The sequence below is a fragment of the Nostoc sp. CALU 546 genome (assembly GCF_048836525.1).
This window is the reverse complement of record NZ_JAWJTF010000012.1, coordinates 11680-122258: the sequence shown is the minus strand read 5'-3', so window position 1 is coordinate 122258 and position 110579 is coordinate 11680. Positions and strand designations below refer to the sequence as shown.

General features: G+C 41.9%; 112 protein-coding genes and 1 pseudogene. 46 read left to right on the top strand and 67 right to left on the bottom strand.

Features of this window, described 5'->3' with window-relative positions; all coding sequences use genetic code 11:
* Positions 1–330: 330 nt before the first annotated feature.
* A complete protein-coding gene (locus RRG12_RS09030; RefSeq protein WP_069071370.1) occupies positions 331–1335 on the bottom strand; it encodes a glycosyltransferase family 2 protein in 1005 nt (334 codons plus the stop codon).
* A 94-nt stretch (positions 1336–1429) separates the two neighbouring features.
* Positions 1430–2140, bottom strand: a complete 711-nt coding sequence (locus RRG12_RS09025) for a TVP38/TMEM64 family protein (RefSeq protein ID WP_069071369.1) — start codon at positions 2138–2140, stop codon at positions 1430–1432.
* A 679-nt stretch (positions 2141–2819) separates the two neighbouring features.
* Here RRG12_RS09025 and RRG12_RS09020 point away from each other — a divergent pair.
* Positions 2820–3542 (top strand): hypothetical protein, encoded by a 723-nt coding sequence (locus RRG12_RS09020; RefSeq protein WP_420759018.1) that lies wholly within the window; start codon positions 2820–2822, stop codon positions 3540–3542.
* Positions 3543–3747: 205 nt separating this feature from the next.
* Positions 3748–3879: a hypothetical protein gene (locus RRG12_RS09015; protein WP_256091036.1), complete on the top strand. Its 132-nt coding sequence runs from the start codon at positions 3748–3750 to the stop codon at positions 3877–3879.
* An 83-nt stretch (positions 3880–3962) separates the two neighbouring features.
* On the opposite strand, the gene RRG12_RS09010 is transcribed toward RRG12_RS09015, so the two are convergent.
* Positions 3963–4667 carry a hypothetical protein gene (locus tag RRG12_RS09010; protein WP_069071367.1) on the bottom strand — a complete coding sequence of 235 codons (705 nt, stop codon included), beginning with the start codon at positions 4665–4667 and terminating at the stop codon, positions 3963–3965.
* A gap of 455 nt (positions 4668–5122) precedes the next feature.
* Complete coding sequence (locus RRG12_RS09005) at positions 5123–5794, bottom strand: LuxR C-terminal-related transcriptional regulator (protein WP_069071366.1); 672 nt, start codon at positions 5792–5794, stop codon at positions 5123–5125.
* A 101-nt stretch (positions 5795–5895) separates the two neighbouring features.
* Between RRG12_RS09005 and RRG12_RS09000 the strand changes: the two genes are divergently transcribed.
* From RRG12_RS09000 to RRG12_RS08990, 3 genes are all read left to right on the top strand, one after another.
* The gene (locus RRG12_RS09000; RefSeq protein ID WP_069071365.1) at positions 5896–6552 is read left to right on the top strand and encodes a DUF3386 domain-containing protein; all 657 of its coding nucleotides are present in this window, start codon (positions 5896–5898) and stop codon (positions 6550–6552) included.
* A gap of 156 nt (positions 6553–6708) precedes the next feature.
* A complete protein-coding gene (locus tag RRG12_RS08995; RefSeq protein ID WP_069071364.1) occupies positions 6709–7218 on the top strand; it encodes a HugZ family protein in 510 nt (169 codons plus the stop codon).
* Positions 7219–7538: 320 nt separating this feature from the next.
* A complete protein-coding gene (locus tag RRG12_RS08990) occupies positions 7539–8426 on the top strand; it encodes an alpha/beta fold hydrolase (RefSeq protein WP_069071363.1) in 888 nt (295 codons plus the stop codon).
* A 93-nt stretch (positions 8427–8519) separates the two neighbouring features.
* Here RRG12_RS08990 and RRG12_RS08985 read toward each other — a convergent pair whose 3' ends face one another.
* A complete protein-coding gene (locus RRG12_RS08985) occupies positions 8520–11273 on the bottom strand; it encodes a zinc-dependent metalloprotease (protein WP_420759017.1) in 2754 nt (917 codons plus the stop codon).
* A 671-nt stretch (positions 11274–11944) separates the two neighbouring features.
* A complete protein-coding gene (locus RRG12_RS08980) occupies positions 11945–12544 on the bottom strand; it encodes a Coq4 family protein (RefSeq protein WP_069071361.1) in 600 nt (199 codons plus the stop codon).
* 163 nt (positions 12545–12707) lie between these two features.
* Between RRG12_RS08980 and RRG12_RS08975 the strand changes: the two genes are divergently transcribed.
* Both RRG12_RS08975 and RRG12_RS08970 read left to right on the top strand, forming a co-directional pair.
* Complete coding sequence (locus RRG12_RS08975) at positions 12708–13103, top strand: hypothetical protein (RefSeq protein ID WP_420759016.1); 396 nt, start codon at positions 12708–12710, stop codon at positions 13101–13103.
* Between the two features lie 895 nt (positions 13104–13998).
* On the top strand, positions 13999–15447 hold the full coding sequence (locus RRG12_RS08970; RefSeq protein ID WP_420759015.1) for an AAA-like domain-containing protein: 1449 nt from the start codon (positions 13999–14001) through the stop codon (positions 15445–15447).
* Positions 15448–15753: 306 nt separating this feature from the next.
* On the opposite strand, the gene RRG12_RS08965 is transcribed toward RRG12_RS08970, so the two are convergent.
* The 4 genes from RRG12_RS08965 to aat (RRG12_RS08950) all read right to left on the bottom strand — a co-directional run bounded on the left by RRG12_RS08965 (position 15754) and on the right by aat (RRG12_RS08950) (position 18692).
* Positions 15754–16131, bottom strand: a complete 378-nt coding sequence (locus tag RRG12_RS08965; RefSeq protein ID WP_420759014.1) for a hypothetical protein — start codon at positions 16129–16131, stop codon at positions 15754–15756.
* 632 nt (positions 16132–16763) lie between these two features.
* Positions 16764–17342, bottom strand: a complete 579-nt coding sequence (gene aat, locus RRG12_RS08960; protein ID WP_420759013.1) for a leucyl/phenylalanyl-tRNA--protein transferase — start codon at positions 17340–17342, stop codon at positions 16764–16766.
* Positions 17343–17454: 112 nt separating this feature from the next.
* Positions 17455–18075 carry a hypothetical protein gene (locus tag RRG12_RS08955; protein WP_420759012.1) on the bottom strand — a complete coding sequence of 207 codons (621 nt, stop codon included), beginning with the start codon at positions 18073–18075 and terminating at the stop codon, positions 17455–17457.
* A gap of 41 nt (positions 18076–18116) precedes the next feature.
* Positions 18117–18692: a leucyl/phenylalanyl-tRNA--protein transferase gene (aat, locus tag RRG12_RS08950; protein WP_420759011.1), complete on the bottom strand. Its 576-nt coding sequence runs from the start codon at positions 18690–18692 to the stop codon at positions 18117–18119.
* Positions 18693–18791: 99 nt separating this feature from the next.
* Between aat (RRG12_RS08950) and RRG12_RS08945 the strand changes: the two genes are divergently transcribed.
* Positions 18792–19121 carry a hypothetical protein gene (locus RRG12_RS08945; protein ID WP_012410384.1) on the top strand — a complete coding sequence of 110 codons (330 nt, stop codon included), beginning with the start codon at positions 18792–18794 and terminating at the stop codon, positions 19119–19121.
* Positions 19122–19191: 70 nt separating this feature from the next.
* Here RRG12_RS08945 and rpsN read toward each other — a convergent pair whose 3' ends face one another.
* The 6 genes from rpsN to RRG12_RS08915 all read right to left on the bottom strand — a co-directional run bounded on the left by rpsN (position 19192) and on the right by RRG12_RS08915 (position 24182).
* Positions 19192–19494, bottom strand: a complete 303-nt coding sequence (gene rpsN, locus RRG12_RS08940; protein WP_012410383.1) for a 30S ribosomal protein S14 — start codon at positions 19492–19494, stop codon at positions 19192–19194.
* Positions 19495–19570: 76 nt separating this feature from the next.
* Entirely contained in the window at positions 19571–20260 is a 690-nt protein-coding gene (nth, locus tag RRG12_RS08935; protein WP_069071356.1) for an endonuclease III, read from the bottom strand.
* A complete protein-coding gene (rseP, locus tag RRG12_RS08930) occupies positions 20236–21336 on the bottom strand; it encodes an RIP metalloprotease RseP (protein WP_069071355.1) in 1101 nt (366 codons plus the stop codon). Before rseP ends, nth begins: the two co-directional genes overlap by 25 nt.
* Positions 21337–21467: 131 nt before the next feature.
* On the bottom strand, positions 21468–22748 hold the full coding sequence (serS, locus tag RRG12_RS08925) for a serine--tRNA ligase (RefSeq protein ID WP_420759010.1): 1281 nt from the start codon (positions 22746–22748) through the stop codon (positions 21468–21470).
* 165 nt (positions 22749–22913) lie between these two features.
* Positions 22914–23114 (bottom strand): hypothetical protein, encoded by a 201-nt coding sequence (locus RRG12_RS08920; protein ID WP_069071353.1) that lies wholly within the window; start codon positions 23112–23114, stop codon positions 22914–22916.
* 489 nt (positions 23115–23603) lie between these two features.
* A complete protein-coding gene (locus RRG12_RS08915) occupies positions 23604–24182 on the bottom strand; it encodes a DUF3611 family protein (protein ID WP_069071352.1) in 579 nt (192 codons plus the stop codon).
* Positions 24183–24993: 811 nt separating this feature from the next.
* Between RRG12_RS08915 and RRG12_RS08910 the strand changes: the two genes are divergently transcribed.
* Positions 24994–25341, top strand: a complete 348-nt coding sequence (locus RRG12_RS08910) for a PadR family transcriptional regulator (RefSeq protein WP_069071351.1) — start codon at positions 24994–24996, stop codon at positions 25339–25341.
* A gap of 148 nt (positions 25342–25489) precedes the next feature.
* Positions 25490–26020 (top strand): cofactor assembly of complex C subunit B, encoded by a 531-nt coding sequence (locus RRG12_RS08905; protein ID WP_069071350.1) that lies wholly within the window; start codon positions 25490–25492, stop codon positions 26018–26020.
* 449 nt (positions 26021–26469) lie between these two features.
* Here the strand turns inward: RRG12_RS08905 and RRG12_RS08900 are convergent, their stop codons facing one another.
* Positions 26470–26787 (bottom strand): DUF3155 domain-containing protein, encoded by a 318-nt coding sequence (locus RRG12_RS08900; RefSeq protein WP_041566316.1) that lies wholly within the window; start codon positions 26785–26787, stop codon positions 26470–26472.
* A gap of 284 nt (positions 26788–27071) precedes the next feature.
* Between RRG12_RS08900 and RRG12_RS08895 the strand changes: the two genes are divergently transcribed.
* Complete coding sequence (locus RRG12_RS08895; RefSeq protein ID WP_420759009.1) at positions 27072–28427, top strand: ATP-binding protein; 1356 nt, start codon at positions 27072–27074, stop codon at positions 28425–28427.
* A gap of 70 nt (positions 28428–28497) precedes the next feature.
* Here the strand turns inward: RRG12_RS08895 and RRG12_RS08890 are convergent, their stop codons facing one another.
* Together RRG12_RS08890 and RRG12_RS08885 are read right to left on the bottom strand one after the other, a co-directional pair.
* A complete protein-coding gene (locus RRG12_RS08890) occupies positions 28498–29739 on the bottom strand; it encodes an S-layer homology domain-containing protein (protein ID WP_069071348.1) in 1242 nt (413 codons plus the stop codon).
* 479 nt (positions 29740–30218) lie between these two features.
* Positions 30219–30938, bottom strand: coding sequence for a conjugal transfer protein TrbI (locus tag RRG12_RS08885; protein ID WP_420759008.1), 720 nt, complete (start codon positions 30936–30938; stop codon positions 30219–30221).
* A gap of 597 nt (positions 30939–31535) precedes the next feature.
* Between RRG12_RS08885 and RRG12_RS08880 the strand changes: the two genes are divergently transcribed.
* Entirely contained in the window at positions 31536–31811 is a 276-nt protein-coding gene (locus RRG12_RS08880) for a hypothetical protein (RefSeq protein WP_420759007.1), read from the top strand.
* 64 nt (positions 31812–31875) lie between these two features.
* Here the strand turns inward: RRG12_RS08880 and RRG12_RS08875 are convergent, their stop codons facing one another.
* Positions 31876–34197 carry an NACHT C-terminal helical domain 2-containing protein gene (locus RRG12_RS08875; protein WP_420759006.1) on the bottom strand — a complete coding sequence of 774 codons (2322 nt, stop codon included), beginning with the start codon at positions 34195–34197 and terminating at the stop codon, positions 31876–31878.
* Positions 34198–34359: 162 nt separating this feature from the next.
* Here RRG12_RS08875 and RRG12_RS08870 point away from each other — a divergent pair, with 162 nt between their 5' ends.
* Together RRG12_RS08870 and sbcC are read left to right on the top strand one after the other, a co-directional pair.
* Positions 34360–34557: a hypothetical protein gene (locus RRG12_RS08870; RefSeq protein WP_420759005.1), complete on the top strand. Its 198-nt coding sequence runs from the start codon at positions 34360–34362 to the stop codon at positions 34555–34557.
* A 441-nt stretch (positions 34558–34998) separates the two neighbouring features.
* Positions 34999–38025, top strand: a complete 3027-nt coding sequence (gene sbcC, locus RRG12_RS08865; RefSeq protein ID WP_420759004.1) for an exonuclease subunit SbcC — start codon at positions 34999–35001, stop codon at positions 38023–38025.
* A gap of 18 nt (positions 38026–38043) precedes the next feature.
* On the opposite strand, the gene RRG12_RS08860 is transcribed toward sbcC, so the two are convergent.
* From RRG12_RS08860 to RRG12_RS08840, 5 genes are all read right to left on the bottom strand, one after another.
* On the bottom strand, positions 38044–39474 hold the full coding sequence (locus tag RRG12_RS08860; RefSeq protein WP_420759003.1) for a peptidoglycan-binding protein: 1431 nt from the start codon (positions 39472–39474) through the stop codon (positions 38044–38046).
* A gap of 75 nt (positions 39475–39549) precedes the next feature.
* Complete coding sequence (locus RRG12_RS08855) at positions 39550–39720, bottom strand: hypothetical protein (RefSeq protein WP_420759002.1); 171 nt, start codon at positions 39718–39720, stop codon at positions 39550–39552.
* Positions 39713–40180: an SH3 domain-containing protein gene (locus RRG12_RS08850; protein ID WP_420759001.1), complete on the bottom strand. Its 468-nt coding sequence runs from the start codon at positions 40178–40180 to the stop codon at positions 39713–39715. The genes RRG12_RS08855 and RRG12_RS08850 overlap by 8 nt, the downstream gene beginning before the upstream one ends.
* A gap of 292 nt (positions 40181–40472) precedes the next feature.
* Positions 40473–41984, bottom strand: a complete 1512-nt coding sequence (locus tag RRG12_RS08845) for an AAA family ATPase (protein ID WP_420759000.1) — start codon at positions 41982–41984, stop codon at positions 40473–40475.
* Positions 41985–42459: 475 nt separating this feature from the next.
* Complete coding sequence (locus RRG12_RS08840; protein WP_420758999.1) at positions 42460–42600, bottom strand: hypothetical protein; 141 nt, start codon at positions 42598–42600, stop codon at positions 42460–42462.
* A gap of 104 nt (positions 42601–42704) precedes the next feature.
* On the opposite strand from RRG12_RS08840, the gene RRG12_RS08835 reads away from it, so the two are divergent.
* From RRG12_RS08835 to RRG12_RS08825, 3 genes are all read left to right on the top strand, one after another.
* Positions 42705–42833, top strand: a complete 129-nt coding sequence (locus RRG12_RS08835; protein ID WP_420758998.1) for a hypothetical protein — start codon at positions 42705–42707, stop codon at positions 42831–42833.
* An 84-nt stretch (positions 42834–42917) separates the two neighbouring features.
* A complete protein-coding gene (locus tag RRG12_RS08830) occupies positions 42918–43139 on the top strand; it encodes an AbrB/MazE/SpoVT family DNA-binding domain-containing protein (protein WP_029637898.1) in 222 nt (73 codons plus the stop codon).
* On the top strand, positions 43139–43567 hold the full coding sequence (locus RRG12_RS08825) for a putative toxin-antitoxin system toxin component, PIN family (RefSeq protein ID WP_069071337.1): 429 nt from the start codon (positions 43139–43141) through the stop codon (positions 43565–43567). Before RRG12_RS08830 ends, RRG12_RS08825 begins: the two co-directional genes overlap by 1 nt.
* On the opposite strand, the pseudogene RRG12_RS08820 reads toward RRG12_RS08825, so the two are convergent.
* From RRG12_RS08820 to RRG12_RS08785, 8 genes and pseudogenes are all read right to left on the bottom strand, one after another.
* Positions 43557–43688, bottom strand: a pseudogene (locus RRG12_RS08820) (IS982 family transposase); the annotation flags it as partial. The gene RRG12_RS08825 and the pseudogene RRG12_RS08820 overlap by 11 nt on opposite strands.
* Before the next feature lie 145 nt (positions 43689–43833).
* Positions 43834–44361 carry a YceD family protein gene (locus RRG12_RS08815; RefSeq protein WP_069071336.1) on the bottom strand — a complete coding sequence of 176 codons (528 nt, stop codon included), beginning with the start codon at positions 44359–44361 and terminating at the stop codon, positions 43834–43836.
* 168 nt (positions 44362–44529) lie between these two features.
* Positions 44530–45057: a protein jag gene (locus tag RRG12_RS08810; RefSeq protein ID WP_069071335.1), complete on the bottom strand. Its 528-nt coding sequence runs from the start codon at positions 45055–45057 to the stop codon at positions 44530–44532.
* Positions 45054–46205 (bottom strand): membrane protein insertase YidC, encoded by a 1152-nt coding sequence (gene yidC, locus RRG12_RS08805; RefSeq protein WP_069071334.1) that lies wholly within the window; start codon positions 46203–46205, stop codon positions 45054–45056. The genes RRG12_RS08810 and yidC overlap by 4 nt, the downstream gene beginning before the upstream one ends.
* Positions 46206–46374: 169 nt before the next feature.
* Positions 46375–46767: a PH domain-containing protein gene (locus RRG12_RS08800; protein WP_069071333.1), complete on the bottom strand. Its 393-nt coding sequence runs from the start codon at positions 46765–46767 to the stop codon at positions 46375–46377.
* The gene (gene rnpA, locus RRG12_RS08795) at positions 46754–47176 is read right to left on the bottom strand and encodes a ribonuclease P protein component (RefSeq protein WP_420758997.1); all 423 of its coding nucleotides are present in this window, start codon (positions 47174–47176) and stop codon (positions 46754–46756) included. The genes RRG12_RS08800 and rnpA overlap by 14 nt, the downstream gene beginning before the upstream one ends.
* Before the next feature lie 26 nt (positions 47177–47202).
* Positions 47203–47337 (bottom strand): 50S ribosomal protein L34, encoded by a 135-nt coding sequence (gene rpmH, locus RRG12_RS08790; protein WP_084227158.1) that lies wholly within the window; start codon positions 47335–47337, stop codon positions 47203–47205.
* 141 nt (positions 47338–47478) lie between these two features.
* Positions 47479–47991, bottom strand: a complete 513-nt coding sequence (locus RRG12_RS08785; protein WP_069071331.1) for a DUF2808 domain-containing protein — start codon at positions 47989–47991, stop codon at positions 47479–47481.
* A gap of 760 nt (positions 47992–48751) precedes the next feature.
* Between RRG12_RS08785 and RRG12_RS08780 the strand changes: the two genes are divergently transcribed.
* The 4 genes from RRG12_RS08780 to RRG12_RS08765 all read left to right on the top strand — a co-directional run bounded on the left by RRG12_RS08780 (position 48752) and on the right by RRG12_RS08765 (position 52738).
* Positions 48752–49924, top strand: coding sequence for a Re/Si-specific NAD(P)(+) transhydrogenase subunit alpha (locus RRG12_RS08780; RefSeq protein ID WP_420758996.1), 1173 nt, complete (start codon positions 48752–48754; stop codon positions 49922–49924).
* Positions 49925–50029: 105 nt separating this feature from the next.
* A complete protein-coding gene (locus tag RRG12_RS08775; protein WP_251960284.1) occupies positions 50030–50323 on the top strand; it encodes an NAD(P) transhydrogenase subunit alpha in 294 nt (97 codons plus the stop codon).
* Positions 50320–51723 carry an NAD(P)(+) transhydrogenase (Re/Si-specific) subunit beta gene (locus RRG12_RS08770; RefSeq protein WP_181930969.1) on the top strand — a complete coding sequence of 468 codons (1404 nt, stop codon included), beginning with the start codon at positions 50320–50322 and terminating at the stop codon, positions 51721–51723. Before RRG12_RS08775 ends, RRG12_RS08770 begins: the two co-directional genes overlap by 4 nt.
* A gap of 253 nt (positions 51724–51976) precedes the next feature.
* The gene (locus tag RRG12_RS08765) at positions 51977–52738 is read left to right on the top strand and encodes a hypothetical protein (RefSeq protein ID WP_420758995.1); all 762 of its coding nucleotides are present in this window, start codon (positions 51977–51979) and stop codon (positions 52736–52738) included.
* Positions 52739–52993: 255 nt separating this feature from the next.
* Here RRG12_RS08765 and RRG12_RS08760 read toward each other — a convergent pair whose 3' ends face one another.
* Genes RRG12_RS08760 through ndhC form a run of 3 tightly spaced genes read right to left on the bottom strand, consistent with a single transcriptional unit; the run spans position 52994 to position 54607 of the window.
* Positions 52994–53524: an NAD(P)H-quinone oxidoreductase subunit J gene (locus RRG12_RS08760; RefSeq protein ID WP_099103180.1), complete on the bottom strand. Its 531-nt coding sequence runs from the start codon at positions 53522–53524 to the stop codon at positions 52994–52996.
* A complete protein-coding gene (gene ndhK / locus RRG12_RS08755) occupies positions 53517–54254 on the bottom strand; it encodes a photosynthetic/respiratory NAD(P)H-quinone oxidoreductase subunit K (RefSeq protein ID WP_420758994.1) in 738 nt (245 codons plus the stop codon). The genes RRG12_RS08760 and ndhK overlap by 8 nt, the downstream gene beginning before the upstream one ends.
* Positions 54245–54607 carry a photosynthetic/respiratory NAD(P)H-quinone oxidoreductase subunit C gene (ndhC, locus tag RRG12_RS08750; RefSeq protein WP_012411797.1) on the bottom strand — a complete coding sequence of 121 codons (363 nt, stop codon included), beginning with the start codon at positions 54605–54607 and terminating at the stop codon, positions 54245–54247. The genes ndhK and ndhC overlap by 10 nt, the downstream gene beginning before the upstream one ends.
* A 324-nt stretch (positions 54608–54931) precedes the next feature.
* Between ndhC and RRG12_RS08745 the strand changes: the two genes are divergently transcribed.
* From RRG12_RS08745 to RRG12_RS08720, 6 genes are all read left to right on the top strand, one after another.
* On the top strand, positions 54932–55267 hold the full coding sequence (locus RRG12_RS08745; RefSeq protein ID WP_181930964.1) for a rubredoxin: 336 nt from the start codon (positions 54932–54934) through the stop codon (positions 55265–55267).
* 140 nt (positions 55268–55407) lie between these two features.
* Complete coding sequence (locus RRG12_RS08740; protein WP_420758993.1) at positions 55408–56412, top strand: photosynthesis system II assembly factor Ycf48; 1005 nt, start codon at positions 55408–55410, stop codon at positions 56410–56412.
* A gap of 199 nt (positions 56413–56611) precedes the next feature.
* On the top strand, positions 56612–56860 hold the full coding sequence (psbE, locus tag RRG12_RS08735) for a cytochrome b559 subunit alpha (RefSeq protein ID WP_069071322.1): 249 nt from the start codon (positions 56612–56614) through the stop codon (positions 56858–56860).
* 9 nt (positions 56861–56869) lie between these two features.
* Positions 56870–57007 (top strand): cytochrome b559 subunit beta, encoded by a 138-nt coding sequence (gene psbF / locus RRG12_RS08730; protein ID WP_015115279.1) that lies wholly within the window; start codon positions 56870–56872, stop codon positions 57005–57007.
* Between the two features lie 8 nt (positions 57008–57015).
* Positions 57016–57138: a photosystem II reaction center protein L gene (locus tag RRG12_RS08725; RefSeq protein WP_012411802.1), complete on the top strand. Its 123-nt coding sequence runs from the start codon at positions 57016–57018 to the stop codon at positions 57136–57138.
* Between the two features lie 70 nt (positions 57139–57208).
* Positions 57209–57328, top strand: a complete 120-nt coding sequence (locus RRG12_RS08720) for a photosystem II reaction center protein J (RefSeq protein ID WP_012411803.1) — start codon at positions 57209–57211, stop codon at positions 57326–57328.
* Positions 57329–57516: 188 nt separating this feature from the next.
* Here RRG12_RS08720 and RRG12_RS08715 read toward each other — a convergent pair whose 3' ends face one another.
* Positions 57517–57627, bottom strand: coding sequence for a photosystem I reaction center subunit VIII (locus RRG12_RS08715; RefSeq protein ID WP_084227157.1), 111 nt, complete (start codon positions 57625–57627; stop codon positions 57517–57519).
* A 203-nt stretch (positions 57628–57830) separates the two neighbouring features.
* Positions 57831–60968: a hypothetical protein gene (locus tag RRG12_RS08710; RefSeq protein ID WP_420758992.1), complete on the bottom strand. Its 3138-nt coding sequence runs from the start codon at positions 60966–60968 to the stop codon at positions 57831–57833.
* Positions 60969–61579: 611 nt separating this feature from the next.
* On the opposite strand from RRG12_RS08710, the gene RRG12_RS08705 reads away from it, so the two are divergent.
* Together RRG12_RS08705 and RRG12_RS08700 are read left to right on the top strand one after the other, a co-directional pair.
* Positions 61580–61777: a hypothetical protein gene (locus RRG12_RS08705; RefSeq protein WP_420758991.1), complete on the top strand. Its 198-nt coding sequence runs from the start codon at positions 61580–61582 to the stop codon at positions 61775–61777.
* A gap of 81 nt (positions 61778–61858) precedes the next feature.
* A complete protein-coding gene (locus RRG12_RS08700; RefSeq protein ID WP_069072913.1) occupies positions 61859–62335 on the top strand; it encodes a Tic20 family protein in 477 nt (158 codons plus the stop codon).
* 3 nt (positions 62336–62338) lie between these two features.
* Here the strand turns inward: RRG12_RS08700 and RRG12_RS08695 are convergent, their stop codons facing one another.
* Complete coding sequence (locus RRG12_RS08695; RefSeq protein WP_420758990.1) at positions 62339–63112, bottom strand: fumarylacetoacetate hydrolase family protein; 774 nt, start codon at positions 63110–63112, stop codon at positions 62339–62341.
* Positions 63113–63181: 69 nt separating this feature from the next.
* Entirely contained in the window at positions 63182–63325 is a 144-nt protein-coding gene (locus tag RRG12_RS08690; RefSeq protein WP_176727124.1) for a hypothetical protein, read from the bottom strand.
* Between the two features lie 175 nt (positions 63326–63500).
* Between RRG12_RS08690 and rpsF the strand changes: the two genes are divergently transcribed.
* On the top strand, positions 63501–63851 hold the full coding sequence (gene rpsF, locus RRG12_RS08685) for a 30S ribosomal protein S6 (RefSeq protein ID WP_069072911.1): 351 nt from the start codon (positions 63501–63503) through the stop codon (positions 63849–63851).
* 229 nt (positions 63852–64080) lie between these two features.
* Positions 64081–64641: an Npun_F5560 family protein gene (locus RRG12_RS08680; RefSeq protein WP_335108648.1), complete on the top strand. Its 561-nt coding sequence runs from the start codon at positions 64081–64083 to the stop codon at positions 64639–64641.
* Positions 64642–64991: 350 nt separating this feature from the next.
* Here RRG12_RS08680 and RRG12_RS08675 read toward each other — a convergent pair whose 3' ends face one another.
* A complete protein-coding gene (locus RRG12_RS08675; RefSeq protein ID WP_069072909.1) occupies positions 64992–65345 on the bottom strand; it encodes an STAS domain-containing protein in 354 nt (117 codons plus the stop codon).
* A gap of 487 nt (positions 65346–65832) precedes the next feature.
* Between RRG12_RS08675 and RRG12_RS08670 the strand changes: the two genes are divergently transcribed.
* Complete coding sequence (locus RRG12_RS08670; protein ID WP_069072908.1) at positions 65833–66462, top strand: DedA family protein; 630 nt, start codon at positions 65833–65835, stop codon at positions 66460–66462.
* A gap of 62 nt (positions 66463–66524) precedes the next feature.
* On the opposite strand, the gene RRG12_RS08665 is transcribed toward RRG12_RS08670, so the two are convergent.
* From RRG12_RS08665 to RRG12_RS08645, 5 genes are all read right to left on the bottom strand, one after another.
* Complete coding sequence (locus tag RRG12_RS08665) at positions 66525–67727, bottom strand: argininosuccinate synthase (RefSeq protein ID WP_420758989.1); 1203 nt, start codon at positions 67725–67727, stop codon at positions 66525–66527.
* Between the two features lie 614 nt (positions 67728–68341).
* Positions 68342–68857 (bottom strand): hypothetical protein, encoded by a 516-nt coding sequence (locus RRG12_RS08660; protein ID WP_069072905.1) that lies wholly within the window; start codon positions 68855–68857, stop codon positions 68342–68344.
* A 127-nt stretch (positions 68858–68984) separates the two neighbouring features.
* The gene (locus RRG12_RS08655) at positions 68985–70949 is read right to left on the bottom strand and encodes an alkaline phosphatase (RefSeq protein ID WP_420758988.1); all 1965 of its coding nucleotides are present in this window, start codon (positions 70947–70949) and stop codon (positions 68985–68987) included.
* Between the two features lie 39 nt (positions 70950–70988).
* Positions 70989–71228 (bottom strand): hypothetical protein, encoded by a 240-nt coding sequence (locus tag RRG12_RS08650; protein ID WP_420758987.1) that lies wholly within the window; start codon positions 71226–71228, stop codon positions 70989–70991.
* Positions 71229–71311: 83 nt separating this feature from the next.
* The gene (locus tag RRG12_RS08645; RefSeq protein ID WP_420758986.1) at positions 71312–72298 is read right to left on the bottom strand and encodes a cation diffusion facilitator family transporter; all 987 of its coding nucleotides are present in this window, start codon (positions 72296–72298) and stop codon (positions 71312–71314) included.
* Positions 72299–73057: 759 nt separating this feature from the next.
* On the opposite strand from RRG12_RS08645, the gene RRG12_RS08640 reads away from it, so the two are divergent.
* Positions 73058–73606, top strand: a complete 549-nt coding sequence (locus tag RRG12_RS08640) for a PEP-CTERM sorting domain-containing protein (RefSeq protein ID WP_420758985.1) — start codon at positions 73058–73060, stop codon at positions 73604–73606.
* A 376-nt stretch (positions 73607–73982) separates the two neighbouring features.
* Here the strand turns inward: RRG12_RS08640 and RRG12_RS08635 are convergent, their stop codons facing one another.
* Positions 73983–76145, bottom strand: coding sequence for a PhoX family protein (locus RRG12_RS08635; protein ID WP_420758984.1), 2163 nt, complete (start codon positions 76143–76145; stop codon positions 73983–73985).
* A 739-nt stretch (positions 76146–76884) separates the two neighbouring features.
* On the opposite strand from RRG12_RS08635, the gene RRG12_RS08630 reads away from it, so the two are divergent.
* Positions 76885–77838: a glycosyltransferase family 2 protein gene (locus tag RRG12_RS08630; protein WP_176727123.1), complete on the top strand. Its 954-nt coding sequence runs from the start codon at positions 76885–76887 to the stop codon at positions 77836–77838.
* 253 nt (positions 77839–78091) lie between these two features.
* Positions 78092–78970: a class I SAM-dependent methyltransferase gene (locus RRG12_RS08625; protein WP_420758983.1), complete on the top strand. Its 879-nt coding sequence runs from the start codon at positions 78092–78094 to the stop codon at positions 78968–78970.
* Between the two features lie 166 nt (positions 78971–79136).
* On the opposite strand, the gene recG is transcribed toward RRG12_RS08625, so the two are convergent.
* The 6 genes from recG to RRG12_RS08595 all read right to left on the bottom strand — a co-directional run bounded on the left by recG (position 79137) and on the right by RRG12_RS08595 (position 86518).
* Entirely contained in the window at positions 79137–81623 is a 2487-nt protein-coding gene (gene recG, locus RRG12_RS08620) for an ATP-dependent DNA helicase RecG (protein ID WP_069072898.1), read from the bottom strand.
* Between the two features lie 87 nt (positions 81624–81710).
* Positions 81711–82520 (bottom strand): hypothetical protein, encoded by an 810-nt coding sequence (locus tag RRG12_RS08615; protein ID WP_069072897.1) that lies wholly within the window; start codon positions 82518–82520, stop codon positions 81711–81713.
* 267 nt (positions 82521–82787) lie between these two features.
* A complete protein-coding gene (gene tsf / locus RRG12_RS08610) occupies positions 82788–83732 on the bottom strand; it encodes a translation elongation factor Ts (RefSeq protein WP_069072896.1) in 945 nt (314 codons plus the stop codon).
* A gap of 231 nt (positions 83733–83963) precedes the next feature.
* Positions 83964–84758 (bottom strand): 30S ribosomal protein S2, encoded by a 795-nt coding sequence (gene rpsB / locus RRG12_RS08605; protein ID WP_069072917.1) that lies wholly within the window; start codon positions 84756–84758, stop codon positions 83964–83966.
* 213 nt (positions 84759–84971) lie between these two features.
* The gene (locus RRG12_RS08600; RefSeq protein WP_176727122.1) at positions 84972–85139 is read right to left on the bottom strand and encodes a hypothetical protein; all 168 of its coding nucleotides are present in this window, start codon (positions 85137–85139) and stop codon (positions 84972–84974) included.
* A gap of 464 nt (positions 85140–85603) precedes the next feature.
* Positions 85604–86518, bottom strand: coding sequence for a helix-turn-helix domain-containing protein (locus RRG12_RS08595; protein WP_420758982.1), 915 nt, complete (start codon positions 86516–86518; stop codon positions 85604–85606).
* 270 nt (positions 86519–86788) lie between these two features.
* Here RRG12_RS08595 and RRG12_RS08590 point away from each other — a divergent pair, with 270 nt between their 5' ends.
* Positions 86789–87295 (top strand): MAPEG family protein, encoded by a 507-nt coding sequence (locus RRG12_RS08590; protein WP_289799075.1) that lies wholly within the window; start codon positions 86789–86791, stop codon positions 87293–87295.
* 30 nt (positions 87296–87325) lie between these two features.
* Positions 87326–88036, top strand: coding sequence for a DUF4336 domain-containing protein (locus RRG12_RS08585; RefSeq protein ID WP_069072893.1), 711 nt, complete (start codon positions 87326–87328; stop codon positions 88034–88036).
* A gap of 86 nt (positions 88037–88122) precedes the next feature.
* On the opposite strand, the gene RRG12_RS08580 is transcribed toward RRG12_RS08585, so the two are convergent.
* Both RRG12_RS08580 and RRG12_RS08575 read right to left on the bottom strand, forming a co-directional pair.
* Positions 88123–88842 (bottom strand): Uma2 family endonuclease, encoded by a 720-nt coding sequence (locus RRG12_RS08580; RefSeq protein WP_420758981.1) that lies wholly within the window; start codon positions 88840–88842, stop codon positions 88123–88125.
* A 186-nt stretch (positions 88843–89028) separates the two neighbouring features.
* Positions 89029–89508, bottom strand: a complete 480-nt coding sequence (locus RRG12_RS08575; protein WP_420758980.1) for a M15 family metallopeptidase — start codon at positions 89506–89508, stop codon at positions 89029–89031.
* Positions 89509–89548: 40 nt separating this feature from the next.
* On the opposite strand from RRG12_RS08575, the gene RRG12_RS08570 reads away from it, so the two are divergent.
* Positions 89549–89806 carry a hypothetical protein gene (locus RRG12_RS08570; RefSeq protein WP_420758979.1) on the top strand — a complete coding sequence of 86 codons (258 nt, stop codon included), beginning with the start codon at positions 89549–89551 and terminating at the stop codon, positions 89804–89806.
* 33 nt (positions 89807–89839) lie between these two features.
* On the opposite strand, the gene RRG12_RS08565 is transcribed toward RRG12_RS08570, so the two are convergent.
* Positions 89840–91516 carry a protein kinase domain-containing protein gene (locus RRG12_RS08565; RefSeq protein WP_420758978.1) on the bottom strand — a complete coding sequence of 559 codons (1677 nt, stop codon included), beginning with the start codon at positions 91514–91516 and terminating at the stop codon, positions 89840–89842.
* A 169-nt stretch (positions 91517–91685) separates the two neighbouring features.
* Between RRG12_RS08565 and RRG12_RS08560 the strand changes: the two genes are divergently transcribed.
* On the top strand, positions 91686–91886 hold the full coding sequence (locus RRG12_RS08560) for an FHA domain-containing protein (protein WP_420758977.1): 201 nt from the start codon (positions 91686–91688) through the stop codon (positions 91884–91886).
* A gap of 16 nt (positions 91887–91902) precedes the next feature.
* Here RRG12_RS08560 and RRG12_RS08555 read toward each other — a convergent pair whose 3' ends face one another.
* Positions 91903–92700, bottom strand: coding sequence for an HAD family hydrolase (locus RRG12_RS08555; protein ID WP_420758976.1), 798 nt, complete (start codon positions 92698–92700; stop codon positions 91903–91905).
* A 105-nt stretch (positions 92701–92805) separates the two neighbouring features.
* Between RRG12_RS08555 and RRG12_RS08550 the strand changes: the two genes are divergently transcribed.
* Positions 92806–93624 (top strand): hypothetical protein, encoded by an 819-nt coding sequence (locus tag RRG12_RS08550; RefSeq protein WP_420758975.1) that lies wholly within the window; start codon positions 92806–92808, stop codon positions 93622–93624.
* A gap of 68 nt (positions 93625–93692) precedes the next feature.
* Here RRG12_RS08550 and RRG12_RS08545 read toward each other — a convergent pair whose 3' ends face one another.
* From RRG12_RS08545 to RRG12_RS08530, 4 genes are all read right to left on the bottom strand, one after another.
* Positions 93693–94400 (bottom strand): DevA family ABC transporter ATP-binding protein, encoded by a 708-nt coding sequence (locus tag RRG12_RS08545; RefSeq protein WP_176727121.1) that lies wholly within the window; start codon positions 94398–94400, stop codon positions 93693–93695.
* Positions 94401–94527: 127 nt separating this feature from the next.
* Positions 94528–95682 carry an ABC transporter permease DevC gene (devC, locus tag RRG12_RS08540; RefSeq protein WP_069072889.1) on the bottom strand — a complete coding sequence of 385 codons (1155 nt, stop codon included), beginning with the start codon at positions 95680–95682 and terminating at the stop codon, positions 94528–94530.
* 233 nt (positions 95683–95915) lie between these two features.
* Positions 95916–97340, bottom strand: a complete 1425-nt coding sequence (locus RRG12_RS08535; protein ID WP_420758974.1) for an HlyD family efflux transporter periplasmic adaptor subunit — start codon at positions 97338–97340, stop codon at positions 95916–95918.
* Between the two features lie 1358 nt (positions 97341–98698).
* Complete coding sequence (locus tag RRG12_RS08530; RefSeq protein ID WP_420758973.1) at positions 98699–99436, bottom strand: phycocyanobilin:ferredoxin oxidoreductase; 738 nt, start codon at positions 99434–99436, stop codon at positions 98699–98701.
* Between the two features lie 201 nt (positions 99437–99637).
* Here RRG12_RS08530 and RRG12_RS08525 point away from each other — a divergent pair, with 201 nt between their 5' ends.
* Complete coding sequence (locus RRG12_RS08525; protein ID WP_420758972.1) at positions 99638–99868, top strand: hypothetical protein; 231 nt, start codon at positions 99638–99640, stop codon at positions 99866–99868.
* Positions 99869–99959: 91 nt separating this feature from the next.
* Here the strand turns inward: RRG12_RS08525 and RRG12_RS08520 are convergent, their stop codons facing one another.
* The 6 genes from RRG12_RS08520 to RRG12_RS08495 form a co-directional block, all read right to left on the bottom strand.
* Positions 99960–100553, bottom strand: a complete 594-nt coding sequence (locus tag RRG12_RS08520) for a Maf family protein (protein WP_420758971.1) — start codon at positions 100551–100553, stop codon at positions 99960–99962.
* A 131-nt stretch (positions 100554–100684) separates the two neighbouring features.
* On the bottom strand, positions 100685–101230 hold the full coding sequence (gene psbP / locus RRG12_RS08515; RefSeq protein WP_420759020.1) for a photosystem II reaction center PsbP: 546 nt from the start codon (positions 101228–101230) through the stop codon (positions 100685–100687).
* Between the two features lie 205 nt (positions 101231–101435).
* Complete coding sequence (locus tag RRG12_RS08510) at positions 101436–102059, bottom strand: GDSL-type esterase/lipase family protein (protein WP_420758970.1); 624 nt, start codon at positions 102057–102059, stop codon at positions 101436–101438.
* 153 nt (positions 102060–102212) lie between these two features.
* Positions 102213–102542, bottom strand: coding sequence for a ribulose bisphosphate carboxylase small subunit (locus RRG12_RS08505; protein ID WP_069072884.1), 330 nt, complete (start codon positions 102540–102542; stop codon positions 102213–102215).
* Between the two features lie 207 nt (positions 102543–102749).
* Positions 102750–103160, bottom strand: a complete 411-nt coding sequence (gene rcbX, locus RRG12_RS08500) for a RuBisCO chaperone RbcX (RefSeq protein WP_069072883.1) — start codon at positions 103158–103160, stop codon at positions 102750–102752.
* A 132-nt stretch (positions 103161–103292) separates the two neighbouring features.
* Positions 103293–104723 (bottom strand): form I ribulose bisphosphate carboxylase large subunit, encoded by a 1431-nt coding sequence (locus tag RRG12_RS08495; RefSeq protein ID WP_181930930.1) that lies wholly within the window; start codon positions 104721–104723, stop codon positions 103293–103295.
* An 816-nt stretch (positions 104724–105539) separates the two neighbouring features.
* On the opposite strand from RRG12_RS08495, the gene RRG12_RS08490 reads away from it, so the two are divergent.
* The 5 genes from RRG12_RS08490 to RRG12_RS08470 all read left to right on the top strand — a co-directional run bounded on the left by RRG12_RS08490 (position 105540) and on the right by RRG12_RS08470 (position 110284).
* Positions 105540–106646: a ligand-binding sensor domain-containing protein gene (locus RRG12_RS08490; RefSeq protein WP_420758969.1), complete on the top strand. Its 1107-nt coding sequence runs from the start codon at positions 105540–105542 to the stop codon at positions 106644–106646.
* 105 nt (positions 106647–106751) lie between these two features.
* Positions 106752–107522, top strand: coding sequence for a 3-methyl-2-oxobutanoate hydroxymethyltransferase (panB, locus tag RRG12_RS08485; RefSeq protein ID WP_069072880.1), 771 nt, complete (start codon positions 106752–106754; stop codon positions 107520–107522).
* A gap of 14 nt (positions 107523–107536) precedes the next feature.
* Positions 107537–108154, top strand: a complete 618-nt coding sequence (locus RRG12_RS08480) for a hypothetical protein (RefSeq protein WP_420758968.1) — start codon at positions 107537–107539, stop codon at positions 108152–108154.
* 567 nt (positions 108155–108721) lie between these two features.
* Positions 108722–109558 (top strand): 4-hydroxy-tetrahydrodipicolinate reductase, encoded by an 837-nt coding sequence (gene dapB / locus RRG12_RS08475; protein WP_069072878.1) that lies wholly within the window; start codon positions 108722–108724, stop codon positions 109556–109558.
* Between the two features lie 39 nt (positions 109559–109597).
* Positions 109598–110284, top strand: a complete 687-nt coding sequence (locus RRG12_RS08470; protein WP_420758967.1) for a phosphate ABC transporter permease — start codon at positions 109598–109600, stop codon at positions 110282–110284.
* Positions 110285–110579 lie beyond the last annotated feature (295 nt).

Genomic DNA, 110579 nt, shown 5'->3' with positions numbered 1-110579 from the left:
CGTTAAGTTGACACCAATGGGGGGAATGGCACTAAGAAAAGCTGAAACCTCATCAGGGTGTGGGAGGTGTGGGAGGTGTGGGAGGACGGGGAAGAAGTCTTACCCCTCACACTCCCCACACTCAAAAAGCAAGTTATATCAGGGCTTTGCGATTAACTTAGTGCCATTCGGGTAAGGGGAAAGAAAAAACCTTTAACCTTTACCCTTTAACCTTTACCCAAAACCCAATTCCGAGTTTAAAATGCTTTACCCAAGCAGTATTGGAATACGTCCTAAAGAAGTCAGGCAAAAATCTGGGTTAATAAAATAGGTTCAGGCATTTTTATTGAACTATTTCGCGCCCTCGTCTCCCACGCTCACTTGGTACTCGTCAGAATTGTTTGTTGAGTTGGAGGATTTATGATAGAAACCACCTACCTCTGCCAAAGTATAGAGGGGTCTGGCTTTAACTTCTTCATAGATGCGCCCTATATATTCACCTAAGATACCAACACTGACTAATTGCACAGATCCGAGAAAGAAAATTGCCATTAAAATAATCGTAAACCCGGTTAAAGGCGAATTGGGGACAAAAATACGCCAATACAAGACTAAGAAAGCCATCAAGATGGCCGCCACCGCTGCTACTAACCCTAAGTAGGTTGATAACCGCAGTGGCACTATTGAAAAGGAAACAAGACCATTGATAGCAAGTGCTAAAGATTTGCTGAAAGTATACTTAACTTCCCCGGCAAAGCGAGGGTCGCGCTCGAACCTAATTGCTGTTTGCTGAAAGCCAACCCAAGAACGCAAACCACGAATATAGCGGGCGCGTTCTGGCATAGAATTAAGAATATCTACAATTTGCCGATCCATTAAACAAAAATCACCAGTATCAGTAGGAATATCTACATCTGCAAGCTTCTTCAGAACACGATAAAAGAAGTAGGCAGTAAAACGCTTGAATCGTCCTTCCTTGAGACGTTGACTGCGTTGAGCGTAGACGACCTGATACCCTTGTCGCCATTTTTCAACCATGTCGGGAATTAGTTCTGGTGGATCTTGTAAATCCGCATCCAGGATGACGATAACTTGACCCCGGACAAAATTAAGACCAGCTGTAACTGCAAGTTGGTGACCAAAGTTACGAGCAAAGCTCAAGTAGCAAACGCGCGGGTCTTTTTGATGGAGTTCTCGTATTATTTGTAGGGAGCGATCGCGGCTACCATCATTGATCAAAATTAATTCAACAATACCATCCATCCGATTCATTACTATACTCAGTCTACGGTATAGTTCGGGAATAATTTCTTCTTCGTTATAGATTGGAATAACAAATGAATACTTTGGTAGCATATAGGAATCCGCTTTGATTTCTGAACTAATTTGCGTCAAGAAGGCTTCTTAGTTGTATTGAGTTTTTTCAGAAATCAAATATGAGTCCTATAGTTTATTTCTTATTCGGGTTAATTGGATCTGATGAGTCTGATTTTTTAAGGTTTTCTATAGCTTTTTTAGGAAAAGTACGACGATTCCGATACCAAGTAGACCCTGCTACCAACATTCCAGTTAAGCCTAAAGCGAGAATTAGCGGTAAGAAATCACCCGTCTTAACTGCCTTCAAACCAGAACTACCTAGTAGTACAAAAGGTAAGACACTCGGTACTGTTCCTAATGTTGTACCTAGTACATAATCTTTAAAACTGATCGACGTCAGTCCAGCGACGAAATTGACCAAGCCATAGGGCATAACCGGTACTAGTCGTATAGCAAACATATAAAAAAGTCCTCCACGACGAACCTCAGCATCCATAGCTTGCCAACGTCCTGCTAGTCGTTTTGCAATTGCTTCGCGTCCAATAGTACGAGTAAAAGCAAAGGCAATGATTGCCGCAATTACAGCTCCAACACTAGTCCAGACAGTTCCTAGCCAAGGCCCAAAAATTGCACCTCCAGTCAAATTGAGTACTGTTGAAGGCAAAACTAACATAGTTGCTACAACGTACAAAGCAACATAAATAACAGGTGCCCAAATTCCAGAATATTTCAGCAAAGCTTGAATTTGTTCTGGTTCAACGCCGCCAAGAATATATACTGCTATACCAGTCGCAACGATGCAACCTAATGTGAGTAGTAAAATACCAGTTTTTAAGTTCCACACTAGGACTCTACTCCTACTTTTTTTCTAACCACAACCTAATTTCTCCTATTTGCTCTTTCATTAATTCGTGAGAATCTGGGTTTTTGAAAGCAGAGTTTGCCTTCTTCGATAAAATATGCCTAAAAAACTTGTAGTATCCTCTTGACATTATGTAAGTTGTGTATTACAAATGTAATATAAAGATAAAAGCCTCCTCAAAAGGCAAAACCAAAACCTCTCGTAACCTTGATAATTCCTTAGATGCTACTTTTTGGGGATTAGTTTAGCAGTTTCTTTCGGTAGTGCCTACTTTTGGGGCCGCGATTGGTGTTCGACTGCTCTGAAACCAACAAACGGACGGTTGCAGGATTCGGGTTCAATTCCCGACGGTTCCACTAATATGAATTTATAATTCGTAATTCGTAATGACGCTCCTGCGTCGCTAACGCTGCGCTAACGTAATTCGTAATTCAAACAAGAGGTGATTGCAATGGTTCATGTTCGATTTGAAGGACGTTCTGTTGATGTGTCAAAAACACAATTGGGAATTGCAGCAGGGATGAATGAGTGCGGAATTTCACTTATTTAAATCGGATTTATCTATAACCTTTACCTAATAAAGAGGTGAGTTCAATGATGTTAGCTAACTCATGTTTAATAACAACTCAATTAGTACAACTGTATTTAAACAACGTGAGATATGAGCGAACATCGTTTGAGCGAGATTGTGATTGAGCGTCCTCGTGGTGGAAGGAGAATCAGTCTCAAAAAAGTGACTGGCTTTAAGAAGCAATTATACAAAATCACTGAGGAAGCAATTCAGGATGGATTGTTGAATCCCTACCTGATTAAACCAATAAAAAAATCCAAATATCTTTCAGACCATCTTGGCCCTCTGCGTCGGTTTTTGCAATCGCAAGTTGGACAGCCTTGGAATGACGTTTACAGCCAACTGTGTCAACGATTAGATCCCAAAACAATGGCCGGACAGCATGTTGTCGATCATGTGTGGGACTATGTTGAACGGCATGTAGAAATAATTGATGGTAGTTTCTATAGCAAGCCTTACCAAGGATATCGAATTCAGCTAGATACAAGCTATCGCGATCGCTTCTATATTCATCCTGAAACTGGAATTCTTTGTGCAGCCGAGAAAATACCTCGAAAGCAGAAGCAAAAACAAGAACAAACTGATATTGTCATCATTGATAATTATCATCAATACCAGAAGCTAAATGAGATTTGGTATTTAATTACCTTTGAAGATTTGCCATTGCCACCCACTCATTATGTGACGGATGCTGTCAAAGGTGTAATTCATCGTTCTGTGGCATATACAGGTCGAATGATTTACGCTGTTAAGAAACAGCAGTGTAATAAGAAGGAAATTCGATTCATTTTAAATCAACTTTCTAAAACCTAAAATTTTCACTTCGTGCCCTAACTGAAAAAGCTTACATACTGGGGGAAACCCCCTTGGCGCTAGCCTCTCCCTTTGGGAGAAGACCGCGCTATCTCACCATTTTAAATGTCTGAAACCCTTGCAAACAATTAATTACGAATTACGTTAGCGCAGCGTTAGCGACGCAGGAGCGTCATTACGAATTACGCCTTGCGGTACTAGTGCGATGCCTGCGGCGGGCTACGCCTACGCAAAAACAGACTTGACTGTTGTCAGTTCTGGCATTTGTCTAAGTGAACGCGATCGCGACTTTGACTTGCAATCCTTAGTAGGTGTAATGGAACACCAAAATTGGTAAATGTATTAATTACGAAGTCTTCATGCTAGGCTAAGGCGATTATGCAGAAGTGATTTGGAATGACTTTATCAAGATGTTGGAGATTATTTGCACATTTGCAACGTGCGGCGATCGCTAGCAGTGATAGAATTTAGTCGGTAAAAGTCTTGCAAAGCTACAGAGTAAGCATAGGAGTTGTACTCATCCTCACCTATCCTAGGCAGGCTATTGCTTGTAGCTACCCGATTAGACTGATTAGAGTTGGCTTCGTTAGACGAACTATTAACCGTCATCGCTAACTCTCCTGATGGGTTGATTGTACCCTGAAAACAATTAAACTCTGATTGGGGCATATACAAAGCACCCGTTACCTTGGCCTGCTGCTTTTGAAATATGATATAACCTTGACCAAGCTGGTTTGCTTTTGGTGATTGACCATAGAGGTAAATCCCATCTTGTACAGGGAAATTTGCTCTTGGTAACACCCCTCCGCTTTTTGTAGTTCCCTGAGTATCGGGAACCAACGCTGTGATTGTAGGTACTGTTTTTCCGCCTCCAGAAGCCGCATTCAGTTGACTTCTCTGCTCCCGAACTTTTCTAAGCTGCGACAAAAGAGAGTTTTCAGAGGTTTTCGGAATCTGAGGCGATGATGAGCTTTTTTGAATCTGAGCCGATGATAATGGAGAATCTTTAACTGATACTACTTGAGTCTGTTTGGCTATACAGCCGAAACCGAGAAGTAAGCCTAAGCCCGCAAGGGAAATTCCCCACTGACGGGGAGATAATAACTGATGAAGGTTGTTAAGCACCCTACTTCTCCTGTTAAAAAACTAACTAAGTTCTAAGAACTTACTTAAATCATAACCAAGTCTTAATTGTTAAAGACTTTATTTACGACTTATATTACTATTGTCCAAAAAAGAAAACTGTCAAAAACAAAAGTTTTTATTTAATTTGATTCAACAATCTTAGATTATCATCAGTTAGAGTCTTTATAACAGAAGGCAGGAGGCAGGAGGCTGAGGCTTTGTATGTCGCTGCACTCTCAATACTTTTCGGATAAGCCTAACAATCTCTCTTTTGGTCTGGGAAAAGGTTAAAGGGTAAGGGGGAAAGGTGAATTCAAACCTTTCCCTTTCCCCTTTGCCCCTTAACCGAAAAGTATTGGCTGCACTCTATGCTCAATACAATTCTTCTTTTAAACTGGGTATAAACTCCAGAATATTCTTATCTTCTGCTTTCTGTACTCTGTTTCCTGTCTCCTTCAAGAAACTTGTATATCTTGTAACTTTGCTACCATTTCTGCACGTGCCGAAACTTTTAATTTCCGAAACATCCTCTTTAGAGCTTGTTTGACGGAATTTTGCGTAATCCAAAGTTTTTCCCCAATTTCCGCATTCGTTAACCCCTGCGCCACCAACTCGGCAATTTCTAACTCACGCGCTGTTAAAGGACTTACTAAAAGCGAATTGGATATTTTGGGTTTTGTCCGTAGGGTTGCCATTTTTGCTGACAAATGAATGCATAAAGCGCTCAAGTCAGCTAAATCATTGCCATTAAAGGCGGGATTTCCCTTGTCACGAGCCAAATTAAGCGTTCCGACAAGACGACCATCGCAAACAATTGGCCCAGTCATTACGTGTTCGTGATCAGAACGTGAGCAAAAATGCTTCCAGTCTCCTGGTGATAATAATAACTGTTCATGAGCGGGAGCATGACGTTCAACCACGTAGCGTCCCACTGGATTGCTCTCTAAGCATACTGCCGGAATGCCTGAAACATTAATCTCAGTGGTTGGTGGCTCATCTAGAAGATAAATACCCCAATTTTGCACGCCAAAATGCTCGCTAATTTTATCCGTGAGAGCTAGTCTTAACTCTTGCTCATTCTGGACATTAGCGATCGCATGAAATACAGCGTGTAGAGAATTAGCCATAAGTGTACCCAGTTGGGGACTATCCAAGCCTCAACAATTACTTCTATGCTAATACCAAGGAAACTAAAACGCTAATTAACAGTAGCGACTAGGAGAAGCACATGACAGTTACACAACTCTCTGCTCAGGAACTTTTCCGGGCTGCTTATGAGAACCGCTATACTTGGGACAAAAATTTCCCCGGTTATACCGCAAATATTACTTTTAAGCATGATGACAAAGTATTTACAGGCAAAGTTATCATCAGTGCCAATCTCAAAGCCGAAGTTTTGGATGTAGATGACGAAGCAGCCCAGAAAGCAATTCATGGACAAGCGTGGGAGATAGCAATTCACCGCGTCCGCCGCAGCTTTGAAGACACTCACAGCGCCAATACCTTTAGTTATGGCAAAACTGACGAAACTGGTGCGGTTGAGCTTTTAATGGGCGGTAAGGCTGAGGGCGATAAATACAAAGTCCGCAATAATGAAGTCTGCCATGTTCACCGTCTAATTCACGGTACTTTTGTAACTATTGACACCTTCAGCAGTCACGACACCGGGGAAGGCTACCTGTCCCACCGTTATGACTCTGTTTACCATGATCCCAAAACTGGCGAACAAAAGGGTGGTAGAAGCGAATTTATTGATGAGTATGAAAAAGTTGGTGACTATTTCATCCTAAATCGTCGAGAGATTCGCACCGAGACAGCAGGACAATTTTCTACTCAGGAATTTATCTTCTCTGACATTAAATTGTTGGAACCTGTTGCTGGTTAAACTGTATTCTGTAATCCAAAAATTAGCGATCGCTCTTGAGTTAAAGGGAGCGATCGCTTTTATTTTTGGGTATTCCATGCGTAGGCGTGGCTCATCATAGATATCGCTCAATCACGTTAAGATACTTAATTAGGTGTTCCTAGCGATAATTTACTTATGAGTCAACTTGAAAACATTCAAGCTGAGTACGAAAAGTTTCCTGAAGCATTTGAGAGTGTAATCATTAGCACTGTGAGCGCCCAAGCAATACCCAATGCTAGTTATGCACCCTTTGTAATGGATGACTCCAAGAATATCTACATTTACGTCAGCGGTCTTTCGACTCATACCAAAAATATCTATGCGAATCCTCATGTTAGTGTCTTGTTTATTGAGGATGAAGCTAAGAGTAATCTAATTTTTGCGCGTCGTCGTTTGAGTTTTGATTGTACGGCAACTTTGATAGAGCGTGAAACTGACAAGTGGAATCAAATTGTTGAGCAATTTCAAGGGCGATTTGGTGAAATTATCGAGGTTTTGCGCGGCTTATCTGACTTTCGGATTTTCCAGCTAACTCCCAGTGAAGGCCGTTTTGTAGTTGGTTTTGGCGGAGCCTATCAAATCAGTGGTGATAACCTCCATCAACTTGTGCAAATCACAGGAGATGCCGAGAAAAAGCAAGGGTAAATTATGAATTATAAATTGCAAGAATTCAGCACCCAGGAGCCAAAAGTTAGAATTTAGAAAGAATCAAGTGTAATTGATACAGTGAATTTCAAGTTAGTGAGGTACACAAGCTAAGTCTAAAAGCCAGGTATAAAGCCTGTTTTACTTCTGAATTCTGACTACTGAATTCTGAATTCTGCTGTATATTGATTCATCAAATGTTCTCCCGATTCTTGAACTATTCAGACAGATGTATTCTGACCGGAGGCGGAGCGTCTCCGGCTCCGCTCCTGATTAGTTTGACTGTATGCAAATTAAACTAAACTAAACTTTTTAATTTTATGCTTCAGTTTCAACCTCCTGGCTTTGGACATAAAGTCATCCATACATCCTTGGGGGCAATGGTTTACTATACCCAAACGAATGCACCTTGGGCGATTGCTGATACTGAAGATTTACCCCCACTACTGTTTCTCCATAACTTTGGTGGTGGAGCATCTGCTTATGAATGGTCTAAAGTTTACCCGGCTTTTGCCGCTAATTACCGCATTTTAGCCCCAGATTTAATCGGCTGGGGAGAATCGGCTCATCCAGTCCGGGATTATAAAATTAGGGATTATCTCAGCACGATCGCAGAGTTTATCATCCAAACTTGTCGCCAGCCGGTGACGGTGGTAGCCTCGTCTCTCACAGCCGCTTTTGCTATCCGCCTAGCGATTGTTCAACCCAATTTGTTCAAAGGATTGTTTTTGGTGTCCCCCTCTGGATTTGATGATTTTGGACAGGGTGCTGGACGCAGACTTCCGCTTTCGGTAATCAATGCGCCTCTGTTGGACAGTTTTATTTATATGTTTGGTGCTGAAAATGAAATTGCAGTCCGAAATTTTTTACAAAGTTTTCTGTTTGCTAAGTCACAACGACTATCCCAAGAGACAGTACAGGCTTATTTAACCTCAGCACAACAGCCTAATGCCAAGTTTGCCGCCTTGGCATTTTTGCGGGGCGATCTTTACTTTGACCTGAGTTTATATATTAAGCAATTGACAATTCCCACAGTAATTTTTTGGGGAGAAAAGGCACAATTTACCAATATCAAGCTAGGACAACGCTTGGCAAATTTAAATCCAAGAGCAATTCAAGATTTTTATGCGATCGCAGATGCCGGAATATTACCTCATTTGGAAATACCAGAAGTTTTTATTGGTTTATTGCAACGGTATCTTGGGTAATTGGGGACTGGGGACTGGGGATTGGGGACTGGGGACTGGGGATTGGGGACTGGGTATGAGGGAGACAAATGACAAATGACAAATGACAAATGATTATTTAGAAAGTAACTGCGCGTTTAAGGCTTTAGTGATGCGATCGCCAGAAGCTTCTAAGTGAGCTAAGGTGTAAATATCAAGGCTTTCACCAAGTTGTTTGAGTCTGACATCAATGGCTTGTTGCAGTTGGCGCAATTCATACCAAGCCAATGTTCGACCATCTTCGGGTGTATTAGTAGTACCCAACATCATCTGTAGCAAAATATTCAGATATTCTCGTTGCAATGAACGGCGGATGCTAGAAATTGGCTTTGGTTCTCCTGGGGCTAAAACTTCTGTCCAGATGCCTGTTTGCAGAGTATCTAAGAGTTCTGGAATTGAAAGTGCTTCCCCAGGAAGAGTTTTTAATTCTATATCTTGTAAACGATTGAGGCGATCGCTGTCTAATAGCGATCGCAATATTGCACTCTGGAAACTCAGAATGCGATCGTGAATTGGATAATCAAGGCGGTTATTAGGTGCAGAACTACCCCAGTGTTCCCAACGCGACGGTGCCAGTTGATTAAGCAATTCTGGTGAAAAGTTGAAAGCATCCTCTGCAAAAACATATTCTTGTAATTTTGTCAATGCTTGGCGTTGTTTTAAAAGTGAAACTGGTACAAATGCCCAAGCAGCATCATCACTAGCATGGAGACGCCGAAACGATTGTCCACCAATGTATTTAGAAAGCAAGGAGGCGTTCCGAAAATAATATTTAAGTACTCTATTGAATTTCAAGCGCAGGTTGCTATAGCTTTCTCCTTTCGATAGATAACCCTTGTCTAGGCGCTGCCACATAAAACGAGCATTATCCATTTGCCACTGCGAATAAAGTAGCACATCACTACTCATGTCCCAGACATTTGCTAAAGGATTGATGTCCCAGATATCTTCATCAGTTGCGTAAGATAATTCTGGTTGAGGCGACGCTAATGCAATCTGCTCTAAAAAACTTTTTTCTGATTCTGGAATAATTGCCTCAAGTGTTGTTGATGGAGATATTTTATAACCATATTCAATTGCCCATTCGTCATAAGGGCCAACAACTCCTGGGAAATAGTCACCTTGCTTTACTCCCTGTGGTGCTATATTCACAGGTAGATAATCCATCACCGAACCAACTAAACCTTTTGTGTGTGTGATTTCAGTATTATTTAATTCTTCGGGCGCTAACATGGTGCTGCCATGAAAGTTGTGGCGCAAACCCAAAGTGTGCCCGACTTCATGAGCGATGAGAGAACGCAAATATTGATGCACATATTCTTTCATCGTTTCACTACTAGGTGTAGTGTTGGGCAAAATTGACAACGCCAGCGCCCCCATAGCTGCTTGATTTGAGGATTCCATGCCATAGCAGAACTCCGAGGAATAAAAGAGAGCAGGGGAAGATAAAGTGGAGAATCTATCCAGGGATTTCCCCACGTCCTTGTGTCCTCTTGCTTTTTCTTGACATGGGTTTGTCTTCAGTGATGAATTTGCCTCCATCAGTGCGTGATATTCTTGCTGAATTAAACGCAGCATATTGGCATCCACAATGATATCTGCATCCAATATTTCCCCCGTGAATGGGTTGACGCGCATCGGCCCTCTAGCAAAACCTGCATCCAAAGAATTGAACCAGCGAATAGTGTTGTAATGTACATCTGCTGGCTGCCAATCAGCATCATCTGGCATTTGCTGCACTTCAATGGCATTTTGAAATCCGGCTTTTTCAAATGCTTTGTTCCACATCAAAACGCCTTCACGAATCGCATCGCGGTATTCTAGGGGCACAGCATTTTCAATCCAATACACAATTGGTTTTTTGGGTGGAGATAAGGCAGCGTTAGGGTCAGATGGTTCTAGATTCCAGCGATTAATGTAACGTACAAATGATTCGTGAGGATTATTGTTAGAGAAATCTTGGAAAGCAGTAATAAAATATCCCACTCTGTCATCGGCAAGTCTGGGAATATAACCATTGTTTTCTCTAAGCTGAGAAAAACTGTAGTGTACCTTCAGAGTGAGTGCCCTACTATCGGGTAGAGTGACTAAATTTGATCCTTCTAATGATGAAAAACCATAAATGGAATCAATCTCTACATTTTCGGGGAAGCTGTTAACATCACCAAAATATGACTTGCGTGGGTCTAAGCGGTAATCAGCCTGTAAAGAGTATTTTAATAGGGAAGTTAATCCCGGAAAATCCTGCATTAGCAGTTCATTCAGGTTGATTAAAATATTTTTACTATTTGGATCAATAGTAGCTATTTCGAGTGAATAAAGAACTGAATCGCTAAATGAACGAGCAAGCGATCGCTTTTCTGCCCTACTTCCTGTGCGGAACTTTACATTACGCACAACAAAATGCAATCTATTATTTACTCGTCGGAAGTAGAAGATAAAATCAGAAAGAGGTAATCCACTATAAATTCCACTTTCTCCAACCCCAGATTCTAATGTCACTATAGCTAGGTAGTCTTTATTTAGTTGCTCTGGTTTAAGTTCTAAGTAAACTTTGCCCGAATCCTCACTACAATAAAGTGTGAAGAGTCCTTCTAGTTTATCTATTTTATTAAGAGTTCCATTAAATTGGCAAGAATCTTGTTTTTTAATCTCAGCAAGATTATCATCAGCAGTTGCTAAGTTATCATCTTCCGGAAGGGCATTTAATTGCTGCACATCAATATTTGAAAGGCTTGAAAGTTGGTTTGCTCCTGCATAATCAGTTGATAGGAACAAGCCATACAGTAATACTATACATATTGCTAATTTTGTTATCCAGTATTTCATCCTTTGGCTTTCCACCTGAAGCAGTTCTCGTGTTAAGGAAAAATGTGGATTAGTTTGTCGTCTGCAAGCCCTTCAAATATCTAGGGATTACGATATTAAATCCACTCATTCAGATAAACAACGCCTCTAGTACAGCACAGCAGATATTCAACTAGTGTCTCAATTAACCAGACAAATTGTTTAAGCAACTTGTTAAAGGTAGGTAAACTTCCGCCACAGTGTACTAGCGTAAGAGTCGTGTGACTATTGATTGTTATTAGTAACTCTTTAGAAATTATCCATCAAGCATCTATGTCTGTAGATAGATAACTTTTACAACTAAAGATATATGTTTTTTTTCTTTCTATCTGTATTAAAAACCAAATGTAGCATTAAAAATGTATTTAGTGCTACATTTAGCAGTCTAAGCAATCTCAAGCATAATTTTTGAAGAAGAATTCAGGAGTCAGAATTCAGAAGTCAGAATTTAGGAGTCAGAATCAAGACGCTCTCTACGAACGCGGGAGCGTGTCGCAGACAGACGCTAAAAGCGTAGCTTGCTTAAGAGTAAGAGTACGCGGACTCGCTTGCCGCCGGCGCTATCCGCCACTCGTACAAAATTAATTCATGTCTGTTTTCTGGCTCCTGAATTCTGTTTCGATAAAGCCTTTTTTCCGATTAATTGTGGAAATTTATTGTAATCTCAAGCGTTTTCTCACATCGTCAATTGGTTCTTCCCAATGGTCTTCAAAGCGGTAGCCTAATAGAAAATCAGCTTTCTTACCTAGTTCTTGCCCTTTTGCTAGATTGGCGAAAATCGCTTTTATTTGTTGGGGAGCCAGGATAGGATAGAGCAATCTAGCCAACCACAAACCGATGTGGAGCGATTTGCTGTAGTTTTGTGTAGCAGCAAAAGCAAGTACACCAATTTCTCCGGCGTAGGTGGTGTCAAAATTAAGCAAAACATGAAAAATATCGTGGGTGACCAAATATCGCAGAGCAAATAGATTACTTTTGGCAATGTCTTCTAGTTCTGGGCTGATATTTAATGGTTTTAGTTGATTTGCTCGCAGATGATTGGCATATTCTCGTCCAAAGGAGCCTTGAGGATATTGGCTTAATTGGTTCAAATCAATTGTGGGATAATATCCTACTACTGGTTGAAGTTTGGAGGCGACTGTTGGAGAAACTTTAGCACCAAAAAAATCAGATTTAAGAATTGCAATATCACCCAAATTTTCTGAATTTTTGTAAGCCAGAATTACTTTTATTTGTTGTAGTTTTTTGAGCATATCAACTTCTCACGAATGATTGAGGATTGCTAGAGTAAGTCGTCTCTTCCCCAGGATTGAAGAAGCCTTTGTTTTTCATTACTGATATATGTCTTTTGTTAGAAGGATAATTAGTTTTTTATAGTTAATCTTTATTTGTACTCCAAAAAGCAACCTATTTGGCATGATAAATTTGATTTCTAGGACGATTAGTCACATCAGTACCTTGCTTAAAGGACTTCAGATAAAAGGTTTTTTGGCTGTTGTCCTAGTTGGTTTTCTAATGCTGACAACGAATGCTGCTCCTGGGCAAAATAACACAGCCTTAAAGGAAAGAGTTCGTGAACAGATACAGCAAGATGATTCTCAAAGACCGAGAACAATCGGGGAGTGGAATAAAGAAGCTCGTGAAACGGAAGGTTCTCCTGGTGAACGACTTCAGAAGATTGGTGAAGAGTCAGCAGAAGCCTTTAAACAATTTGGCTCTGGGTACGTAGAGGGTGCTAAAAAAACTGCTCGTGATGTAGGGGATAGTGCAGCAGAAACAGGCGAAGATATCTCTAACCAAATTCGACGCTAAATGCGTTACTATAGTATGTTGGCAGCAAGTGCTAAGAACTTTTCGCCAATAAATGAGAACACGTCGGGACGCTGGTGTATAACCACCCAACTCCTCTAAATACTTGCGTAACGCGCTTATCCTTTCTGATAAGAGATTGTAGCGTTTTTGAGTTGTATAAAATATACGTCTTTATCAAGGGTGCACAGCTAGCTGTGCACCCTTACTGCGTGTTGCATCCAAAAGATAGTTTTCTGTTTCCTCGCCCCGAAGGAGGTTGGTCAAAACCTTATTATAGTAATCCGATAGCGAAGCGGTAGCGAGTCTTGTCTACGACACGCTACGCGAAGGAGCGTCTTTGATTTGGAGAATCACTCGTAGAGGTAAGGGACTGGGGACTGGGAAAAAGGAATAAAGGTGTACTGAGTTTTGTTCAAAAATCAAATATGAGTCCTATATGTGCATCTACACGTAAAATCCAGATTCATACCAGATAAGAAATAACTTTCAGTAACACTGAATAAATCGGTATAAATAAAGTGAACTAAGCTAATTGTGATTCAAATTGCATCTTTGCGTCGCCGCGTCCCCGTATCCTTCAAGCGATTGAACTATGCAACTTAAAAGCGCATCAGATTATTAAGGCTTGTGATTTTTATTTGCTAGTAGTAAAAAGACTCTTGATATAGCAGCCTCAGCGGATTTTCATAGAGGGTGGAAAAATGACAATCAATTGTAGTTATGTTTGTTTATACCTACTCATCTAAATCTCATAAAACAATAATGTATATTTTTTTACTGATTAAGTCTAAATCCGAGAACAGTGAAGTAACTGTTGAATAACCGTTTGAAAACATGAAACAATGAGGATACAGCTAAGACGGTAAAGAAAAAAAACAGATAGATAATTAGCGATATGAAGCAATCTAAGAGCACGCGAAGACGAGGACTTATCCTAACGATCGCTGGGTTGAAGCGTTTACAGGCGTCGATTCTGACGATGGAAAAGGTACAAAATAATGGGCATCGCTTCACTCTAGAAGATTTAGGCGATCGCATGAATGTTTCTACCAAAACTCTAAACCGATTATGGTCATTGAATACAGGCGTGGATCAAAAAACCCTAAAATTATGCTTTAGCGCCTTTAACTTAGAATTACGCAGGGAAGACTATACAGTTCTGAGTGAACCGAATAATACTGAGAACTTTCAAACTCTCTCACTGAGTTTAGACACAGAAGAACAAAAGTTATCTCCGTCTTTATCCTTGGATTCATTTGTTACTCAACACCATAACCTACTCGAAAATCTTTGGTCATACCCAGATGGCCCCGTAGCTCTAGATTCGCCCTTCTATGTCGAACGCCCCCCCATTGAGGAACTAGTCTATCGAGAAATAATTCAACCAGGCTGTGTGATCCGGATTCGAGCGCCAAGAGAGATGGGTAAAACTTCTCTTGTGCTGCGGCTGTTAGCCTTTGCCAAGATGCAAGGTTATAGCCCGGTGAATGTGAATTGCAGCCAAATCGATTCAAGCTGTCTGACAGACTTAAACAAGCTTTTGCGTTCTCTTTGCTGGCAAATTGCAACAGAATTAGGCATTGATCCTAAGTTAGATGAAAACTGGGATGAGGAAATAGGTTGTAAATTGAGTTGCAGTGTATATTTGCAATCTTATTTGCTCAAACAGAGTAAAAATCCAGTGGTTTTAGTCTTAAATGAGGTTGATCGCTTTTTTGAATATCCTGAAATTGCTCGAGAGTTTTTTGGTTTGTTGCGCTCTTGGTATGAGGAAGCACGACAAGATAACAACTTGCAGAAATTGAGGTTAGTGGTGGTTTACTCTACAGAAGTATATGTCTCTCTGGATATCAACCGCTCCCCATTTAATATCGGATTACCGATCCGTTTACCAGAATTTACTGAGTATCAAGTAAAATATTTAGCTCATCGGCATGGGCTGGACTGGACTTCTAATAAGGAAGTTAAGCAACTAATGTCTCTCGTGGGGGGACATCCAGCGCTAATTCGGATTGCTTTGTATTATCTCTGCTGTCAAGGGATTACTTTAGAAGAACTGATGCAGGATGCGATCGCTAACGGTGGTATCTATCGTTATCATTTATGGCGACACTGGGCAATTCTGCAAGAAAATCCCAGTTTGGTAAAGGCATATGTTGAAGTTGTGGCCGCAAAGCAAAGCATTTCTCTGAATCCCATTGACACTCATAAGCTCGAAAGCTTGGGGTTGATCACTTATGAAGGCGATCGCATCCTACCGCGTTGCGAACTCTACCGTGCTTACTTTAAAAAACAACTAGGCGTTGCTGAATTTGAATATAAATCATTGCAAAAACGTGCCTGAGAAAAAATTAACAGATACTCTTTTTCTCGCGCTCACCTTACTCCTACAATACAAGCAAGTTAGAAAGAGTGTCTCCGTAGCGCAGCTTTTCGTAGAGAAGGGAAGGAGAAGTTCGAGCGGCAACTTCCTCCGCTCAGACTTCTCTTGAGCGTGATTTTTTTAGAACGGATTGTTAAGTTATGAGGTGAAGTGTTTTGGTCTATGAGCCAGATAAAAAGCCTTTTTTAATCATAAATTCTGACGATATCCGTCTTTATTTTGCTCTAGCTTAGAGCTGATGATTTTAGTATTTCCAAGGAAAAAAAATTAATTAGCTGACCAATAAAGCTGATAATCCTCAATATGAAATTTTCCATTATTGGAAGACATTTTGAAAAAGAAGTAATAATCTCCTGGCTCCCAAATACTAAATTCTTGCTCTTGTTCTTGAACATTAGCTGTCGAACCACCATTAGGGATAGTCATACTAGCAGTTTGTGTTCTGTTATATGCTCTCATAAGAAAAACTTCTAGCAGGCAGAAACCCTGTAGTTCAGCCGAATAACGAATTTTAAAACGGATTTTTCCTCCATCCCGTAGGGTCTTTTTAATAGAGAAATTTTCGCTTTGAATGAGATTACCAGACAGATAAATGTCTTGACCTTGCGTTAACATATAGCTTTGACTTTGATTGAGTGAACTCATGATTTTTCCCTCCAAAAAGAATAGATTCTATTGAGATAATTGTATTCTTGTCCAATGTTTTTTACTGTCGCGTTTGTATTTTCTCGCCATCAGCAAGAAAACGCAATGACAGATAAGACAGTTAAGAAGACAGTTAAAAAATAAATTCTGATGGGTGAGCGCAATCTAGAAAAATAGAGATTAAAACAATTCGCAATTCGCACTCTTGCTACCGCTTCGCTATCGCAATTATGTTTTGTAACGGGGATTTAACCCCGACACAAAACGTGCTGCCTATCTTGCTGGGGACTCAAACCCCCAAAGTTCGTTGAACAGTCAGATTTTTTAGGGTGGTGGTAAAGTTACCTTGTTCTGCTGTTGGAATGAATGAGATAATTGCTTCACACGCCGCAACAACGATTACACCAGCTGATAAAAATCACAGCCTTCTAAACTCTTGCAGGTTTTTCAAATCCAATTTAAAGTCTTTAACTTTAACTTGAAATCTAGGCAATATACTTCTGGCGTGGATGATTAGGTTGATGAGGATAGAAGTAGTTAATAAGACCTGACGCAATCAAGGCGCGAATTATTTTTAGAAGATCACGATAATTGCGTTTAACACAAATAAGTAGTTACAAACTTTAGTCTGACTAAATTATTAGAAAACATGGACGGTGTAATGCTTGCTTTAGTAAAACTTGATATTCTTCATCCTCAACTCGATAAGCACCAAACCTCTCCAAGTGAGGATTCATCATTTGGGCATCAAAAAATACAAATTTCCTTTGACGCAATCTTTCCACCAACTTTACCATCGCTACCTTTGAACCTTCAGGAATGCGGTAAAACATCGACTCGCCAATAAAAGCCCCACCAATAACAATCCCTAAAATTCCCCCGGCTAGTTCGTCACCTTGCCAAGTTTCAAAACTATAAGCATAACCACTCTGATAAAGTAGCCAGTAAATCTTTTCCAATTCTGGTGAAATCCAAGTTGTCTCTCTGTCTGCACACCCAGCCACCACAGCTTGGAAATCCCGATTAATATCCACAGTAAACCGCTCTTGATTCAGAACACGCTGCAAAGACTTGGGGTAGCGAAACCGTTCATCCAAAGGAATCAAAGTCCGATCGTGACTTCCGTACCAACTCAAGCGATCGCGTTCATCAGCCATGAGAAAATAGCCTTGTGCATAGCCCTCAACAATAGCGGCGATATCATATTGCATAAATAAATATAAAAAAACACTCTTAGAAACGCAATTTGATGTTAACAGTCAACCTCCGCGTTCCTCTGCGTTTAAAAAAAATGACTCAGCCGAATCCTGGTACAGCTAACTGTTAAAATAACATAGCGTCTATTATTTCAATGCTAAATCGACCATTCTTAAATACTACATTATGCCATTCCTCGTCATCCATCTCGTCATAGTGTAGGTAGCCATCGCGGAATGCACAAACACGTTTAGGTTCAAGAAGCAATAACTCCCAAAACGCCTTGGCAATACGTTCATAAATCTCAGTTGATGAGTCGTCTGGATAAAAACGCAGTCCAGTACGAAGGTTGTAGTCTTCACAGATGAATGGATATGCTATCCAGTCTCCATTTGACCCTAGCTCACAAGCCACGAACATTTGCTCGATGAGTGCATATTTGTAGTCTGGAATAGACAAGCTTATCAAAATATTAGAACCAAATATGGCTGGAATTCTAGCCCGTACCCATACTGCATTAACTGATTCTCCAAATAGATCGTGACATCTCTGTAAAATACTTGGAGGTTGTCCCTCAATGTAGTCCGAAAGAGGAAACATTACATCTTCTCCAACCCTCTGATATGAGATGATTTCTACTTCGCTACCCAAGTCACCCAATAGCGCAATAAAAACAAACCCACCATTCTGAGCGCATTGTCCAAGAATCTGATGAAACCATCCATGTTTGATAACAATGGAAACCATCAATCAAACCACTTCTTCAATATTAATAATTTTGTCATTATTTATACTAAGTTACAAGAACGTTGCAACGCTTGCTGAAGTAGCATTTGATATTCTTTATCCCCAACCCGATAAGCACCAAACCTCTCCAAGTGAGGATTCATCATTTGGGCATCGAAAAACACAAATTTTCTCTGACGCAATCTTTCCACCAACTTTACCATCGCTACCTTTGAACCTTCGGGAATGCGGTAAAACATCGACTCGCCAATAAAAGCCCCACCAATCACAATCCCTAAAATTCCCCCGGCTAATTCGTCACCCTGCCAAGTTTCAAAACTATAAGCATAACCATTCTGGTAAAGTAGCGAATAAATTTCTCGTAATTCCGGTGAAATCCAGGTTGTCTCTCTGTCAGCACAGCCAGCCACCACAGCCTGAAAGTCTTGATTAATCGCCACAGTAAACCGTTCTTGATTCAGAACACGCTGCAAAGACTTGGGGTAACGAAACCGCTCATCCAAAGGAATCAAAGTCCGATCGCGACTTCCGTACCAACTCAAGCGATCGCGTTCATCAGCCATGAGAAAATAGCCTTGTGCATAGCCCTCAACAATAGCGGCGATATCATATTGCATAAATAAATATAAAAAAACACTAGAGAAACGCAATTGATGCTAACAGTCAACCTCAGCGTTCCTCTGCGTTTCCCTCCGCGTCCCTCTGCGTTAAAAAAAATGACTCAACCAATTCCACCCATCACCCTACCACCGCCTGAAAATCCGTTGCTCGAAGGTGAATGGTTACGAGAACGCTTACAACGGTGGCTAGATACAGAATTTATCCCCGAAGCAGTAAACCAAAATATTGCCCAACGAGCCGCACAGATTTTTGTGCGTCAACGGATGGAAGGAGAAAATGACCTTGGTTCTCTGGTAATTGCCATTGTTACAGAGATGCAGTCCTATGATTTTTCCAATAGCTTCTACGGAGAGTTTGCGATCGCCAACGCCGTCAGCGATCTACTCTTAGAAAGTCTGGGAATTGATAAATGTTGTGGCCAATAATATTTTGTCATTTGTCCCTTGTCATTAGTCCTTTGTTATTTACCAATGACTAATGACTAATGACTCTTGACTACCAACTAGACTTAACAACTCCAGGCAAAAGACCTTCATGCGCCCATTCCCGCAGCACGTTCCGAGACAACCCAAAATCGCGGTAAACGCCTCTAGAACGACCAGTCAACCAGCAACGGTTGCGGTGGCGGGTGGGCGCACTATTCCGGGGTAGCTGTTGAATCTTCCGGTGGATTTCTAGCTTATCCAAAGGAGATGCTGCACTTCTGAACTCTTCCAAAAGAGCTTCCCGTTTGTCAGCATACTTTTCTATCAACCTGGTGCGCTTTTTCTCGCGCTCAATCATGCTCTTTTTAGCCATATATTCTCTAACTTATTTAAAGACACCGTTTTCCATTCTACAGTCTCTCCATCAATTCTGGCGCTACTTGTGTCGCTTATCCTACAACCACTGGCTTATTTGCAGCAGGACATAAATCGGCAAGCTCACAAGCAATACAGGCGGGAGAGCGGGCTTTACAAATAGCACGACCGTGATAAATCAGCCGAATTGACCAATTTTCCCAATCAGGCTGAGGCAATAAACCCATTAAATCTTGCTCAATCCGAACGGGGTCTTTTGCTTCAGTTAAACCCAAACGTCCGCACAGGCGCTTGACGTGAGTATCTACTGTCACGCCAGCATTAATGCCATAAGCATGAGCCAAGACTACATTTGCTGTCTTCCGCGCCACACCTGGAAGCTTTAACAACTGTTCCATTTGGTTGGGAACAACAGAGTCAAATTCAGTAACAATCATCCGACAGGCGGCTTGAATGTTCTTGGCTTTATTGTGATAAAACCCAGTTGAACGCACCAAACTTTCTAATTCTACTAAGTCAGCGATCGCTAAACTCGCGGCATCAGGAAATTTACCAAATAAAGCTGGTGTCACCTTATTTACCCGCTCATCAGTACATTGGGCCGAGAGAATCGTTGCTACCAACAGTTGTACTGGCGTTGAGTAGTTCAAAGAGCAAGTAGCATCTGGATAAAGACGCTTCAGACGAGTTAAAATTTCTAGCGATCGCTGCTTTTTAGATAACGATTTGCGCGTAGTACTCACTGGAATAATTTTTGTACCCACTCCAATTGACTAGTTAATTGAGTAGTTTCTTTGACGATCAGAAAAATTCCTAAGCCTAAGAGTAACACCAAGCCTGTTTGCATTACACCTTCTTGAATGCGGCTAGGCACAGGCTTACCGCGCAAACCTTCAATCAGCAGAAAAGCCAGTTGTCCACCATCCAAAGCTGGCAAAGGCAAAATATTGATAATAGCCAAGTTAATGCTGATAATTGCCGCAAAAGACAACAGATTTACAGTATTGTCTTCAGCTAATTTCGCACCAATTTTGACAATATTAACTGGCCCAGAAACTTGCCCAGCAGTTTGTTGAAAGTTGGTAATTAACTGGCCAAAACCGCTTAGTGTACCAACAAATAATTGTTGAAATCTATTAGCAGCAAGACCAAAAATTTCAAAAGGACTATTAGGACGGCGATAGATTGCTGTAGCATTTGGACTAAGTGCCACACCAACTACACCTTTGCCATCGGCTCCTAGTTTTGGTGTTAATTTCAGAGTTTGTTGTTGGTTTTCACGCAGAATTTTCAGTTCGATTTGCTGATTGGGATGAGTTTGAATTTCTTTTGTCAGCAAAGGAGTTGACTGATCAGAAGCCGGGAGTTCCTGACCATTCACAGCCAGAATAATATCACCTTCTCTAATTCCTGCTTGGTAGGCAACAGATTCTTGATTAACAGGCTGTACAAGAACACCAGCTTGATAGTTTAATTCCTTGGGAATACCAACGATACCCAATTGCAGAGCCAACACAAAATAAGCAAATATTAAATTTGCGATCACACCGGCACTGATGACGATCGCCCGGTCTAAAACTGGACGGTTACGCAGCAAATTTGGGTCATTGGGTGGAACATCGCTATCGGGGTCATCATCGGGAAAGCCCACAAAGCCGCCCAAGGGAAAAGCGCGGACAGCATATTCGGTTTGTGAACCTTGGTACTTTAAAAGAACTGGGCCAAAACCCAAAGAAAAACGGTTAACGAGAATGCCTTGAGAACGTGCTGCAACAAAATGTCCCAACTCGTGTACCAAGATCAAAACAGCCAAGACTGCGATCGCTGCTAAAACTGACATAGAGCAAATTAGTGAAAATATTAAGCTATAGTTATCTCCATTCTAATTGGGCATTGAGTATTGGGTATTGGGTATTAGTCATTGGTCATTGGTCATTGGTAAATAACAAAGGACAAATGACTAATGACAAACTATAAAACTTCACGTCCCAAGTAAGGTTGCAACACTTCTGGTATCCTTACCGTCCCATCAGATTGTTGATAATTCTCCAAAATTGCTGCCATCGTCCTTCCCACAGCCAAACCCGAACCATTGAGGGTATGTACGAACTGAGTGCCTTTCTTCCCCGCCTCTTTGAAACGAATATCAGCCCGTCGCGCCTGAAAATCTATAGTATTGGAACAGCTAGAAATTTCGCGGTATTTGCCAGAAGAAGGCAACCAAACCTCTAAATCATAAGTTTTGGTAGAGGCAAATCCCAAATCCCCAGTACTTAAATTTACTACTCGATAAGGCAACTGCAATGCCTGTAAAATTGCTTCTGCATTCCCCACCAATTTCTCCAATTCATCAAAAGACGTACTGGGTTCGACAAATTTCACCATTTCCACCTTATTAAATTGATGGAGGCGAATTAATCCCCGCATATCGCGTCCATAACTACCAGCTTCACGGCGAAAACAGGGAGTAAAAGCACAGTGGTAAATAGGTAAATCTTCAGCAGCGAGAATTTCACCCCGGTAGAGATTTGTAACTGGAACTTCCGCCGTAGGAATCAGCCACAAGTCATCATCAGCGCATTTAAAACTTTCTTCAGCAAACTTGGGTAACTGACCGGTCGCTGTTAAAGACTCAGTATTCACTAATAGCGGCGGACTGACTTCGACATAGCCAGCTTGAGTATGGAGACTAAGCATAAATTGAATTAATGCCCTCTCCAATGCTGCACCAGCGCCTATCAATGTCACAAAGCGACTTTGGGCAACTTTTACAGCCCGTTCAACATTGAGAATACCCAGCTTTTCGCCAATTTCCCAGTGAGGCAGAATATTCGGATTTTGAGGAATGTACTCATCACCCCAACGGCGTACTTCTACGTTATCTTCCTCATTCTTTCCAAGGGGTGTAGAGTCGCTTGGCAAGTTAGGAAGTGCCAACACAAGTTGGGCAATTTCAGCTTTGAGTTCTTTTTCTTGGGGTTCCAATTGACTCAAAGTAGCTTTAACAGAGTTCCCTTCATCCCGCAAAGCTTGAATTTCTGGGTCTTGAGGATTGATCCCAGATTTAATCTTCTGCCCGACAATTTTACCGATTTCGTTGCTACGGGCTTGGAGTTGACTACGCGTCCCCTCAATTTCCCGTTGTTGCCGATCTAACTGTAAAATCGGTTCAATGTCGTATTTACCACTACGACTATTCAATCGTTCTTGAACTAATTGCGGATTTTCCCGTATTTGCTTGATATCCAGCACAGATTTTTCTCAGTTTTTAACCTATTATCTACCTGCCAACACATCAGCATATACTGATTTTGGCTTGCCGTGATCAGAAAAGCAACCATAAAAATTTAGCCCTGCCAATATCTTGCCAGGGCTAGAAAAATTTAAAATCCAAAATTTAAAATCCAAAATTTGGTATTACTCCTCTGATTTTCCAGACCCCTGAGTGGTTGCAGGTGAGGGCAGCCAGTAGGCAAGTACGCCTGATAAACCACTCCAATACACTGCTTGGTTTTGGCTATTATCGCGTTCCATAAAGATCAGGGAACTACACAATCCAATCATCAATGTACTAAAAAGTACTTGTATACCAAACTTCCAAATTTCTAGTTGTTTCATAATGGTAATACCTCTAATAAAGATTAAATCACCCTAATACAGCACTTCCGGCGGCTATGAGGTACATCGTCAAAGCTGAAAGCTATGATAGAACTGGGTCAAGAGGAAAACTGTATTACATAACAGCCAGAAGTGCTGTAATGGTTCTGTTATCACGTAAGAATTCAGGAGTTAGAGTAGTTAAATAATTAGGAGAAAATTTGATCCATAAATGCATTAATCATGCTACATTCCTTTTAAATTATGACTTCTGTTAGCGATAGCGGGGCGTTTAGCCCATTCTGGGTGCTGAATTTTGACGTTATCACTCTGTAGACGGATGTTAATATTAAGTAACTAGTATTAGTCTTCACGCTGTACTTTGATAATTTCGGAAAAGTACAATGGACATATTTAAATTATTCGTCATACAACCTCTGAAAAATAGAGGAAAAGAAGTCAAAAGAATTACTTGATTTTGACTTTTACCTTTTCTTCCGACTCCTCTGTTTAAGGTCGGTTAATGCGATTGAGTAACCAAAGCGACGCCACAAGCCCTGCAAAATGCGCTGAGACAGTGTTGGTATTTGCCTGTACAACAAGCATATCTAAACCGCTAATAATTCGGGTAGGGTCAAAAAATTGGGTAGTTATAGCTTGAGGAGATATGGATCTTGCTACCAGTGTTCCAACGATCGCTTGTGCCCCCAAAAGAGTCACTAGCGTTCCCCCTAAATTCACCCACAACCCTAAGCGTAATACTTGCACAGTCTCACTTTTCCGAGGGCGGTTGCTGGGATTGGAAGATTCAAGTTGCTTACCAATTCTGGTGTAACGGTAAGCTAAATAAATCCCCCCACCCAAAACAACCAATCCACAAATTGCTAAAAATACGCCAAAGCCAGTCCCAGGATTATTACTAGGACTGCCAGTTCTTTGATTAAAGATGGCAAATAGCAACACAATTATGCTAGAAACAACGCCTAGTACTAGCTGAATCCAAAAGCTAATCCAACCCGTAAGGCGAAAGGTTTGGGCAATAGCCCGTAGAGAAGTGGAAGATGATGGGGCATCAGGAGTTTGTGACATAGTTCACCAATGTGCTGGGCGCTTGATTAAAGGACACGGGGACGCGGGGATACGGAGACACAGAGAGTTATTTCCCCTCATCCCCGCGTTTCCCCGTCTTCTTTCTGACTTTTTATGCTATCTGGAAAACCTGTTTCTAAATCTCTTCCTTCTAGGAAACATACTTTGAATTTTCCCCTTCCCGCATTGGGAAGGGGTTTAGGATATTAGGTTTTTCGTGGGCTTTCCATAAAATAACGTGAAAAGTTAGGTCTTCTTCCTCGCGCCTTTAGGTCTTCTTTGATAAATTTACTATCACGCTTGCCAAATGACACAAGAGATTCTCTTGTTGAAGAAATTAGTAACATTTAATGCTTAAGTGTTTATACTGCCGTAGCAGCTTTAAACCAGACATCTCCCTTAGCGTAAGCTTTTAGAATTCGCATTGGGAAAATCACTGTAAAACAAAGTGTTTATTAACTTTTACAGACAAAATAGCATTTTACCTGTAAAATTTTTTCGATGGCATTTTATTGCTTAAGCGGTTCTAACTAGTTTGGCATCACTTGACACCAAGATAGTGACTTTACCACTGTCTGTTCGCTCCTCACCACACCGTATCGAGCTTGGGTAGGAATACATTATTTTCTACCCCTAAAACTCGCAAACTCTTCCCACAACTTCACAGATGTGGGTGATTATTTGGTGTTTACGCAATGGATATCTAGTCTAAGTAGCTTTATCTGTATTACTCGCTTGGTAGTAGCACTGTATACTGACTACAAGGATTGTAGACCTTACCCTAAGGCATTTTTTTAGCCATTCACTAACCATGAAACTTGAGGATATATATCAATTCTTTGAAAATCCTCCGCCAACTTACCTTTGTCAAGAACTAGCAGTTTGTTACATCCTGTCTGTTTTATTACAAGGTGAATCCTACGGAACCGAGTTGATCGAGCAATTAGAAACTGAATATCCCATCTACCGGCTTTCAGATACCGTACTTTACAGTGCAATCAAATTTCTGGAAGATCAAGGGGCAATCACTGGATATTGGAAGAAACTCGAAGGACGGGGACGCCCCAGGCGTATGTACCAAGTTTCTCCCGAATGGCAAGTTCAAGGTCAGGATTTAGCTTTTCTTTGGCAAGACTACATCAATAGGAGGACAAAGTAAGACGATTTTGGATTTTGGATTTTGGATTGTGGAAGAGTCCCTAGCGATCGCTTTTTGGCGCTCCATTTCTCGCAATCATTGTTCAAACTGGTATAACGAATAATTGATAATGAATAAGTCTCCTCCAGTCAAACACTAACAATTAGTTATGGATACTGCTATTCTGCCATCTACTTTCCTGTTAACCTTGTTGTTATCCGTTGGGCTGTTTTTCTTTATTCGTGCCTCGACTAAAGACCGCATAGAAACAGCGCAACTGGTATCTGAGCAAGACGAAGCTGTTTTAATGTCTCAATTAAAAGAGTATTTTCGCTCGCGGTCTTACCGAGTGGCAGCGGTAGACCGAGAACAAAACAAGGTGACTTTTGAAGGTAATGTTCGCCCCAGCTGGTTCTTAGCTATATTTCTAACTTTACTGGCAGCTATTGGGATTATTTGTCTATCTTTGGTGGTATACCTGCTTTTTCCTAGCCTCAGTACCATTGTTCTGGCTATGGTACTGCTGTCGCCTTTAAGTGGTCTATTTTATTGGAAAAAATCTGAAAGACTTGAGAAGGTTTCGCTCAAAGTAGAAACAACTCAGAGCGAACAAACCTCCTCAAGTAAGATAACCGTAGTAGCCCATCGAGATGAACTCAGTGAGTTACAAAGGACTCTACAGCTAAAGCCTGGGATATAATTGTTGATTTTTCTGACCATCTTTTAACTATGATATGCAGACTTCTGACCTGACCTACTCTTTAGGCAATGGAAAGTAGGAAGGAGGAAATCAAGAACATTGCTTTGTCAGTTTTCCCCACAACTTGTGTTGTGGGGAAAAAATTTAAATTAATTAACTTAAATTCATTGACAGAGCTTGCCTAACAATCTACGGCATAGAGCGCAACTTCACTAGCGCTTTTAAACGCGCTTGGCTCTATACCTACTCCCTTCTGCATCATCAAAATAGTGTCAACCCATGCAATGTAGCGTGGTTTGAGACAAGTTTACTTTCCAACTACCTGGACTAGACTTACTGGCAAATCAGCTACAAACTAAAAAAAAATTAAATTTTGCATAAACTTAGCAATTTTGCCAGTTAATAATAGTCAGGAGCCACACTCAATGCTTAAGATGACCATCTATGGTTCACCGACTAGCTAAAGCAAGAGGTTCTTGACCTGGCGAAGGTTCTAACACCCTCAAGCTAGGAAACAAGAAATGGTTTTCCTCTACGTATTGAGCACCAAACAGTCCCTTTTCTGCCCAGAAATAACGATCTGTGGTGTGTTCATTTCGCTTTACGAGTAGCAATGCCGGTGGCAAAATCCCTTCAGCTTGAATGAATCTTCTCGCTGCTGTCACAGGCTTTTCTTCGCCACTTTCGATGCTATATTGAGGCACATGTTCCAAAATTCGCCGTCCTTCCTGACGACGACGACTCTTCCTTTTGCGTCTCCTTGCCAATCTATTGTCCTCCTCTTTCAAGCTATAGATTGTAGTGATAGCTACAAAATCCGTCGTCATTATATAGGTTCTAGTTCAAAATATCAATACTTTTTAACCTTTTCATGTAAGAAAGTTAATATCTTTGAAAATAGATAAACAGAACCACCTAAAGATATAATCCCCTGGTACAAACCATCTCTGAGAAAATTTTAGTTAAGCTTTATTAAATGAGTGAGGTAAAAATTAAGTATCCTCTCTTACATCATGCCTCAAAATCTGTAATCTTGAGCAAGAGCTAAAAAATGTTAATGTCTGCCAGTTCCGATTTTCTTGCTCTGTGTCGAGAGCAAATAGCGCTACTAACCCAAGGGCTGGGAGCAACTTTAAGTATTGTGTACCTAACACAAGAATTGGTAGAGACTCCTTCAGGTGATGCAAAACTGATTCCTGTGGTAATTTACCCGGAAACAGCATTATTACCGCCAGGGGAGCTAACTGCTGAGGCGACAGTACACAAGCAGCTTCAAGTTGGAAATGTGTTTGTATTACCCAATGATCAGAGAAAATTATTGACAGCAGGATCAGAATCTCCAACCTCATCACAGGGTTCGGAGATACCAGATGCATCTCAACCCCATCTCAAAGAGGAATACCTATTTAGTGGAAACCAAATTGTTTTACCTCTAATTTATGAGGGTGTGATGATGGGCTTACTGGTGACAAGTAGGCAAGATCGGGCATGGAATGAAAACGAGGAAAGTCAGATTCAACGAATAGCTCAAACATTAGCGATCGCTTGTATTTTAGATCAACGACGAGCATGGTTTGAGCAGCAGTTACGTGAGCAACAAATACTCCAAGAAAAACAGCGGGATTTGTTAGATAACCTATTGCATCAGTTTCGTAACCCATTAACGGCGTTGCGGACTTTTGGCAAACTGCTATTAAAAAGACTACGACCAGCAGATGCCAATCGGGATGTAGCAAGTAGTATTGTGCGCGAAAGCGATCGCCTGCAAGAATTACTGCAACAATTTGAGCAAGTAATTGACTTGACAGAGGCAGATTTAGCACCACTACATCTTGCAGAAGATGAAGTATTTGTAGAAGCAACTATCCAAAAAGACGCTAAACCACCGTTATTATTGCCAGGAACGGGAGATAAAGCAGTTGACTGCTCGCTAGCGGATATATTAGAACCATTATTAATATCAGCCAAAGCGATCGCTCAAGAGCGAAAGCTAAAACTAATCACTGAAATTCAACAGAATTCATCTCTAGTACGTGCCAACGTCAAAGCATTACGAGAAGTGTTAACTAACATTATTGATAATGCTTTAAAATACACTCCCACTGGTGGGAAAATTTTGATTCAGGCGGGGCAAGAAAAAGCTAATTTTCAGGGAATTGTCATCAGTGATAACGGGCCTGGCATTCCACCCGAAGATTTAGAACATCTTGGAGAACGTCATTATCGGGGTGTACAAGCGCAAACAGAAATCCCTGGCACAGGTTTGGGGTTAGCGATCGCTAAACAACTAATAGAGCAAATGCAGGGCGAAATCGAGGTTTTCAGCCCTGCAATCAACTCTAAGCTAACTTCACCCGATGCGCCGGGGACTACATTTATTATTTGGTTGCCCGAAGTTCAAAATTAGTCATTTGTCATTTGTCATTTGTCATTAGTGAATAACCAATGCCCAATGCCCCATGCCCCATGCCCAATGACTATCTTACTGAAACCAACAAGTTCTGATTGATGGTCATTTGTAGATCGGTATCTGGGTCAATTGCTACTAAGTCAACGCTATTTCTGCCGAAGAACAGACCAATCAATGCACCGATACCAGCGCCACCCAAGACTTCTTCTGTGGCAATGGCGCGATCGCCTGTAACAGCAGATACCGCCGCAGCTGCACCTGCGCCCAATACGGTATTTCTGATAATTGAACCAGTACTAGTACCTTTGTTGACGGTTTCAGTTTTGGTAATCACGTCAGAACTAGCGTTCAGTTGATACTCTTGACCACTGGTCAAAACTAGTTTCTCGGCAACGAATTGAGAACCGCCTGTAGCAGGTTTGAGTTGACCAATAACTTGACTACCAGCAGGAATCACTACAGATCCATCTTGCGTAACTACGTTTTGGGATACTGTCAATGTCAAAGGCGCTGTTTCGTCCTTTGTAACCAGAATTTTTTCTGCCTTGTCATACTTCACAGGAATAGCAGTCCCTTGGGGAATTGTGACTGATACAGGTGTTGGGGTAGTAGACCCAAGAGCCACGACATAAGGCGAGTTAATAGCTGAGGCTTGATTAGAGCTAACTAATGCTTGATAGATGAAGGCTGCTACCTGGGCGCGAGTGGCGGTTGCAGTTGGATTCAGGAAGTTCACATTAGGATAGTTCACCACAATTTGCTTTTCAGTTGCGGCTGCGATCGGGCTACGGGCATAGCTAGCGATGTTAGAAGCATCGTTGAAGTATTGCAGAGTGCTTTCAGTATTGCCGATGGGACTATATTCCAGACCGTTCGCAAGGGAAACTAAAACTTGTTGGCGAGGAATAGCCTGGTTAGGCTCAAAGCGATTTCCAGGATAACCTGACAAGAAACCAATGGTATAAGCTTGCTGAATTGCACTGGATGCCCAATAGTTGCTAGGCACATCAGCAAAATTGATTCCCTGCCGTTGCGGTGCTTTTTGGAAAGCTTTGTTGACCATAGCGGCAAATTGAGCGCGTGTCACCGCTTCTTCAGGGCGGAAGGTGCCATCAGGAAATCCAGCAATTACGCCTCGCTGAGACAATTGTTGAATAAATTGTGCTGCCCAATAGTTAGATGAAACGTCAGAAAAAGTAGTTTGAGCAAAAGAAGGTGCAGCTGTGATGAAGGGCGCTACAGTACCAACTGTGACGCTTAAAGCCATGAGTGCAGCTGTTTTAGATTGCCAACGATTTAAGTTAAACATTATTTTTTACTCCAGTACAATTAGTTTTTTTACTTGTTAATTAATTAGACATTTCCTAAAGTACAAGGTTCCCAATTTTTTCTGCTTTTTGTAAAAACCATTACCTTAGTCATACAGTCATAATCAAGAAGTCTATGTCAAACGAAGTAGGTAATAGAAGTAGTAGTCTGTCAAGTTTAAATTGATGAGCAAACAAGCTCGTAGTAAGGACTTCAGTCCTTATTTTCTAAGCACTAAAGTACTTACTACAAACCCACAAACTAGCTTAAAAAAGTAGTAGTGTAATTACCCTATGAACTCTGAACACAATTAAATCAGTGTTCTAATAAACATCAGTACTGAGTAAGACGATGCAGAGATAGAATAGTTGCTGATAAATAGATTTTTTATGGTTAAAAGTGAAAGCGATCGCACACTATAGTTAAAGTGGCGATCGCATATAAGGAATGATTAAATTCACAACTTGAATGAAGTTAAATCTAGTAACGAGATGGTGGTACTAAATTCAAGTTAGAATTCAGCGTGAGCCTTAAATCCTGTGCAGGTCTGAGGACAAAAGCATTTCCTTCTTTTTTCCGCAACAGGACACTCGCACCTGCACCCGCAGCTCCACCGAGAACAGGTTTTAAATCGTCAACTCTGCGGTTCCCAGTAATTAGTGAACCTAAAAGACCAGCACCCGCACCAATAGCTGCATCAGTTAAAACCTGACCTGTGCTGGGCCCCTGTGAAACTTTTTGAGTTGTGGTATATGTGCGAGAAGTTGCATTAATCGACTGACGCTGACCATTAGAGAATTCTAATTCTTGCGCTACAAACCTTACGCCTTTTCCTTGGTTATCATCATCTCTTGTATCTCTGGAATAACTATCTAAGTCAACAGATTCTAGCCGTCCATTTATTTTAGTACCAGCAGGAATTAAGACGTTTCTATTTCTGTCGATAATGTCATTCGCTATTCTCAAGGTTAGAGACTTACTTTCGCCAGGAGCAATAGTGATTGTTTCTTTTTCGTAGGTGACAGGTAAAGCAACACCAGAAGGAATAGTAACGTTTCCATATTGTCCAATTCTGTCTTGCCCAATTCTGTATTGAGCATTAGCAGGAGCCAAGCTCAATAGAGGGCTAATGACGCTTGTGGTAACTGCCATTGCCATAAGTGCAGCAGTTCCAGATTTCCATTGATGTAGGCGAGTCATAAGAGGGTTGTCCTTTGTGTATGTGATGTATGTAATGACGGGGATGCACTGAGTTTGTTTCTGATTGTTTTTGAACCTGTCTATAGGCGTATTCCGCAGATAAAAGTACTTATATTATGATGTGGAGTCTCTGCGATCGCATAGGTGTAGCCCGTCGTAGACATCGTTTCTCAGAATTTGTCTTCTGCTAATGTGTGTTACTAAAATCAGAAGCAAGACACTCATAAGACTTAAAATGAGTATTATTTTGTTCCCAAATACTGTTTTATTACTTATGTTCACATATCTAAGCCATTGATATAGAGGGGAATGCTCTGATTGTGAACTCTTACTTCTATTTTAGATTAATTTCCTAGGACTTGGAAAATATTTTCGCTTTCTTTTAGAAATGCTAAAGTCAATTTATAGAGTAATTTCTGATGTCAGCGAGTGAAGTGCGATACTTGATTATTAACGCACTTATTACTCTAGGTTTACTTGGTAATAGGTTCTATGATGAAGATAGTGGCAATTGGTACATTAAAGATACCAGCCCAGTCTTACCGCTACGGTTTTACAAAAGGGTGATATTGTTCCGATTAGTTGGGACTTGTAATTATGGCAAATTGGACTGAAATGCAAAAACAAAAGTATGCTAGGTTCCAAGAAATTTTAGAAATTGGGAAACAGCGTTATGTGGATGCTGGTGGTAATCCTCAACGTTATCGAGCAGGTTTTAAAGGTCAAGATTACTTGACAGATGAAGAGAGAAAAGAAGCTACCAAAATCATGCGGCAAATGTTTGGTATTTCCATCACAAATGGTTATGTCTATTGTCAAGGGTCTTCTTGGCAGTTGCCTGAGAATTCGCTATTAGGTAAAAAGCAAGTCTAATAGCAACAAATAGGTAATGAATATAACACATTGTTGACCTTTGTTACTGAAAGATAATGGGTGTTTAAGCTTGCTGCTGACGCTGTTTAATCTCTGCGATCGGTAATAGCAAAGTATCTTCTATTTCCTGTCGCACTTCCCGACTGACATAACAATCGCTATTTAGACAATCTACTAAGAATAAATTTGCATTGTAATACTGGTTTAGTAATTCCTTTTGGCGAATGCTCACCTCCCACTCACTATCGATACTGCGATATCCTATCATTACTGCTCTTAATTGCTGAGTCCAAGTTTGACCATTTGTTTCCCACCATTGTTGATGGATCTGCAAATCACTTTTTGGGTTAGGTAGTTGGTTTACAAGTGGTAGCAATCCTGATTTTAGATCAGGAATAAGACTGTGAGTTAATTTAGTAATATTATCAACACCATTTTTATGCTTGAAATTCAAACAAAATTGAAGTTGAGGACTAAGTACCAGATTACACTTAAAATAATCTCTAGTATTATCTGTACCAATGGCTTCCCTGAATCCAAGCTCAGAGATAAGACAAAAATCAAGGTCGATTCCTATACACATATCAACCAGATAAAGATTATGTCCCAGTATAAAAGCAAAGTAAAACTCGCGAATAAGTGCTAATTGGTATGGAACATTTACTGAAAAAGATTTTTTGCTTATCCACTTTAGAAACTGCTGTAATTTTTCGTCAGTAGCTAAAAGCGAATCGACTTTATCTTTCATCAATAGCAACAGACGATCTGCGTTTGGAGACATCCCAACCGCCAGCAATAAAACTTCGCGCCAGCGCTTTTCAGTGATATGGCTGACAAGATTCTGTAAAGCCTCATTTGATAACTGCTTTCCAACAACAAATTCTCTAGCTGTGAAATACTCATTAAATGTCAGATGCGAAAAAGAGTAAATACCTTTAGCCCGTTCCATCAATAGCCCATGTTGAGCTTCAATTGACTTCAGAATTCTTTCGCTGTCGAGTTGCAATGCTTCCTCATCAGTATTGGCATTGGGTAAATTACGGATGTAATCTATAATGTATTGCTCTGCTGTTTTCTGCTTGAAGAAGTAGTCACCACGCTCAAACGTAATCAGGGCAATTTTGCTGAGTAAATCTTCCTTACGCTGAATTGATAACTTTTTATAAATCTGGTCGCGCTGAATTCCACGCTTGGCATCCCATTTTTTTAGTAGTGCATCCAATCCTTCCTTATATAACTCAGAACGATTTGCTGGAAAATCTCCTGACTCCTCAAATGCTAAACATAGCAACGTTAGTAGTAAAGGACTTGCAGCAAGTTCATTGATCCTGTTATTCTCTTTAAGCTGTTTAATAAAAATTTCTGGCTTTACAGCTTTTCCTTTAAACCAGTTAGTTGCAAAGGTGGCAATTTGTTCTTTATCAAAATCAGCAACTTCTACCTCTGTGAACTTCTCAAAGGTATATTCCCGCGCTGCAATACGACAGGTTATGACTAAGTGATTTTCTCGGAAATGTTCCGAAAACTCACGAATTTCTTTAATAATGTGGCTAGTATCCTCTTCCCTGACCTCATCTAAGCCATCTAGTAAAACTAACGCTTTACCATGATTTATTACATTTTGGATAGAGATAATAGATTGCGTATCTACAACACCTCCTCTTTCAGAGGTACGATTCATTGCGTCTACACTAATATATTCCAATAATCCAGGTTTGTTAGCAGCGTCGGCAAAGTCTTTGAGAGTAACAAAAATCGGCACACGTTCGGACTGAAACTCGCCCTCAATACACTGCATCGCTAAATACTTCAAGAACGTGGTTTTACCTGCCCCAGGCTTTCCCAAAATCATTAGCTTGGGATATTTCTCAACAGCTTTCAGTCCCGGTAATCGTTTTTCAGTGATTTTGACCAGTCCAAAGTGGTCAAAATCCTCGCTGGTACACTGTTGCAATAATTCATCAATTCCTAAGCGCTGTCGTCCAGTAATTGTCTCTAGTATATTGACGTTAGTGTAGATGTCATTTAACCCGATGGGCTGAGTCATATCTAACACTCGCATTGTGCCACAGCGTTCTTGAATACTGGATTTTATCTTTTCGCGTACCCCTTGCACGATCGCATCAATATCAATGCTGTTGTCTAGATTTGCTTCTAGTTCACTAGCTGGTTCAGCAACTATTTCTTCCCACTCTAAATCTAGCCTGTCGCAAATCTGGACAAAAAGATTGCGGTCAACAGGTTTACCTGTAAAGAATTTGCCGATCGGCTGGCGAGTTACTTCTAAATCTTCAGCTAATGCTTTTTGAGTTAAGGAACAGCGGATCAAAGCTCTTTTTGCTTTTTGGATTCCTTCTGGAGAACAAGAAAGCGATCGCCCGGACATAAACTAACCATTACACTTTTGCTGATTCTAACTGCCAAATTGGTAATTCATGCTCATCGCATACACAAGTCACTCACATCACAAACCTGTATTTAAGCCTACAACAAACACTCGCCTGTAAAGCTAAGGATGTAATGATTCAAACGATTTAGGAGTGAGTCGATGTTATCCAAGAAATTTCCTTCAAGAGATGAAGTGCTAGCTGTTGTAACGCTGATTATGGTGATTGGTTCTCTTACTCTTGCAGTTATCGACGAAAAGAGTCGCCCTCAATTTCTAGATTTAACAAAATTTGCTGTCGGTACATATATTGGATTGTTGATACCTCGGTCAAGGTCAAACGATCGCGATCGCAACTAGCCAACTAAAATTATGTTTTGGCGACTAGAATTCGGACAACCATACAATCGAAACCCGCGCTGGCGGGTTTTAATTTTTTAGAATTATCCACAAAAAGCGATCGGTTAAGAGAATTCTCAACTGGCCCAATATAGTTTGGTTAAGATTTTGCGATGAAAATTCTAGAGCGCAAAGACGCCATAAATCATCACAAAGACGCGATGAATCGCCGTCTCTACAATAATCAGTCTAATAAATAACGATAAGCTTCCAGGAGAGTCTCATTTTTCTCCGAATATAGTAAAACTTTTTCATTCAACAAGAAAAATTCACTCATCGTATTGTTAATTTTTGTAAAATTGATGTATTCAAGACTAGAAACCTGATATCTAGATAGCTAAACTAACAAACAGTGCATCTGTACTGTTAATTATTAAAAGTAGATGTGGCGCCATAGCGTGAATGATCCCAGTACAACTTATCCTCAAAAACTTTCTTAGTTACCGTGATGCAACTTTAGATTTTGGCGGTTTGCATACGGCTTGTATTTGTGGTTCCAATGGTGCCGGTAAATCTTCTCTTTTAGAAGCAATCACTTGGGCGATTTGGGGTGAAAGCCGTGCCACTGTTGAAGATGATGTCATCTATTCTGGTGCTAAAGAAGTTCGGGTTGATTTTACTTTTCAAAGTAACCAGCAAAAATATCGGGTGATTCGTACCCGAATTCGGGGAGGTACTAGCGTTCTTGAATTTCAAATAGAAATACCATCTGGGTTTCGCTCACTCACTGGCAAAGGGGTAAGAGCAACCCAAGATTTGATTCTAGAACACATCAAGCTCGATTATGATACTTTTATTAATTCTGCCTACTTACGTCAAGGTCGTGCAGATGAATTTATGCTTAAGCGTCCCACGGAACGCAAAGAAATTTTAGCGGAGTTGTTAAAACTCAATCAGTATGATGATTTGGAAGAACGTGCTAAGGAATCTTCTCGTCAGTTTAAAGCACAGGCAGTAGAGTTAGAGCGTTCTTTGGAGTCGATAAAAGTTCAGCTGCAACAACGCGAGATAACTCAAGCGCAAAGAGTGGAGTTAGAAGCCGAACTTAACCAACTGCAACAGGTGCAAGCTTTTGATAATATTCAATTACAAAGTTTGCAAGTTGTCCAGCACCAGCGCCAAAGTTGGGAACAACAACTCAATTTTGTAAAGCAGCAATACCAAAATCTTACCCAAGATTGCGATCGCCTCCAACAAGAACAATCAGCTATTGCCTCTCAGCTATCAGATTTAGAAAAAATATTACGCCAAGAAGCTGAGATTAAAGCTGGATACGCCCAATATCAAAGTCTCCAATCTCAAGAAGAAGCTTTTGCTGTCAAATTTGAAGAATACACCCGCGCCCAACAGAATCGCCAACAAAAACAACAACAGCTTACCAAACAAATTCACGAAATCGAACGGCAACTGCAACAAGCCCAAGCGCAGTTAGAAGCTTTGCAGCAACAAGAGCGAGATATTCAGCAAACGCTGACTAAATCAGGTGAAGTAGAAGCTGCTTTGTCACAACTAGCCGCAGCGCGTCACCATGTTCATCGTCTAGATGAATTGCAAATGCAGGTGACTCCGTTGTTGCAACAACGAGCAACTTTACAAAACCAACTCGATCGCACTCATGCTGGTTTAGTAGCGCGACTCGAACAGCTCCAAAGTACTGAGAACCAATTGCAACGACAGCACCGCCGCCAACCGCAACTACAACAAGCGGTGATGGATGTGGCAATCCAGATTGAGGAATTGGAGAAAAAGCGAGTTTATCTACAACGAGTCCAAGAAAAAGGGCAAGAAAGACGGCACTTTATTGAACGTCTGCAAGCTCACCAACGGGATTATGAAAAGCAACTGGGGGAATTAGAGCAGAAATTGCTTATGCTCCAAAATCCTGAAGCACTTTGTCCATTATGTGAGCGTCCTTTAGATGAACATCACTGGAATCGGGTGGTGGAAAAAACCCAGACTGAGTTAGAGGATACTCAAGGGCAGTTTTGGGTAGTGCGAGAACAAATGGCTGTGTCTGACAAAGAAATTCAGACTTTGAGGCAGGAATATCGGGATATTTCTCAACAATTGGCGAGTTACGATGGTTTACGCGAACAGCGGGGACAGTTGGCAGCACAGTTAGAAGCTACAACTGATGTACAACAACAGTTACAACAAATTGCTGCTGAAAAACAGCATTTAGAGCGATCGCTCCAAGCTGGTGATTACGCTCCTGATAAACAAGCCGAACTCCGGCAGCTAGACCAATATCTGCAACAAGCTAATTATAATGAACAAGACCATGCCCTGGCTCGGAGTGAAGTTGAGCGGTGGCGGTGGGCAGAAATTAAACAAGGGCAGATTAAAGATGCAACTAAGCGACAAGCGCAACTATTAGCACGAAAACCAGAATTACAATCCCAAATTGCTCAATTACAAGTCAGAATCCAGCAGGATCAGATTGATTCTGAATGTGCTAAACAAATTGCGGCTCTTGAGCGTCACATTACCGAAATTGGCTATAGTTCTGAGCAGCACAACAATCTGCGTATGGCTGTAAAGAAAGCTCAATCTTGGCATTTACGATATCAACAACTGCTATCAGCCCAGCAGCAGTATCCGCAACTCCAGACGAGATTGCAAGAGTTAGAGGATTCCAGAAGCGCCAGATTAACCGAACGGCAAAAATTGGGCGGACAAATCGAAAGCATTATCCAGCAACTACAAGCAACAGCTAACCCATCTGCCCAAATTCAAGCTCTAGAGCAGCAGTTAGCAATCCGCAGACGGCAACTTGATGAGCAAATTGCCAAGTTAGGGCGTTTAGAACAGCTGGCGCATCAACTGGAAATACTGCAAGTGCAATATGAACAACAGCAGCAGCAATTACAATCTTGCAAGCAGGAATATCGTGTTTATCAGGAATTAGCGCAAGCTTTTGGTAAAAATGGCATCCAAGCACTGATGATTGAGAATGTGTTGCCGCAACTGGAAGCTGAGACAAATCAACTACTTTCGCGGCTGAGTGGGAATCAGTTTCATGTGCAATTTATTACTCAAAAATCTGGACGCAGTGCTAAATCAACAAAGAAAAATGCCAAGCTGATAGATACCCTAGATATTTTAATCGCCGATTCTAGAGGAACGCGATCTTATGAAACTTACTCTGGTGGAGAAGCCTTTAGAATCAACTTTGCCATCCGTTTGGCTTTGGCGAAATTATTAGCGCAACGGGCGGGAGCGGCGTTGCAATTGTTGATTGTGGATGAGGGTTTTGGTACACAAGATGCCGAAGGATGCGATCGCTTGATTGCAGCGATTAATGCGATCGCTTCTGATTTTGCCTGCATCCTCACTGTCACTCACATGCCGCACCTCAAAGAAGCTTTCCAAGCCAGGATTGAGGTTAATAAAACTCAAGAAGGTTCGCAGTTGAGTTTGTCAATTTAATTACGAATTACGAATTAGTTAATTGAATTTTACCCGTGCATCCAGACCTAATGAGCGGAGCTTTTTCGTTAGCGTTTCTGCTTGTGCGCGATCGCTAAATGCTCCAGCATTCACATAATCCCCTAGACTGGATTGCTCTGTAACAGCATTGGGTATATATTGTTGTACTTTACTCAGAGTATCATTATTTGAAATTGGAATTATTACTCTGTAAGGATTGTTAGCAGCTAATGTATTGCCATTAGTAACACGCACTACGTTATTAGTGGGAGGTAAATAGCGAGTTTGAGGTGCTACATAGTCATTAGTAGGAGGTAAATAACTATTAGTAGTCTCAGCATAATCGCCCCCAGTCGAGTTATTCAACCCTAATGCTTGCCAAGTTTGCCAATCTACATTTCCAGTCGAATTAATTCGAGAAGATTGCTGGAATGCAATCACCGATTCTCTGGTGTAATCGTTGAAAAAGCCATCAGGATTGGTATTAGAGAAACCCAACTGCCACAAACGCTCTTGAACTAATCTGACATTCTCTCCCTGATCGCCTACAGTCAAATAACTTCTGGCTGGTTGTTGAGTAGGATATCCACTAGTCGAGGCTCTACGTACTGCCTCTAAAACTTGGGCATTGGCGATGCCATCAACAGGTAAGCGATAATTTCGCTGAAATTGGATGACAGCTTCCCTTGTCATTGGGCCAATATTCCCAGTGGGATTAGTATTAAAAAAACCTAGCTGCTGCAAACGTACTTGGAGTTCTCTCACCTGCTGAGTCGAGAGACTTGATCTAGCTGTACTTGGAGAGGAACCCAGTAATGCGTTCCAAGTTTGTCGATTCACAATCCCGTTAGCAGATATGCGATAACTTCGCTGGAATGCAATTACAGCATCTTTAGTAATTTGTCCAAAATTCCCAGTGGGATTAGCATTAAAATAGCCTAACTGCCGTAAACGCTGTTGCAACCTTGTAACTGCTGCACCAGTGTTGCCTTGAGAGAGAGTAGGGTATTGACCAACTGCACCACTAGTATTCCTGCTAGAAGCTCTACTCTGACAGGCTCGTTGCAAGGCTTGTTGAGTATTAATACCCACAACTCCATCAGCAGGTAGCCTATTGGCTTGCTGGAATTTAATGACCGCATTTTGAGTCAGGCTAGCAAACTTACCTGTTACCGGGCCGTTAAAGTAGCCTAACTTTTTTAAACATCTCTGGTTAGTGGTAACTTCAGCGCCATTACTTCCAATTTTCTGAAGTGCTAAAGCTTGCCCAGCGATACTCAGAAGCCCCGTAATTAGTGCCACTGATAAAAGACGTATTGCAGCACCAGTAGATAACTTTTTCCAATTTAAAAATTTGAAATTAACTACGATAGGAACAACCTTGATGCTTTCGGATGCCTCGTAGACTGAGGCGAGCTTGATTAAATAGCTATCGACCCCTGTTTTCACTTGCTTTTTTTAAATTGATTACTATAAAAAAGTATACGACTTTCTCTGTGTAATAATTACTTTTCGTATGATTCTTTACAAGTAATTGTCCTGGGGAGTGGGGAGTAGTAGTGCTGAGTGCTGTACATGGATAGCGGGGCGTTTAGCCCGTCCTGAGTGAGAAATCTCGCTTCTTGGCTCGAAACTATTTTGCCCAATGCCCAATGCCCCATGCCCCATTCCCCATTCCCCATACATATTATTCATCAACTTTTTCAGTATTACCTGCTTTCACCCAACCTTCTTGTTCGCTATCTTCCAAACGAATTTTTTGCCAGCCTTTATCCCCGCTTTCTTCCAAGACAATAATTTTTTGATTAAAAGTAACCCCACCAATCCGTTCAGCTTCTTGGTTTGGTTGCGATCGCAAACTCAAACCTTCAGCCCAAGTAACACGCCCTCGGTAAGCTCCCGATGGCAATGGTTTTGCTGTTGGGGTAGCTTTAGGCGATTCTGTGGGAGTAGAAGTTGAGCTTGGAGACAATTGAGCCTGAGTTGCTTTGGGAGCTTGGGCTTTTACCGAGGGACTATCGTTGGAATAAACCGGTTTGGCAGGGGGTATGCCGGTGCGATTCATGAAATAGAGGGCAATTGCAGCACCGCCACCTATTAAGACAGCGATCGCTAAGAAAAACCCAAGTATAAACTTTGTTAAGCCAGACAACATAGTTAAAACCTGATTATTAAGAGTCAAGGGTCAACATAATTCGTAATTCGTAGTTGCACTTTCTTTGGGGCTTGTACCTTCGTAATTACGAATTAGTAATTATTTGGTCAAGGTGAGCCAGTCACGTGCGTATTTTACCCATTAAGGGGAGTGACGTTGAACTGGCTCTCAAGATTTACGAGTAGAGAAGCAATGTAACCTATCCGTATAAGAATCAATAGTCCATAATAATTCATCATTAACTATTGACTATGGACTTTTAACTCATTATTTTAGCCACTGCTGAATGCCTTCATGTAGTCCGCCGGAGGCGTTCGCTTAAAGGATTGTGTTTTGATGCTAAACGCGCTCTCCCAGCAGCAGCCCACTCTTGAAGTTGCTGAATCTGCTCTACGGCAGTTCGCGCCAAGGGTATTATCTGACTCGCTGCTTCTAAAATATCATCCGTAGCAAAGTCGCGGTTTTGGCTAAATCCAATATGCATCGCTTCAATTAAAGTTTGCTCAATCTCTGCCCCAGAAAAATCAGGTGTTTCATAAGCTAATCTTTCGATGTCATAACTTTTCAAGTTATGGGGGCGCAGTCGGGATAAATGAACATCATAAATTGCTTTTCTCTCTTCTTGAGTGGGCAATCCCACAAAGAAAATTTCATCAAATCGCCCCTTACGCAACATTTCTGGCGGTAAAGCTTGGATGTCGTTGGCAGTGGCGACGACAAACACGGGTGAGCTTTTTTCGGCTAGCCAGGTAATAAAAGTACCAAACACACGGCTGGCTGTTCCTGCATCACCCTTGCTACCAAGTCCAGCAAAGGCTTTATCTATTTCATCAATCCACAAAATACAAGGTGCGAGGGCTTCAGCTACTTGGATCATTTGGCGAGTCCGAGATTCTGACTCACCCACCAAACCACCAAATAACCTTCCCACATCTAGACGTAGCAGGGGTAAATGCCAGTGATGAGCGATCGCTTTTGCTGTTAAAGATTTACCGGTTCCCTGAATACCCACCAACATTAAACCACGGGGGTGCGGTAATCCGTACTGTCGCGCCTTATCTGTAAATGAGCCTCCCCGACGAATCAACCAATCTTTCAAGTTATCCAGTCCGCCTATATCAGAAATTTGCTCAGTGGCAGGGTAGAAGTCCAGGATTTGCGTTTGGCGGATAGTTTGGCGCTTTTCCTCCAAAACTAGATCCACGTCTTCTGGTCGCAATTCTCCGTGGGTAGCGATCGCTTTTGCCAAAACCCGACGAATCCTTTCCATCGAAAGTCCTTGACAAGAGCGCACTAAGTCATCTAAAACTTTTCCAGAAAGGGAGTTACCAGTACTTTGGAGTAAGCGTTCTACCTCAGTTTTAATTTCTGGGGCGGCGGGTAAGGGAAACTCGACGACTGTCAGCACTTCGGTTAAATCGTCAGGAATGGCGATGCGCGGCGACAGTAGGACAATATTTTTGGGTTGCGACTTCAGGAGTCTGGCGAGGTTGCGGAGTTTGCGGGCGATCGCTACATCATCTAAAAAGCGATGATAATCTCGTAAAATCAATACCGCAGGTGCGGAAGCTGGTAATTTTTCGATAAATTCTAAAGCTTGCAACGGGTTACGTCGCCCAAATCCAACATCATTGGGGTTTCCTTGATAGCCATCGACAAAATCCCAAGTATACACTGGGCGATTACCCTGGTTGGTTGCTTCTTCCCGGATGGCTGCTTCTACCCGTTCTTCCTCATAAGTGGGAATATAAATCAAAGGGTAGCGGGCGCGTAGCAGCAGTTTAAACTCTTCACGGAAGTTCATATTTGGCTTTGGTTATTTGTTATTCTCTCATTGTTCAGCAAAATATTAGGCGAATAGAATTCACTGCTACACAAACATAGACGCTTTGAGGCTTCCCGCAGGGTAGTCCGCCTCCGTGGAATAACGAAAAATCAAGGTTTTTATCATACACTTAGACGTAAACATTTCTGAATTACCTTTTTCGTTCATATCTCGGCTCAATGCCTATTTGCATCCAATACTTGTCGGGTTTTGGGGAAAAGGGTAAGGGGAAAGGGGAAAGAAAAAACCTTTAACATTTTCCCAAAACCCAATTCCGAGTTCAAAATGCTTTACCCAAGCAGTATTGTATTTGCATCAGGTATTTGAGTTTTGATTAAGGCATAATTATGGGGAAAGTGAATCTAGTTTCGCTGTCTATGAATCTTCAAAGAATCACAAGTTTGAATAGGCTGGTCTCTTCATGTTCTGCTTGAACAGGCATCCGAGGGGGATTTTATCGCGTCAGTGCCAGAGTTGCCTGATTGTGTAGCCGAAGCTGAAACCCATTTGGATGCGATCGCACAGTTTGAGGAATTAACCAAAGAGTAGATTCATGGGTGGCAATGTCCACCCACTTTTTTGTAACCTTCTGCAAACTGAAAGCTGTTTATCAAGTCTTTATTAATTGGGCAGACCAACCATACCTGCAAGTGGTCATCGCATTGCAAGCATAAGCAGGTTTAATCAGCCAACGTTGGGATGCGGGTTGTAGCGGTTGCGATTGATAAGTTGGAATTGATCAGGTGCGATCGCCATCGCGTCGCCAACGGAGTTACAGTACTTTGGGTCAGTAGTAGTTCACGTTTGTCAGAAAAGTTGTTTCTCTGATTAGGTTTTAGATTTAGTAAGGTAGGATGTATATACTCAAGTAAGGAATCCTTACATTTGATAGCAAAGGCTAGGAGGCAAGTCATGCTCGCCAAGTTAACTTCTAAAAATCAACTAACGCTGCCTAAAAGTATTACTCGTGAAATCGGTGAGGCTGAGTATTTTGAGGTAAAGGTGGAGGGGGGGCAAATTATTCTGACTCCAGTAAAAATTCAGCGGGCTGATGCAGTTCGATCTAAGCTGGCGGATTTAGGACTGAGTGAGCAGGATGTGGCTGATGCAGTGGCTTGGGCGCGTCAATCGTAATGGTTTGTCCGCGGGTGGTAATTGATACTAATATTATCATCTCGGCGCTGATATTTGGGGGCAGAGTATCTAGGCTTCGTTTGGCATGGCAGGGCGATCTCTTCACTGTGCTGGTTTCTAAAGCGACAACAACTGAGTTAATCCGAGTGCTGGCTTATCCAAAGTTTAAGCTCACGCCAACCGAGCAAGAAGATTTACTATCGGATTACATACTCTTTTGTGAAGCTGTAGCGATGCCCGGCCGCTTGCCTGTAATTCCTGAATGTCGTGATCCCTTTGATGTGCCTTTTTTACTTTTGGCTGTGGTCAGTGAGGCTGATTATCTCGTGACGGGCGATCGCGATTTACTCAGTCTAAAAGATAATTTTTCTTGCCCGATTATCACGGCTGAAGATTTTCTAAATGTTATTGATGGTCAGTCACCCTAATTTTTCTGGTGATGCCTTGTAAAAGTGGTATTTGTTGCCATAAGTTTTCCCACTGCTTACAGAAGTCATCTACATCACAGAATTTTTGTGTAATGTCGAGCCGAGATACAATAGTAGACATAAACTTTGCGATCGCATCTTACAAGCCTCATATATTTACCACCCATGCTGTCTCTGTCGAGTTAATATTCCCGAAAGCGATGCCTAGGTTGGTAAACTACGCACGGGCGGGAAATCACAGAATTTGAGGCATAAGCAATAGGCTATTAGCCCGGAAGTTGCTTTTTCAGTGCTTCCAGAGAAGCCCAACGGTTATCAACTGGAGTTCCAGAACTATCAGAACTATCAGAACTATCAACAGTATTACTTACAGGAATACCTGGACAATTGCGATCGCATAACTGCCGCAGGGGTACTGCCAAGCACATCTGTTCATAAAGCCATTCGTTGGGATAAAAATAACCATCAGGCGGTAAGCTTTCCAGCAACTCTTCCATAACTACTTCCCTTTCTAAGGGCAAGTCATTTGGCTGATTTGCAGTTTCGTCTAACCAGATAATTTCTTTTGTATCAATCCCTAAGCGGCGATTGTATTGCTGCAAGCAGCGGTTGCAGGTACAAGTAATAATTGTTTCTGCCTGACTGGACACTTCCAGATAAGTGCCATTATGCTGCACGCGCACATGGCCACGAACTGGTGTCAACGTTTCCAGACCAGGCAGAAATTCATTAACCTGAACTTCCTCTGTCCGCTCCGATGCTCTAATTAGCTGCGGAATATAAATTGCGTCCATAGGATTTTGTGAGATATGCTCACTAACAATTAACAGTTATTATCAGTATTTGTACTGATACTACATCTTTATTTTAGCTTGTAGGAACAAGAGAAATTTTGAAATTATATAGTTATGAGCTTTCAATTAACTCCTAACTCCTAACTCCTAACTCCTAATCCCTAGCCCCTAGCCCCTAACTTCTTCCAACGAAGCTGGTCGCACAACTAGATGACGATGCGGCTCTTTACCGCGACTGAAGGTTTCCAAATCTCCAAATTCCTTCAAGAATGTATGGATTTGTCGCCTTTCAGCAGAACTAAGAGATTTGATTTCCACTTCTCTACCAGAAAAGCGCACTTCATCGGCTGCTGCTTCTGCTAATGCGCGAATTTCGGCTTCTCTTTTAACTCGGTAGCCATTTAACTCAATGGTGTAAGAGGCTTGTTCTTCCGAGGGTTGGCTCAGGTTTAAAACTGAATTTGCTAAATACTGAATCGCATCTAACACAGAACCATCGACACCAATTAATACTTGGATTTGTTCTGAGGTTAAGTTTGTTTGGTCAATTGTCAGCCAGTAGTTATCTGGTTCTGGGGAATCGCCATCTTGAGATTGGGCAGTTTCTAAATGACCCTGAATCTCAGCAGGTATTCCAGTGAGTTCCAGCAGGGTTTTTAACCACTGCTGACCTCGCTGCATCGGAATGTCGCTCATGATCCCCCTGTCGCCTTTTTCTTAGGACTTTTTGGTTCAAAGGGCAATGCCTTTTGTTCTGTGACTGCTGCTTCCTTTTCCTGGGTTTCTACGATTTTTTGCAGTTCTTCTGGTAGAGGTTCGCGGGAGAGAAGATAAGTTTGTGCGGTTTGGAAAATATTGCCAATCACCATATACATCAGCACCCCAGCTGGTAGGGGAAAGAACAAAAACATCCCAGAAAAGATGACTGGGGTGATTTTGTTAACTGTATCTTGCTGCGGATTGCCACCACTGGAATTTTGCCCGGAAAGCATTTGGCTAACATAAAGGCTGATCCCAAAGAAGACAATCATGGCGACGATATCCCAGTGGATTGTGCCATCTGGATCTTGTGCGCCAACCCTGCCTAAAGCATCAATGAATAGAAAGCCTTTTTCTGCTGCTAGTCCAGGAATTGTACCTTGAATAGTAACTTCTCCTGGTTGTAAGGCTTCTACATTGCCATCAGCATCAATTTTTACCCTATCTTCACCTTTGGTAATTTTCCAATCAGGAATCAGCTTATTTTCTGGGTGTTCTGCTAAAAGAACCTGAAATGGTTTGCCCTCAACAGTCTGATACTGTATCTTGGTTTGTTCTCCCACCGCTAGTTTGGTTCCGCTGGGAATGATTGCAGCTACTTTAACGTGTTCCCCATCTGCAACGTAAATATTTTGAGGAGCAGTAGCAAAGGCTTGCGGTTGAATTTGTTCGATTTGTTCTGCGGGAAAGATTTGCAGGTTAACGCTGTAGTTCGCACTTGCAAAAGGCGAACCCCGCAAAGTGGCGAACAGTGCGAACAAGACCGGCATTTGCACTAGTAATGGAAAACAACCTGCCAAAGGGTTGCCAAATTCTTTTTGGACATTAACCATTTCCTCCTGCTGCTTTTGCGGTTCATCCTTATAGCGCTCTTTGATTTCTGCCATCCGCTTCTGCATCAGAGGTTGTACAATTCGCATTTTCCGCATATTGCGAATTGAGCCAGCACTCAGGGGATAGAGCGCGAAGCGGACTATCAAGGTCAAAGCAACGATCGCTAATCCGTAGCTAGGCACTATACCATAGAAAAAATCTATGATTGGCAGCATCACGTTGTTCGAGAGAAAGCCGATACCAAAATCCATTATTCTGAATTCAACCTGAGGTACTGTAAACTGAATCTAATTTATCTAAATCATGATTTGTCGGCGACTATCTTTCGCTACGGATAGCCGCACATTCAAATGGGGAATAGGGAATTGGGCATGGGGCATTGGGTAATTTCCCCATCTCCCCCTGCTTTCTCTATTCCCATTACTTGTTGGCAGCAGCGCTAAATTCGGGATTTTTCGCAGCAATTCTTTCGTTAATGTAGTCATAGACTTCCCTAAAATTGGGAATTGCACGCAATTCAAGACGACTGCCGTTTCTGAGGGTTATCGCCATATCTCCCCACAAGCCAATGCCACGGGGAACTTTGACGATTTTGACAATTTCTGAGTAAACTACGTCAGTGCGATCGCGCCCTTGCCAACCTCCCGTCACTGTAATTCGGCGATCGGTGATGCGGAAACGCAGCCACAATGCCCTGACAATTGCCCCGACTGCTAATGGTATCCCGACAATGGTTAGCCCAATTAGCAGGTTGACAATTAAATCCCCAATATGGGGGCCACCTTCATAATATACGTCTTCACGAATTCCCATCGAACACCTCGGCTTGTGCCAACAACTGCTCTAATTCTTGCAGAAATTGTGGGCTTACGCACTTCGATTCTGCTGCTGTGGGTTTGACAATGACCACAAGCCGCCATCCTGGTGATAATTTGGGTAGCAAGTTGTATAAAGCAGCAGTAATTTGTCGTTTGATTCGGTTGCGAACCACTGCCCTTTTGCTGACTTTTGTGCTTATGGAAATGCCAATCCGCGTACTGACAACACGTGCTGAGTCAATTATTTGTGTAGCCTGGGTGGCAGTGTCCAAAGAAGGTTTTGATGAATACAACGGTTTTAAGGCTCTTAATGTCAAATAAGAGCCATGACGCCGAATTCCTTCCCGGAAAACTGCCTGGAAATCCTTGCGGGATTTTAGCCGATTTGCTTTGGGCAAAGCCACTGATGCTCTTTATAGCTTGATATGCCCTAAACGGCCAAACGGTGACGCCCCTTTTTTCTTCTGGCGCTAATCACGTTTCTGCCGTCTGGTGTCCGCATCCTAGCGCGAAAACCAGAGGTTCTTTTTCTCTTACGGCTAGTGCCGCCCAGTGTTCTTTTCATACTGTTCTCCTCTTAGGTGATTTTTATAAAAACTCACAATCTCTAATTTTATCACTTTATCATTGAATTGGGAATTAGATTAGGGGAGAGATGATAGGGAATAATCTGTATGTAACCTATTCCCTTCTTCACTCCCCAAATTTAATTGATGCTCAAAATCCATGTTCCCATGTAGCGCAGCAGTGGCACATCGCCAGGGGAGAGTACTTGACAATTAAAATAGTAAACTCCACCGAAGGATGGGTTTTTCACATTAGAGAAGACTACCTCAACTGGGCTACCTGCTGGTACAGGCTCTTGGGGAAAAATATTAATCAGCTTACCTTCTTTGTCCCACTTCACCTCAGAAAGTGGAACTGCTTTGCCTTTGACTCGGACTTCAATTTTGTTCTGGTCAAAAGTTCCTTTGTAATAATCAGGGTAGTTAATGGCAAATTGACCAACAGCCAATTTCATTCTTTGGGCTGGAATCCTTAATCTGTATCGATCCCAACCATTAGCTTGTCCACCAAAATCTAACCGGAAGGGCAGTTGATTTTCGCTTTTGACGCCGCTAAACAGCGTAAATCCGGGTAAGCTTTGCGCCCAAGTCAGGGCTGGAAATACAGTAACTAAACAGCTAGTCACGGCTAAAGCGGAAAGTATACGTCGCATAATTGGGCTTCCTCTACCAAAATATAAATCTGTTATCTAAAATAACCGTGTGTTAGTATTCGTTACTAAAGTTTACTACTCACTTCCTGACAATTGACGTTCAATAACAGTAAAAAGTGTCATTCTCTCTGATGTTTGGGCATAGTAAAATTGCTTAGTTATAAATTTAACTCATAATCGATTTATTTAATTCCCCTTACAGAGTGCTGATTTGATGACTAGGTTAGTCAAATTTTGAACTAAATAGAAACACAGTTGGGATTGGATTGTGTTTCTAAATATGTATAAGTGTATCTAAATTTGAGAATTTTGTTATAAAAATTGAGGCGTACCATCAGCGATCGCCAGTTAACTTAGGCTAAATTGATTAAAATAAGTTGGAATCGAAGTCGTAATCATTAAAATTTGATTGGGAAATTATAAAGCCTTCAAAATTCGGTCAATATTACTCTATAAGAAAGGAATACCAAAATTTCTCAATCCCGAAAATAAGCTAAAGATAAAGATGCAAAATTTGGGAATCAATTTAGGATGTGCAATACGTAACCCTGTTTGCAACTATCTAAAAATATGACATCTGCGAACGGCAAAGTTAGGCTTTGCCTGGAGAGCTAAGAGTGGGAGAGGAAAGTTTCAAGGTTCAATCTACAAGTAAAATTCATGGCTGATGTTCCTGCCTAAGTACTATGAGTGCGGGACACGCCTCATCTAGACAATCGCTTACTTGGCAGAGATTAGGTATTTATCTTCAGGAGATTTCATGAGAATAGCAGTTGCTAAAGAAATTGAAGTTTGTGAACGTCGTGTAGCATTAATTCCTGACACCGTTGCCCGATTGGTAAAACAAGGTTTGGAAGTGTGGGTAGAAACAGGTGCAGGAGAGCGATCATTTTTCAGTGATTCTGATTATGAAGCCGCAGGAGCCACAATAATCAGCGATACTGCCAAATTATGGGGCGAAACAGATATTCTGCTGAAAGTCAGCCCACCACAAGAACGAGAAGATGGACGTTCAGAAATTGATTTATTAAAGGAAGGGGCTGTTTTAGTCAGTTTCCTCAATCCTTTGGGAAATCCTGTTGTCGCACAGCAATTGGCAAATCGGAAAGTCACAGCTTTGAGTATGGAGATGATTCCCCGTACTACCAGGGCGCAAAGTATGGATGCTTTGTCTTCGCAAGCTTCATTAGCAGGTTACAAAGCAGTACTAATTGCGGCAGCTGCATTACCAAAATATTTCCCGATGTTAACCACAGCCGCAGGTACGATCGCACCAGCGAAAGTATTTATTATGGGCGCTGGTGTCGCCGGATTGCAAGCGATCGCCACCGCTAGACGTTTAGGAGCAGTGGTAGAAGCCTTTGATATTCGTCCCGCCGTCAAAGAAGAAGTGCAAAGCTTAGGGGCAAAATTTGTTGAAGTCAAATTAGACGAAGAAACTGTTGCTGCTGGCGGTTACGCCAAGGAAATTTCTGAGGCTAGCAAACAACGTACCCAAGAAGTTGTCGCCGAACACATCAAAAATTCTGACGTGGTGATTACCACCGCTCAAGTTCCTGGGAGACAAGCACCACGGCTCGTCACAGAAGAAATGGTGGCACAGATGAAACCAGGTTCAGTGATTGTGGATTTGGCTGCTGAACAGGGTGGTAACTGCGCCTGCACCGAACCAGGTAAAGATATTGTGTGGAACGGTGTGACAATTATCGGCCCCATCAATCTCCCATCATCAATGCCAATTCACGCCAGTCAATTGTATGCCAAGAACGTTACATCGTTGATGCAATTGCTAATTAAAGACAAAGCTTTACAGGTGGACTTTAGCGACGACATCGTTGATGCAGCTTGCGTTACCCACGCTGGTGAAATTCGCAATCAACGAGTGCGGGATGCGCTACAAGCTTTGAATACTCAACAACCGGCGGTTAATTAGGGAATGAGGGAGATGAGGAAGCAAGGGGAGATAAGGGAGTAGAACCAATGCCCCATGCCCAATGCCCCATTCCCAATGCCCACTTACAAAAGGAGTTTTGATTTCATGACAGAGGCATTAATTGCTGCTTTGTTTGTATTTGTTTTGGCATCTTTTATCGGTTTTGAAGTCATCAACAAAATCCCACCGACTCTACACACGCCCTTGATGTCAGGCTCAAACGCTATTTCTGGGATTGCGGTACTTGGAGCAATAGTAGCTGCTGGTGCAAAAGACACAAGCGTGTCAGTAATTCTAGGTTTGATTGCTGTAATACTGGCGACAATTAACGTTGTGGGTGGTTTTTTAGTGACAGACAGAATGTTGCAAATGTTCAAGAAGAAGGAGATTAAGGCGTGAGCGACTTTTTACCAACTGGCATTCAGCTGACGTACTTAGTCGCTGCATCGTTATTCATTCTGGGCTTGAAAAAGCTGGGATCACCTGCTACAGCGAGAAACGGTAATATTGTAGCGGCTGTGGGAATGCTGCTAGCGATCGCAGCAACAATGCTCGATCAACATGTGTTGAACTACGAGATGATATTGTTGGGCTTGGCGATTGGATCGGGAATTGGTGCGATCGTTGCCTACAAAGTCCAAATGACCGAAATGCCCCAAATGGTGGGTTTACTCAACGGTTTGGGCGGTGCGGCTTCGGCATTAGTAGCCGTTGCCGAATTCTGGCGGTTGTTAGATAGTTCTCAAGCGATACCCCTAGATGTGAACATTTCCATGTTGTTGGACGTGTTAATCGGTGGCGTTACCTTCACGGGCAGTTTTCTCGCCTTTGCCAAATTGCAAGGTTTAATCAGCGGTTCTCCGATTACATTTCCATTCCAGCAACCATTTAACCTCTTGCTTCTGGGTGCTTATATAGTAGGTAGTGCCTACTTAATCATCACACCAGATAGTTTACCCATATTCTTGGGAGTGGTTGGCGTTTCATTGGTGCTGGGAGTAATGTTCGTCATCCCCATTGGTGGCGGCGATATGCCAGTGGTAATCTCGCTGTTGAACTCGTTGTCAGGTGTGGCGGCGGCGGCGGCTGGGTTCGTGGTGATGAACAACATGTTAATCATCGCTGGTGCTTTGGTAGGAGCATCTGGCTTAATCCTTACCGAAATTATGTGTAAAGCGATGAACCGCTCCTTATTTAGTGTGCTGTTCAGCGCTTTTGGTACAGGTTCTAGTTCAGGTGGTGCTGCTAGTGGTGCTGCGACTGATCAAACTGTCCGCAGCATTGATCCTGAAGAAGGGGCGATGATGTTGGGTTATGCCCGTTCTGTGGTAATTGTGCCTGGTTATGGTATGGCAGTTGCCCAAGCGCAACATAGCGTCCGGGAATTGTCAGATCAGTTAGAAAAAATGGGCGTTGATGTCAAGTATGCCATTCACCCCGTTGCTGGAAGAATGCCGGGGCACATGAATGTGTTGCTGGCGGAGGCAAATGTGCCTTATACCCAGTTGTACGACATGGATGATATTAACCCCCAGTTCGATCAAGCGGATGTGGCTTTAGTAATTGGGGCAAATGATGTGGTAAATCCGGCGGCGCGGAGTGATACAAGTAGCCCGATTTATGGTATGCCGATTTTGGAAGTAGATCGGGCGAAGCAGACGATTGTAATTAAGCGCGGGATGAGTACGGGTTTTGCCGGTGTAGATAATGAGTTGTTCTACAAGGATAAGACGACGATGCTTTTTGGTAGCGCGAAGGATATGGTGGCGAAGTTGGTTTCGGAAGTGAAGCAACTTTAACGAACCGCAAAGGCGCTAAGGGCGCGAAGTAAAGAAAGAATTAGAGAGTTGGCTTGCCTTGGGGGTGTGATGCTTCTGAGGCAAGTTTTTTTGTGGGAAAATTGCCTCATGCAAAGGCGTAAAGAATAGAAAGTTTATTTATGACTTGATAATGTCCGAAAATTTTCACTTTAGTTATTTAACTTGACATTCTATGTATGCTCAATTATTTTTGATGAACAAGTTTTGATTTTCTAATTAAAATAATAGAGTTATGTTCAGTCAAGATTTTTTTAATGATGAGCTTCTAGAAAAAATAGTTGATGTATTTTATGGATATGGTAATTATCAAGGGAATTATTGGTTTATTGGTATGGAAGAAGCAGGAGGAGATTTTAACGAAATTAATAACAGAATAAAGAAATGGTCAGAGAGAGAACAGAAGGAAATAGAAGATATTGCAAAATATCATGAAGCTATCGGATATGGGGCGAGTTTTAAACCAGGTGCAAAATTGGATGTGCCAGTCTGGAGGACATTAATTCGTATTATATTGAGTGCTAAAGGAAAAGATAATATTGACCTAGAAGATATTCGTAAATATCAAATAGAGGAACTAGGTAGAAAAGATAAAGAGACTTGTTTATTAGAATTATTACCTTTACCCTCACCATCTCTTAAACATTGGATATATGGTGAATATTCTAAGCTTACTTTTTTATCTAATAGAGATACTTATGAAAAGTATTGTCTTGAAAAGCGAATAAATCATATTAGTCAAAGAATAAAAGAACATCAACCTAAAGCGGTTGTTTTCTACGGTGTGGGATATGAGCCTTCTTGGAGAAGAATAACTGAAAAAATAAAGGATGTTGAGTTTTCACAAACTTCAGAAGGTTTTTTAATTTGTAGAAATAGTCAGACTGTGTTTGTTATAACTAAACATCCTGTATCTATAGGTGTAACAAGTGAATATTTCCATAATATTGGTAGATCAATTGCTACTAAAATAGGGGAAAAACCATTATTTGCGTAGTTTGTGGCTCGTTTAAAAAAGGCGATCGCCAAAATTCCACAAAATAACTAATTTGACTTACTTTGGAAAATATCGATAAATATTGTTAATGCGTAAGTCCTATAGTCAATGAATTACAGCAAATATTGCCAACCAACTGTTACATGAGACACCAAAAACATAACCCCTCTCCGCCACCGGAAAGGGGTTAATCACTGCCGAAACCCAGCACTATATTGTACAGACGCGATTCATCGCGTCTCGATTCAGCAATCTCTAATAAGCATCTTGCAACTCGTAGAAATCAGGCGAGATGTAATCCTTCCGCAAAGGCCAACCTACCCAATCTTCCGGCATCAAAATCCGCTTGAGATTTGGGTGTCCTTCGTAGATAATGCCGTACATATCGTAAGACTCGCGCTCTTGCCAATCTGCGGTTTTCCAAATCCAGTACACAGAAGGCACTACAGGATTTTCCCGTGGTAAGAACACCTTAACTCGAACTTCTTCGGGGCGATCGCTATTATCACCGACTTTAATCAAGTGATACATACTCACCAATTCTTGTCCTGGGCCAAGGTCAATACCACCTTGACACTGGAGATAATTAAACCCATAAGCATAAAGGGCTGTAGCGGTAGGAAGCAAGAAATCTGCCGCCACCTTAATTATCTCTACACCATTCTTATCCGGTGCTAAAAACTCATGGTCAAAACCATTTTCCGTCAACCACTGGGAAACTTTACCCGCTTGTACCAATGCCTCTTCTTTCGCTGCTGGTACTGGTTTAGATTCTTCTTCAGCCACGGGTTTGTTCCTCCTTTTGCGCCTTTTCTGTCAGCATTGCAGGTGGTATTGGCATACCAATCGCTTCCGCCAATTCCTTGGGTGGTGCATAGCGAGTGTCTGACTGCAAATACTTACCAGTTAAGATTTCTTCTACTGGCTTCAAATTATGAGTCGTGCTGTAATAGCGGTGAGTTTGCTTAATTTTATCCCGCTCTTGCATCGACTCATTGGAGATTTTCTTCCGCAGCTTAATGATTGCGTCGATAATTGCTTCTGGACGGGGAGGACAACCAGGTAAGTACACATCCACAGGAATCAGTTTATCGACTCCGCGCACTGCTGTGGGGGAATCAACGCTGAACATCCCGCCAGTAATTGTGCAAGCACCCATCGCAATTACATACTTTGGCTCTGGCATTTGTTCGTAAAGACGCACCAGTTGCGGAGCCATCTTCATCGTAATAGTCCCTGCCGTAATAATTAAATCGGCTTGGCGGGGGCTAGAACGGGGAATTAGCCCAAAACGGTCAAAGTCAAATCGGGAACCAATTAAAGCTGCAAACTCAATAAAGCAGCAAGCAGTACCAAATAACAACGGCCACAGACTAGAAAGCCGCGCCCAGTCGTAGAGGTCATCAACCGTCGTCAAAATGACGTTTTCTGAAAGGTCTTGAGTGACATTGGTACGCTCAATCGGGTTGATGATTCGTTCTTTACCCTGGGTTGTTAAGTTAGAATTCAAGACCATTCCAAAGCTCCTTTACGCCATGCGTAAACTAAAGCGACTACAAGAATTGCAATAAAGACTAGCGCTTCAATAAAAGCCAATAGCCCCAAACGGTGGAAAGCTACCGCCCAAGGATACAAGAAAACAGTCTCCACATCAAAGACGACGAAGACCAGAGCAAACATGTAGTAGCGAATGTTGAACTGAATCCAGGCTCCCCCGATGGGTTCCATGCCAGATTCATAAGTGGTGCGACGTTCTGGAGCGTAACCACTGGGTCGTAGGAGCTTGGAAGCTGAGAGCGCTAAGGCTGGTACTAGGCTACAGATGATGAAGAAGCCTAGAAGGTACTCGTAACCGCTGAGGACAAACACAATGAGTATCTACCGCTTATGGAGTATTTTAAGTAGTGAGTTTTGAGTTTTGAGTGCTGAGTGCTGAGTGGTGAGTGCTGAGTGCTGAGTAGGAAATCTCACTTCTTTACTCAGAACTTTCGGAACTCGGAACTGTTTTACCCAACGCCCAATCCCTTAACTGCGTAACTTTCTTTTACATTATATCTGTTTGGTTTTTCTGAAATCTGGGAAACAGACGCACTTCAGGTATTTGATTCGCTTTTGCTAGTGATAGAAAAGTCTAACAATTATGTCATAATTTTTAACGTATATTTAAGATTTCTTCTCTGCGAGGCCTTAGCCATGAGCGAACCAGCTGTTGAGACTCCGGTGTTAGACCGCTACGAGTGTCGCGCCTGCGGTTATGTTTACGAACCTGAGAAGGGAGATGACAAGCATGATATTCCTTCCGGGGTACTCTTTGCAGAACTGCCCATAAATTGGCGCTGTCCAGTTTGTTCTGCTAAAAAGACCGCTTTTGCCAACATCGGCCCTGCCGGTACTGCATCCGGCTTTAAAGAAAATCTCGGTTATGGTTTGGGTGTTAACAACCTAACGCCAACCCAAAAGAATATCCTAATTTTTGGTGCTTTGGCTCTTGGGTTCTTGTTTTTTATCAGTCTTTACGGCTTACAATGACAGCCTTTAAGCAATTCCAAATAACGCTCTCTACCAGAGGCTTTACACTGCGCTAACAAAATTCAAAATGCAAAAGCCAGGACTTACAGCATCCTGGCTGCCAACTCCTACAAAAATTTAGAAATAACTAAGAAATACTGATGCATTCAATTGTGAAAGGTTGGCAACGAATATTTGCCTTGTTAATAGTAGTCGTGATGTGCATAGGTTGTAGCCAAGTTCCCTCTGTTAGCTACAACCCTTGGAAAGTCATTTCTGTGCCAACAGACTCGAATTTATTGGATATTGCTTTTACTGATAACCCTGAACATGGCTACTTAGTAGGTAGCAATGCCACTTTATTGGAAACTAATGACGGTGGTAATACCTGGAAACCAATAATACTGCAACTGGATGAGCAGAAGTATCGCTTTGACTCAGTAAGTTTTGCAGGTAAAGAAGGCTGGATTGCCGGAGAACCCGGACTGTTGCTGCACACTACCGATGAAGGCGCTTCTTGGTCGCGTATCCCCCTGAGCGAAAAGCTACCAGGTAGTCCGATCGCAGTTAAGGCACTGGCAGACAATACAGCTGAAATGGCTACTGATGTGGGAGCCATATATAAGACCACAGACGGCGGCAAAAACTGGAAAGCCCAAGTGGAATCAGCAGTGGGTGTGGTGCGTAACTTGGAACGTTCTCCTGATGGTAAATATATTGCGGTTTCTGCTAAGGGTAGTTTCTACTCGACTTGGGAACCAGGACAAGAGGCTTGGGTTCCCCATAACCGCAATAGTTCTCGGCGGTTAGAAAACATGGGCTTTGGTGAAAATGGGCAATTGTGGTTGCTAGCTAGAGGAGGTCAAGTTCAGTTTAGTGACCCAACTAAACCTGAAGAATGGCAAGAGGCAAAATATCCAGAATTATCCACCAGTTGGGGTTTACTGGATTTGGCATATCGTACACCCGATGAGATTTGGGTAGGTGGCGGTAGTGGTAATTTGTTACGGAGTGGCGACGGTGGCAAAACCTGGGAAAAAGACCGTGACATAGAAGAAGTTGCAGCTAATTTGTACAAGATTGTGTTCTTAGAGCCAGAACGGGGATTTATAATTGGCGATCGCGGCGTTTTGCTCAAATATTTACCAAACCCTGAAGCAGCTTAATGGGGACTGGGGACTGGGGACTGGATACGAGTTTTCCCAATACCCAATCCCTAATACCCAATACCCAATCCCCAATCCCTAATACCCAATCCCCAATCCCCAGTACTTATTTCTGAGAAGAACGTTGCAACTTGTAACTCTTTCTTAACTTTGTAGGATAATAAACTCTATAACATTCTTTGTGGAGGTAGGGATCTAAATGTCAGGTACCACTGGAGAACGTCCGTTTTCAGACATCATTACCAGCGTTCGTTACTGGGTAATTCACAGCATCACCATCCCGGCATTGTTTATTGCTGGTTGGCTATTTGTGCAAACTGGACTGGCTTATGATGCCTTTGGCACACCTCGTCCCAACGAGTATTTCACACCAGCACGCCAAGAAGTGCCCATTGTGAAGAACCGTTTTGAAGCGAAAAAACAAGTTGAACAATTTATTGGAAAGTAGTTTGAGATCATGACTAGCGGCAATAACATCAATCAACCAGTTACCTATCCAATTTTTACCGTTAGATGGCTGGCAGTTCACACTTTAGGTGTACCAACTGTATTCTTTTTGGGCGCGATCGCCGCAATGCAATTTATTCAACGTTAGGAGCAATTATGGTAGAAAGATCGCCCAACCCCAATAATCAGCCGGTTGAACTAAACCGGACTTCGCTATACCTGGGACTACTACTAGTTTTCGTTCTGGGGATTCTGTTTTCCAGTTACTTCTTTAACTAATTGGAACTACTGTTGTTAATCTTTGTTTATTGAACGTGTGTTGATTTGTTGTTAAGGGAGGAGAGAAGCTGTGTCTGGAAGTGGGAGAATTCCCCTGTGGGTCGTCGCTACGATCGCAGGTTTAGGTATAATTACAGTCTTGGGCATTTTCTTTTATGGTGCCTACGCCGGACTCGGTTCTTCGATTTAACATTAGTTTGAAGTTTGAACCGAACACTATAAGTTAGAATTTTCCAGCATTTGTTGAGAAATCAACGTTAAAAAAACCGCCTGTCTCTATGAGATAGGCGGTATTAATTTTGGTCAATAGTCATTTATCCTTTATCCTTTGTCATTTGTTTCTTGCAAATGACTAATGACTAATGACTATTGACTACATCAGCTGATATCGTCGCTTTCAATGTATAAAAATAGAAACGCGAAGGTTATAGCTGGTAAAACCCAACCAATGATGGGAACGAAGATAGAAGGCAAAAAGGAAGCTGCCATAGTAAAAGTTCCTGTTAAATAACACTACAATTCAAAATGAGCTTACTCCAAATCCTGCCAGATTTTTGAAATTCTAAAGATTTTTAACACAGCCCATGTTGAGAGTGGGGGAAATGAGGGAGATGAGGGAGCAGGGGAAGCAGGGGAAGCAGGGGGAGGAGAAGTAATGCCCAATGCCCAATTCCCAATGCCCAATACCTAAGTTACATACCCAGAAGTTCATCTAGCTGCAAGTTTGGCAAGTCTGGAGGAATCACAGTTCGCACTATTGTAACTTTGTGACTCTCTTGTTGGGTTGTCAGATCAAGTGCGATCGCTTCCAAGCGAATTTCCAAACAGCCAAAGGGAATGTTTAATTGCGTTATTACTTCCAACCCTCCTGATGCATTAGGTAGCAAATTTGTCAATAAATGAGGCCCATCTAGTAACCAGCGAGTTTGATAATCTTCAAGCCATAACTTGACAACAACTTGCGGAGGTACTTCAGGCAGTACTACCCGTACTAGCAAAGACTTGCCAGCGATTAGTTCGCCTTCTGGCACATGCAACTGTGGAATTGGCAAAGGCTTATTAGTTGCTGCAATCATAGGTAAGGAAGGGGATAAATCTAATAGTGCTTGCTCCTTTTCTTCAAAGAGGTAACTCCTCGTTGCATCGGCTTCTAGTTCACTATATGTATCATCTACAACGATTTCTTGCGCCAACCAAGCTGACGCTATATTTACTTTTATCGGAGGAGGGGGGGGCGGTAGTTGTGTTACCAGAGCCGATGAAAGTGTTGCTTCTTCTAATACTTTTTCTAGTTCCGTATTTACTCCTGTCCCCTCTGCTTCCTCTGCTGTGTCTACATCTTCCCCAAAGTTACTCAGTTCGTTAGCTAACCCTTGGTCTTCTTCCCATGTTTCCTGTTCGTGCCATGTCTGAGTCAGGATAAGTTCTGAGTGACCCCAATCTTCGCTCAGATTATTCTCCGTGTTGGTATCTAGATTTAACGACAAGTTGATATCAAGATTCGTAGTTTCTGCACTAAGAGAAACGGGTGTCTGCTGTGCTGAAACATAGTTATCGTAGTCTTGAAGTTGCAGATGATTGATGGATTCAGGCAAAGAGTATCCTTGGCTCTGCATCCACTTCCTGAGTAAAGGAGATGAGTAAAGATTGCCTGTTGTGATGAATTGTGAATTTTGCTGGGCTTCGATTTCAGCAACGGATTCTTCCTGAAATTGTGTATTTGGTTGGGCTTCGGCTTCAGCAACAAATTCTTCTTGAAATTGTGTATTTGTTTGGGCTTCGACTTCAGCAACAAATTCTTCCTGGAATTGTGCATCACCTACTACTAATTCAGGTGTATTTTCATCTTCAGCTACAATTGCATCCAACTGCGGGAAGTCTTCAGCCGCCTGAACTTCCAAGGCTTCTGGGGGGACATTGTTTTTTACTTCTTCTTCTGCATCACTTGGCAAAGCTTGTAGCCGTTTCAAGTATGGCAAAGTAGTACCGAGTATTGGCATTCGACGTTGCCTGATGACCAACTGCTCCAAGTTAATTGCAGCTATAGTAGCATCCTTTTCTAGAAGCTCCTCCTGTATGGGGGGTTCTGCAACAATATCTGCTGTGGGAGAGTTGGCATCGGTTTGAATAGGAGGCAGTTTCGGCAATTGAGGCGAAGTGCCTGAGTTCTTTAACTTAGATGTTGTCCGCAAGGTGGCTTCTCGCAGAACTTGCAGATTTATTTGCGGTGGTAGGGGTGTGCTTGGGGATGGATTAAGTATCTGTTGCTGGTCTGTTTTTGGAATTTTGACCAGATTGAATAGTTTCAAATCGAGCTTAACAGGTGTCTCTGGTTCTGTGAAAGCAGTAGATGAGTCTGATGGTGTTATGGGGTCATTTAAGGATGTACTAGGTTTTGCTGCGGCTGTGATTGCCAGTAATTCCGTTACATCTGCTGTAATGGTGAAGGACTGACTAGCTAACTGGATAACTTCACCAGCATCGGCGAATTTACCATACAAACTAATATCTGCCAAAATTAACTTGGATTCACAGTCAGCAGGAATATCAATTGAGGTATTGATGGTGAAGGGTAATTCCTGATCTGGCAAGGATTGCCGTACCTGGGTCAAGATTTTCGACTCTAGGGGCGATCGCAGTTCAATTCCTAGTTCAATTGCCCGCAGGCTTTCTGGGGATAATGTTTCAGCCTGATCTAGATTTGTCTTTTCTTTGAGTTCTATGTGTCCATTGATTGTAAGAGCATGTCCCCAACGAGCAATGTAAGTATCCTGATCTAAAGTTAGCTGTAATGGTGGCGGTGGTTGTGTTGCTAAAGAATCTGTAACCTTTTCATCTTGGGGCAGCAGTTCAGAAGTGGGTAAAGCTAAATCTATTAAATTTTGTAAAATCTGCTCTGCCGTCTCACCTTTGAGCCACACAGGACTCACAGGCTCATTGATAACTATATCTTCTTCCGTTTCATCTGACAGAACAGTGGTAGAAGGGTTGCTGTATGTAGTAATTGCCACTTCTGTAGAAACAGTGATCGCGTGATCAAACGTAATTAAGGTTTCTGCTGGGGCAGTGTATTCTAAGTTCTCTTCTGGGAGAACAGCGATAGTGGGGTTGCTGTGTAATTCTGTAGAAACAGCGATCGCATTATCAAACGTAATTACGGTTTCTGCTGGGGCAGTATATTCTAAGTTCTCTTCTGGGAGAACAGCGATAGTGGGGTTGCTGTGTAATTCTGTAGAAACAGCGATCGCGTTATCAAATGTAATTTCTGTTTCTTCTGGGGCAGTATATTCTAAGTTCTCTTCTGGGAGAACAGCGATAGTGGGGTTGCTGTATTTAGTAATTGCCAGTTCTGTGGAAATAGCGATCGCGTTATCAAATGTAATTGCGGGTTCTGCTGGGGCTGTGCATTCTAAGTTTTCAGAAACAGTATTTGGGTGAGCGAGTGAATTTGATTCTACATTCTTCCTCTGCTCCTCTTCCAGCTGTGACAAGACTTGCAGTTGGACTTTGTATTGCCAAGATTTACCGAGTAGTTCCGACATCAAATCGCCGGAACAGCGCAACTCCCAAACTCCCGCCTGGAAGTAGGTAAAAGGAATTACCGCCATTAAGCCTTCTGAGTTAGTGCGACGCGATCGCTTGAAAATTCGCCGCGTTGGTTGAACTTCCTCAGTTGAAGAGTGAGTTACCCGAACTTCCACGTCTGTATCAGGAAGGTTAGAACGAGCCAAAACTCTATACTGTCCTTCCAAAATTTCCAAATTTGGCGATTCTAGGATATGCCACGAGCGTGCGCCTTGTTTCTGTATCAGAAATTGCCAGTGTTCCATTGTAAGTGATGCCCAGACCGACGAGCCGCTGAGTAATATTGTGTATTAACTTGCTTGCAAGTTTACCTCAGTATTTTGGAAATGCCCCACTTAAATAGCTATCAAATTAACTCAGTTTTACTTACTTAACTTTTCTTGCTTTAACTAGCCACGTCAAGGTTACTTCAAGAGACGACCTTGTTGCTTGTGCATAAAGCTTTTGTTGTTATTCTGAATATTAAGTTTGACACTCTCCAGTGCTCAATTAACAGGGATACAATAGATAACATTAGCTGTCTCTGCTCAACTTATTACCAAAAAATTTGTATAATTTATTACTAAATATTCAATTTACAATAGACACAACATACAATAAATTAAGATTCACTTGAGAATTTTTATTAAATTGTGATTTCCCACATTTTTGATACAAAGAGATAGGATGTGGCTCTTAAGTGTCCTCTGCGATCGTCCTGGCTGGGCGCAAAGCGTCATCATGAAGAGTGCTGAGTGGGTAAATCACAACACTTAACCCTAGATATATCTATGGGGTCAATCCAAAATCCAAAATCTAAAATCCAAAATCTAAAATCCAAAATTGTTTGACAATGAGGATTTATAGGAGGGATTCGATGCTAGTCATTTTAATGGGCGATCAAATCCTTGCCCCTGAGCAAGTTTGCCAGTCTTGTTTACTCGCTGATGGGAGGGGTCAACCTCGTTGGCGTGAGGGTCAACTGCGCTGTGGTCAAGCCATTCACAAACTTACTCAACAGCAGCCAGACCAGTATGAGTGCATGATGGGCTTTCGTATCGCCCATATAGAATAGTTGAATTTATCAGCAAGACCAAGCAACTGCGTTATCCTAAGCTCAAGTAACTATTGAAATTTAACCACAGGAGAACGCATAATGTCTTGGCGCGGGTCTACAACAGTTTCAGATCGGATTTTTGCTTCCTTGCCTTATTTGCTTCCTCTAGTTGAAGTGTTTGTATTTGGTAGATATTTGCTCTCAGAATTTCCACCACTACAACTGCTGTTTCTGCCGCTCGTGCCATTGTTAAATATTTACTACGGCGTGCGTTATGCAGGAATGATTATTTTCTTTGCTTTATTTTTGCTGGTAGTGAGAAACGAAAAAATTAGTCACTTTATTCGTTTCAACACCATGCAAGCAATCCTTTTGGACATCATTATCTTTTTGTTTAGCATCCTTACTGATGTTGTGGGACTAGTTCCCGTTGGTGGTTTTGCAATCCAAACCCTATCCACAACCATTTTTATTGGCATAGTGGGAGCAGTTGCATATTCAGTCATCCAGTCTGTAAGCGGTCGTTATGCGGAAATCCCGGCGATTTCCGATGCAGTGTATATGCAAGTACGTTAGAAGTTAACGAGCCACTACGGTGTTTTCCAGGCGGCCAATACCTTCAATTTCTACGCGGACGCGATCGCCTGGATGCAATGCGCTTACACCCTCTGGCGTACCTGTAAGCACCAAATCACCAGGTAGTAGCGTCATCACCTGACTGATATAGGAAACTAAAACATCGGGCGAAAACACCATCTGATCGATGCAGGCAGATTGGACTGGGTTAGCGTCGTCATTCACAAAAGTCTGCAATCTCGCTCCTGGATTTAATTCCCGCACAATCCAAGGGCCCAAGGGACAGAAAGTATCAAAACCTTTAGCTCGCGTCCATTGACCATCCCGTTTTTGTAAATCCCGCGCTGTTACGTCATTGGCAATGGTGTAGCCCCAAATTTTAGTTTGGGCTACTTCTGGTGTGCATTCAAAGGCGTAATCGCCAATCACTAGTGCTAACTCTCCTTCATAGTCAACTCTTTGTGATTGGGGAGGATACTTAATTTCCCTCTCAGATGGAATGATAGACGTGGGTGGCTTCAGAAAGATTAGTGGCTCAGAAGGTACTAAAGTTCCCATTTCGGCTGCATGTTCTGCATAATTCTTACCCACCGCCACAATTTTTGAGGGAGCGCAAGGAGCCAGAATTTGGTAATTTTCTGGTGTCAAAGTCAAATCAGTGGGTTGTCCTTGTAACCAGGGCGGAGCATCTAGCACCTGGACATTGAGGGATAGTTGGAGTATCCCATAATAAATCTGTCCTTCTTGATTTTGAATTCGCACATAGCGCTGCGCCATAACCTTGACGAATATCCTTTTATTTGATTTTTTGTTGCTGTGAGCGGGTAGCAATCCTCAGTTGGCTTTTTAGCGAACCGATTGAGCCTTAAGCATGAAAGCGATCGCGATCGCTTTCGATGCCCATAGGGTAAAGATACCCATTGGCGAAGCTAATAACTTGATCAATCTTTCTAAACAAATATCGGGGTTGCCTCCCGACCTAGTTTTCATTGGGGACATCCAAAATAATCCAAACTCCGGCGATTTGGCTAATGATTCAAATTGAAAACTGGTAAGATTATAGTTCCTTGTTGCTTCAGATGTTGATTAATACTGGCATTTTTAATTAAAACAAGGTATAAATTAACATCAGCAGCCACTTTTGTCCATGAGGAAACTGAAAAATATGACTACAAGTTACGAAACAATGTACATTCTCCGTCCTGACCTGGGAGAGGAACAGGTAGAGCAAGCAATTACTAAATATCAGAATTTGCTTCGCGATCAAGGCGCAGAGGATATCCAAATTCAAAATCGTGGTAAGCGTCGTCTGGCTTATGAAATCAAAAAACACCGCGATGGTATCTATATCCAGTTAAACTACGGTGCGCCTGCAACTGCGATCGCCCCCTTTGAACGCGCCATGCGCTTGAGTGAAGAAGTGATTCGCTATTTGACCGTTAAGCAGGAAATCGCCGAAGAAAAACCTCCTAAAGAGGAAAAAGAAAAGCCAACTAAAGTAGCTGCAACAGTCTAAGGGAACAGGGAGCAGGGGGAGCAGAGGAGCAGAGGGGAAATAACCAATGCCCAATGCCCAATGCCCAATGCCCCATGCCCAATCCCCAATCCCATTCAATAAAATTTTGTCTTTTTCTTTTCTCGTAACTCATTTGGGAATGCTAAATTAACAAATACTTGCCAAAGGTAGTACTCCCGCAGTTATACCTAAGAGTGGACAAGATTCTGAATGGGAGCTTTAAGCTACTGTGATCCAATCTGATACACCCAATATTCAAGTTCTCTCTACGGAAGTATCGCAGCTACGCCAAGAGTTGCAACTTCGCGATCAATTAGTACAACAACTATCTCAAGAACTCTTCCGGCTGGTAAAAGGTAATACTAGTTTTATGCCCCAGCAGCCGGAGCTTGAGCGTGATCTCACCCAGTTACATGCTTTACAAGAACAACTCCAGGCTGTAGAGCAGCAGGTGGCGTTCTACCAAGAGCAAATTACAACTCGTGACTCCGAAATTTACCAATTGCGACAGTCAGTCCAAGAACTCACCGATCGCACTCGGATGTTGGAGCAAGTAGTACAAGAGTTACCTCAAATTTACCGTCGGAAGTTTGAGGAGCGGATGACGCCAGTGAGAGAAAAGGTAGCAATGCTACAACGGGAAAACCGCCAACTACAAGCAGAACTGCAAAGTGTGAGTTACCGTTTAGCTCTCAAAACTCGTAATGCTAGTCACAGCGGCATTGATTTACCAAATTTTCCTCGCCCAGCATCCGAACAAGCTAATATTTCAACTCCCCAGAATGCCTAAAATTAACATTATGGTGGAATCTTAAGAGGTAAGAAATTGGTGCGGCAAAGGATCTCTGACATTCGAGCCTTTCTTACCTCCTGCTTCCTTACACTAGCTACGTCGGATATATAACATTTAGCTCAAATTGACTTATCCCACAGCTAAAAGCCAATGGGATTATTTATACCCAAATCGGTGCAGGCTGATTTAAGCAGCCTATACCAACTTGTCATTAAGCACTTGTGCTTACTTACTTTTCTAGAAAAAAAGAAAATCAGCCTGCTAGCACCAGACTGTTATCTTTAGAAAATGTGAAAAAATGCAAATATTGCTTGACTATGCCATCCTTCTATAGGTAGATTTATTATCTAACCTGCTAGCACCAGACTGTTATTTTTGACGGTAGTAAAAATATCTTCGTAAGTGTGAAAAATTTCAAACACCGTATCTAGTTGGGTAAGTTCCAAAATTAACCGTACAGGAGCTTGCACGTTGCATAGAACCAAGCGGCAGCCACTCTGACGTGCAGCTTTTAAACCTTTAACTAAAGGCACTAACCCAGAACTGTCCATGAAATTGACTTCTGCTAGGTCGATAATCCAGAGCTGATGAGCTTGAGGCACTACTTCAGCCATTTGTTCACTCAGAGCCTTACCACCTTCCAAATCTATACTTCCTTGGGGTTTAAACAAAATCACTTGAAGTTCTTGTGTGAGAGCCATAAATTTAACAGGGTAATTGGAACACTTGACAGAAAATTGAAAAAAGACATCAATACGTCTTCTCTTTCAACGGCAAAATGACTGTTTTACCCAGATATTTGGGCAATTTCAGTCGTACAGTTGAGAGAGATTATTTCAGTATTCATGTCGTATAATTTGTGATAACTTTCATCAATATAGGCATAAGCGCCTAACAATTTCGGTATCAACCGTATCTTTTACAAGATTTTCACAATTTAAATGGATATTTATGAACTTTCTATAAATTTTTTATTTCCTTTGTAATAAATATTAGCTTGTGGTAACAAGTTTAAAAAAATGTATAGTTAATATTCAAGATTTAAGAGCTACCATAGACTAAAATCTATGGATTATTCAGTATAAAACTAATGACTTAATAACTCTATGTATTGGTTTGATTGACACCCCAGGCAAAAACAAGCAAAGATATAGTAAAAGTAAAAATTTGTAAAGACGGCGGTGCGGGATGTCTTTAGAGCTGATTTCACTAGAAAATATCCAGAAAGTCGCCCATAGTTACGGGTATTGGGCAATCTTTTTGGGAATTTTGCTAGAAAATTTAGGCATTCCCCTTCCTGGTGAAACCGTGACCTTAGTGGGCGGGTTTCTAGCTGGCAGCGATGAACTAAATTTCTGGCTGGTTCTCGGTGATGCAATCATGGGTGCTGTCATTGGTGGCACTTGTGGCTATTGGATTGGTAGGGTTAGCGGTTGGCCTTTCCTAGTAAAAGTTGGTAGCATTTTTCGGATTTCGGAAGTGCGATTACTGACTATTAAAGATCAATTTAGTCAAAATGCTGCTAAAGCGGTATTTTTTGGACGTTTTCTGGCATTATTGCGAGTTTTTGCTGCACCACTAGCTGGTATAGCTGAAATGCCCTTTGGAAAATTCTTTTTATACAACTTTTTAGGAGCAGTTGCTTGGGCTAGTTTGATGGTGACATTAGCTTTCTTTGCTGGCAAAATTGTCTCTCTAGAACAATTGGTTGCTTGGGTGGGTCAATTTGCGATCGCAGCTTTACTGATCCTCACTGCTTTAATTGTTGTGCCCCTGTGGCTCGAATCTCGTCAAGTTAAGGGTGCAGCAGAAGAGTAAATAGTCGGAGTGGGGAGATGAGGGAGAAAATTTTTCCTTGTCTTCTCATCCCCCTAATCTTCCTAACCTCTAACTTGCTGTGACCAAATGCGAGTTGGTAGTCCCCAAACATAGATAAAGCCTTCAGCGGCTTTGTGGTCAAATTGGTCTTCGGCTCCGTAAGTTGCCAAATCGGGAGTATAGAGGGAATTATCGCTCGAACGCCCAACTATTGTAGAGTTGCCCTTGAACAACTTCATTCGCACAGTTCCAGAGACTCGCTCTTGTGTCTTTTGAATAAAGGCATCTAGTGCAACTTTGAGTGGACTGTACCACAAACCGTTATAAACGATTTGGCTGTAAGTTTCTTCAATCCCACGCTTGTAATGGGTGACATCTGCCGTCAAAGTCAAGCTTTCTAAATCCCGATGTGCCTGAATTAGCACCAACATCGCGGGAGATTCGTAGATTTCCCGCGATTTAATACCTACCAGACGGTTTTCAATCATATCAATCCGGCCGATACCGTGGTTTCCTACCACCTGATTGAGTTCTTCAATTAGTTCAACTGGTTTTTTAGCTATACCGTTGATGGTTGTGGGAATACCACGGTGGAAACCGATTTCGATGTACTCTGGCTCGTTGGGAGTATCAGCGATCGCTTTTGTCATTTCATAAATTTCTTCTGGTGGCTCAAATGAGGGATCTTCGAGACTACCCGCTTCAATACTACGACCGAGCAAATTTTTATCAATACTATAAGGAGAAGATTTTTTGACTGGTGAGGGGATACCAAACTTCTCACCATAAGCGATGGTTTCCTCACGGCTCATTCCCCATTCTCTAGCTGGTGCGAGGATCTTTATGTTGGGGTTGAGCGCGGTTACAGAGACATCAAAACGAACCTGATCGTTACCTTTACCGGTGCAACCGTGAGCGATCGCATCAGCACCATATTTTTCAGCCGTTTCTACTAATATCTTAGCAATCAGTGGACGGGCAAGAGCGGTTCCGAGAGGATAACGATTTTCATAGAGGGCATTGGCTTGAATCGCTCCAAAGGCGTAATCTTTAACGAAGCTGTCTTTGACATCCGCCACAAGTGATTCACTTGCACCCGATTTCAGAGCTTTTTCTCGAACTGGCTCTAATTCATCTCCCTGACCTAAATCTGCTGCTAGGGTAATCACCTCTTCCACACCCCACTCCTGTTTGAGGTAAGGGATGCAAACAGAAGTATCCACTCCACCAGAATATGCCAGGACAACCTTTTTGGCGCGACCCATTAATTTCTCCACTTAGGACAACAAAGAATGAGTCATTATTATATCTAAACTAATCCATGTATATTTTCTTCATGCAACTGATTGAAGGAGGCAGGAGGCAGAAGGCAGAAGGCAGAAGGTTTTACCTCAGTTGGGGATTCAAACCTCTCCTGAAAAAGAGCCACCAAATTGAAAATTTGGAGTTCTTGTCTTAAACCCAAGACCCGTCTGGTCGAGGTACTTGAGAGATAGCGCAGCATTAGCTAGTCCGCGAGTGTTGGGCAGTTTTCCTTCTGCCTTCTTTGATAATAAAAATCCCGACTTCTTAGAAAAGTCGGGAATCTGAGCCTTGCAATTTTCTTGAAGAAGAATTCAGAAGTCAGAATGAATCAGTGGATTCATCCACTATGAAGTTAAAAATACCCAACAGAATTCTGGCTCCTGACTCCTGAATTCTGTTTCGATAAATTAAATAAGATTGCGATCGTTTCTAGATAAAACTTTTTTTATATGGCTTTGTATCAGTTTTCACCAGACTAAATAAATATTAAAAATCTACAGGGTGGATAATCCCACCCTGTTTTAGATAGATGCAAATCAATCACCTAACAGAAGTTGATTCTTGATAATCTGGTTTAAGCTTTTGTGCTTGATGGTTTAGAAGATGCTGTCTTTTTACCCAAGAATAAACCTAACCCCAACACAGACAATCCAAGCATCAAACTTGGTTCGGGAACGCTTGTGCTTGTGTAAGTGACAGTCTGAACACCTGCGTCAGTGGAATCATTCAAATTGATAAAACTTTCGCGGAAGACGTTAAAAGTGCCAGGTGTAAAATACAACCCTAACCCCGCTTCGTTCAAAATTGTTCCCGAAAAATCGGTGAAAACTGAGGCTAAAGGATCATCAGCTTCGGTGTATAACTGTCCACCAAAGGTAGCAGAAATCTTTAAACCTTCGGCGATCGTTACTTCTTGATCGTCTGCTGCTGCTGCTTGGTCGAATGAAAAACTGCCTATGAGGGTTTTATCGTCGTTAGAAAAATTATAAGTTAGGGCTGCTGCTTGGGCGGGGATAGCCTCGCCTAACGAAAAAATCAAAGCAGTTCCTACTGTTGCAGCGGCTAACCTCTGGAAGATGGAGTCAGTCATTTGTTTCCCTTGATAAAAGAACTGGAGCAAAAATACCGCAATAGTTTTGTGAGACAGAGATGGTGTTACTACATCTCTGCAATACAAAGCTTTTCAGTTAGTTGTTTAGTGAAGCGGTGTATTTAATTCACGGACTGGCGATCGCAGTTTTCATAGCCTGGAAGATATGACTTTGGTCAACCACACCCCGAACACCAGGCACAGTATACGTACCAGAGCTATCTGTAATCTGGAAGCCTTGTCCTAGCGATCGCGTCAGAGTTGATGCGTAAGCGCCCTGATAGTAAACAGGTACAACCCGACGGCTATGGCTACCCCAGAGGTATTTGTAATTTGGATCAGACCCCCAGAAGTGACCAGCATCAGTAGGATTGTGCTTCACGAATGTGATGTCTTTGGCGTTATATTTCAAGCCTCTAGCCTGATTTGGGTCAGGATTAGGAGTCAATTTAGAGGCAAAGTCATTATTCAAAGTTAGATAGTGGTCATGGTCAGCAGTAACCAGTAGTAGATTCTTACTCCAACCACCATGATTTTCTACCCAAGTAATGACTTGCTGGACTGCCTTATCAAAATCATTCATGGTACCAATCAGGTTATCCATGTTGTTGTCATGAGCAGCCCAGTCTACATCACCTCCCTCAACCATCAACCAGAAGCCGTCTTTGTCTTTACCTAAAACGGTTAAAGCTGCTTTGGTCAGATCAGCCAAAGTTGGATTTTCGTTAATTTCTTTAGCGATAAAGCTAGCGTCGGTTTCACCAGGAGCTAGAGGACGAACTGTATCGGGTGCTGGAACATTAGGAGCGATGGGATTACCCGCTGCATCGATGACAGGAACACAATCCCCAGCAGTACCAGTAATTATTTTACCGGATGGACAGGTATCGGGAGTTCCACCGCCTCTGACAACAGAGCTATAAAGGCTGAAGGTGCCCAGGCCTGTTAAGCTGTAATCTCCCTTAGAAGAACTAGCAGGAAGGTTGCCGTCTTGTCCACGAGCACCATACAGACCAAATAATTTCTCTCCCTTATTTGGATCGATTTTTGCAGCCGTGTTTAGCAGTGTCGCAGTTGCATTTGGGCCACGTTCCAAAAAGGTATAACCGTAACGATTTGACGTAGGGTTATTCTTCAAATGCTGGTAAGTGTCTTCTGTAATGTACGTATATTTCAAGACGCCATCAGCTGTACTTGCAATATCTCTATTCTCAAGGTCTTTAGGATGACCGCCACCCAACAAAACATTAGGCTGAAAGTTCAGCAATGTCTGTTGCAAAATGCTGTCTTGGTTACTCTTGCTAGGGTCGTAAACACTATCGTATTTGCTACGACGATTTACGAAAGAAGCCGCAGCACCAGGCGTTGCGTGGCTAACAGGTACGGAAGTTACCAAGCCTGTAGACTTACTATTTTCCTTAGCAATTTCCAGGATGGTTTTCAATCTCTTCTCGTAAATGTCTACCCCCATCGCGTTGTTGAAGCTCTTTACTCCCGTGTAAAGAGTTGTAGCGGTGTTAGCAGAGTCAGGATAACTGTACTTAATGTAATCTTTGTCATAAGTACCAGGATTAGCAGGGGTCAGAGGAACCCAAGGAAGAGGGCCACCTTTACTGATGTCATAACCCGCCAGATTGCCACTCGCTAAACTATTGCCATCAACTCTATTGCCAGGGTTAAAAGGAGTCGGCTGGAATGAGAAGTTGGGACGAACAGGACTTGCACCTGTGAGTGGATTAGAGTTATCTAGAGCAGAGTTACCTGTTAGATGAGGCTGATCTGTTGGATTGGTTGGCGTATTTCCCTGAATCGTTGTGCCGTAAGTTGTTACCAGCCCATATCCAGTTAGCTTTTGGAAGCTAAGACCTGAACCTTTACCACTAGTGTAAAAAGGCGCACCTTTGGCGACAGCTGCGGCTCGTGCCATCTCCCAACCCATACCATCGCCAATCATGATAATTACGTTAACTCTATTACCAGCAGCCAGGGTGGGCTGAAAAACAGAATTACCAAATACCAGCAGAACGGTACAAAGCAAGCCAGTCATAATCAAAGCTAGCGATCGCTTGTACTTTTGCAAAAATGAAATCATTACAGTTTGCCTTAAAATTAATTGAGCAAGTATTAGCCGTTAATACTGATAAAAATTTGGTTCTAGATGACTAGCACCAAAGTCTGAATAGGTAGTAGTCACATCTAACTGAGTAGATACTGTGGCATCACTTTGGTTGTAGGCGGTTGCTGGTTGTTGATTTGATGTTCCGAAGAACAACAAAACTGCCAGAAGCAGACCAGAAATAAAGCAAGCAAAGGGGCGTTTGTACTGTTTCAGTAGTGAAAATATTTGGGATTTTTGAATGAAATTCATCATCAGTAAACCTCCTAGTAAATAGCCGAAAGCTATATTTTTAAAATTGAAAAATGCTAATAAGCATTATGTTTAAATGGCAATCTTTAAGTCAATTTAGTTGATTTTTTATTTTCCGATAACATTAAAATTAGGTCTTGATTAAACAAAGGATGAATTGGCGGTGTTGAAGGTTTATTACAGCTAGTTAGCTGCAAAGTTATCTCAGTAATATTAAAAGTTTTTCGGATGTGATTTTCCAACTTAGTGAGTAAGCGATCGCGTTCTTGGATAGTTGTACATTCAACTGTCAAATTGGCACAAAGCATTACCTTATTTAAGCTAAGTGTCCAGATGTGGAGTTTTTCTACTTGCACAACACCAGGAAAAGATTGAAGAGATATTTCCACCTCAATAGGGTCGATTGATTCCGGTGCATACTCCAAAAAAATCTTTAAACTTTCTTGTACTAAAGGGAAAGCACTTAAACCCGTAAAAGCTGCAACGACTAAACTAATAGCAACATCTGCCCACCACCAATCCCAAAGATGAACTGCTAAGGCAGCTATAATTACACCCACAGAGCTAGCAGTATCGGCAATGACATGAAGCAAAGCTCCGCGCAGATTTAAATCGTTGTGAGTGTGGGGATGAAGCAAAGTAATATTGAGCAAATTGACGATTAAACCTAATACGGCAATCCCTAACATTGGTAAGCCCAAAATGGTTGCTGGATGTTGCCAGCGTTGAATAGCTTCCTGTATGATAAAAGTTGCGATCGCAAGTAAACTTAATCCATTCAACAAAGCTGCTAAAACTTCAATCCGCTGATTTCCAAAGGTTGCTTTTTTCTTAGCTGGTTGCTGTGCCAAAAAACTAGCAAGTAGCGATATTACTAAAGCTGTAATATCCGATAGGATATGCCCTGCATCTGCTTGTAAGGATAAACTTTTACTCCATAAACCCACACTCCACTCAGCAATAAAAAAAACAGCAAGTAAACCTACTGTTATCCACAAAACTTTGGATTTTTGCTGATTATTAAATACTTTTCCTGAATCATCTTCACATCCACACCATTGAAGTGAAAGCATTACTTAAAAACCTTTTTACAGTACAGTATTCGCTCAATTGGTATGACGATTAGATTCACAAATATGTGAACACCAGAAAAATATGAACCTATGAAAAAGTTATCTTACTTAATTTAAGAAATGGTAATGTTTGTGTTAAACCTGATAAATTAAAGCACAATAATCCGTGCAGTCCCCAGCAGAGGAAGAAGCAAATATCCTATTAGTAATTTCTTGCTAATTGCACAATAACTTTATCTATAATCAAAACCTGTGATCAGCTTATCAAGTCAAATAGAGGATGATAATCATTATCTTTTAACTTTTGCTGATGCAGATAATAAAAGCCTTTCTGAGGCGCAAATATGCGTTACGTAAATATATATTGATAATAAGAATCCTTTCACTGATTTCCAACAATATTTGGATAAAGTTTTAAAGATTATGAGATGCCGATTTGCATATTTACTTACTACAAATAGAGTTTTGTGAATCATTTTAATCTGATTCTATGAGAATTTGACGCAAACAAAAGACTAATGACTTTGGAGGCGGGCGGCTATCCCGGACACCCCTTGAAGGGATGGGATTCCAGCCGATTTTCGTTGAGTGGATAAGTGGAATTATCGCTTCACAGCAAATTTATATATCCCTGACAATCTTAAAGATTTTACGATAATAATCTTTTGTTTGATATTTCTTAACCTGTACGCAGTGGTTAAAAGCTTATGTAAGTGAAATTACAGGACTATTGATTTTTTAACTCTGGAGTATATTCTGATGAAATTAGCTAAAAATCTTGGTATTGCGACCGTTGCAGCTGCCATGTCTATTGCTGCTATGGGTGCTAAACCAGTGCAAGCTGCCTTGGTTAACTACGGTTTTACTGTAAATGCCACATCTGGCGATAATCCCGGTCAGTATTTCGGCTCTTTTCAATACGATGACTCGACCTTAACCAATACAGGTCTTGAGACATTGGGAGTTGAGAATGGATTAGCAGTTGCATTCAACTACTTGGGTACTAACTATACAGAGGCAGATGATATTGATTTTGACAGTTTTCCTATAGCCAGCTTTAATAATGGCGAAGTTTTAGGATTAAGCTATTTTGTTGCAGACCAGTTTCTAATCGGAAGTGATCCCAATACTCCAGATGTAGGAGGAAACAACTTTTATCTGATTGATCAATCAGTAAATACAACACAAGTAGGTACTGTAAGCTACGCTAAAGTACCCGAACCGTTAGCTGCTGGTGGTACAGCTATTGCTGCTGTTATGGGATTGTGGATGCAACGTAAGAAGAGAGCAACAAAATTTGTGGGTTAATAACTATAAGTGAATGGCATTAAGAAAAGATACAGCCCTTGCTCTGACTGGAACAAGCCTCTAATCCATTCTGGAAGGGCTGCTGCCTCTTGTAAATACATTCCCAGCCTCCAGGCTGGGAACGAGACGACCAAGCCTTTGGGCTTTTCTTACTGCCATTTAGCTATAAGTAATATTGACTGGTTCCCAGCCTCCAGGCTGGGAAACCATCATTGGAGGCTCGGCCTCCAATGGCTTGACTAGAGGAAGCAGCCCTCTTGGAATACATTCCCTGTAAGTAAATCACCTTAATCCTTGCCCGTGTTTAGAGTCAAGAATTAAGGTGATTTAAAACTATTTAAGATACTTTGCTAAATGAATCCGTTCTTATTAGTCTTTATAGACCACCAATAACGCCACCGTCATTACGGGTAATTACTACCACTGATGAACGTGGACGACCAGATGGGCCATACCCTTGACTATTAGGCCAATTGCTGGCGATCGTGGGATTCGAGGCATCCCCGCGATCGCCTGGGTGTTGGATGTTGATAAACATCGCTTTGCCATCGGGTGTACTAGTAATACCAGTTACTTCACAATCCGTAGGGCTGGTTAAGAAGCGCCTAACTTGTTTGGTATTGGGGTCAGCACATGACATAGTGTTGCTACCGATGTTTACTAAATCACCGATACCATCACCTGCGTGGTCAGTCTGAACCCAGAGGCGGCCAAAGTCGTCAAACCATAGACCATCTGGTGAACTTAAGTCGTCACCTTTAATATTGCCCTGAAGATTTGGTTCAGGTCTGGTTTTGTCGCCAGCTTCAAAGAAGATATCCCATTTGAAAGTTGTAGCCGTAACGCTGCGTCCATCTTCGCGCCAGCGAATGATGTGACCGTAACGGTTGTCAGGACGTGGGTTGGAAGCATTTACGGGAGGACGCGCACCGCCTGCTGCTGTTGTGCCGTCTGGCTGGTTGGAGGAAACTGGAGTTGTGCCACGACGAGTATTATTAGTCAGCGTGCAGTAGACTTCAATCTCTTTATATCCACCAATCCGAGGGCGTACAGCTACCCACTCTGGGCGATCCATCATGGTTGCGCCGACTCGATCGCCAGCTTGTCTTGTCTTAACGAGTACTTCAGCTTGGCTTCTGAAACCATTTTCTGGTGTCAAACCATTCTGACCGTAGACCAAAGGAATCCACTTGCCAGTACCGTTGTCATTGAATTTGGCAACGTACAGAACACCGTTGTCGAGCAAATCGCGGTTAGCAGCAGGATTTCCGGGATTTAAAGGTTGGGCACAAACGAACTTGTAGATATATTCGTTGCGCTCGTCATCACCCTGATAGAAAGCAACACGGTTATTGTCATCAACAACAACCTGAGCGCTCTCGTGCTTGAACCGACCAAGAGCAGTACGCTTGACTGGCTTGCTTTGAGGATTGTAGGGATCAATCTCAACCACCCAGCCGAATAAATGGGGTTCGAGTGGGTTGGTGCTGGCATCGAAGCGTGGATCAACTTCCGGCCAGCGATAGCTAGACTGTCTAGGTACACCGTATCGATTCTGTCCTGCCAGGATATCAGACTTTTCGATGCCTGGAATTGCAACTACATCTCCTGTGGGATTAGCAAAGTAGCCGTTCCAGTTCTCCTCACAGGTCAAGTAAGTACCCCAAGGAGTGTAGCCGTTGGCGCAGTTGTTGAGAGTACCATAAGCGGTGTAGCCATCGTTGAGTGTGCCGGTATCAACAGAGCCAGTTGGCGTAATGTTAAACTTTTTCGACTTTAACAATGCATCGCCAGCCGCAGGCCCCGATACTCGCATTTCGGTGTTGCCGGTAATGCGGCGACCATAAGACGAATTACGATTAAAACTCCACTCATTGCCGTTTTTGGAAATTTCTACAACAGACACGCCATGAGCAGCCTGAGACTTCCGTACCTTGGCAATTGTGACTACATCCAAACCATCGGGATGCAAAATTGATTCTTGGGTGTACTCATGGTTGACGCACAGCAGACCAGTATTGATGGGTTGATTTAAAAAGCCTCTTAATGATCTTGCTTGTGAACTTACTGTCCGACCAACAACATTCCCTGGCTGTAAAGGGAAGTAGTGCATCCCATCATTGTGCATACCAAACTGCTTTTCTTGAGCAGCAGCATCTTGGGAGGCATCTGCTAGCCAAGTTGGGCCACCAGGTGCGATCGGATCTCCCCAAGCAATCAGCACTTTAGCTGTGTAACCTTCAGGAACACTAACAAGATCCTTTTCCAGAAGTCCTGTAGCTGGGTTGAGTAGATTCGGTGGAATGCTCTTGAAGCCTATGCCAGCAAATCCAGTTCCCTTGGGAATTGGCGCTGCATCAACACTTTGAAGAAAGCCACCGATGGAAACATCACCCAGAACAGTTAGCACTGATGTACCCACAGCCGTCATGATGAACCGCCGCCGACTCAAACTAACGCGGTCAATCACATCACGAATTGACTCGTTACCGGATGGGTTGAGGGTCAAATTGTTTTTAGGGTGAAAGCGTCCTTTCATTCTTTGTTCTCCGTTTTAAGGCTTACGAGATTGCTATTCAGTTCATCTCTCAATAACATGAGTAATTTCGTAAAGAACAGCTCTAGATATTTACAGAAATTACTTAGATGTTTCTTGAGATTTGATACATTTTTAACAGCCAATAAATAGCAGCGAATAACAAATCAAGACTGGCTGATATTGCTTGCGCAGACTAAAATAATCATGTTTTTTTTAACTTAAGTACTAAGTATTAACGTCAGGTTATATATTGATTAATTTAAATTTATCAACAACTTTTTTTGATGAAAAACATATTTATCACTAAAAAATCACGATTTTGTGATCAATAATCGTCAAGCTACGAAAATAGAGTTATTAAAAATAGTGCAAGATGTCAGGTGAAACAAATTTGCCGCGATAATTTTTCGCAGAGGACGTTTAAAACATCCTCCGACATACCACACGCACTCTTTAACATGGTTTAAATTAGTCCGATGAAAGACAAAGTTTTTCCGCCCACAATGGACGAGATATGTACCAAAATCTAGTGACCAATGACTAATTAACTTTGAATTACTTGGTTTTTATGAATTAATATAATTAATTGATTGGTTGGCTCAGTGCATAATAATTAAGATGAGGTTATACATTGATTAACTAAAAATTATCAACCCCTTGCTATTTCCTTAACTCAAATTAGGTAAGGAACAGTGTCAGCGCCTCATCTGTCCTATCCTGGAGATGGATAAATAGTGTTGTGGGTGAGACTGTGTTTTTCAGCGTTGTGATACCGACTTATAATCGCCAACCGATTTTAGAAAAGTGCCTCCGCGCCTTGGAGGTGCAGGATTTGAGTCAGCCAAGTTCGGTTACTGATTACGAGATTGTCTTGGTGGATGATGGTTCTACTGATGGCACATTGGAGTGGTTGGCAGCACACAAAGAGGAGTTTCCTCATGTGCGCTGGTTTCAACAAGATCATGCTGGGCCAGCTGCGGCTCGGAATTTGGGAGTAGAACAGGCACTAGGAGACACAATTATCTTTATTGATAGTGATTTAGTGGTGCTGAAGAATTTCCTGCAAGCTCATGGTAACGCGCTAGTGGAGGGGAAAGATAAATTAGGGAGCGATCGCTTTTTCACTTACGGTGCAGTTATTAATACTTGCAATTTCAACAATCCAACGGCTGAACCCTACAAAGTCACAGATTTTTCAGCAGCCTTTTTTGCTACGGGAAATGTAGCGATTCCTAAGTATTGGCTAGAGACTGCCGGACTTTTTGATACAACCTTTCAACTCTATGGCTGGGAAGATTTAGAATTGGGTGTGCGGCTAAAAAAACTAGGTTTGACACTAATTAAATGTCCCGAAGCCGTTGGCTATCACTGGCATCCAGCATTTAACTTAGAGCAAATTCCCCGATTAATTGACCAAGAAATTCAACGCGGACGCATGGGAGTTTTGTTTTATCAAAAACATCCCACATGGGAAGTGCGAATGATGATTCAAATGACTTGGCTGCATCGTTTACTTTGGGGAATTTTGTCACTCAATGGCGCACTGAATGAACGGACAATGGCGCCATTTTTGCAATGGCTAATTAATTTAGGTAAACCACAATTAGCTTTAGAAATTGCTCGAATTTTCCTCAACTGGTACAACGTGAAGGGTGTTTATCAAGCCTATGCTGAAATGCAGCAAGCATCGTGATTTAAACACCTTTGGAAAGTATTACCATGTAATCAAACTGTTAAAAGTTTGTTGGTCATGTCGCGCATCTCAACTCAATACCTGACTCTCTGATAGTGAACAGATGTAGGATGTCGGGTTTTAAGAGTTAAGCGACATAGGGTAAAAAACTTCGACTTTAAGGCATTTAGCGCCAGATTAACTTGCAAGCGATAGAGTCAAGTAATTTTCGGGAAACATATTAACAGACGACTCGTTACACTTGACCTGAAAAATGAAAAATCATCGCCACTGTAAACTTCCAGAGAATTGGGATAACCATGAACAATGGAATCAGTATTGGGCTAATCAATCGGATGCGCTCCCCCTGCCTCAAGTTTGGTCAGCCTGGCACAATGAACCTGAATTGAGATTTCTAGACTTCGTGAGAAATCAATCACAACGCAAGGTTTGGTTTGCAGGTTGTGGAATCAGTTTTGCACCTATTTTTTATGCCTATGCAGGTTGTAATGTGCTTGCTAGTGATGTCTCTGTTGCGGCGATCGATTTTTTGCGACAGGTCAATCAGCAGGGGATAACATCTTTAGTTTCCAATGTTGAAGAAATAAATGCTGACCTTAAATTGGAACAATTGGAACAGATCCAAGCAACTAATCTGCGTTTTCTAGTTCATGATTTTCGTGAGCCATTGGATGAATACGACTTTGATGTAATACTCAACATTAAAGCTTATCAAGGTCTTCCTACAACCAGTATGAAGCAAGCTGCAACTACCTTTTATAACGCTCTTAAAACAGGTGGTTATGCTATCTTCGATACTCAAAATGTTCAAGGAGATTACCGCAATCAAATTGAAGATTCATTGCTTGATGTAGGTTTCTATATCCCGTTTCACAAAAGTGAACGTTGGCATAGAGAGCAATTGAACTCAACAGGAATTGTTTATGTAATGGTGCTTGGTGGCCCCGTAATTCCTCAATGGGGGCAATATGGTGATGATGATTGGAATACTAGAGCATCTCAAGACCAAGAAATTCTGTATTCACTTCACAGTGAATATCAAAAGCAACGGGAACAAGAGTCAAAAGAGGTTCAGGAAATATTAAAAGGCAAGCAGACGAAAATAGCCCATGTTGTCTACAACACTGGTTGAAGCTCCGACTGGGCAATAGAGATGCACAGCACTGGTTCTCATAACTCTTGCTTTGGCTCGTTTGCGGCAACTACAGTAAGAACCTCTAGGGGACTTCCAAGGAATAAATTAGTTTTAAAAGTTAGGAATGCATAGTCAGTTTCTCTCTTAAACTAACTCAAATATGTTAAGTCAAAATTGCCCCACCCATCAACCGCTCATACCGATACTTTAACTCTTGTTTCATCAAATACCAGCGCTCTAAAGTTGCATCCATCTCGATTATTTTTTCCGCTGCTTGCCGTGCTAAAAGTAAAACTTCCTCATCTTCCACCAAACTCGCTAAAGTAAAATCTGGCACTCCAGATTGACGAGTTCCCAGTACTTGTCCTGGACCACGAAAACGCATATCCATCTCGGAAATGAAAAAACCATCCTGAGATTGTTCCAACACCTTCAACCGTTGTTGAGCATCAGGACTTCTGGAACTGCTCATTAACAGACAGTAAGACTGAGCCGCACCACGACCGACACGCCCCCGTAGTTGGTGTAGTTGTGATAAGCCAAACCGCTCTGCATTTTCAATGAGCATAACTGTAGCATTAGGTACGTCTACTCCTACCTCAACAACGGTAGTCGAAACCAAAATTTGCGTTTGGTTATCACGAAATTTAGTAATCGCTTCATCCTTATCGGCTGAACTCATGCGACCGTGCAGCAGCCCCACTTGAAAATCGGGAAAAACGCTTTCTTGTAGCTTTTGATGCTCATCAGTGGCCGATCGCAAATCTAATTTTTCTGACTCTTCTACCAAGGGCAAAACCACATAAACCTGTCTACCTTGGACAATTTCTCGGCGGATGAGGTCGTAAGCATGGTTGCGTTGCTGACCTGATAGCACTGTTGTCTGAATCTTTTGTCGTCCTGGTGGTAACTCATCAATTTGGCTTACATCCAAATCCCCGTGTATCGTCAGTGCTAAGGTTCGGGGAATCGGGGTAGCTGTCATAGTTAACACATGAGGTTGATTGCCTTTTTGCTGCAAACGTGCCCGTTGTTCTACCCCAAAGCGATGCTGTTCATCTATCACTACTAACCCTAATTGCTGAAAGTTTACAGGGTCTTGAATCAAGGCATGGGTTCCTACTAATAGAGGTAATTCACCGGTGCTTAACTGAGAATGTATCTGTCTTCGTTTAGCAGTTTTGGTGGAACCTGTCAGTAATTCCACTGGCAAATGCAGCAGATTAAACCAACCAACTAACTTGCGATAATGTTGTTCTGCCAAAACTTCTGTGGGAGCCATCAGCGCCGCTTGGTAGCCAGATTGAATTGCTGCGAGGATAGCCAGTACAGCGACAACTGTTTTACCAGAACCGACATCGCCTTGCACCAAACGATTCATTGGTACAGGTTTTTGCAAATCGTTGAGAATATCGTTGAGGACTCGTTGTTGTGCGCCAGTTAGTTGAAAAGGCAGTATTTCGTGAAATTTCTCTACAAGTTGACCGCGTGGGACAAGGATGGCGCTGGTTTGAATCGCTCTTGCTTGCTGCTGACGTTGCAGTAACCCAAGTTGCAGGTAGAAAAATTCATCAAAGACTAGGCGACGACGGGCAACTTGCAGAGCGGCGCTATCGCTGGGAAAATGGATATTAGCGATCGCATCTTTTAATTCCATCAAACCATACTTTTGCCGTAAACCACTTGGCAGAGGGTCTTTCAGGTTAGCAGCAGCGGGTAAAGCAGCAATTACCGCCTGTCGCACTGTATTCGCCACCACGCCCTCAGTCAGTCCATAAATTGGCACTACCCGCCCAATATTCAGCGACTCAATCGAATCTCCGGGATTTGCCAAAACCTCTAGTTCTGGATTATCCAGTGTCAAGCCATATTTACTTTCTTTCACCAACCCACACGCCGCCAGAATGCTACCTACTGGATAACGGCGTTTTAAACTTTCTTGCCAAGCGCGACTGCTAAAGCGTGTACCTGCGTAAAAACGACCAATTTTGATTTGACCGCTGTTATCTTTGACTATCAGTTCTAAAATTGATAATTTCTGATTTTTAGGGCTAGTAAAGCAGTTGCAACGTTTCACTGTAGCGACTATTGTCACTGTCTCACCCGCCTGTAACTCGCGTATATTCACCTGACGCGCGTAATCAATGTGGTCACGAGGATAGTAGAAAAGCAAATCGCGGACAGTGTGTAAACCGAGCCGTGCCAAATTATCAGCTTTTTTAAAGCCTATTTCTGGTAAATCACTGAGTTTTTGCTCAATTTTCGGTGCAAGTCTCCGACTCACCTCAGTAAAAATTGGAGATTTTGGATTTTGGATTTTAGCTTGATAAGTTTTGCCCTGCTCCCCTGCTCCCCTGCTCCCCTGCTTCCCCTCTTCCTCTTGCTGTAGTTGTGAGAGATACTTACGAGTTTCTGCTACTAAGTGTTGTCTTTCTTCCAGTGCCAGATGTGGATAACTAGCAAATTGCACCGCTAATCCTTGCCAACGGCGGCGTTCAGTTTGGGGTAAGCCTGTTGGGAATTTGCCCAAAGTCAGACTCAGAAATTCACTGAAGCGATATTCTCTACCCATCAAGTCTGTAAAGCCCCGTTCAGCCTCTATTGCCAAGGCTTTCTGCAATCGTATCCAATCTGGTTTTTCATTAGTCATTGGTTATTAGTCATTGGTCATTGGTCATTTGACTCTGGACAAAGGACATAGACGCCTTAGCGGCTTCCCGCAGGGTAGGACAAATGACTAATCCTCAAACCAACTAGCACGCCATGCAGCTTCCGCTTCTGCGATCGCCTTTTCTCGATGTTTCTTTTGATACTCTCGTCCTAGCTTGTTTAGCTGAACTAGAATACTGCGGATTTGCCTGCGCTCAGAGGAGAGTGTCACATCAGCAAATTCAATTTCCCCTAGTCGCAGGTTAATAGCCATAATTTGCGTCAGACCAGAATCTTCTGACTGCTGCTCATTTTCAATTTCAATTACTAAGTTTAATAAGTTGGGTGGCCCTGGCATTACCTCACCAGATGCTTCTGATGCCGCTGCTGCCGCTGCTGCTAAAATCGGCTCTGGTAATTTTTTGGGTAATACCCCAGATTTTTGTAATAAAAGATTAGCATCATGGGAAATTTTTTTCAGTATTTCTTGCGTAACCTCTTCTAAGTTCTGTTGCCATTTTGCTAGTTCTATAGGATTCGAGGTATCTGGAGACAAGGGGGACAAGGAGGAATTTAGTTCCTCATCTGCCTCATCTGCCTCATCTCCAACTGCTTCTTCACCTTTAATATAAGTGAGCAATTGTTCAGCTGCCAGTTGACCCAAGCTGCGGACGGCTTGTTGCAATTGTTGCCGCTGATTCAATGACAAATGCAAAAAGTTTTCGGGATACCCTTGGGTACAGAGGTGGTAACTCGCGAGAATCAACTGTTTTCGTAGAGCTAGTCCCAAGGTGGCTAGATAACTAGCATAGGCGGTTTTTAGTTCTACTGCGATCGCCCGAATCGCTTCTTTAAGTGCTGCAATATCCCGTTCAATTCGCTCGATTGCTCTTGCCATATCTTTTCGTTCTTGCCCATGTGAACTATTACATAGTACAAATGTACGAATTTATTTTAGAATAACTTTCCAAAGGATTTTAGATTTTAAATTAAATGCAATATTTCGCATATCTACTAAAAAAACACAGGCCAGGCTATTTGCTTGACCTGTTTTGTAAAGAGTCATTAGTCTTTTGTCCTTTGTCCTTTGTCCTTGGTAAAGATTAATGACCAATGACCAATGATCAATGACCAATGACTAATGACTAATGACCAATAACTAATATTACTTACTGCCAATTTGTGCAGCAACTTCATCAGCAAAGCTCATTTCTTGCTTTTCAATGCCCTCGCCCAGTATATAGCGGACAAAACGGGTTACTTGAATCTCTTCGCCTAATTGAGCCTTCGCTTGCTTCAAGAGGTCTTCCACAGAAATACTCTGATCGCGAATGTAAGGCTGATCGAGCAAAGTCAATTCTTTCAGGCGTTTTTCAATCCGTCCCTGAACAATCTTTTCTTTGATGTTTTCAGGCTTGTTCGCCAAATCATCCTTGCCCATTTCAATGTCTTTTTCTTTTTGGGCAATTTCAGCGGGAATTTGGTCTACGCTCACATACTCGACATTGGGGCAAGCCGCAACTTGCATTGCAGTGTTCCGTGCCAAGGTTTGGAACTCTGAATTAGTAGCCGCTGACTCAGTTTGGGAACCCAGTTCTACCAATACACCAACTCTACCGCCAGTGTGAATGTAGCTGTCTACTACACCTTGTGTGCCTTCTGCTATTGCAAAATTAACAAAGCGGCGCACTTGGATGTTTTCACCAAGAGTAGCAATGGTTTGCTTGATGGATTCTTCTACAGTCGCACTTTCATTCTCAATATAGGGTTGAGCTAACAAAGACTCAACACTATCAGCTGTCGCTGCTTGCTTTGCTAGATTCTTAACTAAAGCTTTAAAAGCCTCGTTACGAGCCACAAAGTCGGTTTGGCAGTTGACTTCTATGAGTACACCCACCCGACCACCGGGTTGAATGTAAGTGTCTACTAGACCTTCTGCCGCAATGCGATCGCTTTTTGCTCCCGCCTTGGAGATGCCTTTTTTCCGTAGCCAGTCTGCGGCTTCTTCTACGTTGCCTTCAGTCTCTATCAGCGCCTTTTTGCAGTCCATCATGCCAGCACCAGTTTTTTGGCGTAGCTCTTGGACGAGTTTTGCAGATATTTCCGCCATGTTGCCTCAATTCCTAACTTGACCTTGAGTTGTAATCACTCACCTAATTTAGTACTGAGTGCTGAGTTTTGAGTGCTGAGTTTTGAGTGTTCAGTTATCAATTTTATTCTTCATTGACAAATCACAACTTCAAAAATCAAGACTCAGCACTATCCAATTTGCTGAGTCTTTCTATCTTACTCAGCACTCAGCACTCTTCACGGGCTAAACGCCCCGCTTCCGCTAACAGGACTATTCCTCTGTTTCTTCGTCGGGAATTACCGCGTCAGTATATTCGGTTTCTTCGTAGTCATCGTCATACTCACCACCGTCGTAATCTTCGTCATACTCTTCAGCATCTAGCTGACCGTGACGACCTTCATAAATGGCATCCGCCAATTTTCCAACTATTAGCTTGATTGACCTGATCGCATCGTCGTTAGCCGGGATGGGGATATCTACTACATCCGGGTCACAGTTTGTATCCAACATGGACACAATGGGAATATTCAGCTTTTGGCATTCTTGAACTGCGTTATATTCCCGCCGTTGGTCTACAATCACCACGATATCGGGTACTTTCCGCATTGTTTTAATGCCACCCAAGTATTTCTGAAGCTTCGTCATTTCCCGACGTAGCATTGATGCTTCTTTTTTGGGCAATAAATCTAGTGCGCCAGTTTCTTCACGGCGTTCTAAATCTTTCAGACGATCTACCCGTGTTTTGATGGTTGCCCAATTAGTCAACATTCCACCCAACCAGCGTTGGTTAATGTAGTGGGAACCGCAACGGCTGGCTTCTTGGGCAATAATTCCAGCTGCTTGGCGTTTAGTGCCAACGAAAAGAAACTTCTTCCCTTGTTCTGCGTGCGATCGCATGTAGTTGTAAGCATTGTCCATCAACTGGGCAGTTTGCACCAAGTCGATAATATGCACACCATTGCGGGAAGTATAAATGTAAGGAGACATTTTTGGGTTCCAACGCCGGGTCTGATGCCCAAAGTGAACCCCTGACTCCATCATTTGAGCCAATGAAACTACTGGCATATATTTTTCAACTCCGATTCGGGTTAAACCTCCATCCAAGTGCATTTCCCAACTGGGAAACACCCGAATTCTTAGATGTGCGAGATTAGTTAACCATACTAGGTTAGCATATTCCGAAGAGTTGTAGTTGCTTGACCGAGTGAGGGCAAAAAAAGAGCGCTACCCACTCAACAATTGGGAAGCGCTATGTTGCATTAAACCCAAAATACCTATCTACTGGCGATCTTCTTGATCTTTGGGTTTGGGTTTTTGCCGCCGTTGTTCTACCTGCTCGTCGATAGTTTCTCTCATTTTGCGATCGGCAGCGTCCATCGCAGAATACTTAAAGCGGTTGACTATACCACTGAACAAGTTGCCAAAAAATCTTTCAATTTCTTGCATAATTTGATACCTCAGTATTTGAAGGTAAATTCTTGACTCTACATCGGTCTTGGACTTTCTAGTGGAAGTAGGAAATAAAACGCTAACCTGTCCTTGAAGTATCTATTAGTCTCTTAGCGTCTCTGGGTGCTTAAAAGGCTGGCGGTTTATTTATCCTTTGATTCAGTTTTGCTTACAAATGACTGTATAAAACAGTCTGATCAATTAAATCAGTATTGTTGAGACTTACTAGGTTGAAACGCGCTGGAGATTTATCTATTGTATTCTCTCTAAGGTAATAAATATAGCAAAGATGCAGGTAACAAATTGTTTACTTGGCATTGGGTTGAGATATAACCAAAAACCTGGAATATGATCTGGAAAGGCTTGATTTTCTGTTGTGAAAAATTCAGATATAGCAAGTTTTCAAACCCAGACAGGATAAAGTTTTTCAGACTGTCTTGCAGAAAACTACACATAAGGTTTTATGTATGGTCTAAAATACTACTCATTTCTTGCTGGTAACGCTTGGGAGTTGTGCGTAGCATTCGTTGAAACACAGATGTCATGTGACTTTGGTTGCCAAATCCCGCTTCTGCGGCTACTTGCGCCAGCGATCGCTTTTGGTTTTGTAACAGTTGTTGGGCAAGTTCCAGCCGACACCGGAGGACATATTGATAAGGCGACAGTCCAGTTGTGACTTTAAATGCTCGTGCGAAATGGTAGGGACTGAATCCTACTATGGCAGCAATCTGTTTCAGGTTAAGTTCCTGGGATAGATGCGCTCTGATGTATTCCAAGGCAGACTTTAACAAATTTGGGTCTAAAAACTCTGGTGGACGTTTGAGCCGTCCAGATAGATTTGAACGTCGGTGAATAATCTGTGCCAACACCGCCGTCGCAACTGATTCTAAGTAAAATGCACCACCAGTTTGTCCATTATAAAAAAACTCTTGTATAGCGATCGCAGCACTCAAACCCCAATGAGTCTTAGGAATTTGCCCTGGCTGTAATTCAATTTTCTGTCCCTCTGCTTCCACTTTGACTATCCGCTCTAGAAAAGATTGGGAATATCCAAACACCACAAAACAAGAAGCATCTTCCACCGAACTATAAGTACTGCCTTGAGGCACAATATCAAAACCTCCTGGTAGCGCTTGGTAAGGTTGCAATCGATCGGTATTGAAGGCAGCAATCCCACGAGTTTCCCCAAAACTTGTGACTACAAGGTTAAGTGGTGAGCGAATATTGACTTCTAAATGTCCTGGCGGAATGATTGCTACCATCAACTCTGATGTTTCTAACCAGTGTCCCCATTGGGGTAGAGCTTCTAGTGGGGGCTGATCAAGGGGAATTTTACATTCTGGGGGATTGAACAAAAACTCTTTTAGCAGATTCATGGGCAGAGACAATCAAGTATTAACAGCAATTTGAAGAAGAATGCAAAATCCAGAATTAATTTGGTGGGGGACTTAAACCCCTTTATTCATAAGCCACTCACACAGAATTAAATTCTGAATTCTGGCTCCTGACTCCTGAATTCTGTTTGTTAAATACTTCAACCCGATTGTCTCAAAAAGTAGATTTCGATATTCCGCAAGAATTGAAAAGACAGTAACAATTGCAGGCAAGTATTTTCAAAGTTAGGATTTTGATTCGAGTGATTGTCAATGCCTGTTCTGATTCCTATTTCAACCTTCTTTATCGGCTGTCATGGGCTACTTGCTCTGGGTTTATCCTATCGAGTGGCAATGGAGCGCACCCGTACTCGGATTTGGCATGGTGCATCTTTATCTGAGGTTGCCTCACAGCCCAATTACTTAGATCATCCGAATACTTGGGCAGAGTTTGTGGAAAAAATAACACAACAATCTATTGTCACGAAAAACATGGAAGATGGGGTGTTACAGCGTACTATCCGAGCGCATGGGAACTTTACAGAATACGTACCCCTTAGCCTCATGTTCCTAATTGCCCTAGAGTGGATGCAAGCTCTTAACGGACTGTTGTGGATGCTAGGTACTCTATTGACAGTAGCTCGGATTGCCCATGCCTGGGGATTAATACAGACTTATGGCCCATCACCGGGCAGGGCGATCGGTTTTTTCGGAACTTGGCTAGTTTATATCGTCGGCAGTCTGGCTTGTCTTTACTACAGCGTGCAGCAATTTTTATAGTCCAGCGACGGTTCTAACTCAAAAATTATAATGCTTAAAGCAATTGATACTGACCTTTGGGTTGCTGAACAACCCCTAAAATATTTTGGCTTGGAAGTAGGGACGAGGATGACTGTGATTCGTCTAACCAGTGGTAAATTAATGGTGATATCACCTATTGGCATAGATGACGCAACTATCAATGAGCTAAATCAATTGGGAGAAGTTATTTACATCGTCGCCCCCAACTTGTATCATCATCTATTTGTTGCTGACTTCAAGCTGTGCTATCCTCGTGCCAAACTATGGGTAGTATCTGGTCTAGAGCGGAAACGACCAGATTTGCAAATCGACCAGATTATTAGCGATCGCACTATTCACCTGATTGATGGGGTTGAATATTTATTAGTACAAGGCTTTAACACACTGGATACTAGTGGATTTTCACCACTCAATGAATGCGTCTTTTTTCATGTCAAAAGCCGGACTTTGATTGTCACTGATACAGTTTTCCATTTTGATGATCAATGTTCGCCAAGCACAAGGTTAGTAGCTAAACTTCTAGGTGGTTACAACCAACTTCGTCCATCGTTATTGGAGAAATTTGCAACTCAGGATAAAGTCAAAGTTAAATGGTCAATTCAACAGCTTCTCACTTGGGATTTTGAACGAGTAATCATGGCGCATGGCAGCATAATTGAACAAAATGGTAAATCTCAGTTTAAAGCTGGTTATGAGTGGTTTTTAGAAACTCCTTTGTAGTGATACTTTACTCACATAAAATATATAATTCTGTTTTTGAACTTTACACCAAAATAAAATTAGTCTTTTCAAAAAAGCCGCACTCGTTACTGAATAGTATCGGGGTCTACATTGAGCGATCGCAACCTCGCCTTTAACTGTTCTATTTGCAATTCTGCCTGTTCTGCTCGTTGGCGTTCCTGTTCTAACAGTTCTTCTGCTTGCTGTCTTGCTAAAACTTCCTGTCGTAAAGCCTGTGCCAGTTCACCAGGAATCAGTAATTTTTCCCCTGTATCCTCTCGATAAAACCCAATTAGCCTTTCCTCAACCACCAAGCGTAGTTGTAATGGTTCACTGCGTCCATCCTCTATAGGTTCGTAGATTTCTCCCCGCAAGCGATAGCCACGTAACTGTTGTTCCACCCACTCGCTTTTAGGGTCAAATAGCCAGTATTCCTTGACACCTAGCTGCTCATAGAGGGTCTTTTTGAAGATTTCGTCTTGTCCCTTAGTACCAAAGGATGTCATTTCAAAAATAACTGTCGGTACTTGACCCTCTTCCCAGATTTTATAGTTGTCCCGACCGCCGGGTGTAACATCAAAAATCACCATCACATCTGGCGCTACCCGCAACTTGGGAAAGCCCTGTGCATAGTAAAGAAATTGATTTGCCAAGACTGTTGCCTGACGATTTGCCAAATACTGTTTCAGGACTTCTAAGGTAGTTAGTAAAGCATAAAGGTGGTCGTAGGTTTCTGCCACTGGTTGACCATCAGCACTGGGATAGAAAATTTCTGATTCGACACTAACAGGTAAAGTAGCCGTCATGGTTGTAAAATCAGCGCTACAAAATTATTGTAAAGCAAGTCGGTTCTCCCTAATTTGGAATGTGCAAGCTTTTCAAAATATAAATAGATACTTGCAAAGTACTTAAGTGTTAATTAAATAAAAATAACCATAGCTCATAAAAATAATTTTGAGCTACCAATTTAGTAATTTTTAAATTGACATTATTTATGATTTATTTCTTGCATTAGCAAATATTGCTGCTGCATCTTGTGAACCTACATATCGCCAGTGCCAAGGCTCAAAACTTACTCCTTGGCCATTGTTAGAAGGAAAAGACATTTCAAAGCCAAATTCTTTAGCGTATCGAGTCAGCCAGCGATAAGCATCTGTATTTTCAAATGCAAAAGTAATATCCTGTTTGGGAGATTTACCATCTGTTAAATCTATAGCAAAGCCTGTGTGATGTTCGCTATGTCCAGGAGGAGCGCTGATTTTTGCTGCTTCTTTTGCAGAACCGTGACGCTTAATTTGGTTTTGAAATAATTTTTCTTGTTGCTGTACGCTGCGAAAACCTGAAACAGGGATTATCCAAACACCTGCATCTCTTGCTGCGTAAATCATCTTCATGAATGCTTGACAAGCTTCTGGATTTAGAAACTCAAATCTTTGTTCTGTTCCGCTAGCATAGCTACCTACGATCATCATTTGCTTTGGATCAGCTTGTGCATAGGGAAAATGTCCATAGATGATTTTACCAGTTATGGATTGTTGCTTAACTGGTGATAAGCTATCTATAGCTATTGGTGTGGAATTAGTCGTAATAGCTACAGTTGGTAGGACAGGTGGAATTGAGTTTGATTTAGAAGTAACTATACTAGATGGAATTGGATTTGTAGTAGCTTTAACAGAAGGAGTTGTGACTGACATTCGTATCAGTAATGCACCACAAATTACCACACTAAATGAAACTATTGTAGCTATTCCAAACAAACGTACAAAATAAGGAAATCTTTTCAAGAATGTCATAATTAATAATTTAATCTTTAATAATTTCAAATGAAGCTATTTTCCAGCGATCATCATCAAATTTTAATTTGTAGATTACTGTCCTGGTTTTAAAATCTGTTTCATTGGGATTAATATCTCCGTTTCTCTTATAAAGTTTGCGGTCTTCAGTAACTTTTAGTTGAATTGTCGCTTCGCTACCATTGACATCAAAATAATCCACACTATCAATTCTTTGTAAGGGGTATTCATAGTATTCACCATCTCTCTTTAGAGAATTGATAGAACCGTTAGCCCCAGCGGTGCCTTCGTATAGGGGATCTACTGTCAATTCACTAGCTGGTTGAGGATCGTAATTACGACCAAACATAACTCGCTTTGCCTGTAGCCATTTATAAATTAAGTTTTCCGCATCTGTAGTTGTTAATTCTGGTTGGAAAGGAGTAGTGATGCTGCTAGTATTTGTATTGGAAGGAATGTCTGGACTAGGCTCTGGGGAAAATGTTGGTTGTACTGGGCTTGGGCTTGGTGATTGTGGCTGAATATTAGAAATTGTTCGAGTTGGTTCAGATGGTGTTGGGGAGGGGGTGGGTACGTTTACTACAGTTGGTGAAGGCGAAGGCTGTGGTGGATTAGGTAGTTGTTCCCTTAACCATAAACCAGCAACCACACATACACCAATGACACCACCTATAATTACTGCTTTTTGCCAATCATTCATACCATGATTCTGTGGCGATCGCCCGGAGTAAACTGGCTGTTGGGATGAAAATCCTGCTGGTGTAGCTGATACAACTTTTGGAGGCTGGGCGTATGGGACTGGTGGCGGTGTAGAAACTGATATGGGATTGGATGGCTGTATGATAGGTGCAATTGGTGGGACTCCCATCTGCAATGCTTGTAGCATTTCTTTAGCACTGGAGTATCGATCGCGAGGGTAAGATGCGATCGCTCGATCTAAAATACTCACAAAACTGGGACTAATACTCAAAGCATGATGTCGCCACAAAATCTCACCTGTAGCAGGATCGGATGCTAGTTGTTGGGGAATCTTGCCTGTCAGCAAATAAATCGCTGTTAGTCCTAAACTATACAAGTCACTAGAAAACACAGGACGACCCGCAGTTTGTTCGCTAGGCATAAATCCTGGTGTACCAATTACAATCGACGTGCTGAAGTTACCAGAAGCAGTCATCACTGTGCCCATTGTTTCTTTGACTGCACCAAAATCGATTAAAACGGTTTTGCCATCATAATTGCGAATCAGAATATTTTCTGGCTTGATATCTCGATGCACAATCCGCTTACTATGAACGTAATCGAGAGTGGGCAAAATGTTAGTCAAGATTTCTCGAACTGAACTTTCACTTAGTAGTCCATGCTGTTGCAACTTTTCTGCCAGAGTTTGTCCCTCGATATACTCTTGCACCAAAAAAAATTGATCATTTTCCACTAAGTATGCGTACAGTCGAGGAATTTGATTGCTACCATCACCCAATTCTTCTAAAATCGCCGCTTCCCTCTGAAAACGTTCTTTCACCAATTGGTAAACCTGAGGGTTATTAACCACGGGCTTGAGCAGCTTAATTACACATCTGCGCCCTGAGGGCATTTGGGTATCTTCTGCTAGGAATGTTTCTCCAAATCCACCAGAACCTAGTACCCTAATTACTCGGTAACGATTGTTCAATATAGTTGGTGCTATCATATTTTGAAATTTCAAAAATTCAATTATTTGAGCATCGTTATATACTAAAATCTAAATATATATACTGATGTTAATTTAAATTGAAAATTTGTAAATTTTTGAGAAAAAATATGTATTTTTGTACAAAAAAAATTAACTTAAGCAAAATATTTTGCAACAAACTAAGTTTATGAATACAGGCAAAAATAATACTAATCCCAATGCTACTTTACCTCTAGAAGCTCCTACGGTTTCTTGCCGCCACACCACAATTGATACTGACAGACAAGGGCACTATATTCTCCGCGATTACAGTACCAATGGTGTCTTTGTGAATGGGCAAAAAGTCAATACCACTGCTTTGCTGTCGCCAAAACTAGTAATAAATTAAACTTTTCAAACATCCTCTAACTTGAGATGTGCAAGCTTTTCAAAATATAACTAGATAACTCACAAAATCCTTCGCCTTCAGCAGCGCTAGTAATATAAGCAGGGTGATATTTCAACTGATTTATATATTCCAGCACGTTTGCCACGCCTACAGAAATAGGAAAATAACGCTGATCAAATAAACTTTCATCATTGGGACTATCACCCACAGTGACAATTTGTTCTGATGAGTACTGGGGCAAATATTCGCGCAATACTTGCAACAATCCCACAGCTTTATCTTGTCCTTGGGGTTTAATGTGACACTGCACATTGCTATAGGTAAATCCCCAACCCATTTGTTGACAAAGACTATCTATGGTTTGTATTTCATCTTGAAGCAAACCAGCTACATCAAAAGTCCAGTCGGTGGTGCGAAAGCGATTATCAGCAGATTCTTTGATTTGGGGAAATTTAGTTTGTAAATTCTCAAAAGTTGTAGCTAACTGCTGGCGATGTTTAGCTAAATCGGGAATGGGTGTTAAAACTACTGGTTTATGGTTCCCCGGTGGAAAGTACAAACCGCCATTTTCTGCGATCGCACCTGCTACTGGCATCAAACTACTCAATCCACTCACCCATCCAGCAGAACGTCCTGTGACAATCAGCACCTTAATGTCAGCTGCCGCTAAATCCTCTAAAGCTTGTAACAGTGCGGGAGTAAATTTTCCTCGTCTGGTTAGAGTGCCATCCATATCTGTGGCTATCAGACGAATATGAAGAAAGCTTGTAGATGAAACTTCAGACAGGGCAGGGACGCTCTGGTGTCTGGACATAGGCAGTTTGTAAAAAGCTGTTAAAAATATTAATGATACAGCAAGATGACCTTGAAGATTTGGGCATCCTAAACATCAGGAGTCAAGTTTTTCAGTTTTCCAACCATGCCCACTTCGATGTTTCTTGCCCAAACCCCAGGAAAGCCTAAAAAAGCATCCCAGGAAGTGCCAGCAAGTAATCCTCAAATGCCACCATTATTGTTGGTAACTTCTGGAGGACTGGCTTTAGCGGTGATTGCTTTGATTGTGTATAGTAAGCTCCAGAAGGATAAGCTGGAGAAAAAAATTAAGTTTGAACAATTCCGGGCGCGAGAATTAGAGAAAAAGTTTAAGCTGGCGCTGGAAACAATTCGCAAAATGGAAACTAATCCCGATTTGGTCAATTCACGGGACTTTAACCTGGATTATCTGCGGATGCGGATGTCAGAGGAGGTGTTTCATTTTGCAATCCTTAATCAAATAAAGATTCAGATCAAAGAAAAAATTTCTCAAGCCCTGCGTCCAAATCAAGCCCAACAAGGATCGGTTGGAATTGCTAATAGCGCTGGACGGCAAGTAGATGAAACTTTTGATGTAGAGTATGAAACTGGTAGTCCAGGGAACTCTGCCAAGCGAGTGCTGTTTCGGATTCAAATCCGGTTAATGAAGTTACCGACACAAGCAACTTCTGCGACTATTAGTCAAATTATTGATTGTATAGAAACTTACCTAAGCCCCATAGAAGACGAAGATAGTTGGCAACCCATAATTCAAGGTCGGATTGCTACTATGCATTGGGATCAAAAAGCCAAACCTACGCCTCTATTGGTGCTGGAGCAATCGAATGAAGGCGTGAATGTAACTTTCCGTACTAGTCGCCAACCAAATACCCCAACTCCGCCAAAGTCACCTGGAATGAAAAAATCAGGTTCGGCTAGATTATAAATTATGGCTGTCATTGGTCATTTGTCGTTTGTCATTGGTCATTCACAAAGGACAAATGACTAAAATCATTACTGAATAACTGTATTTGGGGAATTACGGGTTAAAAGACCATCTTCCATTTCTACGATGCGATCGGCTATGTCTAAAATGCGGTTGTCGTGTGTCACTAATAAGATAGTAGTTCCCTGATTTTTAGCTAGACTCTGCATTATTTCCACAACATCGCGTCCTGATTGTTTATCTAATGCGGCTGTTGGTTCGTCTGCTAGCACTAGTGGGGGACGATTTACTAGAGCGCGAGCGATCGCAATTCTTTGTTTTTGTCCACCAGAAAGATTGTCTGGGTAGTAATCAACTCGTTCTTCTAGACCAACAGAGCCCAGCATGGCTTTTGATTTAGCCATTGCTTCTGTTTGAGAAATATTATCATTCAACTCTACTGCCATTTGCACATTTTGCTTTGCAGTCAAGAACCCTAGCAAATTGTGGGCTTGGAAAATATAACCAATGTTGCGTCGCATCTGCACCAATTTGTTTTGACTGACGCCAACGAGTTCTTCACCTAAAAATTTTAAGCTTCCCTCTTGTACAGACCGCAAACCACCAATTAAGCTGAGTAATGTGGTTTTACCTGAACCTGATGGGCCAGTCATAATGACAATTTCACCTGGATAAATTTCTAGGTTAATGTCAAACAATATCTGTTTTCTCAGTGCGCCTTTGCCATAGTAGTGGTTGAGATTTTTAATGGCGATTACAGGTTCTTTCCCTATCATATTTTTGTTAGTTATAAGTTGGTATTCTCAAGACTTAACTGTAGTGAATATCAGAAGTCAAATCTGTTTGATTGTCATCATAAATATGGCTATCAACAATATCAATCATTGATTGAAATTGAATTAATTAAAAGATATCTGCTGGATCGGCAGAGCGCAATTTTCGGACTGCGATCGCACCGGAAATGATACACATTAGCATCGTTAAAATTAACACCATTACCGCTCGATCAAAACTCATAAAAACTGGTAAAAGTGTTGCTTTTCTGGCACTGTCATACATAAACAAAGTAAATATTATTCCAGGTATATATCCTAAAGCTGCTAATAACAAAGCTTCCTGAAGAATGACTGTTAATAAATAGTTTTGCGTATAGCCTATTGCCTTGAGAGTAGCGTATTCAGATAAGTGATCTGCAACTTCTGTATAAAGAATTTGATAAACGATCACAGTCCCCACAATGAAACCCATGACAGTTCCTAATGTGAAAATAAATCCAATAGCTGTACTATTTGCCCAATAATTCCGCTCAAAATCAATAAATTCTTGCTTAGTTAGAACATTGATCTCGTTAGGTAAATACTTTCGTAATTCTTGGGCAACAACTGTAGCATTCGCTCCCGGTTTTAATCTAATTAAACCAATATCAATCAATCCTTGTTGACGATTATTGAATATTCGCAGAAAGTTGATATCACTTGTAATTAAATTACCATCTGCGCCAAAGGATGCACCTAATGTAAATAATCCTTCTACTTTAATTCGCCGCCTTCGCACTTCTGATGTTACAGTCTTTCCTTGGTCATAATTAGCAGCAATTGGGCCATACTCCACCCTAGAAGAACGGTCAAATAGAACTACATCAGGTAGTTTAAGTTTATCTAAATTTTCCTGAACTCCAGGTAAGTTAACTAGATTAGTTTCTGGATTCATGCCAAATATCAGGATACTCCGAGGACGGCCTGTTACAGGATTTTTCCAGATTGTAAAATCCAAATATATCGGATGTACTGATTGGACTGCGGGTAACTCTAAAGCTTTATATAACCGTCGTTGAGAAAAGCTTCTCATCGCCAAGACAGCGCTAGATTGACTGTTAATTAAAACAATATCGCCCTGCAAGCTGTTATGAAATCTAACGTTACTATAATACAGAGCATCTCGGAAGCCGAGTTGCATAAACATTAAAATATCAGCAAAAGAAATTCCTGCTAAAGCCACCGCTAGGCGAGTTTTTTCCCTTGTCAGTTGTAGCCACGACAGAGGTATTTTTTGATTCATTTTATAGGCATCCAAGCACAGTTAAGTAATTCGTAATTCGTAATTCGCAGTTAATTTGTGCTATTGATTTCAACCCCCGATATTAGTTAAAAGTTGAGGTTTTCCACTCAATTCTGGCAAGGCTAGTATCGAAGTTATAGAATGCTTAAACTTAATTAAACAGCCTGTTGAAGAATATTTATCATCCAAAGTATCAAATCACTAATTGGTGTTACTGCTCATCCATAACTTAATTAGTTATTAATTTCGACAACAACTTTGGCGTAAGTTAAACCAGAAACTTTCTCGCTATCTTCTGGAGGTAGAGCAATTTTAACTTCTACGACTCTGGCATCTACATCTGCTGCTGGATCTGTATTCAGCACATCTTTTTTACCAATTTTTCTACCAATTTCAGTGACAGTTCCCTTTAACTCGCCGCTAAATGCTCCATTGTCGCTGCTGATAGTGGCGTTTTGACCAATACGTACTTTACCAATGCTGTCTTCGGCGACTTCAGCAATCACAAACATTTGGCTGGTTTGTCCAATTTCAGCAATGCCATTAGCACCAATAGCTTCGCCTGATTTGGTGTAAACTTTTAAAATTTCTCCGGCGATTGGTGCTTGAACGTAGCTCAATCTCAGTTCTGCTTCGGCTTTTCTAACATTTGCGAGGGCATTACTAACTTGGGCTTGCGCTACTTGCACATCAGCAGGACTAACGTCCACAATTCTGCTCAGTTTGGCCTTTTCTTCATCGATTTGTCTTTGCAAAGTTGCTACGGTTTTATCGCGGTTCACTTTAGCTTCGATTAGCTGCTGTTGCAAAACTGCTAAATTTTGTATTTGGTTAGCTCTAGCCTCAGCAAGTTGCTGTCGCAGGGTTGCCAATGTCTGCTTTAAGGTAGCTTGGCTTTCGACAACCTGCTGATTAGCTGTTACTGCACTCAAGCGTCTTCTGTCCCGCTCTTGCTGAGAAATAGCACCTTCTCTGTATAAAAAATCATAGCGTCCAGCATCTACTTGAGCATTACGCTGTTCGGCTTGGATACGTGTAATGGTCGCTCTTAGAGCATCTCTTTGCCCACTAAGTTCAGCTTCTAGGCGATTCACGGTTGCTTGTTGGACAAGTTTATCACCACTTAACTGAGCTGCAATCCGGGCGATCGCAGCTTGCCCGGCATTCCTTTCGCCAATTAACTGTGCTTGTAGGCGAGCAATAACTGCTCTTTGGGCTTGAATATCTCTTGGAGATCCAGCCCTAACTTGCGCTAAATTCGCACGGGCTTCTTGCACTTTGGCTTTTGCTTCTTCTAGTCCGGCTATTTGGGTATCACGGTTATCCAAAATTGCCAAAATTTGACCTTGCTTTACCTGTTCACCCTCTCTCACCAAAAGTTGCTGAATTCGTGACGATGGTGCTAATCCTGATGATGGGGCGGACAATTTAACCACTTCACCTCGCGGTTCCAAACGCCCTACAGCACTAATGCTATTGGTAGATGGCATTACGGGGGCAGATGTAGTTAGTTTTCTCAGCTGCTCGATTTTAGCTGTACCTAGTATCCCAGCGGCGATTACTATGGGCACAGCTACAGCGATACCCCACCAAATTTTAGGTTGTTCTTGGTTAAGTGCCTGCTCACTTGGCTTTGGCTTTTCAGTCACCCTTGACATAGTATGTTGCCCATTTACCTGAATTGTGCTGATGGAAGTAAAAATAAAAGGGTTTTTAATCAACAGCCAGCCGCTTAGGACAAACAACAGTGGTTTAAAGCTGGGTATGGCTTAAAAATCCATTGCGTGATGAACGCTCAACACTATGGCTTTGTAAAATGGTGTTTTCTATAGCGATCGTTTGTATGCAATACATTGACCTCACTTCCATTCCTCTCTCCTAAAAGGAGAGAGGAATGGAAGCTTACTTACTCCCCAACGCTAGTAGGGAAGGGGCTGGGGGTTAGGTCTGTATTGAAACTGAGAAACGCTATAGTAGCTGGCTATTCAATAACTCTGAGTATTATTGAGACATGAATGCAATGGAAGTTAGCAGAATTCACAAGCAGTATGAATCTAGATGCAGAGGCGCGATATATCGCGTCTCTACATAAAATCCCAAAATGGTATGATGCGGTACTTTACTGCTACATTAACTACGGCTACAGTTAGTTACAAAATTGAAAAGAAACATCAAAAATAGACTGTTGCCTTTGCTGGATACAATCTTGCTACAAAAGTTAGTCTTCCTTAAGTGAATCAACGATTAACTGACTAAAAAATATCTGTCAACTTGAGCATTCCTAACATTAGAGTTTCCTTAACTTTCTGGTCAATGAGTTAGCTGTCCTGTCTCTAGTTCTTGCGCCTATTAAGACAACAAACCATTTTGTGATATTCGCTTCAAAGACCTTACTATTCTCCCTGTTGCTGTTTTGGGACTCCATTAAACTCTCGTTGAATGAATTCTACATTTATCCGTTACCCGAAAACGTAACAGAGCCTACAGATAAGGGAGATAACAATTCAAAATTCAAAATTCAAAATTCAAAATTAAAGACATTTCAGAGCAACTAGCAGAGGCAGGTTTTGTGGTTCTTGTCTTTTGAAGAAGAATTTAGAAGCCAGAAATAAGAGTTACAAAACTTAATGACGTTACCCGCATTTCTCACAAGCTCAAGACATTTGATGGAGCAGAGGAGAAGTAATGAGTAACGAGTAATGAGTAAGAAGTAAGAAGTTTTTACTTATTACTCATTACTTTTTACTCATTACTTCTCCCCTGCACAAGCCAGGCTTTAAGAGGTTGAATGAACAAGTGTTTCGCTGTGATTTTAGGCACTTTAGATCCCCCCTAACTCCCCTTAAAAAAGGGGGAACCGGAGTCAAAGTCCCCCAATTTATCGGGGGATTTAGGGGGATCTAAAACTTTTGATACCGACAAGAGGACTTTTCAAACATCCTCTAAGAGGTGTGGTGAGAAATCCGGCGTTAGCGAGTCCGTGAGCGTCATTACGAATTACGAATTACGAATTATTTTAAGTTGGGAGGTCGAATAAAACTGTGGTCATATAATTTTCTGCCCAAGCTGGGCCAAAGGCTTTTTCTAGGACGCGGCGGGTTTTATCGTTTTGCTGCTGTTTGGTGCAGTAGTTGTGTTGTCCGGCGAGATTTTGGGTGACTTGTTCGACTGAAACAGGATGTGAGGCGATCGCTTGGGTGCAATGAATGTCTAAAAATTCTCGCACCCGTGAGAGAAACATTGCTTCTTCTTCGGGAGAACTGGGGCGGACAAAAATGCAAAAATCCGAAAAAATATTTCCCCATTCAGGTAATTCACGGGGTTGGGAAAAGTTAAGCACCGTTAGCTGTGTGAGTTCAGAAGTATAAGATTCTGGTAGGGTACGCTCTAATTGAATCGGAGAAAGGTCTGCGATCGCTGCACTAATTTGTCCTCTACCGCCAACTAAGTCACAACCAAACATCGGCAGGTTGTATTCTGGACGGGGAAACATGACGCAGTGCAAAATATCCAGCATATTTCCGATTTTCGCCAGTTCCAAGTGCATTTTCCGAAACTGGGGCGTTTGATAGCAGCGATTTTCAATCGTCAGTTTTTCGCCTTCTAGTCTACCTTCCACATACCCCAACTCATCAGGCAAATGGTAGGGCGATAGATCCAGGTGCTGATGCCAAGCTGCCTCAATACAATCAGCTAGCTGACGAATTAGGGGATGTTGTTGCTCACGCAGCGAGGGCATAGAAGTAAATGACATATTCTAGTTGGGAATGCGATCTAATGGCCAGTCTACAACCAGTCGTGTCATACCTGTTGTGGTCTGCAATATAAGCAAACACTTGCACCCAGCCAACGTAAATTTATAAGACAGAGACTTTTCACAAGGATTATTTATTTTGTAGTCTAGGTTACAGAAATAATTTTAGATTAGCCCATTTGTGAAGACTAATAGAAAGCTATGAAACTAGATTCTCATAGACCGGATTTTGCTGTACATACAAGAAAGCACTATAGCTTGGAAGGCTTACAGAGGTTCAGAGCTTCCACTTGGGTAAACCTTTTGCAACTTCCCAACCCCTTTAGTTTTGACGAAGCACTTTTATTATGTCCAGTTTCAGCGGATGAGTGGTTAGCCTGGATTCCAGATCATGGAGAGGCAATACTGAATATCAGGCAATTTAGTTATTAGTCATTTGTCATTAGTCATTAGTCATTACTCATTACTCATTACTCATTACTCATTACTCATTTGTCATTGGTTAATAACTTTAGACAAGGGACTATTGCCAGAAATCAGTGACATCGTATCCCAATTCACTTAGCATCTGCCGTAGCAGGGGTAAACTGAGTCCAATGACATTGCTGTGACAACCTGCAATTTTTTCTACGAAGAAACTACCAAAACCTTCAATTGCAAAGGCTCCAGCACACTTGAGGGGTTCACCTGTGGCAACATAAGCTTCAATGGCGCGATCGCTCATTTGAGCAAAATAAACTCTTGTAACTTGAGACTTGACTAAAGTATGGTTTTGTCCAGGGTCAATTAAGGCGTGACCTGTGTACAAGTCGCCAAAGTTACCTTGCATTATCTGCCAACGAGCGATCGCTTCTGAAGCATCTGCTGGTTTGCCGTAAATTTCACCATTCATGGACAAAACTGAATCACAACCCATAATCAAAGCCGATTCAAACTGCGGTGCTACAGTTTCCGCTTTGTACTGGGCAAGAGTTTTGACCAATTCTGCTGGTTCACTTAGTTCAATTTGCGACTCATCAAAGTCACTAGGTTGAACTATCGGTTCAATGCCAACAGTTTGCAGCAAGCGGCGTCTGGCTGGGGAAGCTGAAGCAAGTACAAAAGGTGGAATTTTCATGAGATTTTAGAAAAATTTGTTAATTGGGCATTGGGCTATTCAATTTTGGATTTTGGATTTTAAATTTTGGATTAAATTCCAATCTAAAATCTAAAATCTAAAATCTAAAATTCTTACATGCCACTCCCCAATTAATAGACAGAAAAAGAATTGACAACCTCATCAATCATTCGTTTAACTTTCGGCCAGCGTTTTTCAGGAATTGAAGCGTTGAAGGTAAAAACTTTACCACGGCTAACAGCAACGCTGGCGATGTTGTGTCGTTGCTGTTGATTGGGAAGTTTAACCTCATACTCTAAAAGGTAATATGTTTTACCGTCTACTTCTCGCTCTGCGGCATTGACTAATTCAGCCGAACGACCAGAGCCAGGAGGCGCGAGAGCGGCTTTCCCTAATTTGTATCCTACTTCTGTTGGGGTTCCCAATTCTGACAAAGTTTTGCCTTCTGGAACTGGGCTAATCACAACCGAAACATTTTCAGACACCTCAATCAAATCGTGGAAAACCACATCTGGCCCATCGGCAACTTTAACTGGCAGCCAGCCGTTAGGGTATAGAAACTGATAGCCATCACCACTGTCTACAAAGCTTTTGAGTCCAGCCGCAGCCGCCACATCCGAATTACTCAGACTGAAGCTCAACACCAATAGTAAAATTAATACAATTCGTTTCAACATTTCTACAGATTCCTTTGGGCTGGAGACAACACTAGCCAGTTTGTCCAGAAAGCGGGGAACGATATGATAACCCATGAGCTTGTCTTATCTTATGAATAATTAACACTTCTGAAGTTAATGTTAAGTTTTTTTTGAGTATAGCGATCGCTTTTTTTTCACACAAGACACAGTTTAGCGGTGCGAACAGCCGCAATCAACCAAAATATTATAGAGGAATGTTATGGGGAAACCAATTTAACCAAGCGTCCCAATTTTCTACAATTTGGGCAAATTCTGCATAACCGCCTGCTTGCGGATGAACACCATCATTAGCTTTTGCCTCATTTATCCAGATGTTTGATTTTTCTAATATCGGAAAAACATCTAAATAAGGTACATTTAATTCCTTACAAATTAAAGCAAACTGTTTAGATAAATCAATAGTTCTCTGCCTTCTTTGAGTATCTTCTTGTTCTGCGTATGGCGCCGGGCCAACCATCAACACAGGGTACAATTTCTGAGCTTCACTTAAAATTTCACAGGCATTTTTGATGGAATCTGCAAAATCCACGCGATTTTTAGCATTTTCCACTATTGTGTCATTCAATCCAAAGGAAAATATAATTCTGTCATCATATTCTTTGGGTAAGCGAAGTGATACTTCTTGTAACCAACGTTTTGCTATATCGGTACTAGTATCTCGCCTAATTCCCAAATTATAGTAGGTAATGTCATAACCTTTTTTATTAGCGTTAGCGCATATTCTACCTGTCCAACCAAGACATTCAGGATCGCCAGTACCATTAACAAAAGAGTCACCAACAAAGCAAATTCTTACTGCTTTTAGCATTACCAGTATCTTAAGAAACGTATAGGCACATAGAGAAGAACTCTGCGCCCCTTTGCGTCTCTCTACGTTTCAAAACAAATTTAGTAAATAGGAGAGGTAGATAATTCTACCTCTCCTATGGGGATAAACTAATTACTAAGAGCTAGTGAGCTTTTAGTATCTGTTTGGTTTGTGAACAAGAAAGCTGAGAACTTGGCACTGCTTGATGTTGTCAAAACCCACAACACGGATATAGCTGTTGTTGAATTGAGAGCGGCATCCTTGAACTTCGCTCAATACTTCTTGAGTGGATTTAGCACCAAACAAAGGCAACTTCCACATTGTCCAATATAATTCTGTTGGCTCAGAAGTTTCGTTAAACTCGATCGCAGGAATGTAACCTTGATTCAAGATGTACTGGACTTGTTTAGCGATTTGAGCATCAGACAGAGGGGGAAGATAAGAAAGGGTTTCGTAACGACGCTCTTTTGGTAAAGTTTGCATAGCTTTTGATAATGGGTTGCGATTTTTTACTACTAGATTGACCTTGCCAATTTTAGATTTTAGATTGCTAATTTTAGATTTTTTACACAGCCACGGCAGTTTTCACTACCGAATAAATCTATAACTTAAAGAGTAACTAGATTTATTTTTGGGAATAATCTAAAATCCAAAATCCAAAATCCAAAATCCAAAATCGTTATGACCGAACTAATTGGATAAGTTATCCAAATTCTGATCTGAAGTTGTTTGCTGTTCTGGTTGCAGACTGGGGTTAGATGTGTCTACTACTTGTGTGATGCGTTCTAAATGCTGGCGACGCTGCTCCATATTGGCTTGTTGAATGCCAGTGCGAACCATTTCCGGTAAAAATTCTGCAATTTCTTCCGCAATGTGTTCTCTGACAGTCATGATTCGCAAAGCCAAATCTGGTTTTTCTCGCAACAGCTGCTCAAGGAATGACTCACCATTTTGAATTTTGCCAGACGAAAAGTTATGCAACCAAAGTTCTAATGGCGGATTAGTTTCGCCTAGCTGTGCCAATACTGTCCTTAGAGCCTGATAAGTCAGATAGCTTTGGAGAGTTTTGGCTGTGTCCTTCGCAATTTGCTTAAGATTCATGCTTGACCCCAGCCCTGAAGAGTTATGAGTTATGAGTTATGAGTTATGAATTAATGCAAATCCTAACTCTTGTACAGACGCGATTTATCGCGTCTCTACTTCTAACTCTTAACTCTTAACTGTTAACTCAGATCAGACGGTATCCATTGCTTCAAACTCGAACTTGATTTCTTTCCACAGTTCGCAAGCAACAGCCAGTTCAGGAGACCACTTGGCAGCTTCGCGGATGATATCGTTACCTTCACGAGCCAAGTTACGGCCTTCGTTACGAGCTTGAACAACGGCTTCCAAGGCGACGCGGTTAGCGGTTGCACCAGGAGCGTTACCCCAAGGGTGTCCCAGAGTACCACCACCGAATTGTAGTACGGAGTCATCACCAAAGATTTCTACCAGTGCGGGCATGTGCCATACGTGGATACCACCAGAAGCAACTGCCATTACACCAGGTAGAGAAGCCCAGTCTTGGGTAAAGTAGATACCACGAGACTTGTCTTGCTCAATGTAGTTTTCACGCAACAGGTCAACGAAGCCCATTGTGATGCCGCGCTCACCTTCCAACTTACCAACGACTGTACCGGTGTGGATGTGATCGCCACCAGACAAACGTAGGGCTTTAGCCAATACACGGAAGTGAATACCGTGGTTCTTTTGACGGTCAATTACAGCGTGCATCGCACGGTGAATGTGTAGCAAGATACCGTTGTCGCGGCACCAACGAGCCAATGTGGTGTTGGCGGTGAAACCTGCGGTCAGGTAGTCATGCATGATGATGGGCTGTTTGAGTTCTTTAGCGTACTCAGCCCGTTGCAACATTTGTTCACAGGTGGGGGCGGTGACGTTGAGGTAGTGACCTTTGATTTCACCGGTTTCTGCTTGAGCTTTGCTGATAGCTTCAGCTACGAACAAGAAGCGATCGCGCCATCTTTGGAATGGTGCGGAGTTGATGTTTTCGTCGTCTTTGGTGAAGTCCAAACCACCGCGTAAGCACTCGTATACAGCGCGTCCGTAGTTCTTAGCGGAAAGACCCAATTTGGGCTTAATGGTACAACCCAACAAAGGACGACCGTATTTGTTTAACTTGTCGCGCTCAACTTGGATACCGTGGGGAGGCCCTTGGAAGGTCTTGATGTAAGCTACTGGGAAACGGATGTCTTCTAGACGTAGTGCCCGCAAAGCTTTGAAACCAAATACGTTACCGACAATTGAGGTCAATACGTTGGTTACAGAACCTTCTTCAAACAAGTCCAAAGGATAGGCAACGTAACAAATGTACTGGTTGTCTTCGCCGGGAACTGGTTCGATGTCATAGCAACGACCTTTGTAGCGATCGAGGTCGGTGAGCAAATCTGTCCACACAGTTGTCCAAGTACCTGTGGAAGATTCAGCCGCAACAGCCGCACCTGCTTCTTCGGGAGGAACACCAGGCTGGGGTGTCATGCGGAACGCAGCTAGAAGATCGGTATCTTTTGGTGTGTAATCGGGTGTGTAATAAGTTAGTCTGTAATCTTTAACCCCGGCTTGATACCCAGACTTGCTCTGAGTCTTCGTTTGAGCGTAAGACATATTTTATCCTTCCCTGAAATCACTCTTAATTAATTATCAAATCACGTTTTGTGCAACTTCCCCTCACCCCGGCTCTTTCCCGCCTAGATGGGGGAGAAGATCAGGAAAATTTTTGTTAAGGGTTGCCTTTGGCAGAGGTTAGCAGTTTTTTTGCGGCGGACACTTTGGTAGCGGTGGTAGCCCTCCTCACCAGTGTTCTCCCCTTCTAGGGGTACACGACCTAGCGCTTCTACTGTTCCCTCTTGCTAAAAATCAAAATTCTTTTTTACCTCTTTTTCGCACCCAACTAAACCTTCTCAATTTCACCAAAACTTCCGCGTTTTTGCGGGTAGCATTCAGATAATTCCCCCATAAACTGGGATATTCAGGGGATTGGGCTGGCTGGCACACATTCCCGGCTTTACACTCCCTATATCTTTCCCCTTGATAGAAAAGATACCAGAAAAGAATTTACTTGACAGAGATTTAGCAGAGTGGTGAGCGAAAGATAAAAGAATTGCACACCACGTAATTTGTAACTTGTTTCACAATATATCAAGAATTCGATAAGTTATTCTTTGAAAGTTTTTAACTTATCTATTTAATTTTGTTATTACATAAAGATTTAAACATTTTGTTACAAATACTTTACAAGGTGTCATCGATGGTGTTCGGGGACTGGGTATTCGGGACTGGGTATTGGGTAATGAGAAAGTATTCCTAAATATTTATTTCCTAGTCCCCAGTCCCCAGTCCCTATTCCTCAATCCCCAATGTTTAAAAAATACCAGCTAGGGGAACACTGAAGTTAACCCAAAGCCAGTTTAGGTAACGGCTATGGGCACTGTCTCCAAAGGAAATGTCACCGTGGTATTGTTTTGCAAGCGTAATAGTTTATTGATTACTTCTATCCTCCTGGGGTTGATAGCTGTGCCAAGTATGGGATGGGCACAAAAAACCCCTGATGTTAATTCATCTGATTTAACCCCCGCTTACCCAGCTTCCCCACCGCCACCGCGAGTAGAACCCTTACCCGATGAGCGGGGAGTGCAAGAAAATTCGCCAGAAACTGATTATCGTGTTGGTAACTTACTGGGAGATGTTACAGGCAATCTTTGGGTAGGTTCTTGGCGGGGACTGTCGCGGATTGATCCTAAAACGGGCAAGATTATTTCTCGTGTTAGCTTACCGAATGTCGCCATTGGTGCTTTAGCCCAAGACAAAGTAGGACGTTTGTGGGTAGGAAGTTATGGCGGACTGATGCGAGTAGACCCCCGTACTAACGAAATCACCGCGCAGAATTTATTTTTGCCTTCTAAACGAATATTGTCGCTATTACTTGACAAGCGGGGTTATTTGTGGGCTGGAACCGATAGCGGTTTAGCTCTAATTAGTCCCGACCAAGGCTTGATTATGACAACATTAAAAAATCTGCCTGGTGTCAGCGCCAACGCCCTGACTTTAGATGCTGAAGGTCAACTGTGGGTTGGCACTCTTGATGGATTAGTGCGGGTAAATACCGCTAGTGCTGCGATTATGAAGCGGATTGCCGATTTACCGGGAACCACTGTACAAGCTTTGGCTATTAGTCCAGAAGGATTAATTTGGGCCGGAATGCCAAATAATTTGCTAGTTATTAACCCAAAAACTGGTGCAGTTTTGCGGTCTGTGACCCGGTTGCGTGGGCGTGACGTGACAGCAGTACGTTTTGCTAAGGATGGTAGTGTCTGGGTCGGGACTAACAATGGTTTGTTACGATTAAATCCAAATACAGGAGCAGTGTTAGACGCAGAAGTTGCTGGACTTCCTTCTAGTCGGGTTCTTGCCCTTGCACCTGACATCGCCAATAAATTATGGATTGGCACTAGTGAAGGTCTAGCTTGGTTAATGCCCAAAACGGACAGTGCAAAACCTCATATTGCTTTCAGTCGCGCTGTTAAGTAGGGATTAGGGGACAGGTTACAGGGTACAGGGGACTGAATTCTTTTAGCCGATCACCTATACCTATCACTTATCCCCTATCACCTATCACCTATCCCCTAATTAAAAATGGCAATCACTACCCAGCAATTAATTCAATGGAAACAACAGGGACGTTCAATTGTGGCGTTGACCGCCTGGGATTATGCGATCGCTCAACTCCTCGATGCAGCTGGTGTAGACTTAATCCTCGTGGGTGACTCTATGGCAGTAGTTCTAGGGTATGAAACGACACTGCCAATAACTTTGGATGAAATTATATATCATGCCAAATCAGTGCGCCGTGGGGTGAAACGAGCATTGGTAGTTGTAGATTTACCATTTTTGACGTATCAAGAAAGTCTCCAACAAGCGATGCACTCAGCTGGGCGAGTGCTAAAGGAAACGGGCGCTCAAGCGGTAAAATTGGAAGGTGGCTATCCAGCGATCGCAGAAACAGTGGCTCGTTTAGTACAAGCTGGAATTCCGGTAATGGGTCATGTGGGTTTGACACCACAATCAGTACATCAACTGGGTTTGCGACAACAAGGCAAGACGCAAGAAGCCAGTGAGAGAATTTTACGAGAAGCGATCGCTCTCGAACAGGCAGGTGTATTTTCTCTAGTTTTAGAGCATATACCCGCAGATTTAGCAATGCAGATTTCACAAAAATTGAGTATTCCCACAATTGGTATCGGTGCGGGAATTCACTGTGATGGACAAGTTTTAGTTACCTCTGATGTCCTCGGACTTGCAGAGAAACATCCACCGTTCGCCAAAGTTTACACAAATTTGCGCGAGACGATTACCAAAGCTGTGCAAGATTATGCCGTGGAAGTGCGAGAGCGCAAGTTTCCTTGACTTCATCATTAACTATGGCTGAAACTGAAGCAACAAATTTGTTAAGAGTTCTACTTCAAAAAGATTCAGAGCAAGTACAAGCTTGGTTGAGAATGGTTTGGGCAGAGCAACAGCAAGTACCAGAAAAATTTAATTGGCTTGGTTTAGCTGAAGTCTCTACTTTCAGAGCGCAAGAACTAGCCAATGAAGAATCTAATGAATCTCATTCAGAAAGCCTTGCTTGGGCAGAGATAGCAACTTCAGTTTACGAATTTTTAGCTGAAAATAATCCTAGCTTTTCTGAACGATATCTAGATTCTTTAATGACATTACGAGCTTACATGATCCTAAAATTTGGTGCTATTCCAGAAAATCCAGTTCTCGATATATATCTGATTATTAATTGGTTTTTCGATAATTTACATATTTCCTACCAAGAAGCATTAATTAAAGCAGCAGATTGGAGAGAAGCTTTAGCAGCCAAGAATCCAGAAGAAACTCAAAAAAAGTTTGATAGCGAACTTGAAGATTTCAGAAAATTAAGGTTTATTAAGAGTCGCTTAAGAATCATTAAATATTTATCTAAGAGTAAATATTTTCTTCCAAACGAGGAACTGAATACTTGGATTTCACTTTGGGAAAAATTGCCCTAAGCTATGTTGATTCAGTCTTTCGGAAATCCTTTAAGCAGTACTGCAACCTAAATCAACAGTAACTACTAAAGAAATGTTAAATAAGCAGCTAATCGAGAACACAAAAAACCCCGACTTAATAGCCGAGGTATATAGGAGAAGTCCAAATGTCGATGGGATATTACAATACCGAAGTCTGTTTTTCTTAGTTAACACCCAACGTAACTAAAACTACATAGGTAGTAGATAAGGTGCAATTTTAGTTATGCAGCTTATTTTCGGGTTTTCTTAAGTTATATAAATAAATATAACAACAATATTACAAATGGTCAACTAAACTTGACAAATAAAGGCTGATAGCAATCATAAGCAATACTTATCAAAGCAGCATGAGCGGAAAATAAAACGGGTTACTGGCTAAAATAATGGGATGAAAATGAGAATCGCTCTTTTGGGGAGTAGAAAAAATAAGAGATTAGTTGCACAAATCAGGGTTGTCGGAATTAAGCCAGAGATTTGAGAAGCTAGCTACTAGATCGCGAAAGTCTTTACAATTCCTTTGTTGACTCAAAAAGTATTTCTCGATTTATGACAAATCAAGCTCCTATCCCGGTTATTGTCAACGGTGCTGCTGGCAAAATGGGCCGTGAGGTGATTAAGGCGGTGGCGCAAGCGCCTGACTTAAACCTAGTGGGTGCAATTGACCACAGTTTAGAACATCAAGATAAAGACGCTGGGGAGTTGGCGGGTTTAAGTGAACCTTTGGAAGTGCCGATTACCAATCAATTAGAACCGATGTTGGGGTATGTAGCTGGTGACAGGCAGTCTCCTCCAGGGGTGATTGTAGACTTTACCCATCCCGATTCAGTTTATGACAATATTCGCAGTGCGATCGCTTACGGTATTCGTCCTGTAGTTGGCACCACTGGGTTAAGTCCAGAACAAATTCAAGACTTGGCAGACTTTGCCGACAAAGCTAGCACTGGTTGTCTAATTATTCCTAATTTTTCCATTGGGATGGTGCTATTGCAACAAGCTGCGATCGCAGCCTCCAAATATTTTGACCATGTAGAAATTATCGAACTGCATCACAACCAAAAAGCTGATGCTCCCAGTGGTACTGCTATTCAAACGGCGCAGTTATTAGGAGAATTGGGTAAAACTTTCAACCCTGCTCTTGTAGAAGAAACTGAGAAATTACCAGGAGCTAGGGGCAGTGTAGCAGACGAAGGGATTAGAATTCATAGCGTGCGCTTGCCGGGATTGATTGCCCACCAGGAAGTTATTTTTGGCGCAGCCGGACAGATTTATACTTTACGACATGATACGAGCGATCGCGCTTGTTATATGCCAGGAGTGCTACTAGCGATTCGCAAAGTCTTAGCGCTAAAGTCGTTAGTATATGGATTAGAAAAGATACTTTAAACTTTAAACACATTATTCAGCATTCATTACTCAGCACTCATGTTAGTACCACTGACTCGCCAGAAATTTGAACAAGTTGTCCCCCTAATTGCCACTGGTTTGCAGTACAAGTACTACTGGGGGAAGTTCTCAAATTTTTTGCAACGGCTGTTAATTTCTGTAGTTGCGGTAGTTGTTATTTTGCTTGTAACAGTTGTTTTCAAGCTTGAGTTTGCTTCAATAGTATTTGTGCTAGGGATAATTAGCGCATTTTTTTGGCTGTGGTATCCAGTGTTTCAAGCAAGTATGCGGAATTTACAATGCCGCCGTTACAAATATGGCGGCTTTTTCCGTGGTCGAGTCTTAGATTGGTGGATTACAGACCAGTTGATGGGTAAAACCGAAACAGTCAACAACAAAGGCGAATTGGTAATTATAGAAAACCGAGAAAAACAGATAAACTTAGAGGTAGGTGATGACACAGGATTTAGCATTGAGTTTGTAGCACCATTACGTTCTGCTCACAAAGTTATTACTCGTGGTCAAATTGCAGAAATGGTAGTAATGTCAAATCGCCCAGATTTAAGTAGTATTGAAGAATTCAGCGATATATACTTTCCCAATAGTAACTTGTGGGTAAGCGATTATCCTTATCTGCGGCGGGATTTCTTTAACGAAGTCGGTCGGCGCTTGCGTGAAGACAAACAACAAAAGCCGCGTCGGCGGCGTCGTAGAGTAGAGGATTAATGAAGCATAGGCTTCTCTTGCAGACACGCGCAAGAAACATACCGACACTAATTAACCAGCTGCCTATTGTAGGCCTTTTAGTAGTTTGTTCTTAACTACAAGTCCCTCTTAAAAAGGAGGGAAACAATAAATCCAATTCCCTCCCCTTTGCAACTACGGTGTACACACAAGTCCTAAAAACCTAGCTTGATAAGCATTTCCTCGTTCCTCGTTCCCAGTCTCCGACTGGGAATGCATTCATTGAGTCTCTGACTCAATATTTGATTAGAGGCAGAGCCTCTAAACAGGCATTCCT

What these genes read in the sequence shown, in the direction of transcription:
- RRG12_RS09030 (WP_069071370.1), bottom strand. Translation starts at nt 1,335, where the DNA reads ATGCTACCAAAGTATTCATTTGTTATTCCAATCTATAACGAAGAAGAA.
- RRG12_RS09020 (WP_420759018.1), top strand. Translation starts at nt 2,820, where the DNA reads ATGAGCGAACATCGTTTGAGCGAGATTGTGATTGAGCGTCCTCGTGGT.
- RRG12_RS09015 (WP_256091036.1), top strand. Translation starts at nt 3,748, where the DNA reads ATGCCTGCGGCGGGCTACGCCTACGCAAAAACAGACTTGACTGTTGTC.
- RRG12_RS09005 (WP_069071366.1), bottom strand. Translation starts at nt 5,794, where the DNA reads ATGGCTAATTCTCTACACGCTGTATTTCATGCGATCGCTAATGTCCAG.
- RRG12_RS09000 (WP_069071365.1), top strand. Translation starts at nt 5,896, where the DNA reads ATGACAGTTACACAACTCTCTGCTCAGGAACTTTTCCGGGCTGCTTAT.
- RRG12_RS08995 (WP_069071364.1), top strand. Translation starts at nt 6,709, where the DNA reads ATGAGTCAACTTGAAAACATTCAAGCTGAGTACGAAAAGTTTCCTGAA.
- RRG12_RS08990 (WP_069071363.1), top strand. Translation starts at nt 7,539, where the DNA reads ATGCTTCAGTTTCAACCTCCTGGCTTTGGACATAAAGTCATCCATACA.
- RRG12_RS08985 (WP_420759017.1), bottom strand. Translation starts at nt 11,273, where the DNA reads ATGAAATACTGGATAACAAAATTAGCAATATGTATAGTATTACTGTAT.
- RRG12_RS08980 (WP_069071361.1), bottom strand. Translation starts at nt 12,544, where the DNA reads ATGCTCAAAAAACTACAACAAATAAAAGTAATTCTGGCTTACAAAAAT.
- RRG12_RS08975 (WP_420759016.1), top strand. Translation starts at nt 12,708, where the DNA reads ATGATAAATTTGATTTCTAGGACGATTAGTCACATCAGTACCTTGCTT.
- RRG12_RS08970 (WP_420759015.1), top strand. Translation starts at nt 13,999, where the DNA reads ATGAAGCAATCTAAGAGCACGCGAAGACGAGGACTTATCCTAACGATC.
- RRG12_RS08965 (WP_420759014.1), bottom strand. Translation starts at nt 16,131, where the DNA reads ATGAGTTCACTCAATCAAAGTCAAAGCTATATGTTAACGCAAGGTCAA.
- aat (WP_420759013.1), bottom strand. Translation starts at nt 17,342, where the DNA reads ATGCAATATGATATCGCCGCTATTGTTGAGGGCTATGCACAAGGCTAT.
- RRG12_RS08955 (WP_420759012.1), bottom strand. Translation starts at nt 18,075, where the DNA reads ATGGTTTCCATTGTTATCAAACATGGATGGTTTCATCAGATTCTTGGA.
- aat (WP_420759011.1), bottom strand. Translation starts at nt 18,692, where the DNA reads ATGCAATATGATATCGCCGCTATTGTTGAGGGCTATGCACAAGGCTAT.
- RRG12_RS08945 (WP_012410384.1), top strand. Translation starts at nt 18,792, where the DNA reads ATGACTCAACCAATTCCACCCATCACCCTACCACCGCCTGAAAATCCG.
- rpsN (WP_012410383.1), bottom strand. Translation starts at nt 19,494, where the DNA reads ATGGCTAAAAAGAGCATGATTGAGCGCGAGAAAAAGCGCACCAGGTTG.
- rseP (WP_069071355.1), bottom strand. Translation starts at nt 21,336, where the DNA reads ATGTCAGTTTTAGCAGCGATCGCAGTCTTGGCTGTTTTGATCTTGGTA.
- RRG12_RS08920 (WP_069071353.1), bottom strand. Translation starts at nt 23,114, where the DNA reads ATGAAACAACTAGAAATTTGGAAGTTTGGTATACAAGTACTTTTTAGT.
- RRG12_RS08915 (WP_069071352.1), bottom strand. Translation starts at nt 24,182, where the DNA reads ATGTCACAAACTCCTGATGCCCCATCATCTTCCACTTCTCTACGGGCT.
- RRG12_RS08910 (WP_069071351.1), top strand. Translation starts at nt 24,994, where the DNA reads ATGAAACTTGAGGATATATATCAATTCTTTGAAAATCCTCCGCCAACT.
- RRG12_RS08905 (WP_069071350.1), top strand. Translation starts at nt 25,490, where the DNA reads ATGGATACTGCTATTCTGCCATCTACTTTCCTGTTAACCTTGTTGTTA.
- RRG12_RS08895 (WP_420759009.1), top strand. Translation starts at nt 27,072, where the DNA reads ATGTTAATGTCTGCCAGTTCCGATTTTCTTGCTCTGTGTCGAGAGCAA.
- RRG12_RS08890 (WP_069071348.1), bottom strand. Translation starts at nt 29,739, where the DNA reads ATGTTTAACTTAAATCGTTGGCAATCTAAAACAGCTGCACTCATGGCT.
- RRG12_RS08885 (WP_420759008.1), bottom strand. Translation starts at nt 30,938, where the DNA reads ATGACTCGCCTACATCAATGGAAATCTGGAACTGCTGCACTTATGGCA.
- RRG12_RS08880 (WP_420759007.1), top strand. Translation starts at nt 31,536, where the DNA reads ATGGCAAATTGGACTGAAATGCAAAAACAAAAGTATGCTAGGTTCCAA.
- RRG12_RS08875 (WP_420759006.1), bottom strand. Translation starts at nt 34,197, where the DNA reads ATGTCCGGGCGATCGCTTTCTTGTTCTCCAGAAGGAATCCAAAAAGCA.
- RRG12_RS08870 (WP_420759005.1), top strand. Translation starts at nt 34,360, where the DNA reads ATGTTATCCAAGAAATTTCCTTCAAGAGATGAAGTGCTAGCTGTTGTA.
- sbcC (WP_420759004.1), top strand. Translation starts at nt 34,999, where the DNA reads ATGATCCCAGTACAACTTATCCTCAAAAACTTTCTTAGTTACCGTGAT.
- RRG12_RS08855 (WP_420759002.1), bottom strand. Translation starts at nt 39,720, where the DNA reads ATGAATAATATGTATGGGGAATGGGGAATGGGGCATGGGGCATTGGGC.
- RRG12_RS08850 (WP_420759001.1), bottom strand. Translation starts at nt 40,180, where the DNA reads ATGTTGTCTGGCTTAACAAAGTTTATACTTGGGTTTTTCTTAGCGATC.
- RRG12_RS08845 (WP_420759000.1), bottom strand. Translation starts at nt 41,984, where the DNA reads ATGAACTTCCGTGAAGAGTTTAAACTGCTGCTACGCGCCCGCTACCCT.
- RRG12_RS08835 (WP_420758998.1), top strand. Translation starts at nt 42,705, where the DNA reads ATGCGGGTTGTAGCGGTTGCGATTGATAAGTTGGAATTGATCAGGTGC.
- RRG12_RS08830 (WP_029637898.1), top strand. Translation starts at nt 42,918, where the DNA reads ATGCTCGCCAAGTTAACTTCTAAAAATCAACTAACGCTGCCTAAAAGT.
- RRG12_RS08825 (WP_069071337.1), top strand. Translation starts at nt 43,139, where the DNA reads ATGGTTTGTCCGCGGGTGGTAATTGATACTAATATTATCATCTCGGCG.
- RRG12_RS08815 (WP_069071336.1), bottom strand. Translation starts at nt 44,361, where the DNA reads ATGGACGCAATTTATATTCCGCAGCTAATTAGAGCATCGGAGCGGACA.
- RRG12_RS08810 (WP_069071335.1), bottom strand. Translation starts at nt 45,057, where the DNA reads ATGAGCGACATTCCGATGCAGCGAGGTCAGCAGTGGTTAAAAACCCTG.
- yidC (WP_069071334.1), bottom strand. Translation starts at nt 46,205, where the DNA reads ATGGATTTTGGTATCGGCTTTCTCTCGAACAACGTGATGCTGCCAATC.
- RRG12_RS08800 (WP_069071333.1), bottom strand. Translation starts at nt 46,767, where the DNA reads ATGGGAATTCGTGAAGACGTATATTATGAAGGTGGCCCCCATATTGGG.
- rpmH (WP_084227158.1), bottom strand. Translation starts at nt 47,337, where the DNA reads ATGAAAAGAACACTGGGCGGCACTAGCCGTAAGAGAAAAAGAACCTCT.
- RRG12_RS08785 (WP_069071331.1), bottom strand. Translation starts at nt 47,991, where the DNA reads ATGCGACGTATACTTTCCGCTTTAGCCGTGACTAGCTGTTTAGTTACT.
- RRG12_RS08780 (WP_420758996.1), top strand. Translation starts at nt 48,752, where the DNA reads ATGAGAATAGCAGTTGCTAAAGAAATTGAAGTTTGTGAACGTCGTGTA.
- RRG12_RS08775 (WP_251960284.1), top strand. Translation starts at nt 50,030, where the DNA reads ATGACAGAGGCATTAATTGCTGCTTTGTTTGTATTTGTTTTGGCATCT.
- RRG12_RS08765 (WP_420758995.1), top strand. Translation starts at nt 51,977, where the DNA reads ATGTTCAGTCAAGATTTTTTTAATGATGAGCTTCTAGAAAAAATAGTT.
- ndhK (WP_420758994.1), bottom strand. Translation starts at nt 54,254, where the DNA reads ATGGTCTTGAATTCTAACTTAACAACCCAGGGTAAAGAACGAATCATC.
- RRG12_RS08745 (WP_181930964.1), top strand. Translation starts at nt 54,932, where the DNA reads ATGAGCGAACCAGCTGTTGAGACTCCGGTGTTAGACCGCTACGAGTGT.
- RRG12_RS08740 (WP_420758993.1), top strand. Translation starts at nt 55,408, where the DNA reads ATGCATTCAATTGTGAAAGGTTGGCAACGAATATTTGCCTTGTTAATA.
- psbE (WP_069071322.1), top strand. Translation starts at nt 56,612, where the DNA reads ATGTCAGGTACCACTGGAGAACGTCCGTTTTCAGACATCATTACCAGC.
- psbF (WP_015115279.1), top strand. Translation starts at nt 56,870, where the DNA reads ATGACTAGCGGCAATAACATCAATCAACCAGTTACCTATCCAATTTTT.
- RRG12_RS08725 (WP_012411802.1), top strand. Translation starts at nt 57,016, where the DNA reads ATGGTAGAAAGATCGCCCAACCCCAATAATCAGCCGGTTGAACTAAAC.
- RRG12_RS08715 (WP_084227157.1), bottom strand. Translation starts at nt 57,627, where the DNA reads ATGGCAGCTTCCTTTTTGCCTTCTATCTTCGTTCCCATCATTGGTTGG.
- RRG12_RS08710 (WP_420758992.1), bottom strand. Translation starts at nt 60,968, where the DNA reads ATGGAACACTGGCAATTTCTGATACAGAAACAAGGCGCACGCTCGTGG.
- RRG12_RS08705 (WP_420758991.1), top strand. Translation starts at nt 61,580, where the DNA reads ATGCTAGTCATTTTAATGGGCGATCAAATCCTTGCCCCTGAGCAAGTT.
- RRG12_RS08700 (WP_069072913.1), top strand. Translation starts at nt 61,859, where the DNA reads ATGTCTTGGCGCGGGTCTACAACAGTTTCAGATCGGATTTTTGCTTCC.
- RRG12_RS08695 (WP_420758990.1), bottom strand. Translation starts at nt 63,112, where the DNA reads ATGGCGCAGCGCTATGTGCGAATTCAAAATCAAGAAGGACAGATTTAT.
- RRG12_RS08690 (WP_176727124.1), bottom strand. Translation starts at nt 63,325, where the DNA reads ATGAAAACTAGGTCGGGAGGCAACCCCGATATTTGTTTAGAAAGATTG.
- rpsF (WP_069072911.1), top strand. Translation starts at nt 63,501, where the DNA reads ATGACTACAAGTTACGAAACAATGTACATTCTCCGTCCTGACCTGGGA.
- RRG12_RS08675 (WP_069072909.1), bottom strand. Translation starts at nt 65,345, where the DNA reads ATGGCTCTCACACAAGAACTTCAAGTGATTTTGTTTAAACCCCAAGGA.
- RRG12_RS08670 (WP_069072908.1), top strand. Translation starts at nt 65,833, where the DNA reads ATGTCTTTAGAGCTGATTTCACTAGAAAATATCCAGAAAGTCGCCCAT.
- RRG12_RS08665 (WP_420758989.1), bottom strand. Translation starts at nt 67,727, where the DNA reads ATGGGTCGCGCCAAAAAGGTTGTCCTGGCATATTCTGGTGGAGTGGAT.
- RRG12_RS08660 (WP_069072905.1), bottom strand. Translation starts at nt 68,857, where the DNA reads ATGACTGACTCCATCTTCCAGAGGTTAGCCGCTGCAACAGTAGGAACT.
- RRG12_RS08655 (WP_420758988.1), bottom strand. Translation starts at nt 70,949, where the DNA reads ATGATTTCATTTTTGCAAAAGTACAAGCGATCGCTAGCTTTGATTATG.
- RRG12_RS08650 (WP_420758987.1), bottom strand. Translation starts at nt 71,228, where the DNA reads ATGATGAATTTCATTCAAAAATCCCAAATATTTTCACTACTGAAACAG.
- RRG12_RS08645 (WP_420758986.1), bottom strand. Translation starts at nt 72,298, where the DNA reads ATGCTTTCACTTCAATGGTGTGGATGTGAAGATGATTCAGGAAAAGTA.
- RRG12_RS08640 (WP_420758985.1), top strand. Translation starts at nt 73,058, where the DNA reads ATGAAATTAGCTAAAAATCTTGGTATTGCGACCGTTGCAGCTGCCATG.
- RRG12_RS08635 (WP_420758984.1), bottom strand. Translation starts at nt 76,145, where the DNA reads ATGAAAGGACGCTTTCACCCTAAAAACAATTTGACCCTCAACCCATCC.
- RRG12_RS08625 (WP_420758983.1), top strand. Translation starts at nt 78,092, where the DNA reads ATGAAAAATCATCGCCACTGTAAACTTCCAGAGAATTGGGATAACCAT.
- recG (WP_069072898.1), bottom strand. Translation starts at nt 81,623, where the DNA reads ATGACTAATGAAAAACCAGATTGGATACGATTGCAGAAAGCCTTGGCA.
- RRG12_RS08615 (WP_069072897.1), bottom strand. Translation starts at nt 82,520, where the DNA reads ATGGCAAGAGCAATCGAGCGAATTGAACGGGATATTGCAGCACTTAAA.
- tsf (WP_069072896.1), bottom strand. Translation starts at nt 83,732, where the DNA reads ATGGCGGAAATATCTGCAAAACTCGTCCAAGAGCTACGCCAAAAAACT.
- rpsB (WP_069072917.1), bottom strand. Translation starts at nt 84,758, where the DNA reads ATGCCAGTAGTTTCATTGGCTCAAATGATGGAGTCAGGGGTTCACTTT.
- RRG12_RS08600 (WP_176727122.1), bottom strand. Translation starts at nt 85,139, where the DNA reads ATGCAAGAAATTGAAAGATTTTTTGGCAACTTGTTCAGTGGTATAGTC.
- RRG12_RS08595 (WP_420758982.1), bottom strand. Translation starts at nt 86,518, where the DNA reads ATGAATCTGCTAAAAGAGTTTTTGTTCAATCCCCCAGAATGTAAAATT.
- RRG12_RS08590 (WP_289799075.1), top strand. Translation starts at nt 86,789, where the DNA reads ATGCCTGTTCTGATTCCTATTTCAACCTTCTTTATCGGCTGTCATGGG.
- RRG12_RS08585 (WP_069072893.1), top strand. Translation starts at nt 87,326, where the DNA reads ATGCTTAAAGCAATTGATACTGACCTTTGGGTTGCTGAACAACCCCTA.
- RRG12_RS08580 (WP_420758981.1), bottom strand. Translation starts at nt 88,842, where the DNA reads ATGACGGCTACTTTACCTGTTAGTGTCGAATCAGAAATTTTCTATCCC.
- RRG12_RS08575 (WP_420758980.1), bottom strand. Translation starts at nt 89,508, where the DNA reads ATGATGATCGTAGGTAGCTATGCTAGCGGAACAGAACAAAGATTTGAG.
- RRG12_RS08570 (WP_420758979.1), top strand. Translation starts at nt 89,549, where the DNA reads ATGATTTTACCAGTTATGGATTGTTGCTTAACTGGTGATAAGCTATCT.
- RRG12_RS08565 (WP_420758978.1), bottom strand. Translation starts at nt 91,516, where the DNA reads ATGATAGCACCAACTATATTGAACAATCGTTACCGAGTAATTAGGGTA.
- RRG12_RS08560 (WP_420758977.1), top strand. Translation starts at nt 91,686, where the DNA reads ATGAATACAGGCAAAAATAATACTAATCCCAATGCTACTTTACCTCTA.
- RRG12_RS08555 (WP_420758976.1), bottom strand. Translation starts at nt 92,700, where the DNA reads ATGTCCAGACACCAGAGCGTCCCTGCCCTGTCTGAAGTTTCATCTACA.
- RRG12_RS08550 (WP_420758975.1), top strand. Translation starts at nt 92,806, where the DNA reads ATGCCCACTTCGATGTTTCTTGCCCAAACCCCAGGAAAGCCTAAAAAA.
- RRG12_RS08545 (WP_176727121.1), bottom strand. Translation starts at nt 94,400, where the DNA reads ATGATAGGGAAAGAACCTGTAATCGCCATTAAAAATCTCAACCACTAC.
- devC (WP_069072889.1), bottom strand. Translation starts at nt 95,682, where the DNA reads ATGAATCAAAAAATACCTCTGTCGTGGCTACAACTGACAAGGGAAAAA.
- RRG12_RS08535 (WP_420758974.1), bottom strand. Translation starts at nt 97,340, where the DNA reads ATGTCAAGGGTGACTGAAAAGCCAAAGCCAAGTGAGCAGGCACTTAAC.
- RRG12_RS08530 (WP_420758973.1), bottom strand. Translation starts at nt 99,436, where the DNA reads ATGTCATTTACTTCTATGCCCTCGCTGCGTGAGCAACAACATCCCCTA.
- RRG12_RS08525 (WP_420758972.1), top strand. Translation starts at nt 99,638, where the DNA reads ATGAAACTAGATTCTCATAGACCGGATTTTGCTGTACATACAAGAAAG.
- RRG12_RS08520 (WP_420758971.1), bottom strand. Translation starts at nt 100,553, where the DNA reads ATGAAAATTCCACCTTTTGTACTTGCTTCAGCTTCCCCAGCCAGACGC.
- psbP (WP_420759020.1), bottom strand. Translation starts at nt 101,230, where the DNA reads ATGTTGAAACGAATTGTATTAATTTTACTATTGGTGTTGAGCTTCAGT.
- RRG12_RS08510 (WP_420758970.1), bottom strand. Translation starts at nt 102,059, where the DNA reads ATGCTAAAAGCAGTAAGAATTTGCTTTGTTGGTGACTCTTTTGTTAAT.
- RRG12_RS08505 (WP_069072884.1), bottom strand. Translation starts at nt 102,542, where the DNA reads ATGCAAACTTTACCAAAAGAGCGTCGTTACGAAACCCTTTCTTATCTT.
- rcbX (WP_069072883.1), bottom strand. Translation starts at nt 103,160, where the DNA reads ATGAATCTTAAGCAAATTGCGAAGGACACAGCCAAAACTCTCCAAAGC.
- RRG12_RS08495 (WP_181930930.1), bottom strand. Translation starts at nt 104,723, where the DNA reads ATGTCTTACGCTCAAACGAAGACTCAGAGCAAGTCTGGGTATCAAGCC.
- RRG12_RS08490 (WP_420758969.1), top strand. Translation starts at nt 105,540, where the DNA reads ATGGGCACTGTCTCCAAAGGAAATGTCACCGTGGTATTGTTTTGCAAG.
- panB (WP_069072880.1), top strand. Translation starts at nt 106,752, where the DNA reads ATGGCAATCACTACCCAGCAATTAATTCAATGGAAACAACAGGGACGT.
- RRG12_RS08480 (WP_420758968.1), top strand. Translation starts at nt 107,537, where the DNA reads ATGGCTGAAACTGAAGCAACAAATTTGTTAAGAGTTCTACTTCAAAAA.
- dapB (WP_069072878.1), top strand. Translation starts at nt 108,722, where the DNA reads ATGACAAATCAAGCTCCTATCCCGGTTATTGTCAACGGTGCTGCTGGC.
- RRG12_RS08470 (WP_420758967.1), top strand. Translation starts at nt 109,598, where the DNA reads ATGTTAGTACCACTGACTCGCCAGAAATTTGAACAAGTTGTCCCCCTA.